Below are 110,536 nucleotides of genomic sequence, written 5' to 3' on the forward strand. Positions count from 1 at the left end.
GCGGCAAACTGGGAGCCGAACCGGTTCACCCAATCTCGGATCGTCTCGTACGAAACTGTTACACCGCGTTCGGCCAATAGATCCTCGACGTCACGCAGGCTCAGGGCGAAACGATGGTAGGCCCATAAGGTGTAGCCAATGATGCTCCGCGGAAACCGGAAGCCTTTGATCCGGGACAAATCTTCAATATTCAGCATGGCCGGAGAGTACCCGGGCGTAAAAGCTTCAACAACCTGACAATGCCCCGCAAGACCCTCGGCTGGCGAACACTACCAATCCATAATAGTAAATGTGTCAAGAGTTGTTATGTTCAAGGCGAGTGAGCGGGCGATTTTCCTCCGTAAGGTGCGAAAATCAATAAGCATATATTACAGATTTGTTCGATGACGCTCAGCCGTCTGCAAGGGTCTTTCGCTCTTCTTCATGACTCTCATCCGTCACAGGGTTCAGATTTGCGGCAAGCCTGGAACGCGTGTGGGCGCTTCCGTATCTACAGCTGATTTTTCGACGTTTTGGCAGAGCTTCAAGTCGTGGGTCAGCCCTCACGATGTGGCTAGTCTGACGCCACGGGCCGGTATGCTGTCCGGAAGACTGCGCCGATATTGGCTGCGGGGTATGTTTCGGGTCAAAGGCGACTGGCTTGATTGAAACAATGAACCAGAACCCCTCGATTCTTAAAAACCTTGGATTTTTCCACGGAGGCTGACACCAACCAGGCTGATCGGCGGGTTGGGTTAAAGGTCTGCCACGATACGCCGATCTTCGACCATGGATTTTTCCGATTGCGTCTCTCTGACATGCCATCTAGGCTACTAGTAGTCCAAATCCGCATGAGGGGGGTAAGTTGGTGGAACGCAAATTGAAAGTGCTTGTGGCCGGGACCGGTTTTGCCGGAGAGGGTCATGCCAAGGCCTTTCGGTGGGCCGGCGCCGAGATTGTCGGCATCGTGGGTCGAACACCGGGTGTGGTCAGCGAATTGGCCGAGAAGTTGCAAATCCCCTGTGCGAAAACCGACTGGAAATCAGCCCTCGAAGAATGCCAGCCGGACATTGTATCGATCGCGACGCCGGGCGGCGCCCATTATGAACCGATCAGGCAGGCGATCGAGTCCGGCTGTCATGTCTTTTGTGAAAAACCCATGACCGATCGTGCTGAAACCGCAACCGAGCTTTACAATCTCGCGCGCACGAAGGGCGTCAAGACGGCCTATGCTGCTAGCTTCCGCTATGCCCCGGGCGTCCTGCACGCCAAACAGTTGGTGGCCGAAGGCGCGATTGGCGAGCCTGTCGAAGTCGAGTGCATGTCCCACTTCAATCTCGAGCGTAACATCCCGTTTGGATGGTCGCACAGGAAAGAACAGGGCGGCGGCCGTCTGAACAACAACTTCACCCATACCCTTTCAATCGTGACTTCTGTCCTGGGCGACAGGATCATGTCGATCATCGGCGAGGTCCGCGACGATCTGGGCCGCGCGCCCATTGTCGAGGGCGTGCACAACTTCGCAACGCGCCGGGACTTCATCCCGAAAGACCTCGACGACCCATCGCTCAATTGGGGCGAAAGCAATGTCGAATGGTCCTATACCGTTCTCGCCCGGCTGGAGAGTGCGTTTGCCGAAAAGCCCGTCTCGGTTCTGTTCAAGCATGGCGGTCTGGTGCCCCGGTTCCACGAGGATCACATTGTGTTTTATGGCACCAAGGGCGCGATCTATCTGAAAGGGCACTATGGCAGCGGGCCAGTGTATCTTTGGGGGGCGGACCGAACTTGGCAGGAGTTGTCTCTGCCCAGCGATATTGCTGACACGCTTCCGGATGTGGAGGGTGAGACCGAGCAGTGCTGGCACTATCTGGCACGGGAATTCGTCAGGGATATTCTGGGCGAAGCGGTCCCGGCCTACCCGACATTCAAGGAAGGCAGCCAGTATCAGCAGATCATCGAATTGATCCGCAAGAACGACAATTGGACCGATGTATCCCACCTCGCATGAGGCACCGCCCATGCCCAGCCCAAGGAGACCTGAACAATGAAAATCACCGGCGCCACGGTCTTTGTCGGCGGACCCGCCAAGAACTATGTCACGCTGAAGATCATGACAGATCAGGGGGTGTACGGTCTGGGCGATGCAACGCTGAACAATCGCGAAACCCTGCCTGCTGCCTATCTCAGGGACTACCTGATTCCCAACCTGATCGGCATGGACCCCCGCAACAGCGAGGATATCTGGCAGCTTTTCTATCGCGGGGCGTACTTCCGACGCGGGCCTATCGCAATGGCGGCTTTTGGCGCCATCGACATGGCGCTTTGGGACATCAAGGGCAAACTGGCCAACATGCCCCTCTATCAGCTTTTCGGTGGCAAAAGCCGGGAGGGAGCGCTGGTCTATGCCCATGCCACCGGGGCTGACCTCGAGGACCTGATAGACTCGATCAGCCATTATGTTGAGCAGGGCTACAAGGCGGTTCGCGTGCAATGCGGCATTCCGGGGATGCCTACAGCAAGCTATGCGGTGCCGGACAAGAAAGGTGATGTTCGCAATTACATCACTGATTACAGCGGCATCAAACCCAAGGTCGAGATCTGGGACACCGACCGCTACATGCGCTACATGCCCGGTGCGCTGGCGGAAATCCGTGGGCGGTTCGGTGCGGACCTCAAGATCCTGCACGATGTGCATCACCGACTGCTGCCGCGCGAGGGAGCCGAATTTGCCAAGGCGGTTGAACCGGTGGGGCTTTTCTGGCTGGAGGACCCGACACCGGCCGAAGATCAGGACGCGCTGAAGCTGGTCCGTCAGCATTCGACGACACCGATTGCCATCGGAGAAGTGTTCAACTCGGTCTGGGACTGCAACAAGTTGATCGAGAACGAATTGATCGACTACATCCGGCTTGCCGCGACCTATGCGGGCGGCATCACACCGCTGAAACGCATTGTCGATCTTGCAGGCCTGCATCATGTACGCACCGGCTTTCACGGCGCCCCCAGCCATTCGCCAATCAGCATGGCGGCGCAGTACCATCTGAATGCATGGGCCCCCAATTTCGGCATCCAGGAATATCTGGTGCTGGGCACCCCAGAATGCGACGCGCTGTTCCCGTCCGGGCACAGGATGGAAAATGGCATGGTCTTTGTCAGTGATGCGCCGGGGCTGGGTGTCGACTTCGACGAGCAAGAGGCGGCGCGCTATAGCTATTCGCCTGGCAGCCACCCGGTTGTTCGCCTGCTGGATGGCACGATGTGGAACTATTGACCGGCGCCATCAATTTAAGGAATCGTCCACCGTACGGGTCAGGACCGGGCAAACCAGATCGCCCTCGCTTCAGGTCTCTGGGATTCTTCCTTGGCTGGCCCGACATACCGGACGTGCATCAACGGGCAGACCTTCTGGCCAAGCGCAGTGTGATTATCGATGGTTTGCCTCCTGAGTTTGGAAATTCGGGCCCGAAATCGCAGACAGGACTGAGAGACGTCGTCGTTGGATCAGTCTCGACTGGCACGTGGACAAAAAAATTCCTGCGCCGGTGAAAATGTTGATTGTTCCGACATAGGTTCCGTCCAGCCCACAGCACTCAAACAGGGTTCAACATGGCTGGTCTTTTCTCACTGTCCGGGCGCAAGGCGCTCGTGACGGTGCCGACACTGGCATAGGCCAGGCCATTGCCGCGGCTCTGGCGGGGCAGGGCGCCCATGTGATCTGCGCCGGGCGCTGAATGCCGGGCTCAGTCCACGATGGGCCGCCGTTTCCAGTCGCCCTTGAGCATGCGCAGGTGGAAGGGCGGGAATTTGACCAGCTCTTCGGCAAGCAGAAGCGAAAAGATCCATAGGACCGGCATCTGGAACCAAAGCACCATGAGTGCCGTGGCGGGCACGCGGAACAACCATTGCGACCAGACAAAGATATGCATGACGTACACCGTTTCCCCGCCCGCGCGCAGGCTGTTGCCGCAGATCGCGTTTGATCCTTTCGGAAAGGGAAGCAGTAGCAGAATCGGCAGGAAACTCAGGAGGGTGGCCTGCGTTTCCCGATTCAGATCGGCATATATCCACGGCGATCCGAGACATATGCCCGCGAAGACCACAGCGACGAGCGCGGCAAGAAACAGTGCGACCTTCCATGCGTCGGCAAGGAAGGAGTCGAGGTCCTGTTCGGGGATACGCCGCCCCAGCAGCTGCGCCACAAGGATGCCCGTGGCCTGGGCCCAACTCATGCCGGCTGTGCCAGCCACGTTGATCCATGGCATGATGAGGGTCATCGCGGCGAACTGGTTGATCGGGAGTTTGGCATAGATCATGCCGCAGACACTCATGGCGATGGTGGCGCTGGAGAAAGTGGCGGCGATCGGCAAGGCAAAGACCAGATGCCTGCGCAGAGTGGCCGCAAAAGTGCCGTTCCGCCAGCCTGGCACCCGCAATAGCGCGGCGCGCCGGGACAGCAGGACTGCGGTCAGAAAACCGACTTGCAGGAACGAAGCCAGCGCGCTGCCCAGTGCCGCCCCGACAACACCCAGTTCGGGCGCGCCGAACAGCCCGTGGATCAGGATGATACTGGACACGATGTTGATCGGGACCGCGACCACATAACTGAGTGCGGGCAGGCGGGTTTCGCCGCAGCCATTGAAAAAACCTGTCAGACACTGGCCGATGGATTCGGCCAGAATAACCACGGCGAAAACCGCCAGGTAACTCCGCGCCTGCGTCGCGATCCAGGCATCATGGGCCAGCACGTCGATGATTGCCCCGGCGGTGAGACCGAGAACCAGTAGGCCGATAAGAACCGCGGCGACATTGATGGTCAGGCCGGCGATCAGGGCCGATTTCATGAACACATCGTCGTCAGAGCCAAAGGCCTGGGCAATGCGGATCTGGGTTGCGTTGGAAAACGCCACGATCAGCCCAAACAGCAGCCCGGCGATGGAGGCCGAGATACCTAGTACCGCGACCGCTTCCTCGCCGAGAGACGAGACAAGGTAGGCATCGATCACCACGATTCCGTGCAGCAAGACGGCCTTCAAGGCCATTGGCCAAGCCAGATGAAACACTGCACGGTTTGAGGGAATGTTGTGAGTAAGGGGTTTGTTGCTCATGTCACATGGTCCAGCAGCCCGCCAGAGCGGGCGCAGATGGCATCACGTCGTCCGCCCGGGATATTCGGGACGGCACGTGGTTTTCAAAGGATCGTCGTCCGCCTGGGAACGAAGGGGCTTCAGCCGTCCTGCGGCTCGAAGTAGTTGGCATTGGTGACCTCGATGGCCTCAATGGTGGCATTCAGCCTGGACAGGTGCAGCATACCAATCTCTACGGCGCGAGCCTCGTCTCCATCTACAATCGCGGCAGCAATCGCTTTGTGGTCGTTCAGAAGTTGCGGCATCCGGTCTTCCTTGGAGAGCCCCAGCATGCACAGCCGGTCGACCTTGGCCTTTTCCTGCGCGATGACATCGAACGCAAAATCTACGCCGGCGATGTCGCACAAGGTTTGGTGGAATTCATAGTCGAGCGCGCCGAACTCCCGGTGGTCGCCCTTGGCGATGGCCGCCTTCTGACGGTCCAGACAGTCATCCAACCGGACCTTGCCAAGCCTGTCGCAATGGCGGGCAGCGCGGCGCAGAACCTCGGATTCGATCGAGGCACGCACAAAGCGCGACTTTTCGATTTCACGCGATGAAAAGCGTTTGACCTCGGTCGCGCGTTGCGGACGGATCACCAGCAGATCCAGATTGGCAAGACGGGTAAAGGCGTCACGCACAGGTTGGCGCGAAACCCCAAACTGCGCGGCGATATCGGCCTCGGAAATCCTGTCGCCGGGCCGCAGGCGCAACGAAGAAATTTCGTCATAGAGACTGTCGAAAATTTCGTCGACCGTGGTTCGTCGGTCATTGGTGAGGGTCTGTTGCATCTGTCAATTTTCCTTGTGCATCGTGGGCTTATAGTCGCGTCGCTGTGAAACACCAGTTCCCGGCCTTTGCGTTATTATGAAGGCCTGTCTGATCCGCCATGGGTTTCGAAAAGTCCGGGCGTCAGTTGGTGGTCAGCATGTTTTTCTCGTCTTCGTTAGGGGCAGATTTGCGGCTTGAAGCCTCATAGAATCATTTCGAGACTAGTATTCCAGTTTTAAGACTAGTATACCAGTTGGAAGTTTTTAGCGAATCGGATGTTCATCAATCTGTCGTTTGCGGGAACAAAACAAGGGACCTGGCGGGTTCAAGTCAACATGGGGGGGGACATGTCTGGAGTTCGTTTACAGGGCATCACCAAGGCGTACGGTGCGGTGCAGGTGGTTCATGGCATCGATCTTGAGGTGCAGGAAAAGGAATTCGTCGTTCTCGTCGGTCCATCCGGCTGCGGCAAGTCCACCACGCTGCGGATGATCGCCGGGTTGGAAGAGATCTCGGACGGCGATCTGACGATCTACGGCCGGCATGTGAACCGGGTCGCTCCCAAGGATAGGGACGTGGCGATGGTCTTCCAGAACTACGCGCTTTACCCGCATTTGAACGTCGCCGAGAATATCGCCTTTGGTCTGCGTATCCGCAAGGAAAGCAAGGAGCATATCGCCGCGTCGGTAGCCGAGGTTGGCGGCATTCTGGGTCTGACGCCCTATCTCGATCGCCGCCCTGCCGACCTGTCGGGCGGTCAGCGCCAGCGGGTTGCGATGGGCCGCGCGATTGTGCGTCGTCCCAAGGTGTTTCTGTTTGACGAACCTCTGTCGAATCTCGATGCCAAGCTGCGCACGCAAATGCGGGCAGAGATCAAGCGGCTGCACAAGCGGCTTGGCGTGACCTCGATCTATGTGACCCACGATCAGGTCGAGGCGATGACACTGGCGGACCGGATCGTCGTCATGCACGACGGGCGGATCGAACAGATCGGCGCGCCGATGGATCTGTTCCTCAATCCGGCCAATACCTTTGTGGCCGGATTCCTCGGTTCGCCACCGATGAACATGGTCAAGGCCAGAATCGTGGCGGGCGAGCAGGGTCCTGTGGCGGAATTTGACGGCCAAAGGATACTATTGCAGCAGATTGCGTCGTTGCAGAATGCGGTGGGCCAAGAGGTGATCCTTGGCATCCGTCCGGAGTTTGTAGTTGTGGCGGCCGAGGATGCGCCAGGGCGTGTCAGCATTGATGTCGACCTGGTGGAAACCCTTGGCTCCGAGGCGCTGGTTCACGCAAGCCTGATGGGCGAGCCCTTTGTGATCCGCACCGAAACGGTCGGCCAGATGGATGTGCTGAACTGTGTGTCCGGCTTTACCATCCCGCCGCATCTGGTTCGCGTTTTCGACGCCGCATCGGGGATCGCGCTCCCGGGTCAGGTGCATGAACAATGACAAACGAATTGGACCCCTCCGTCGGGCAGACGGAAGAACTTGTAGTAGAGGCGCGCGAATCCCAACGCGTCCGCAAGCCGGGCCGCGTCGTGCGGGTGGGCGACCATTTCAAGCGGGAATGGCAGCTATATGCGATGCTGATCCCGACGATCATCTGGCTTTTGGTATTTCTCTACAAGCCGATGTACGGGCTGCAGATCGCGTTCAAGGATTACTCGATCTTTCGCGGTGTGGCGAACAGCCCCTGGATCGGGCTGGAGCATTTTCAGACATTGTTTGGCAATGACCAATTCCTGAGGGCGCTGAAGAACACGATCATCATCTCGTTTTACGGGCTGATCTTTGGCTTTCCGATGCCGATCGTGATCGCGCTGATGTTCAACTAGATCCTCAAGGACTGGTTCAAGAAGACGGCGCAGACCATCGTCTATCTGCCGCATTTCGTGTCTTCGGTGATCATCGCGGGCATCGTCATCACCGCATTCAGCCCCTCAGCGGGCATTGTGAACACGATCCTGGGCTGGTTCGGGATCGACGCGATCTATTTCCTGACCAAACCAGAATGGTTCCGGCCGATCTTTGTCGGTACCGGCATCTGGCAGGAGGCCGGGTTCCAGTCGATCGTCTATCTCGCGGCAATCGCGGGCGTCTCTCCTACACTGTATGAATCGGCGGTGGTGGATGGCGCGAGCCGCTGGCAGATGATGTGGAAGATCACCATTCCCTCGATCATGCCGACGATCATCATCATGCTGATCATCCGTATCGGGAACATGCTCGAAGTGAGTTTCGAGATGATTATTCTGCTCTATCAGCCGGCAACATTCGAGACGGCCGACGTCGTCAATACCTTCATCTACCGCCAGGGCATCCAGGGCGGCCAATACGACCTTGCCGCAGCCGCGGGCCTGTTCAACGCGGTGGTGGCCTTCGTGCTGGTGATGACGGCGAACACGATCTCGAAGCGCTATTCGCGCACGTCGCTTTGGTAAGGGGGGAAGACCATGACCAACATGAATCTCTATTCTCGCGGCGACAAGCTTTTCGTGGTCGTCAACATGGTGCTGATCGCGCTGTTCACGCTCTCGACGCTCTATCCGTTCATCTATATCGCCTCGCTGTCCATGAGTACGGGTTACGAGGCGCGGGCCGGCAATGTGATCCTGACCCCGGTCGGGTTCACGCTGGAAGCCTATAAGCAGGTGCTAAGCGAGCCGCTGTTTTGGTCGTCCTACGGCAACACCTTCATTTACACCATCGGCGGCACGTTGATGAGCCTGGCGTTCATCATCCCCGGCGCCTACGCCTTGTCCAAGCCGCAGCTTTACGGACGACGGTTTTGGAACCTGGTGGTGGCCTTTACCATGTGGTTCAACGCCGGTCTCATCCCGTTCTTTTTGAACATGCGCGACCTTGGACTGCTGGACAGCTATTTCGGCATCATCATCGGTTTCGCGGTGAACGGCTTCAACATCATCCTGCTGCGCAACTTCTTCGAAGGTATTCCGCAGTCCTTCGAGGAAGCCGCCCGGATGGACGGCGCCAACGAATTCCAGGTTTTGTGGAAGGTCTACATGCCGCTGTCGAAGCCGGCGATTGCCACGGTGGCGCTGTTTTGCATCGTGTCGCGCTGGAACGGCTTCTTCTGGGCAATGGTCCTGCTTCAGGACGAGGACAAGATCCCGCTTCAGGTCTATCTGCGGAAGGTCATTGCCGAGCTTTCCGATGACGAGGAATTCGCCACATCACTGCTGTCCGCCGCCTATTCGTTCGAAACGGTGAGCGCCGCGATCATCGTCTGCTCGATCATCCCGATCCTGCTGATCTACCCGTTCCTTCAGAAATACTTCTCGAAGGGCATCCTGCTGGGCGGGGTCAAGGAATGAACCGAGTAATTTGCAACAGGGAGGACAACATGCGAACCTTTAAACTGTCACTTGCCATGCTGGCGACTACCGCGATGACGGCCCCGGCCTTTGCCGAAAGTCACCTGCCGATCGTGGACGAGCCGCTGGAACTGACGATCCACATGCACTGGGACAGGGCGCAAGGTTACGATGAAAACTATGCCGTCGAACAAAAGGCTCGCGAACTCACCAACGTCCATCTGATCGACGCCACCGCTGGCCGGAACAGCACGGACCCTCGCGAAGCGATCAACCTTCTGCTGGCGCAGGGCGATCTGCCCGACATCGTCGGCAGCCAGCTGCTGTTGCAGCCGGTCAACCAGTATGGCCCGGAAGGCGCCTTTGTTCCGCTGAACGATCTGGTCGAAGAACATGCGCCCAACATCAAGAAGTTCTGGGAGGAACATCCTGGTCTGGTCGAGGCGATTTCGGCGCATGACGGCAATTACTACTACATTCCGTACCTTCCCGACGGTAAATATGGCCGGGCGTGGTACGTGCGGCAGGACTGGCTCGACAAGCTGGGGCTGGAACAGCCCGATACCGTCGATGCGCTTTACGATGTGCTGGTGGCGTTCCGGGATCAGGACCCCAACGGCAACAGCCGAAAGGACGAAGTGCCCTTCTTTGTCCGCGACTGGGAAGAGGCGATCCGGCTTGTCACACTTTGGGACGGGCGCTCTTCGGGATCGGACACGCCGCATGATTTCATGATCAGCGAAGCAGGCAAGGTGGTGCATCCCTATGCGCAGACCACTTATCGCGACGGGCTGGCCAATATCGCCAAATGGTATCAAGAAGGGCTGATCGACGCGGAAATCTTCACCCGCGGAACCAGCGCGCGCGATTTTCTGCTGGGTGAGAACCTGGGCGGCATGACGCACGACTGGTTCGCCTCCACCTCTGGCTATAACGCCGCGCTTGGGGACCGGATCGAGGGCTTCAATTTCATCCCCTTCCTGCCGCCAAAATCGGTGTCGGGTGTGCGGATGGAGGAACACCGCCGGATCCCGATCAAACCCGACGGATGGGCGATCAGCTTTAGCAACGAGCACCCGGTCGAGACCATCAAATATTTCGATTTCTGGTTTTCGGAACAGGGCAGCCTGCTGTCGAACTTCGGCGTCGAAGGCGAAACTTGGGACATGATCGACGGCGAGCCGGTGTTCAAGGACGAGGTTCTCAACAGCGATCAGGCCGTGAATGCCCAGCTCTGGGCCGTGGGCGCGCAGATCAAGAAGGGCTATCCGCAGGATTACCGCTATGAATGGCAATGGACTGCGGATGCTGCCCGCGAGGGGATCGAGCTTTACGACAGCGAAGATCTGCTGGTCGATCAGTTCCTCGGTGTCGCATTCAGCCAGGAAGAACAGGCGGTCTATGACAAGTACTGGCCGTCCATCAAGACCTACATGCTCGAGCGTCAGCAAGCCTGGGTTCTGGGCACCGGCGATGTCAACGCGGACTGGGACGGCTATGTCGCGACGCTCGATAAGATGGGTCTCGAAAAGGTTCTGGACGTCATGAACACAGCCTACGCGCGTCAATACGACGGCTGATCTATCCGCGCTCGGGCGGCGTGCCTCTGACGGGCCCGACCCCGGGCAGGGCGACGACTTTGTAGCATATTTTTGCATTCAGGGAGGACATCATGCGAACTTTTAAACTGTCAATTGCTATGCTTGCGACGACGGCCATGACGGCCCCGGCATTTGCCGAAAGCCATCTGCCGATCGTTGATGAGCCGCTGGAACTGACAATCCACATGCACTGGCCCCGCGCCCAGGGTTATGGTGTCGGCGGCGACACGGGCGTGATCTATCCGGTTGAGGAGGTCGCTCGTGAAAAAACCAACATTCATCTGATCGACAAGACCTCGGGCCGCAACACCACGGACAACAACGAGGCGATGAACCTGCTGATCGCCACCGGCGACCTTCCCGACATCGTCGGCGGCAACCTCATCCAGCAGCCGGTCAACCAATATGGCCCCGAAGGTGCGTTCGTGCCGCTGAACGAGCTGGTGGAGGAGCACGCGCCCAACATCAAGAAGTTCTGGGAGGAACACCCAGGCCTGAAGGAAGCCATCTCGGCCTATGATGGCAATTACTACTACATCCCCTATCTGCCCGATGGAAAATACGGGCGGGCCTGGTACATCCGTCAGGACTGGCTTGACAAGCTGGGCCTCGAACAGCCCGACAACGTGGACGAACTGCATGACGTGTTGGTGGCGTTCCGTGACCAGGACCCGAATGGCAACGGCAGGAAGGACGAAGTGCCCTATTTCGCCCGGCAATGGGAGGAAGTGAATCGCCTGCTGACGCTGTGGGATGCGCGGTCGTCGGGTTCGGACACCTATCACGACTTCTATATCAATGATGAAGGCACGGTGGTGCACCCCTACGCGCAGCCAGCCTATCGCGACGCGCTGGCCAATGTGGCGAAGTGGTACGAGGAAGGCCTGATCGACGCCGAGATTTTCACCCGCGGCGCGTCCTCACGCGACTTCCTGCTGGGCGAGAACCTGGGCGGCATGACCCACGACTGGTTCGCCTCCACCTCGGGCTATAACGCGGCGCTGGCCGAAAAGGTGCCGGGCTTCAACTTCATCCCGTTCCTGCCACCGAAATCGGCCGGTGGCGTACGGATGGAAGAGCACCGCCGCATCCCGATCAAGCCGGATGGCTGGGCGATCACCTATAAAAACGAACACCCAGTCGAGACGATCGAGTACTTCGACTTCTTCTTTTCCGAAGAGGGGGCGCTGCTGGCCAACTTCGGTGTCGAGGGCAAGACCTGGGACATGGTCGACGGCGAGCCGGTCTACAAGCCGGAAGTGCTGGAATCGGGCACCCCGGTGAACAGCCAGATGTACTTGGAAGGCGCGCAGATCTATCGCGGCTATCCGCAGGACTACCGCTATGAATGGCAGTGGACCGATCCTGCGGCGCGTGAGGGGATCGAGCTCTATGACTCGGAAGACCTGCTGGTCGACCAGTTTCTGGGCGTGGCCTTCAACAAGGATGAGCAGGCGGTCTATGACAAGTACTGGCCGTCCCTCAAGACCTACATGCTGGAGCGTCAGCAGGCCTGGATTCTTGGTTCGGGCGATATCAAGGCGGACTGGGATGCCTACGTCGCAACGCTTGAAAAGATGGGCTACTCAAAGATCATCGAAGTCATGAATACGGCTTACGTGCGCCAGTACAGCTGATCCTTCCTTGAAACACCCTGAAACCGAATGCGGCCGACACCGGCCGCGTTCCCCCTATTTCGCAAGCAACAGGAAAGCAGAAAGATGCCCGGCACAGCCGCTCCCACGCTCGACGAACCCAAAGCCGGACGCCTGACGATCCAGTACGCGCCGGACGCGACAACCGACATCGTCGAGAACCCGCCGCGATTCACCTGGCTGCCGGTGATCGAGGACGAGGCGCAGTATGTGCTGCGCATCTCGACCGACCCGAACTTCCCGGCCAAGGGCACACAGGTGTTTGCCAATATCCCGCTGAATTTCTTTACGCCCGACGTGGCGCTGACTCCGGGGCAGCACCACTGGTCCTATGCGGTCTGTGACGCGGGTGGAAAGCCCGCGTCGGGCTGGAGCCAGACCCGCAGCTTTAGCGTTGCCGATGGACTGCCAGAGACACCTCTGGCCTCGCGCAAGACGCGCTTTGACAATGCGACCGGCGCGCATCCGCGATTGTGGCTGACGCCCGACCGGTTGGCCGACTTCCGCGAGGCGCTCAAGGCCGACCCCGATCATTGCACATGGGCCACCTTCTACGAACAGTCCGTCCTGCCCTGGATGGACCGCGACGTCATGAAAGAGCCCGCAGGCTATCCGGACCACAAGCGCACGGCGCCGGTCTGGCGCCAGACCTATATCGATCTTCAGGAGCTGATGTACGCGATCCGTCACCTCGCCATCGGCGGGATGGTGACCGGCGATCAGGCTATGATGGACCGCGCCAAGGAATGGCTGTTGGAAGCGGCGTCCTGGGATCCGATGGGTGTCACATCGCGCGCCTATACCGACGAATGGGCCTATCGCGTCACCAACGCGCTCACCTGGGGGTACGATTGGCTTTACGACCAGTTGACAGAGGATGAGCGGCAACAGGTCCGCACTTGCCTCCTTGCGCGCACCCGCGACATCGCCGAACACGCGATCGTCAATGCCAAGATCCACCTGTTTCCCTACGACAGCCATGCGGTGCGCTCGGTCTCGCTGACCCTGATCCCGGCCTGCATCGCGCTGATGGGCGAGGCCAAGGATGACGAGGCCCGCGAATGGCTGGATTATTGCATCGAATTCCTATTCACCGTTTATTCGCCGTGGGGCGACAGTGACGGGGGCTGGGCCGAGGGCACGAATTACTGGATGATGGGCATGGCCTATCTGATCGACGCGGCCAACCGTTTGAAGTCCTACAGCGGGATCGACCTGTACAAGCGGCCCTTCTTTCAGAACACCGGGGATTTCCCCCTGTTCTGCAAGGCGCCCAACACCCGCCGCGCCACCTTTGGCGACGACAGCACGCAAGGCGATCTGCCGGGCATCAAGACCGGCCTGAATATGCGCCAGTTCGCGGGGGTCACCGGCAATGGTGCCTATCAGTGGTATTGCGACCAGAACCTGGCGATCAACCCCGGCACCGAAATGGCGTTCTACAACTGGGGCTGGTGGGACACCCGCTTTGACGAGCTGACCTTCCGCACCGATTTCCCCTTTGTCGAGGCCACACCGCCGCAAGGCGGGATGCGCCATTTCAAGGGCATCGGCTGGGTCGGTATCCAGCACGCGATGGACGATCCCGATCAGCACATCCAGTTCGTGTTCAAATCCAGCAAGTTCGGGTCGATCAGTCACAGCCACGGCGATCAGAACGCCTTCTGCATGGCGGCCTATGGCGAAGATCTGGCAATCCAGTCTGGCTATTATGTGGCTTTCGGATCGACCATGCACCGCGAGTGGCGGCGCCAAACGCGCTCCAAGAATGCCATACTGATCGATGGCAAGGGCCAGTATGCGGACAAGAACAAGGCCAAGGCTATGACCGCCACCGGGCGGATAATCACCGCCGAGGTGCACGATGATCATTACTATATCAAAGGCGACGCGACCGAAGCCTATCGGAGCCTGTCGCCCGAGGTGACGCTGGCAGAACGCGAAGTCTATTTCGTGCAAAACAGCTATTTCGTGATCGTTGACAGCGTCGATGCACAAACGCCGGTCTCGGTGGATTGGCTGCTGCACGCCAATGCGCCCTATGATCTGGGCAAGTCCTCGTTTCGCTATACCGGGCAGCGGGCCGGGTTTTATGGCCAGGTGATCTGGTCCGAGGCAGGCAAGCCCGAATTGACGCAGGTAACCGGCTTTCCGGGCGTCGATCCTTCGGAATACGAAGGGCTGCCGGTCAGCACCTGCCTGCATGCGCGCTATCCAAAGGCCACGCGCCACCGCATCGCAACCCTGCTGGTGCCCTACAAACTAAGCGAGCCAAAGAGGATTTTCCATTTCCTCGATGACCAGGGGTATGACGCCGATCTGTATTTCACCGACTCCGAAGAAAACGCGTTTCGGGTGGTGATGAAAAAGTTGGCCAAGACCTGAGCCGACGCAGGACGCCTGGCAGGCCGACTGACCCGCCGGTGACCGCACGCAATATATGACGACAGGGAGACGCAAAATGTCAGTTAAGAACTACTTCCCCGCCAGCGAGAACCAGTTTTTCGACGTCGGCGGCGGGCTGACCCGGAAGGTTGCGGCCTACAACGACAACGTGATGTGCGTCGAAGTGCATTTCGAGACGGGCACGGTGGCCGCACGTCACCACCACCCGCACGAACAAGTCACTTATGTCATCTCGGGCAAGTTCGAGTTCACCGTGGGCGACGACACTTACATCGTGACCGCGGGGGACTCGCTCTACAAACAGCCAAATATCGAACACGGGGCGACCTGCATCGAGGCAGGCACTCTGTTGGATATCTTCACGCCGCACCGTGAAGATTTTCTTTAATTCACAGCACATCAAGAACGACTAAAAGGAGTATACGGCATGTCCAAACCTGTCATCGGCTTCATCGGCCTCGGCCTCATGGGCGGAAATATGGTTGAGAACCTTCAGAAGAAGGGTTTCGAACTGGTCGTGATGGATCTGAACAAGGATGCGGTGGCGAAAGTCATCGACCGCGGCAATGCCCGCGAGGCCGCATCGCCTCGCGAACTGGCCGAAGCATCCGATATCGTCATGCTCTGCCTCACCACATCCGAAGTTGTCGAAAAGGTTGTGTATGGCGACAATGGCATTCTGGCCGGTATCGGAAAAGGTGCCGTGCTGATCGATTTCGGCACCTCGATCCCGGCCTCGACCCGCCAGATCGGTGCCGATCTGGCGGCGAAGGGCGCGGGGATGATCGATGCACCGCTCGGCCGTACCCCGGCGCACGCCAAGGACGGCTTGCTCAACATCATGGTCGGAGGCGACAAAGAGACGTTCGACAAGGTCAAACCGGTGCTGGAAGAGCAGGGCGAGAACGTCTTCTACCTTGGTGCGCTTGGCGCCGGTCATGTGACCAAGCTGATAAACAATTTCATGGGCATGACCACCGTCTGCACGATGAGCCAGGCCTTCGCCGTGGCCGAACGCGCGGGTGTCGACCGCCAGCAACTTTACGAGATCATGTCGACCGGTCCGTCGAATTCGCCCTTCATGGGCTTCTGCAAGAACTATGCGGTCGATGGCGTGAGCGATCTGGGCTTCTCGATCAGCAATGCCAACAAGGATCTCGGATATTTCCTCAAGATGGCCGAGGATTTGGGAACGCGGGCCGAAATCGCCGAGGGCACCTCACACAACCTGCAGGCTGCCGTGAACGCGGGCATGGGCGACGGCAACGTTCCGGAAATCTTCGACTATTTCCGGAAGCTTGAAGCCTAGACCGACGGAGCGCGCCCCAGGTCGATGCGATACGCCCACAAGAACAAGATCGAAAGACTATGAAGGTCCTGGGGGAAACCGCAATCGTCACCGGTGGGGCGCGACATCGGACGCGCCTGCGCCGTCAAGGTGGCCTCTGAAGGTGCGAATGTGGCGATCAACTATTTCACCAGTGGCAAAATGGCCAAGGAGACCGTGGCGCAGATCAAGGCGCTTGGCGGCAAAGCCCGCGGACGTCGAGGCGCTGGTGGAGAAGACTGTGGAGGCTTTTGGCGGCGTCGACATTCTGTTTGAACAATGCGGGCGGGCCGATCGCGCGCAAAACCATCGCCGAAATGCCGCTGGAACACTGGCAGACGGTAAGGGACCTTAACCTGAAAAGCACCTTCCTGATGACCAAAGCCTGCCTTGCTCACATGAAGTCGGGCGCGATCGTTCGGACATCCGCGTCAACGCCCTGTGCCCCGGGATGATCGAGACGGATTTCCACAACATCCACACCGCCGACGCGGCCCGCCGCGGATACGAGGCGGCGGCCCCGGTCAAACGGCAAGGCACGTCCGAGGATACGGCGAACCTTGTGCTGTTGCTTGCCTGCGACGACTCGGCGTTCATCACCGGGGCCAATATCCAAATCAATGGCGGTGTGCTGTGCAGTTGACAGAAACCGGCGAGGGTCGAGTGTAAGATATCAAGGAAATATCACCTCGTCCAAATCATGCGAATATCGGGACATTTCTCCTCGTTGTTGGCTCCCTCAGTCCGTTCGGAAACCTCAAAGCCGTGGTGACGATAGAAATCTTGCGCGTCGGTATTCTGCTCGAACACCCAAAGCTGAACAAAGTTCACTCTGCACAGAACCCTTTGCAGGAGGAAGGAACCAAGCCGTTGCCGCCACGCGTCAGGTGCAATGTAGAGATGGTTTATCCAGTCACCGTGGAGCGACGCGAACCCTTTCAGCACCCGGTCCCGCTCGATAACTTCGATGGTTTCGACACCCAGAACGCGGTTTTCGAAAAATCGCTGATCGGCCTCCGGACTGTGCAAGACAGGCAACCAAGGCATACGAGCAGCCCGTGCTGTACGGAATATCCTTACCAAGCCGGGAATATCCGAAGTCTGTGCAGGACGGACATGCACGGCTGCACGTTCTTCAGTCAAGAGATGTCCTCCTAGTTGGAGCAAGTGCTGTCGATCCCACGCAGTTTTCTCGATCTGAGTGAAGGCGTCAACTTTATGGACCATGACAGATACCATGCAATGCGCGCACTGGCCGTTGGTGAATGCATGGCTGAACTTGCTGCGGGGACCGCGCCCGGCGTCATTGCGCCTCGGCTTTGCAGGGGACAGATTCCGAATGGCCATCCCGAAATCAACACCCCCTTAACGGACGCTATTCAGCGGCCTCACGCCATACAAATACATCTGGAGAATCTGGACTTCAGAGCGGGATCGATTCACTCTTGATCCGATCCACCAGATGACGGGACTGAACAGCTGAGTAGACGACTCTTGCTACACAACGGGGGTGAGGACGCTTTCAACAGCCTTCGAAATGCCCAGCATTTCGCTGTCTTTGCCGTGGACGCAGGCGATCTGCAAACCGACTGGCAACGGACAAGAATTCTGGATTGGAAAGCTGGCGGCGCAAAGATCATAGACGTTTGCCGGCCTTGCATTTCGCAGCGCGGCTGAAATGAACGCCAGGGCCGGTTCAAGAGCGCCTAAATCCTTCAGTACTGGTGCCGTGATCGGAGTTGTCAGGCTGACAACGGCATCCAGACCGGCCATGCGCGACACGGATTCTGCCGCCAGCTCGGTCTTGCGGCGGGACAATCGGACATATTCGGCCGACGTTCTTTCGATCGCACCCCGCAGGCGGTTCAGGACAATCGGATCGATACGATCGGCGTTGGCGTCCACGCGTGCGCGACCCAGGGCTTCCATCAGGTCGCTTGGAACCAGGGTCGCAAAAATATCGATGACTTCCTTTTGCTCGTCACGATCCGGCCAATTGATATATTCGATGACGGCTCCGGCCTCGGAAAGCTTGGAAATGGCATTGCCGAAGTCGGTCGCGACCCGATTGTCCGTGATACCGTCGCGCCAATCGCGCGGAACGCCAAAGCGCAGCCCATGGATTTCTTTCTGGTCGACGGTCTGGGCGCGCGGGGACATCGCATTGTTGATGACAATCGCGTCGGAAATACCGGATGTGAGAAATCCCAGCGAATCCAGCGCCGTCGACAATGGAAAAATGCCATCCAGCGACCAAGTTCCGGCCGATGCCTTGAAACCGGTAATCCCGCACAGGGCGGCCGGAACGCGCACCGATCCGCCAGTATCCGATCCTATGGCGAATGCACAAAGACCGGCCGCAACCGCCACTGCCGATCCCGAACTGGACCCGCCCGGGGTTCGGCGTGTTTGTTCGTCACAGGGATTCCACGGGGTGATATGGCTGATGTTCTGCGCGCCGGCGGCAAATTCGGTGGTCCGTGTCTTGCCCAATATGACACAGCCGGATTGGCGCAGGGCCCTTACGAATGGACCCTCTGCCCCGATGATATCTGCGACATCCGCCTGCGAACCTGCTTTGACGGGCATCCCCGAGACTGCCAGCAAATCCTTGACGGCAACTGGAACACCGGCCAGGGGCCCCGGATCGATACCCTGTGCGAATTTCCGATCCACTTCGGCTGCCATTGCCATGGCGGCATCCTGATCGACATGAACGTAGGATTGATATTTGTCGTCGACAGATTCAATCCTGTCCAAATAGCGCCGACAGACGGCTTCGGCGGTTTCCACGCCTGTCTTTATGCGATCAACAAGGTCTTGCAGGCCGCCGGACGGGGTGAATGCCTTTTGCATGGAAACGCTCCTTAGATCAGGGCCAGGCTTATGAACGGAATATACATGATCATCAGCAGCGCGATCAGCATGGCCGCGAGGAAGGGAATGACCGCATAGCTCAGCTTTTGGATGCTTATACCGCTGATCCCGCAACCGACGAACAGGTTCACCCCAACAGGTGGTGTGAGAAAGCCGATAGCGACGCTTACGATCATCACAATACCGAAATGTATCGGATCGACCCCAACCTGTTTGATGATCGGAAGGAACAGTGGCGTGAAGATCAGGATATTGGCCAGTGCATCCATGAATGTGCCAAAGACCAGAAGGATCAGGACGATCACCAGCAATACCAGAAACTTGCTGTCCGAGATATTTGCAAACAGCCCCATGACGGTATTCGGAACGTTGTTATAAAGAAGCACTTGGCCAAAGGCGGTGGCGGTCGCGACAAGGAAAAGGATCGTTCCCGTCGTCATCGAGGCGCTGCGAAGCGCATCCCAGAGTTTTGCCAGACTCATGCTTTTAAGAAAGAATGTCTCTGCCAGCAGGGCATAGGCAACGGCGCTGGCACCGGCCTCGGTGGGGGTCATGATACCGCCATAGATACCGCCAAGCACGATAACCGGAACCATCAATGCATGACCGGCGCGCCGCAGCGCCACAAGTGTTGCATTTACCGACGCACGCTCGGCTGCGGCTTCGTATTTTCGCCGCCGGGCAATGATATATGCAGTGACCATCAGCGCGATTCCGACGATCAAGCCGGGAATGATGCCGGCGATAAACAGGTCGCCGACAGAAACGCCGGCGGTCGTTCCGTAAATGATCAACGGGATGCTCGGCGGGATCATCACGCCCAGACAACCCGCCGATGTGTTTACCGCGGTGGAAAAGGCGTTGTCATATCCGCCTTTCCGCATGGTCGGGATCATTATGCCGCCGACTGCTGCGACTGTCGCAGGCGCAGAGCCGCTGAGCGCCCCGAAAAACAGGCTGGTCAGGATCGACACCTGCGCAAGCCCGCCCCTGATATGACCGACGAGACAGCGTGAGAAATCGAGCAGCCGCTCAGCCATGCTGCCTTTCTGCATGATCTCGCCGGCAATGATAAAGAAGGGCACGGCCAGAAGGGGAAAGGAATCGAGCGACGTGATCAACTTTTGGACCAGAAACGTCGACGGAATTCCTTCCGCAAACATGCTGATGATCACGCTCAGGCCGATGGACACGCCGATCGGGATGCCAAGAACCAGAAGAATGATAAGTGAAATGAATATGAGCATCGGGTCGTCTCCTGCCTTGTGCGGCTATAAATCCATGGACGTAGACGACTGGTATCCTGCGATCAGGATCCAGAGTGCTGCGAAACACCGGATCAGCATCAACCCCATGCATACGGGAAGGGCGAGATAGACCCAGATGATGCTGACCTCCAAAGCCGGCGCTTGTTGACCGGTCTTCTTGAGGAAAAACAGCATTTCCACGCCCCAGACGATACAAAATCCCGCAAAGATTGCAGTTGCGATCAGTGATACGGCCTGAAGTTTAAATCTGGCCCTGGCCGATCTGCTGTATTCCAGCAGAAAGGATATCGCCAGATGCTTGTTGTCGCGAACGGCATAGCTGGTGCTGAGATAAACCAGCCAGATAAAGAGAAAACGCGCCAGTTCTTCCGACCAGACAAGGCTACTTTGCAGCACATATCTGTTAAAGACCTGGAGAAGGATCAGGACGACAATCGCGACAAGAAACAATACCGCGACTATTTCCTCGAACCGCATAAGTCCGCGTTGCAATTTCAAAAGCATCGTCGGTTTGCCCCTTTCCCAATTGTTTCCCCCCCGGTCGATCAACGCCCGGTACCACTGTCGCATCATTCGCGACATGTTTCATGCCGCGAATGATTTTTCGGTTCGGTTGCAGGAATGCAGTTTACTTTGCAGTATGATCGGCGATGGTCTGGCGGACCTGTTCGATCAGATCTTTGCCCACGGCTTCTTCGAATTCGTCATAGATCGGTGCGGTGACAGCTTTCCATTCTTCCAGCTGCTCGGGGGTCAATTCAACCACATTGACACCGGCGTCGCGCATTTTCTCGATGATTTCCTTCTCGTTGCTGCGAATCAGATCGCGCTCGAAGATCTTCATCTTTTCCACGCCTTCGCGGATCAGAGCCTGATGTTCCGGGCTTTGCGACTCCATGAACATCTGGCTGACCATCACAAGATGCGGGCTATAGGTGCTGCCGGTCAGAGTCAGGTTCTTGTTCACTTCGTGGAAATTGTTGAACCAGGCCAGATTGAGGTCGATGTCGATCCCGTCGACAGTTTTTTGTTGCAGGGCGGTATAGACCTCGCTCCAGCCGATGGGCGTGGGGTTGGCTCCGAAGGAATTGAGCGTGGCGATATGCACCTTGCTCGGGGTCGAGCGGATCTTCAGCCCGGCCGCGTCCGAGACGTTTTCGACGACCCGCTGGTTGTTGAAGATGTGGCGGAAACCGATGTCGATATAACCAAGGCCGATGATGCCGGTCGCTGCCAGTGCCTGCGCCGCCTTTTGCCCCACCGGGCCGTCGGTGATTAGATCGGCCGCCTCATAGCTGGGAAACAGGTAGGGCATGTCGAAGATCAGGAAATCTTTTGAGAACGGCGACAGGTTGGGTGTCGAGGATGAGCCCATCTGCAAGAGACCGGACTGAAGGCCCTGAACCACGCTGTCGAAGTTGCCGAATTTACTGCTGTCAAAAATATCGACGCGGAATTCCCCGCCGCTTTGCTCTTCGATATATTCCTTGAAGAAGGTAAAGCCCTTGCCCATGGGGTGGTCTGGTACGTTGTCATGGGCAAGTTTTATAACGGTTTCAGCAAATGCGCCATGGGCGGCCATTGCCAATCCCGCGCCCAAGATCATTGCACGTCCAAGCGGATACCATTTAGTCATTTTCTTCTCCCGAGATTAAGTTTCTTTATTGCGATACGGATTCTGGTCGTCGATGCGGCTTCAGTACCGCTTTTGGTTATTTGGTTGCATGATCGGCGTTGTGTGGATGAGCCGACTGCCCGCTATCCTGTATCCATTGCGGCCGGACTATCCGGTCAGGAAAATTGCTCCAGCCATTTCAATCCGATCAGAATGAATGCTGCCAGAAATACCGTTTCGGCGACGATAAGGACGATAGCCTGTCCGCCCACATCAAGAACCGTTCGAAGCGCTGTTTTCATTCCCACCGCTGCAATTGCAACCAGCAATAGATTGCGGGACAGGTCGGCCAGTATATCGGCAATGACGATGGGTATGGCGCCAAAGGAATTGACCGTTGCCAGCGCCAGGAACGCCAGGACGAAACCCGGAATCAAGGGCGGGCGACTGGTGTCGTTCCCGTCGGCCTCGCCCCGGGCGCGCATGACCAGGGATATGCACAAAACCACCGGGGCAAGCATCGTCACCCGGATCAGTTTGACGAGGGTGGCGGTTTCCCCGGTCACTTCGGACACCGAAAACCCCGCACCCACCACCTGCGCCACATCGTGGATCGTGCTGCCCAGGAAGATTCCGGTTGCCAACTCGTCAAGCCCTGCGGTGGCCGCCAGCAGGGGATAGACCACCATGGCGACGGTGGACAGCACGGTGACCCCCAACACGGTGAACAACAGGTTGCTTTCCGAGTGCTTGTTGCGGGGCAGTACGGCGGCGATGGCCATGGCCGCCGAGGCGCCACAGATGGCCACCGATCCGCCGGTCAACAGGGCGAACCGCCAGCCCCGCCCCAGAAGCCGTGCGCCCAAAAGACCAAACAGGATCGTGACGATGACCGCGCCGATGGTCAGCAGGATGACCGGCCCCCCGAGCCCGATCAGCAAATCGACGCTGATACGCGCCCCCAGCAGCGCCACTCCGAACCGCAGGACCGTGCGGGCGGTGAAGTCGATGCCCGCGACACAGCGTCCGTCTTCGGCCAGAAAATGAAACGCAATACCCAGGATCAGCGCCATCAGCATCGCCGGAACGCCGTAATGATCCGACAGGAACCTTGCGGCGATTGCGATCACAACCGCCACCGAAAGCCCCGGCATCAGCGTGCCGGGGCTGGCCGGCAAGCCAAGCCGTGCGGTGAAAAAGGCGGGTAGGAATGCCATGATCGTCCTGGTTGGTTAAATCGGTCGCGGGGTATCGGCGCAGATTGCCTAGGCCGGTGCGGTCCAGCGATCGGCAAAGTTGAACGCGGCATCGTAACCAAACAGCGCCGCGGACCCGCCGGTGTGAAGGAACACGACACGTTCGCCCTTCTTGAAGTGGCCCTTGCGAATCAGATCGATGAGCCCCGCCGCGCCCTTGGCGGAGTATACCGGGTCAAGCAGGATGCTTTCCAGTTCGGCGAACATGCGGATCGCCTCAAGCCCGCTTTCGGTCGGAATGCCATAGCCCTTGCCGACATAATCGGTGTTGGCGACCACATCCTCGCGCTGCACGACGCCGCTGCATCCCAGCTTGTCGGCAGTCGCGCAGGCCAGCTTGAACACGTTGGCCTCTTGCGTCTCTTTCGGGGCGCGCACACCAATGCCCAGAAGCGGGATCTGCGCGTTCATCGCCTTGAGCCCGACGATCAGACCGGCCTGGGTGCCAGCGCTGCCTGTGGCATGGACGATATGGTCGATGGCAGTGCCCGAATTGTTGACCTGCGCCAGCATCTCGAACGCGCAGTTCACATAGCCAAGCGCGCCGGTTGGGTTCGATCCGCCCCCGGGAATGACATAGACGTTGCGACCATCGGCGCGCAGGCGGTCGGCCACCTTGTCCATTTCGGCGTGCATGTCGACGCCGCCCGGGCGCTTTTCGGTCGTCGCGCCGTGTAGATGGTCAAGCAATACGTTTCCGTTGTTGTTGTAGTTCGCATCGTTCGAGCCGGTGCGGTCTTCCAGCAGGATGTGACAATCAATCCCCATCTTGGCGGCAAAGGCGGCGGTCTGGCGGGCGTGGTTCGACTGGATCGCCCCTTGGGTCATTACCATGTCGGCGCCCTGCAACTCGGCCTCGGCCATCAGGAACTCAAGCTTGCGGGTCTTGTTGCCGCCAGTGCTGAGACCGGTGCAATCGTCGCGCTTGATCCAGATTTCGGGTCCGCCCAGTTCTTTGGTCAGGCGGTCCATACGCTCTAGCGGCGTGGGAAGGTGGGCGATGAAACGGCGGGGGAAACGCGCAAGATGCATAGTATGGTCCTCAATTTATTTCAAACAACTGTTATACTGGATTTCCCGATATCCATAGTGCTTAATAAGGCGCGTATGATGCAGAACTTGCATGTTAGGGGTGAGAGTGCGACTGGAATGGATCGAAGACATACTGGCCGTCATGGAGACAGGCTCATTGGCGCGAGCGGCGGACCGGCGGCTGTTGACGCAGTCAGCCTTTACCCGACGAATACGGATGATCGAAGATAGCATCGGCGCCGAGCTTTTCGACCGCAGCCACAAGCCGATCAAGGTCTTGCCGGCTGTCCGGGCGCTGGAGCCCGATCTGCGCGAGGCTGCCGCGCGGCTGGTCAAGCTGCGCTCGGGGCTGCGCGATGCATCAAACACCACGGGCAGCACCACGGTGTTCGCATGCCAGCACGCCATCACCGCCACGGTGTCGCCCCGCATCGTTGCGGCGCTGACCGAAACACCCGGCGCCTCGGTGCGGGTCCGCTCGGGCAACCATGACGAATGCCTGCTGATGATTCTGTCGGGCGAGGTCGATTTTGCGCTTATGTACGAATCGCATACATTTCCGACGGAAATTCCCCATGCCTTTGAAAGGGTCACGCTGGACCAAGAGTGGCTGATCCCGGTCTGCACACCCGGCCTGCGCGAAACCGCCGAAGGTCCGGTGATCCCGATAATCAGCTATCCCGCAGAGGTGTTTTTGGGCCAGTTTTTTGCGCTGAATGTTGCACCGCGCATGCCCGCCGGTGTTTCTGTAATATCCAAGGCGGAAACGGCATTAACTCTGGCGGTGTACCGCTATGCGCTGAACGGCACTGGCATTGCCTGGCTGCCGCAATCGCTGGTTCAGGCGGCGATCCGACGGGGCGATCTGTGTCGACTTGACGACGTGTTGCCCTCGGGCGAGATGAATCTACTGATGCTCTGGCTGTCCGAACCGCGCCGCCCGCACAAGGAAAAGATCCGTCAGTATTTGCTGACCCTGCTGTATCCCCGTGCCCAAACAGGGCACATGTTGCCCCTCGCGCCCCCCGAAGAAGCCTGAGACGGCCCGGGCACGCTGATGTGGATTTCACAAATACCGGACAGCGTTTCTGAACGCTCTTTGGCGGACCGCCGCGCTCGGCGGCCATGCCGAAGCCTGCGAGCTATAACTCCTGCCGCAATTGGCATTGCCTTCGCAACCGCCGCCGCGACTCTCAAGACGATTGCCGCCGATCCCAAGTGTCTCGGCGGCAAGATCGGGTTTCTGGCGCTTCCATGACGAACCTGTCCCACGTTGATTCCTTCCATTCCTGAGAAAGGATCGCGCCATCTAACCATGGGATCGAACCTAGAAAGGCGACTTGGCGTCGGGATTCCGGGGATAGATTGTGGCGAGCTGGTGCAGATGAACCCGCATTTCCTGAGCGGCAAGATCCGGCGAGCCGGCCTTGATCGCTTCGAAGATTCTGGCATGGGCGGCATAGGCGATGTCCATCTGCCCCTCGTTGCGCAGGCTGATGTCGCGCACCTCCTGCAACCATTGCTCCACGGCGCGGAAGAAGGATGAGATGATCGGATTGTCGACGATCTGCGCGACCGCGAGGTGAAATTCGATGTCAGTTTGTCCGAATATTTTTGTATCGCCGATGGCATCGCGGTTTGCCTGCAGCCGAGCTGCCAATTCCTCGATCTGCGTAGCGGTTGCACGTTCGGCCGCGAGCCGGACTACGCCGGTTTCCACGAGTTCGCGAACCTCGCCGAAGGTGTGCAGGCCACCGGGTTGTTGCAGGTAGAACACGGCAGCCTGGGACAGCATGCTCAGTAGAAAATCGGCGCGTGGACCGCAGACACGCGCCCGGGTTCCGGGCCGGGTTTCGATCAGGCCGTGACTTTCCAGCGCCGCCATCGCCTCGCGTACCGTCAGGCGAGATACCCCGAACTCATCCATAAGGCATCGCTCCGAGGGTAGCGGATCTCCGACTGGATAGATGCCTTGCCGAATGTCCTCGGCAAGGACATCCACAAGGTCCTCGTGCATCCGCCGGCGACGGACGGTCCGCCGTTCACGGGGGGCGGGGGCCTGCGCCCGGTCTTGCCCTTGCGAGGTCATGTTTGTGTCCCTTCGTTCGATTCCGGCCGATCCCGCAATTCGCTCTTGACAAGAGAGACACTCGACGCACAGAAATGCAACACTGTTCTGATGGTCAGATGGTCAGACCAGTTACAGAAAGTTTCGTGCGATAGTCCTAAAAGTGGATTGTGCGCGATAAAATTGGGAGGTTGCCTTGAAGAATGTTGTTCTCGCTGCCCTGTTGGGAAGCGTTTCACTTGCCGTTCCGGCATTTGCCGAAGATATCAGCATCGCGCTCCACGTTGATCCAAGCCATGAGATGTTTCAGGTGGGCAAGCGTCTGAAGGACGCAATTGAAACGAGCACCGACGGTCGTTTCACCGTAACGCTCCTTGGCACCGAAGTCGGTGGTGAGCGCGATCACCTCGAAGGTGCGAGCATCGGTGAATACCAGATCGCCCTTGGCGGTTCGATGCCAATGTCGCTGTATGCGCCGCGCTATGCCGCGTCGGATCTGCCGTTTGTCTTTAATGATTCAGCCTCGGCTCGACGCATTTACGAAGGCGAAATCGGCGAAGCCGTGCAGGCCGAGATGGTCGCCAATGCGAACCTGCGGTTGGTCGGGCTTTCGGTACGCAATCCGCGCAACCTGACTTCAAAAAAGCCTGTCATGCAGCCGGCAGATGTGGCTGGAGCGCGGTTGCGCATTCCTGAAATCACCCCTTGGGTGACGATCTGGCAAGAAGTCGGCGCGCTGCCCAGCCCCATCGCATGGCCCGAAGTGTATACGTCGCTCCAGACTGGTGTGATCGAAATGCAGGAAAACCCGGTCGATTTGATCTATGCCGGTCGGCTCTACGAAGTGCAGGATTACGTCAACAAGACAGAGCACGTTTATTCGTTCTTCCATTGGTTGATGAATGAAGACTTCTATCAGGGGATGTCGGAAGAGGATCGCGCGCTGGTCCAGGCCGCAATCGACGAGTCGATCGTCTGGGGCGACGACCTGGCCAAGAGCGGCGAGTCGCTGGCCTATGACAAGCTTGTCGCCGAGGGCATGGAAGTGGTCGAACCCGATGTCGCCGCTTTCCGCGAGAAGGCCAAGCCGGCCATCCGTAAGGTCGCTGAAGGCTTTGCGCCGGAAGTCCGCGATTACGTGTTGTCGCAGATCGATTGATCGTAACCCGCCCCGGCCTGCGCGCAGCGTCGGCCGGGGCAATTCAATTACAGAATGAAACGGCGGTGATGCCCGTGGAACAGAGTATGCCCAAGCTTTCGCCAAACACATTCTGGCGCGTGGTCGAGACGGCGATGATCCTCGCTTTCATCAGCATGCTGGTGGTGATGTTCATCCAGATTGCCGCGCGTTACGCGCTCTCCGTCGCGGTGCCATGGACGGACGAGTCGTCGCGGTTCTTGTACATCGCGCAGATATTTCTCGGGCTGAGTATCGCGCAGCGGTACGGCCAGCACATCCGGGTCACTGTCGCGCTGGATCTGATGCCCCTGCGTATGCGGCGCATAACCGAGGCGTTGGCCGATCTTCTGACGGCGCTCATCGGCATCGCGTTGATCGTCGGCGCGGCAAAAATGATGGTCAAAAGCGGAAGCGCAATGGCCAGTACGCTGCCGCTGCGTATGTCGGTGATCTATGGTGTCCAAGGCGTCGGACTTTTTCTTTATACGGTGCTCGTGTTGAAAGACGTCCGGGACCAGCTTTTTGCACCCGCAGTCAGGGAGACACGCGATTGACCATCCTCATCGCCCTTTTCGGAACGCTCCTGCTGCTGATGGCGATCGGCGTTCCGGTCGCTTTCGCCATGATCGGCTCGTCCATCGCGGTGCTTGCAGCGAACCGTGGACTCGATAGCATCCCATACGAGATGTTGGCGCAGCGCACCTTGTACGGCGTCAACAGCTTTACCCTGCTGGCCATTCCCGCCTTTCTGTTGATCGGCAGGTTGATGAATGCCTCGGGCATTTCGGACCGGGTCTTCAATGTCGCGCGGGTTATGGTGGGCCACCTTCGGGGCGGGCTTGGCCATGTGAACGTCCTGTCCTCGATGATTTTCGCCGGCATGTCCGGGTCTGCCGTGGCGGATGCCGGCGGACTTGGCCCGGTGATGATCAAGGCGATGGACCGCGATGGATATGGCCGCGGCTTCAGCGCGGCGGTAACTGCCTCGTCGGCCACGATCGGGCCAATTATTCCGCCAAGCATCCCCGCAGTGATCTATGGTGCGCTTGCCAATGTGTCGATTGCGGCGGTCTTCCTCGGCTCTATCATCCCGGGCGTTCTCATGGGGCTGAGCCTGATGGCTCTTGTCGCGATCATCTCGCACAGGCGCGGCTATCCGGTAGCCTTGCGGGCGAGCATTGCGCAGGTTTTGACGGCGGTCATGCAGGGGTTTCTTCCGATGCTGACGCCGGTCATCATCGTGGCCGGCATCCTTTCCGGTTTGTTCACCCCGACCGAGGCTTCGGTGATCGCGGTGGCCTATTGTCTGGTGATTGCCTTCCTTGTCTATCGAACCATTACTCTTTCCGAACTCTGGGCGATCTGCCGCGACACGGCTGTCGATACGGCTGCGCTTTTGGCGATCATCGCTGGATCGGCGCTCTATGCCTGGGTGCTGGCACGGTATCAGGTGACCACGCAGATCGTAGAGGCGCTGACCGCTACGGTCGAAAGCAAATATCTGCTGTTGATTTTGCTGACGCTGTTCATCCTTGTCGTCGGCATGTTCATCGACTCGGTCCCGGCGTTGTTCCTGCTCACTCCGATCCTCGTGCCGTTGGTGACAAGCTATGGGATTGATCCGGTGCATTTCGGCGTGGCGATGATTTTCAACTTGATGATCGGCCTTGTCACACCGCCTGTCGGAACGGTTCTTTTCACGGTGCAGAAGGTGGCGGACATACCCTTCTCGGAACTCGTCCGTGAAATCATGCCGTTCTACATTCCGCTGCTGGGGATGCTTCTGGCGATCACCTTTATCCCAGGTCTTGTCCTGTTTTTGCCCGAACTTCTATTGCGCTGACGCGTCGGGCGCATCTTTTGGAGAAATCGAATGGCTGTTCTTGTTTTTGGCGGTATGGGGCATGTTGGCTCCTGGATTGCACACGACCTTGCCGCCGAGGCGGAAGAAGTCGTTATTTTTGATCTCGGCGCGCGCGGACTTGCGGGCAGGGGGCTGGATTACCTCGAACCGCATCAGGATCGGCTGACCTTCGAGGATGTCGATGTTCTGGACACACACACGCTGTTCGAACGGATGCGCGCCTATGAGGGACGCATCGATGCGGTGGTCTTCGGGGTCGCGGTGATCGCCGGACCGACATTCCGTTTGCGCCCGTTCCGCAACGTGCAGGTCAATACGATCGGCATGCTCAACGTGCTTGAGGTCTGCCGCATCCTTGGCGTGCCGAAGTTCGTCAATCTGAGTTCCGGCGCGATCTATGGCACTGCGCCCGGCGGGCAAACCGAAGAAACGCCCGCCATCGCGTCGGACCTGTACGGCGCAACGAAAGTGGCGAACGAGACACTGGCCGCGCAATACGGCGCGACCTATGACATCGATGTGCGGCAGGCGCGCCTCTATTTCGTCTATGGGCCGGGCAAGTTGCCATCGACAATGCACGTATTGTACCAGGCAATGTTCGGCCCGTTGCAGGGGATGCGCAACGTCGCCGCTCCGGCGGGAGGCGATCAGGCGCTGGACTGGACCCATGTTCGCGATACCGCGCAGGGCGTGATGCGGCTGTTGCGCGCGCCTGCCGAGGTGGCCCGCGGACAGGCGTTTAACATTTCATCCGGTGTGTTGGTGCCGCACCGCGAGATCGTGGCCGCTGTCACGGACATCGTCGGCAGCGACAGTGGCATGACGCTCGGTGACGGCAACTTCTTTGAACGGGGTGCGCCGCTGGATGTCACCAAGGCACGGACCTCGCTGGGTTTCAGCCCGCGCTTCAGTGATATCCGCGACGGTCTGAACGACTATCATGGCTGGCTGAAATCTGTGGCAAAGGCTGGATAATGCCTGCGTCGCGCATCCGTGCAGAATATATCCTGCGCACTGCCGGCGATCCGCAGACGGTAGCAGCAGTGATTGCGGGTGAGCAATCATCGGGTACATTCATCCGGCTTGCAGGTGAAAGCGATGCCCTGCGCGACCGTTCTGCCGCGCGGGTCGAGTCGCTTGAGGAAGTTTCGGATTCGGGCCTTCCTGCTTTACCGGGGGCAAAGCCGGGGCGCTTGCGCAGTTTTCGCATGATCCTGTCGTGGCCCATGGCAATCGTCGGGCCATCGCTTCCCAACCTCGTCGCCACGGTGGCAGGCAACCTGTTCGAGTTGGCCGATGTCGCCGGGCTGAAGTTGCTGGACCTGCACCTGCCAGCCGAATTTTCTGACCCTCAACCGGGCCCCGCATTCGCCGTTGAGGGCACCCGGAGGCTTTCTGGAGTGTCCGAAGGCCCGCTTATCGGCACGATCATCAAGCCGTCAGTCGGTCTTTCCCCCGAGGAAACCGCCGCACTTGTCGAACAGCTGGTCCTTGGTGGGATTGATTTCATCAAGGATGACGAACTACAGGCCGACGGGTCGGTTTGTCCATTCGACGCCCGTGCCCGCGCCGTGATGGCGGTGATCAAGCGTCATGCAGATCGCACCGGACGGCGGGTCATGTATGCGGCAAATCTGACGGGCGATCTGGACGAGATGCGTCGCCGGCATGACCTGTTGTGCGAACTTGGCGGTACCTGCGCGATGCTCAGCCTGAATTCGGTGGGGCTGGCGGGTGCGCTGGCGTTTCGCCGCCACTCCGAGCTTCCGATCCATGCCCATCGCAACGGCTGGGGCTATCTGGGCCGCAGTCCCGACAACGGCTGGTCGTTTTCGGCATGGTCGAAACTGTGGCGGTTGGCCGGGGTCGACCACATGCATGTCAACGGTATCGCCAACAAATTCTGGGAGCCGGACGACAGCGTAATTGCCTCTGCCCGGTCGTTGCTGACCCCGCTGCATCCCGACAGGCCTATGACGGTGATGCCGGTGTTTTCCTCTGGCCAGACCGTCTGGCAGGCGCATGCCACGTGGGACAGACTGGGATCTGCCGACCTTATCCATTGTGCGGGCGGCGGAATCATCGGGCATCCGGCTGGAACGGCAGGAGGCGTGCGGGCGCTGCGCGAAGCATGGGACGCGGCCCGGTCCGGCGTGTCGCTGGAACGTGCTGCGGCGGGGTCGACATTGCTGGCGCAAGCCATGGAAACCTTCCGATGACCGATAGACAGATGACTGACAAACCGATGACCGACAAACTTCCTTCCGGCGTGTTGCTGGCGTTTTATGGTGATGATTTCACCGGGTCGACGGATGCAATGGAGGTGACCGCTCTGGCAGGGCTGAGAACGGTTCTGTTCACCCGCAACCCCGACGCCGCAGAGTTGGCAGCCTTCGCGGATTATCAGGTCATCGGCATCGCAGGCACCGCGCGGTCGCGGGGGCCGGAATGGATGGAAACGCACCTGCCCGATATCTTTGAAGCGCTGGCCTCTCTGAATCCTCGGGTCCTGCAGTACAAGGTGTGTTCTACGTTCGATTCTGCCCCGGATGTTGGCTCTGTCGGGAAGGCCACGGAACTGGGCGCACGCACGGTACCGCCGGGATGGATTCCTGCAGTTGTCGGCGCACCGCAACTTGGGCGTTGGCAGGCCTTTGGCAATCTCTTCGCCACGGCTGCGGGGGTGAACCACAGAATTGACCGCCACCCCACCATGTCACGCCACCCTGTGACGCCGATGCACGAAGCCGATCTTCGGCTGCATATGGCGCAACAGACAGACATGGAGATTGCCGGCATCGATCTGGGCGATATGGCTCGTGGGCTGACGACCGCCAAGATTGCTCAGGCGCAGGCCAGCCACGCAATCACTTTCATCGATGTCGTTGATCCGGTCAGTCAGGCCGCGGCCGGTCGGATGATCTGGGAAAACAGTGAGAATACGGTGTTTTCGCCGGGCTCTTCCGGGCTGCAATATGCGCTGGTTGCACATTGGCGTTCGCAGGGCGCTGTCGAGGCAACGCCTCCGGCCTTTCCAATCCATGCCCGAGCGGATCGACTTCTGGTGCTTTCCGGCAGTTGCTCGCCGGTCACCGCCGATCAGATTGCCCATGCCGAAGCGGCTGGATTTGCATTGATCCGTCTGGATGTGTGCAAAGCCGCAAGCCCCGAAGAAGCACAGGCCGAGGTCGCGCTTGTCCTGACGAAAATTGCTGCGGCTTTCGATCGGTATCAGGCGGTTCTTGTATTCGCAGCCAGAACGGTGGACGACCCGGCATATGCGGCTTTGACCGACTTTGCGGCACGCCGCGCGATGCCAATGCACCAGGCACAGTCCGCCATCGGTGATGCGCTGGGAGCTATTGCGCTGGCGGCAGTGCCGCGCTTTGACCTCAAACGCCTGGTCGTGGCCGGTGGCGATACGTCGGGCCGGGTGCTGGAGGCGTTGCCGGTCACCGCTCTGGAGTTGAAACACCCGCTTGCCCCCGGAGCGCCGATTTGTCACTGCCATGTCAGCGACCCTATCTTCGAAGGTCTGGAGGTTGTGCTCAAGGGCGGCCAACTGGGCGCGCCCGATGTGTTCGTGCGCGCGCTGGATCCGGGTAAGGAAATCTGAAGCGTCGTTGACCGGGCTTCCGCCTCAAGCCAGTCAGCCAATGAAAGTGGAATCAAAATTCCGCGCGTATCGCGCCAGACTGTGCTGCAGACTGCAATCTCATCATTTTGTACGCGAATAGGGCATCACCGGCGGCTCTGGAGCGGCAGAGACTTGTAAATCACGCCAATTTCCTGCGGGAGAACGAGTGATGTAGTGATTGGACTGGGGTCGATACGGGATGGTGATGTCACTGCTGCGTGCGGGACATGCCGTCGGCGGGTGAACCCGGCTGCCCGCCCGGTATCTTGACTGTACGTGATCGCTTGCCGGGAGGAATCCGCAAGAAACCGCGGATCGCGCTGCCCGGCGCTGGCACGGCCACCAACAAAATGGCTGATCGTGCCAGTCTTGAATCCTGTTAAAAAGTCAGGTGCCTTACGCGTCAGTTCAGCTTTCCGGCAATGTCAACGAGGCGGCGTGCTTGGTGACTGATCGCTGTTTTCACCTCTTCGGTGAACTCATCACCCTGAGTGTGGCTGTAGCCATAGGGGTTGCCGCCGGTCTTGAAGATGACCTCATCAGTGTACCCCGGCGCGACAACGATCCCACCCCAATGCATGACGGTGGTGTAAAAGGAAACAAGGGTCGTCTCCTGTCCGCCGTGCGTGTTCTGGGCCGATGTCATGGCCGAAACCGGCTTGTTCGCCAGCCCACCCTTGCCCCAGACACCGCCGAGCGTATCGATGAAGGCGCGCATCTGGCTGGCCATGACGCCGAAACGGGTCCCTGCCGAAATGAGATAGGCATTCGCCCACTCCATATCTTCGGCCGTCGCGTTGGGGATATCTGCGGTCTTTTCCGCATGTGCCTTCCAGGCATCGACTCCGGCGACGACCTTCTCCGGGGCAGTTTCCGGGGCTTTCAGCAGCCGCACCTCGGCACCGGCGGCCTTTGCCGCCTCGGCCGCGATCAAGGCCATCTGGTGGTTGGTGCCGTAGCTGGAATAATAAACGATGGCGAGTTTGACGGTCATGGATGTTCTCCTGTCAGTGGGGTGATTGCGCAAGCGCTGCGGGGCCAGTGACTGTGCCCCAACGGGCTGCTTGTTGCTGCCGGTGCCACGGCGGCAGCCTTCGAATAACGTGTCAGATGGTTGTGCTGGCTGTGCCGGATCGTTGGTTGCGCCGAGCGTCGACACTCCACGGTCCGGGGCCCGCGAACACCAGATAAAGGAACACGAAGCTGAACAGAATCGCGGCATCGCCGCCGTTCAGGGCGGGGTAAAAGCTCTGCGGCGCATGGGCGATGAAATAGGCCGCCGCCATCAGGCCCGAGAGAACAAAGGCGACCGGGCGGGTGAACAAGCCGATCACCAGCAACGCGCCACCGAACAGCTCCAGCACACCGGCAATCCACGGCATCGTGAATGCAGCAGGCGCGAAGTCAGACGCCGGAAACCCGAGAAGTTTTTGCGATCCATGCGCGAGGAAGATCAAAGCGGTCACGATCCGCAGGACGCTGAGCATGCGCGGGGCCCATACGGTTTCGAGCTGGCTGGGGGTCATATTGGTTTCCATTTCTTTATCAGTATATGGGACAACGGCGCCTGAGGACGGAAGGTCCACGGACGGTGTCAGGTTTTCAGCTTAATTGCTTATGGCGGGCAGGGATTGTTCCGGACGTGCGCGCAGATGGGCGAGGTGATCGGGCAGTTTCAACGCCTCACCCAGATGCGCCAGGTCCTTATCCTTAGTTAAGCCGGGCTCGTGCGTTGCGATCTCGAACAGCACTCCATCAGCAGTGCGGCACTATATCGCCCAGAAACAGTCGTCGGCACCTGCGCGTCCGACGCCATCGAGGTGACGTGGTGCAGGCCTTTGAGCTGCGTGAGCATCGCGTTTCTCCCGGATGGTATATTCGCTTGAACCCGATATTAGCCGAACCAGCCATTGCCGTGAATGGCTATAATGTTGCATTCACTATTGCGATTAATGCAATGATGGCTCGCGGAGGCGAACTTTATTCCGTGCGCGCGTTCTGGCCGTGGCCAATCAGCAGAGCTTTGCTGCTCCCGCGCGCCACCACGTCCAAAAGCCGTTCATGGTTATCAGTCGATGAAGGCAGGCATGAACCAGCGGGGCAGGGCGAGGATCAGGTCGGGGACCAGAATGATGATCAGCAACACGCCGAGCATCGGCAGCAAGATCACCGCGACATCCCGCAGCGCGTCGATCATCCGGATCTTCCCGATCGAGGCGGCGATCAGCAGGCACAGCCCATAGGGTGGCGTGACCAACCCAAAGGCCAGACTCATCACGCCGATGATCGCGAAATGGATCGGATGCATGCCGACATGTTCTGTCACCGGATAAAGCACCGTTCCAAGGATGATGATGGCCGGGATTGCGTCGATGAACATGCCGATCAGCAGGAAGGCCAGCGCCGTCATGATGCCGATGCCGATAACGCCCAAACCCATCTGGTCAATCTGCTCCACCAAGGCGGCCGGAATCTTGAAATAGGCCAGACACCATCCGAACGCCGACGCGGTGCCGATACAGAACAGCGTGATCGCAGCAAAGCGGGCGCTGTCATAGAGCACGGCAGGAAGCTGGCTGGGCGCGATTGACCGGTAAACGAACACCCCCAGGATTAGCGAATAGATCACAGCAACGACAGACGCTTCGGTCGGAGTGAAGAAGCCGCCGACGATGCCGCCAACGATGATAATGGGCGTCAGCAGCGCCAAGGTAGCCGAGGCGATCGCGCGCAACAGTTCGAAAAAGGTAGAGCGCGCATGGACCGGATAGCCGCGCCGTTTGGCATAGAAATAGATGGTGATCATCTGCGATCCGGCGATCAGGATGCCCGGCACCACACCTGCCAGAAACAGGCCGCCGATCGACACGGACATCAGCCCGCCCCAGACGATCATCAGGATCGAGGGCGGGATGATCACGCCCATTACCGACGAACAGGCGGTGATCGCGACCGAGAACGATGCGTCATAACCTTCCTTGCGCATTTGTGGAATCAGCAGCGATCCGATCCCGGCGGCATCCGCGGTTGACGAGCCCGAGATGCCGGCAAACAGCATCGAGACCACAACGTTGACGTGCCCCAGACCGCCGGGCAGATGCCCGACCATCGCGCGCGCCAGTCGGATCAACCGGTCGGTGATACCCGAGGAGTTCATCAGATTCGCCGCCAGCAGGAAAAACGGCACCGCCAACAGCACAAACGAGTTATAGCTCTTGAACATCTCGCGCATCAGCAAGATCGGGGTCAGCCGTTCCTCGATGAAGAACACCGGAACAACCGCAAGACCCAGCGCAAAGGCCACGGGAACCCGCAGGATGATCAGTATTCCGAATGTCCCAAACAGGATGGCCGCGACTTCAGCTGGTCCCATTGGGCTCTCCTGCGCGATAGTCGGCGAAATCGTCGAAGATCCGCTCAAGGATGAACAGCGTCCAGGTAAATCCGGCCAGCGGCCAGGCAATATAAATCGCCAGCATCGGCAGACCCGAAATTTCCGATTGTTGGCGCGCGCCTAGTTTGCCGAAGTCCCACCCCCACCACAGGAAGGAGACTGCCATGGCCAGAATCGCGATGTTGACGATCTGGCTCATCGCGAATTCGATCATCCTGTTAGAGCTGTGAGGCAATACATCAACGTCGAAATGCGATCCATCGCGCACCGCAATCATGGATCCGACCATGATCACCCAGACAAAGCAAAAGCGAGCGATCTCTTCGGTCCAGATATATCGGGGAATTAGACCGGTATAGCGGCTGAGGATCTGCATCGCTACGGGGACAATCAGCACCGTTATCAGCAACGTCAGCATCAGTTTCAGAAAGCGGTAATAGCCGTTCAGAAGCACGCGCATTGCCATTCACATTTCCGGATAGGGAAAACAGGCGGGTGCGCAGATCAAGCCGCGCACCCGTCAGCGATCATTTGACGGCGTTGATGGAATCAAGAACGTCGGTCGCGCCCAGTTCTTCGGCATAGGCGCGCTTTACCGGTTCGGCCAGTTCCAGCAGTTTATCACGCTCGGTGAACTCATGGGTCTTCAGCAATCCGGCCTGTTCCATCGCGTCGAGCTTTTTGCTGTCCTCGCCGCTTTCCACGTCACGGCCCAGCTTGCCGCCCGCTTTGCCACCTTGCAGCACGCAATCCTGCTCTTCGGGCGTCAGCCGCTCGAAGGTGGCATTGGCAAAGGCAATAGGACGCACTGTGATCGCGTGTTTCGTCAACGCGATATCCGGGCCGACCTCGTAGAATTTCATCTGCTCGATGCCCGCCGCTTCGTTTTCGGCGGCGTCGATAACGCCGGTCTGGATGGCGTTGTACACCTCATCATAGGCAATCACCGAGGGCGCAGCCTGAATCGCCTCGAAGATCCGCGTCTGGATCGGTGCGCCCATCACGCGCATCGGCAGGTCCTTGAGTTCTGCCATGTTGGTGACTGGTTTGTTTACAATCAGATTCCGGGTTCCGCCGCCCGCATAGCCGATCAGCCGCACATTAGCCTGCTCCAGTACATCCTGAGCCAGCGGTGCAAGCGCGTCCTGTTCCATCACGGCGTTCCAGTGGTCCAGGTCGCGAAACAGGAAGGGCATGTCCATCAACGGCGCCTTCTGCGAGAAGGTGGACATGTGCGACGGGCTGACGATACCATAATCGATCGCGATCCCTTGGCTCATGTTCTCGAAATAGTCCTTCTCAAGTCCCAGTTCCGAATTGAGATGCAGATCGAAAGTCAGTGAACCGCCGGAACACTCGCCAGCAACACGTTCGAACTCGCGCAGAGCCTTGGTGAAGGCGTGGTCCTCGTTGAACTGTACGGCTCCTACCAATTCGGTCGCATATGATGGTCCGGTGAGCAGCGCTGCAAGACCCGCACCAATTGCAATTCTGGCTGAACGTTTCATATTGTCTCCCCATGAACGACCGCGATTGCCGCGCCCGAAGTGTTGAACTGACTCGACAAGTATTGCGCGACCTTCCAATCTCACGCAAGAACTCTGTGATCGACATTGTAACGCCACTGATTTCGCAGGGTTTTCGAACCAAATTTCGCTGATAGTCGCCCAGAACAGGACTGAAAAATGTTGAACCCCTCGTACACATTGTCAGAATTTGCCGGAAAATCCGTCCTCATCACGGGGGCATCGACAGGGATAGGTGCGGCGCTCGCCCGGGCTTTTGCCGCACAGGGCGCGAAGGTCGGCCTTCACTACAATTCCAGCCGCGATGCCGCCGAGACCCTTGCCGCTGAAATCCGCGAAAACGGCGGCACGGTCGCCCTGGTGCAGGCTGATGCCTGCGACCCGGTTGCTCTTGCCCGGGCCGTTGAGGAAGCGGCAGAGGCGCTTGGTGGGTTGCAGGGCCTCATCAACAACGCGGGCGGGATGGTCAAACGCGTTCCCTACGCCGAAGCCAGTGAGAAAGATTACGAAGCGATCATGGATCTCAACGCGCGTTCGATCATCACGGCCTCGCGCGTGGCGTTGCCACACCTGAAGAAGGCGGGCGGATTCGTCATCAACACGACATCAGTCGCCGCACGCAATGGGGCAAGCGGCGGGGCAGGGCTCTATGGCTCGTCCAAGGCGTTCGTGTCGAACGTGACGCGGGGTATGGCGAAGGAATGGATCGAGTTTGGTATCCGCGTCAACGCCGTCGCCCCGGGTGTCATCACCACGCCGTTCCACGAGCGGTATTCGACGAAAGAGCAACTCGAAGGTATGCTGGCGACAGTTCCGCAAAAGCGGCTCGGGGTCGCCGAGGATTGCGTCGGCGCCTATCTGTTCCTCGCTTCAGATGTGCTGGCCGGATATATCATTGGCCAGACCATTGAAGTAAATGGCGGGCAGTTGATGCCGTAGGCGAAGCCGTCGGTTGCTTGCCCTGTCCCGTTTTTGGGCCGCCCTTAAGAGCGGCGGCTCATGCATCTGACATCGACCGCGCGCTGTTCGACGCCGGACGTGTTCAATCTGCGGCTGAACTCTCATTCCCGATTGAAGGCCCTAATTCAGGCGATCAAAATGGGTGCGGATGAAGCACTGATGCTGGACGACCGCGGCTTTGCTTGTCTCGCCTCGGCTCGGAGCATATGCGCCGGCGCGTTGGGCCCGCCACGGGAAAAGCCGGGCGATCTTACACGGAATCTGGTGCGATCACCCCGGCATAGAGGCGGTGGCGTGTAGCCCCTCGCCCTGCAAAACATTTCTCAAGAATCTGTGACATGTTACGTTGACTGTCAGCGTAACTTATCGCTAGGCTGTGATCAGCAACCTGAATGGAGGCCACATGGCCGGAATCGGAATATCCGTGGCGCTTCTGACGCCTTTCACCACCGACGGTGAGATCGACACAACCCTGCTGTTCGCCCACGCCCGCGACGTGATGGACAAGGGCGCCCATGGCGTCACCCTGTTCGGCACCACCGGTGAAGGCGCGTCCATCGCTATTGCCGAACGCGCACCGGTCTTTGCCGCTTTCCGCGAGGCCGGGATTGCACCGGAAAAGGTTTTTGTCGGCCTTTGCGCCACCTCGATCGGCGATACGGTCGTGCAGATCGATCAGGCTCTGGAATACGGCATCGATACCTTCCTGCTGCTGCCGCCCTACTATTTCCCCGCCCCCGATGATGCGGGCCTGCGCGCTTGGCACGAACAGCTGTTCAAGATCGCAAACCCGCGAGCGAAATTCATTCTCTATCACATTCCGCAGATCACTGGCGTTCCGCTGTCGTTCGAACTGGTCACCGGGCTGCGCGCCGATTACCCCGACCGGGTCATCGCGCTGAAGGACAGTTCGGGCAGTTGGGAAAACACCGAACGCCTGCTGAAAGATGGCAGTCTGCCGGTTCTTGTCGGCGACGAACGCCTGTTGCACCGGGCCGTGGCCATGGGCGCGGCAGGGTCGATCTGTGGCATGGCCAACCTGCATCCGGCCCGTTTGCGCGCCCTTTACGACACAGCGAAAGAGGATATCGCTTTGTCGCGGCAGGTCGATGCCGTGGTGTCGGGGCCGGTGGTGCCCGGGGTCAGGGCGCTGCTGGCACAGGCCACGGGCAATCCGGCATGGGAGAACCTGCGCGCGCCCTTGTCGCCGCTTTCGGCCTCGGCGCGGGCGGCCCTTCTGGCGCAGGGGGCGGACGAACCCGCCCGTGTCTAACGCTGCCGAATCTCGTCTGCGTGATCACGCCTATTCCAGCTTTACTGCACGGTTGCTGGCCAAGGATATCACGCCCGGCCAGATCATATCACAACGCGAACTGGTCGAAATGACCGGGATGCCTTTGGGCGCAATCCGCGAGATGATCCCCCGGCTTGAGGCCGACGGGCTGATTCAGACGGTGCCCAAACGCGGCCTTCAGGTGCTGAACGTCGACCTGAACCTCGTGCGCAATGCGTTTCAGCTGCGTCACATGATCGAGGGCGAGGCGATCGCCGCCTTCTGCGCCAACGCGCCCGAGGAAGACATCGCCAGAATTGCCGCCGATCACCGCAGCATGCAGGAAAGGGCCCGCATCGGCCTGACGTCGGAAGAATTGGGCCGGGCGCAGATGATGGACTGGGCCTTTCACGACCATGTGGTCGATGCCATGGGCAACCGGATCGTGTCTGACATACACCGGGTGAACGCGATCAAGATCCGTCTGATCTGCAATTCCGACACTCGGATGTTGCCCGATCTGGCGGATTCGGTACTTGATGAACATCTGGCCATCATCGACGCGCTGTTGGCGCGCGATACACCGCGCGCTGTGGCTGCGATGCATGCCCATGTGGACAGCGCCCGGCGACGTGCGCTTGGTATGTAAGAAATTTCACAGGACAGACCTGTGGGAAAAGCGGCAGATAAGCCGCACCAAAGAGGAGGAGATACAATGAGAACCACATTCACCCGCCGTGCCCTGATGGCGTTGACTGTCGCCGCACTGGCCACACCCGTGTTTGCCCAGGACAAGACCACCGTGCGCCTGTCGATTCCTGCGTCGGAAACCGACCAGCGCTCGATCGCTTTGGCCGAGGTGTTCGCCCCCGCCGTCGCCGATTTCATCACCTACCAGCCACATTACAACGGATCGCTGATCGCGCAGGGGTCCGAATTGGAATCCATCGCATCCGGCGATCTGGAAATGTCGGTCACCTCTGCGCAGGAACTGGCGCAGTTCTTCCCCGAATTCTCGATCTTCGCCACTGGATATGTCCATCAGGACGCCGCGCATCAGGTTGCCGTTTTCAATGATCCGCTGATGGATTCGTTCAAGCAGACCGCCGAAGATGAGCTGGGCGTAAAGCTTTTGTCAGTGGTGTATCTGGGCAAACGTCACGTGAACCTGCGCCAGACCAAGGAAGAGCTGACAGTGACGACTCCTGCCGATCTGGCCGGTGTCAACCTGCGGATGCCCGGCACCGACGCCTGGCAGTTCCTTGGCAAGGCTCTGGGCGCCAACCCTACGCCGATGGCCTTTACCGAGATCTATACCGCGCTGCAAACCGGCTCGGTCGACGGTCAGGACAATCCCTTGCCCACCGTGGTCGATGCGAAGTTCTATGAGGTGACAAATCAGGTCGCGCTGACAGCGCATCTTGTCGACCTGAACTATATCGCCTTTTCCAAAGCGGTGTGGGACAAGTTGACCCCCGAGCAGCAGGAAACCGTGCAAAAAGCTGCCGATGATGCCGCCGAAAGCGGCCGCCAAAAACAGCTCGCCAAGGAAGAAGAACTGGTTGCCTTCCTCGAGGGCGAAGGCATGGAGATCTACGAACCCGATCTCAAGGCATTCCGCGAGCATGTCCAGCAGCAGTATGTAGGCTCGGAATTCGCCGCATCCTGGCCCGAAGGCCTGCTGGAACAGATCAACGCGCTCGGCAACTGATCCATCCCCATCTGAAGTCGCGGGTAAAGGCGGTTTGGCCGCCTTTACCCCGTCCTGCCCGGAGCGGAGCCCATGAAAATCCTGCACCTCCTGCGCACCCTGACCGAAGCGGTCGCGGCCGCCCTGATGGCGTTGATGTTCCTCACCTTCGTCGTTCAGATCGTCGTGCGGTATACGGCGCGGATCGGCGGCGTGGCTGACCGGTTCTGGTTGTTTGATCCGTCGCTTTATGGCTGGACACTGGAATTTTGCCTGCTGCTGTGGGTCTGGCTGGTGTTCTGGGGCAATGCCTTTGTCGTGCGCACCCATGACCACGTGACGTTCGACATGCTTTATCTTGCGGTTAATCCGGGCCTGCGCCGCTGGTTCGCGATCATCGCCGGGGTGGCGATCTGTGTCGGGCTGCTTGCCTCGCTGGGGCCGACCTGGGACAAATTCCACATCCTGCGCCTGAAGAAGACCGCGACGCTGTCGAGTCTCTTCGGCGACTGGATCAGAATGCGCGACATCTATTCTGTCTATGCCCTGTTCCTTGTCGCCGTCGGTGCCCGCTATGCCTACAGCGTCTATCACGCCTTCCGCTATGGCGTAGCCGACCCGGAGCTTGACGCATGAGTCCTGAATTTCTGTTGTGCCTCGGGGTGTTGTTCATACTCGCCGCCATCGGCGCGCCTATCGCCTATGCCATCCTGATCGGCTCTTTCGTCTATCTCGCCACCGCCGGGCAAAGCATTGGTATGGCGGGAAAGATCCTGATGGACGGGCTGTATGGCAGCTTTATCCTGCTGGCGGTGCCGCTGTTCATCGTGGCCGCCAACGTGATGAACGCGGGCACCATTTCCGACCGGCTGCTGAGTTTTTGCGTCGCGCTGGTGGGGCGGTTTCGTGGCGGTCTTGGCCATGTGAATGTTGTCGCGTCGTTAATCTTTTCCGGCATGTCCGGCTCTGCCGTCGCTGACGCGGCGGGCATCGGCAAGATCATCATCCAGATGATGACAAAGTCGGGTCAGTACCCGCGCGGATACGCTGCCGCGATCACCGCCGCATCCGCGACAATCGGGCCGATCATACCGCCGTCGATCCCGATGGTTCTCTATGCCCTCGTTTCCAACACCTCGATCGGATACCTGTTTCTCGGTGGCATCCTGCCCGGTCTGCTGATGGGTGCCGTTCTGATGGGAATGAACACCTGGCTGGCGCATCGGCGGGATTTCGCACTGGAAACTCCGGTGCCGTTTTCCGAATTACCCCGGCGCACGATGAATGCCTTTCCGGCGCTTTTGATGCCTGCGATCCTGCTTTATGGCATCTATGGCGGCGTCACCACGCCGACCGAAGCGGCCGCGGTCGCGGCTTTCTATGCCCTGCTGCTGTCGGCGCTGTTCTATCGCGCGCTCAGCTGGCGCGCCCTCTACGGCATTCTGGTGGAAAGCGCGCGATCCTCGGCTGCCGTAGGTATCGTGATCGGCGGCGCACTGATCCTGAACTACATTGTCGCGTCAGAAAACATCCCGGCGGTTCTGGCCAAACACCTTGTCGGGCTGGATGTGTCGCCGACCGCGTTCATGCTGGGAGTGATGGTTCTGCTGCTGCTTCTGGGCTGTGTTCTGGATGCGACAACGATCATCCTCGTGATCATCCCGCTGTTCCTGCCCGCCTGCCGCGAACTTGGCATCGATCTTGTGCATTTCGGCGTGGTCGCGATCGTCAACTGCATGATCGGCCTGATCACGCCGCCATATGGCGTGCTGCTGTTCGTCATCAACGCGGTAACGCGGATTCCGCTGTCCGAGATCATCCGCGAGATCTGGCCGTTTCTCGGCGTGCTTCTGGTGGCGCTGATGTTTCTCGCCTTGATGCCCGATCTCGTCCTGTGGCTGCCGCGCATCTTTGGCTATGCCGGTTAGCAATCCTGTCTCTGCACCGCCCAATGTGAGCTAATCCATCGCAATCGCCGGGTTCATCCGAAAGTCCCGCGCTCCAGATCAGCGCGCAGAAGGGCTTCGTCCAAAGGTGCCCCTGCGAACAGATGCCAGGCATCCACCCCCTGCCCAATGAAAAGCTCATAGCCCGAAATGGTGGTCAGCCCGGCGCTGGTGGCGGCGCGCAGAAACCGGGTGTCAACGGGCGTACAGACCGCATCAAAAGCCCAATCCGCGCCCTGCATCGCCGTTTCGGACAGGGGAATGCCGTCATGGCCGACCATGCCGACCGGCGTTGCATTCACAAGACCGGCTGCGCCTTGTGCCAGCACTTCAGGGTTCTCACCCACGGTAACGATCAGTGCGGGAAAGCTCTCTCTCAGGGCTGTGGCAAGCCCCTCGGCGCGGGGCCTGTCCAGATCGGCGATCCGCAATTCAGCCGCGCCAAGTCCGGCCAAGGCAAACGCCAGCGACCGCCCTACGCCACCTGCGCCAATCAACAGCACCACGCCCGGTCGCCTTGTTCCGAGCGCCGCGCGGTAAGCCGCCAGAAACCCTGAGTAATCCGTGTTGAATCCCAAGGCCTGTCCGGGGCTGAACAGAACCGTATTCACTGCACCCATTGCGCGCACCAGCGGGTCATCGATCTTCACCCGCTTGGCTGCCATTTCCTTGTAAGGATAGGTAACATTAACTCCGCGATAGCCGGACTGCGCGACATGATCGAACACCGCGTCAAAGCCCATGCCCATCTCGCGCGGGACCAGCCGGTCATAGGTGACATCCAGCCCATTCTGCGCGCCGGCCAACCGATGCAGCACGGGTGCGCGCGATGCCTCGATGTTGTCGCCGATCAGGCCAAGACGGATTGTGTCTGACATGCAAGTTACTCCTCGGACATCCCCGCAGATTGGTATCCCGATTTTCCCGGACGTGGAACTGTTCAGTGCGAAACATATCCGTTCGTTTGGCCGTATGGGTGGGGGTTCTTGGTACGCCTTGGGGGTTTCCCGATCCAAGTGGGAACACTTGTCATTCAGTAACTATTACGCCATATAGTGTCATAACAACTGACAGGAGCCTCATTATGCAGATCACCCGATTTGCCGACGGTGCGCAGTTCGAGCCTCAAAAGATCGCCGCCGTCCTGCGTACATCTGCCGAAGAAATCGCCATGACGGTTGGTTTGAGCAAGGATGCGCTCCAGCGCCGCACGCGCATTCATTCCGACAAGACACAGCGCCGCTTGCGCGAACTGGTCGAGGTTCTCAACAAGGTCAAATGGCGGTTTGGAAGCGAACTTATGGCCTATGCTTGGTATCGGTCCGAACCTCTGGCTGGATTTGACGGACGAACCGCCATGCAGCTGGTGCAGGAAGGTAAGGCGCAGCAGGTGTTGGAGTATATTGACGCAGTTGATGCCGGTGTCCACGCCTGATGCCACTTGATGCTGGCCGGTTCCGGGGATCGCTTTTTCGTGCGCTGAACCCGGTTTATGCCCGGGAACCGCTGTCAGGTCGCGGTGCCGAAATCTATGGAGGGCGGTTCAACCCCAAGGGCACTCCGGCGCTTTACTGCTCCCTTGATCCGGCCACGGCTTTGCGCGAAGCAAATCAGGCAGGCAGCCTGCAACCAACGGTTCTGGTATCCTACCGCGCGGATCTCGGACCGATATTCGATACGCGGGACCAGAGCGAGATGAGCCGTTACCCCATGTCCGGCGAGGCACTCTCCGATCCCGGCTGGCGATCTGCCATGCTGGATGGCCGGCCAGTGCCGACGCAGGATTTTGCCAAGGCGCTCGTCTTGGAGGGGTATGGGGGATTGCTTGTCCGGAGCTTTGCCACTGGCACGACATCAGCCAATCTGAATTTGGTATTGTGGACCTGGCAAGGCGATGGATTTTCCCTGAAAGTGGTGGACGATGAGGACAGATTGGGGCGGATGTAGTCACGCTCGGTCAAACTCGAAACTGAAATCGATTTGACGCCGGTTCGGCAACAGATTCTGTTCGGTCAAGTGGGTCATGACCTGCTCCACTTGCGCGAGTTTGATGCGGTGGGTTACATCCCATCAAAATGTTCACGATCGGTCGCCTTTAAATATCAGCCTGAATCAAGATTGCCGTCGCAGTTCGGCAAATTGTAACCATGCAGCGCCGGGGCCCCAGCCTTTGCGATTTTTACCAAGAAAGTCACAGTGATGGATCCTTCGGAGACAGATGATACCATGTCTCCGTCGCCGAAAGACGATCCGACGAAGGATCCGGTTCGGTGGCGTATTCTCTTCGTGCTGCTTGTCACGATCTTCATGACGCTGATCGGCGTAAGCATCGTGAATGTGGCCATACCTTCGATCCGGGTCGGCCTCGGCGCGTCGCAATCCGATCTGCAATGGGTCCTTTCGGGCTATGCCCTGACCTTTGGCGTGGTTCTGGTGGCAGCCGGGCGGGCTGGCGACATTATGGGGCGTGGCGGTCTGTTCCTGATCGGCGTGGCCATATTTACGGCCGCCTCGGTCGCGGCGGGGCTGGCGCCCAACGCTGAATGGCTCAACACCGCGCGTTTCGTTCAGGGGATCGGCTCAGGGTTGCTAAACCCGCAGGGGCTCGGGATGATCCAACACTATTTTCGAGGCGACGCCCGTGGCCGCGCCTTTGGGTATTTCGGTACGGCCGTCGGATTCTCGGTCGCCATCGGCCCGGTCCTCGGCGGCCTGCTGATCGAACTTGGCGGGCCGGAACTGGGCTGGCGGCTGACGTTTCTCGTGAACGTTCCGATTGGTGTCACTGCCATCGTCTTGGGACTGCTGTGGTTCCCGCGTCCGCTGATCGTTCGCCTTCCTCGCAAGGGAAGTGGCCTGCGTTCGCTCGACCCGGTGGGCGCGCTTCTCTTGGGGTTGGCCGTGCTCGCCATCCTGTTCCCCTTTGTCGAGAAGGGCGGCGGCGCGGTTATCTGGCTGTTGTTGCCGTTCGGAGTCCTGCTGGTCTGGCTCTGGGTTAGATGGGAGCGGCGCTATGTCCGTCTGGGTCTGAGCCCGATGGTTGATCTCAAGATATTCTCGTTGGGCAGTTACACCAACGGCATCACGATCATGGCTCTCTACTTTATGGGGACAACCAGCGTTTGGGTGTTGGTCGCGCTCTATGTACAGGAAGGAGATGGAAAAACGGCGCTGCAGTCAGGTGTCTTCGGAGTTCCGGCCGCTCTGTTGTCGGCCTATGCTGCCTATTGGGCGGGAAGCCGGGTCGCGCGGTATGGTCGCAAAGTGGTCATCGGCGGCCTGCTGTTGGCCCTGTTCGGCCTCGCGATGAGCATTGTCGTGGTCATCCTGCACGGCATGGGCCACCTGAGTATCTGGTGGCTTATGGTTTCGCTGTCCTTCATCGGATTGGCGCAGGGGGCCGTCATCAGCCCGAACCAGACGCTGACACTGGCAGATGTCCCACTCGAATATGCGGGTAGTTCGGGAGCCATCATGCAGACCGGTCAGCGGATCGGCACGGCTGTCGGAATAGCGGTGATCACGGCGGCGGCGTTTTCCACACTTGCGATCACCTCCTGGTCGACGGCGCTGGTCGTCGGGTTCAGCCTGATCTCAGTGGTGGTTTTTCTGGCACTTCTGGTGGCCATCAAAGATCTGAGAGACCGCCGGTAAGACTGGGCGGATCTCTCTTGGTGCCCCTTGATATTATGAATTTTGCGAATGGGCTCAGAGGCGACTTGCGGCGGACAGCGCGCAATTGGTTGACCTAGGCGCCACCACGGGTCGCATGAACTTCACATATTGGCCGGGCACTGCCATGCACCGGATGAGAGCCATTCCTTGTCCCTGAAGAACCGTTCGCCATCCGGTCATTTGAAGGGTGGTGTTTCAGCGCGGACGCGTCGGGCACCAGATTGAGGCCCGGCGTAAGAGCCTGCAACGCCTTTTGATTGGGCGATGCAGACCGATTCAATCGCTTGCCTTTAGACAGTCTCACATTGCTTCAAGCACCATGTTCAATGGCGTCGTCGCAACACGTCTGACCCGATCGAAGTCACCGGACCTGATCACCTCGGCAACCCGCTTCTCGCCGGCCTGGGCGCCGAGCGCGAGGCAGGTCTCCTGTGCCAGAGACGTTGGCAGGCAGATCATCGTCGAGGCCGAATAGTAGATGCGCCCGATCGGATTAAGGGTATCCTCCAGCGCGTCCCAGCTGCGGGCTCAACGACCATCCATGAGCCGCCCGGCTTCAACGCCTTGCGGATATGCGCGGCAGCCGCAGCAGGGTCGCCCATGTCGCGCAGACAATCGAAGTATGTTACGAGGTCATACTCCTCGCCGGTCAAGTCCTGCACCCGGCCCAATTCGAACCGCACGTTTTTCACGCCATGTGCCTTCGCGTGCGCGGTCGCCGCAGCGATGGAACCGGGGTGGAAGTCGCAACCGTCGAAATCGGACGCCGGAAAGGCCTGCGCCATGACGATCGTTGACAGGCCATGGCCACACCCCACATCCGCGACCTTTGCACCAGCCTTGAGTTTGTTCACTGCGCCATCCAGCTCCGGCAGCCATTCCTGCACCAGTGCGTTGATATAACCGGGCCGGAACAACCGAGCGACGGCACAGAACAGGCAACCGGCCTGATCGCCCCACGCGACGCCTTTCCCGGTCTTGAAGGCAGTCTGGACCTTGTTGCGGTTTTCGACCATCGCCCCGGCGGTAACGAAAGCGCCGATCAGGTTCACCGGGCTGTCGGGTGCGGCGAACACCATCGCCTGTTCCGGGTTCAGCGAGGACCGCCCGTCCTCGACGGTGACATGTCCCGACGCCGCATGCGCCGAGAGCCACTCGCGCACGTATCGCGCCGCATTGCCTGTTGCTGCAGCCAAATCCTCGGCCGACATCGCCCGCTGTCGCGAAGTGCCCGATACAGTCCGAGCGCGTCACCTATCAATACCAGCGGGATGCTGACGGCGCCGCCGATGTCCCACAGCACGCGGACGACAAATTCGTTGAGTTTCGCGTCGTTAAACTTGGTCGTCATTTTGCTCCCATCCCGGGGTGGCACCTCGCCGCCGTGGCCTATGGGCCGGTTACACCGCCGAAATGGCAGCATAATCCAACCTTTGCCAACCCTTCACAGTCTGGGGCAATCAACTTGGCAATACCCTGTCATGTTATCAAAGCCGTGGCCACATTACCCTCGATCCACAAAGGCCATGTCTGGCCGCTGATCGGTCAAAGTTTCGACCTGCTCCAGCGTCTCGGCCAGCGTGTGGGCGTCGTAGGGATGGCCTGTCAGCGCCCCCATCCCGACCACGAAGCCGCCCCGGTCGGTCGTGGCCACGCTGACCTTGGTGACAAACTCGTAGCGTTTGTGCGTCTTGCCTTTGGAGATGCGATCCACCGCCGGTTCATGCAGGCTGTAGAGCTTTTTCTTGTCCTTCGGTTTCTGCGCCAGCAGGCTGGTTCACCAGCGCGACAATTTCCACAATGCGTGCCTCAGCGCCCCTTCCGGGATCTGATCCAGTTGCCGCTCGACGTCGCGCAGCACCCGTCCGGCGTCGCCTTGAGACGGCGCAATGCCTTGCGCATCCGCTTGAACTGGCGAGCGTGAGCATAGCGGCCGACCTGACCGACCAGTCGGAGTGCGAGGCGGTTGCAGTTCTGGCGCAGGCCGATCCCGGCCTCGCGGGCCAGCCCGACCAGCTTGCGCCGTGCCGTCTCACACAGCCGGGCATCCGTCGGGTGGGCGACGTTCCTCTCCATCACCGCTCGCCGGGGAAACGGCGCCCCACGTCGTTTCCGGATCCGTCTCACTATCGACGGGGACCCGTTTGAGGTCGTTGCTCTTCACTGTCCCGGCGCGTTTGCCGGCCTGGATCGTCTGGGTCAGCAGCCACTCGACCCCTTCCTCGCCGATACGGTTGCGCCATCCCTTGCCCGGCAGCCGAATGTTTACATTCGCTGAGAGGGGGTCAGAGATGAAGGATCAATAGGCAGACGGTGCCGAAAGAACGTCTCGTCGCAGAAGTGCTGCCAATACGGGTTTTCAGCCCATGGGCCACCATCGCCTCGTCCGAGACGCGCATAGGCATGCTGGAGGTAGCACAACCCCGCAACCACGCGGCGAAGTGGCGGGGCGGCCGGTGTGGGAGGGGAAGAACCCCGCCCATTCCCGGTCGAAGATGTCCCAGTCGATCAGGGCAGCGAGCTTCACCGGCTCAGGGCGTATGTCGATCATTTCGACCAATCGGGCGCAGCAGATCCTCCTCGTCCGCAGGGGGCTTTCTCGGCTTCATATCATGGCTCGAAATTGCAAGGTTCCTACCGCTACACTACGCAAAAAATCGCCGTTTTCTCAAGGAAAACCAAATGTGTAAGAGTTGTTCAGGACGATCTGAAGAGCGATTGATCTATTTCTTGTATCGCAGCAATCTAACTTTGGAATTTACAAGCTGTCATTTTTTTCCAATCTTGTGTGTGGGAAGTCGCCATTCATCAACACAATTTGCATGGCGTAGACTGCCACACGATCAAATAGGGAGGATCAAATGTTTCGTAAAAGCCGCCTTTTCATGGCCACGGCAATTGCGTCGACGGTCGCTTTTTCAGCACATGCGCAAGACAATTCCGTCACGATTGTTCTGTCGGAAGAACTTGAGTTCGTGGAACCATGCATGGCTACCAAGTCTAACGTTGGCCGGGTTCTATTTCAGAATATCTCTGAAACCGTGACTGAAATGGACCCAGAGACCGGTCTGCAGCCGCGACTGGCTCAAAGCTGGGAAGACATGGGTGATGGCACATGGCGATTCCATTTGCGTGAAGGCGTTAATTTCAGCGACGGAACCGCGATGGACGCCGATGATATCGCGCATTCACTCGTGCGGGTGAAATCTCCGGACATCGCATGTGAAATCGGCGCCAAGGTCTTTGGAGGCATTGAAATCACGTCAAACATCATCGATGCACACACAATTGATATAACCGCCGATCCGGCCCAGCCGATTCTGCCATTGCTGATGTCTCTCGTGACGGTGACTCCGCAGGATGCACCACTCGACAGCTTTGTCGACCATCCGATCGGAACCGGACCTTACACATTTGATGAATACGAACGTGGTCAGTTCATCACCCTGTCAGCCAATCCGAACTATTGGGGTGACCAGCCGACAGTCCAGTCTGCGACCTACGTTTTCCGTGCTGATAGTGCGGTTCGCGCTGCAATGGTCGCAGCGGGTGAAGCAGACATTGCACCAAGTATCGCCCTTCAGGATGCGACTGATCCGGCAATGGATTTTTCCTACCCAAATTCGGAAACAATGTTCCTGAGCATCGGCCACGCGCAGGCCCCGCTAAATGATCGACGGGTCCGTGAGGCCTTGAATCTGGCAATTGATCGTGAAGCATTCATCGGCACAGTGCTTGCAAACGGCACGTTGCTGGCGACTGCCATAACGCCACCCTCGACTGTTGGCTACAACGCAAATCTGAAACCATATGCCTTTGATCCGGATCGTGCGCGTGAATTGTTAGAAGAGGCGCGGGCGGATGGTGTGCCGGTTGATGCTGAAATCACCCTGCTCGGTCGGTCCAACAACTTTGGCAACGTGCTGGAAACCATGGAAGCAATGCTTGCCATGTATCAGGACGTTGGTTTCAACATGAAACTTGAAATGGTTGAGGTCGCTGAATGGCTGGAACGTTATGCCAAGCCGCTCCCCGAAGATCGCGGTCCTACACTTATTCAGGCGCTGCACGACAATGCCAACGGCGATCCTGTCTTCTCGATGTACTTCAAATATCACTCCAATGGGCAGACTTCGGGTCTGGCTTATCCCGAGGTTGACGCCATGATTGAAGAGGCAACGATCACGACGGGTGATGAGCGTACAGCGAAATGGAGCGAGTTGTTTGCATTCCTTCATGATGAGATCATCGCTGACGTCATGTTGTTTCATATGGTCGGGTTCAGCCGCGTTAACGAACGTCTGGACTTCATACCGACAATCCGAACCAACAGCGAACTGCAACTTTCGCAGATTCAGTTCAAGTAAATTGAACGCGGCTACGGGCAGCGCTGGATGCCTGTAGCCCCATTCTTGAAGGTCTGTCATTATGCTGAATTTCCTGGGAAAACGCGCGGTTGCAAGTGGTATTTCTTTTGTCGGGCTGGTCTTGTTGGTTTTCTTTCTTAGCCGACTGACAGGTGACCCGACGAGCTTGTACTTGCCGCTGGACGCGTCGGATGAAATCAAGAACCAGTTCAGGGAAATTCACGGTCTTAATGACCCCTTGGTTGTGCAGTTCTTCAACTATATGGGAGATTTGATTCGTTTCGACTTCGGTGACTCAATCCGGCGTTCGGAACCGGCGATTGACATTGTATTGCGGGGCTTTGGTTGGACCCTGCAACTCGCAGCAATCACGCTGTCATTGGTAATTTTCTTTTCCATTGTACTCGGGTCACTGGCGGCATTTCATGTCGGAGGCGCCTTTGACCGCATCGCAACATTCTTTTCCCTCGTCGGAGCAAGCGCACCGGATTTCTGGGTCGCCATTGTTGCCATTGTCGTTTTTTCCGTGACGCTGGGTTGGGTGCCAACTTCAGGTACCGGTAGCTTTGCCCACTGGATCCTACCCGTCGCTGTACTTTTCATCAGGCCTTTTGGACTTATCGTACAGATTGTCCGTGGTTCGATGATCACGGCGTTGAGTTCAGCCTATGTAAAAACGGCGCGGGCCAAAGGTATCAAGAACCGATCCATCATCTTTGTCCATGCGCTTCGAAATGCTCTGTTGCCGGTCATTACTGTCATCGGAGATCAGGCCGCGGCGTTGCTTAACGGGGCAGTTGTGATCGAGACCATTTTTGGGTTTCCCGGTGTGGGAAAACTCATGATCGACTCGATCCTGCAACGCGATTTCGCGGTTGTGATGGCCGCTATTGTCGTAACAGCGCTGGCAATTTTCCTCATGAACCTCGTGATCGACATCCTCTATTCGATCCTCGATCCCCGCATAAGGTATTGACCCATGGAAAACACACAAAATGGCCAACCCAGTGTTCATGACGGACCTGAAACACATAATCCATACATGCAAACCTTGCGGATGCTTTGGAACGACAAATGGGCATTTATTTCAGTTACGTTCCTATTGATCGTACTGGCCTGCGCCGTGATCGGCCCGTTTTTTCTGGATGATCTTGCGACTAAACAGAACCTGCGTGGTCGCAATGCGCCGCCGTTTGATTTCTCGACGAGCTGGTCGTTCTGGCTTGGCGGGGACGCGCTTGGCCGTCCTTTACTGGCGCGAATTATCGTCGCTGCCCAGAATACGATTTTTGTGGCAGCAGGTGCGGTTTTCTTTTCAATGATCATTGGAACCAGTTTGGGTTTGATTGCTGGTTATACCTCTAAGACATTAAGCCAGGTTATCATGCGCCTTGCCGACGTGATTATGGCATTTCCGTCGCTCTTGCTGGCTGTGATCGTTCTGTTCATGTTGGATAGTTCGGTGTTCAATCTCGTGATCGTTTTGGCGATCACGCGGATTCCTGTCTACTTGCGTACTGCCCGTGCTGAGACCCTCGAAGTTCGCGAACGGATGTTTGTGCAGGCCGCAAAGGTCATGGGCGCGTCAACTCCGAGGATTATTTTTCGCCATATTCTGCCCGTGGTTTTCCCGACCTTGATTACCATCGCGACGCTTGATTTTGCATTCGTAATGCTTGCTGAATCGGCGCTATCGTTTCTAGGTATTGGCATCCAACCGCCCGAAATCACATGGGGCCTGATGGTTGCACAGGGGCGGCCTTATCTGACCACGGCTTGGTGGCTGTCGTTCTGGCCTGGACTGGCCATCATATTGACCACTATGTCGCTCAATCTGGTGTCGAACTGGATGCGGTCCGCCCTTGATCCCGCGCAGCGTTGGCGTCTCGAAAATGTGGGGAAGAAAAGTGGATAACCGTCTTCTTGAAGTCAAAAACCTCTCTGTCGATTTCCATACATCCTACGGGACGGTGCATGCGGTCCGCGATGTCAGTTGGCATCTGGACCGTGGTGAAACACTCGCCATTCTGGGCGAGTCCGGTTCGGGAAAATCAGTGTCTGCTTCGGCAATATTAAACCTGATCGACATGCCTCCGGGCGAGATTACGTCGGGCGAAATTCTTTTCGAGGGTAGGGACGTGCTCAAGATGTTCCCCGAGGAAAGAAGGCAGCTGAATGGTTGCCGTATCGCGATGATTTTTCAGGATCCGTTGAGCCACCTGAACCCCGTCTATTCCATCGGCTTTCAGATCGCCGAGACGATGACAGCGCACGGTCGCAACAAGGGCGAAACGCGGGCGAAAACCATCGAGCTACTTAAGCGCGTGGGCCTCCCTGACGCTGAAACGAAGATAGATGCGTATCCGCACCAGTTTTCTGGCGGCCAACGTCAACGCATTATGATCGCGATGGCCTTGGCGTTAAAGCCCGACATTTTGATTGCCGATGAACCGACAACTGCGCTGGACGTAACTGTACAAGCTCAGATCCTCGCCTTGCTAGAGGAATTGCAGCAAGAAACCGGCATGGGCCTATTACTGATCACCCATGATCTTGGAGTCGTTGCAGAAGTTGCGGATCGTGTCGTCGTAATGAAGTCCGGCGAGATCGTGGAAACCGGAACGGCAAGCGAAGTCTATCACAATCCGCATCATCCCTATACGAAAAAGCTGATCGCCGCGATTCCGGGTGAGGGCGAAATGGCAGAACCACTGAACATCGAAACCAAGCCGGTCCTTGAAATTTCGAAGCTGACCAAACACTACGGTGCGCTGGTCGCGCTGGACAACGTCAGCCTGAAGGTTCTGCCTGGGGAATCCGTCGCAATTGTGGGTGAATCCGGTTCGGGAAAATCCACCTTGGCCAAAACCATTCTGCGCCTCGAAGAGGCCACCAGCGGCACAGCGTTGTTTAATGGACAAGACCTTATCAGCATGGACGCGAAAGATCTTTTCAAAGTGCGTCGTGACATTCAGATGGTGTTTCAGGACCCGACGCAGTCGCTCAACCCACGCATGTCGATATACGATGTCATCTCGGAGGCCTTTGTTATTCATCCGGATATTCTGGACCGACAGCATTGGAAGGCACGGGTTTGTGAACTGTTGGAACAGGTGGGTTTGAAATCAGAGCACATGAACCGCCATCCGCACCAGTTCTCGGGTGGCCAACGGCAGCGCATCGCGATTGCCCGTGCTTTGGCGTTGGAACCCAAACTGATCGTTTGTGACGAAGCGGTTTCCGCGTTGGATGTCTCGATTCAAGCGCAAGTGTTGGCGCTGCTCACCAAATTGCAGTCTGATTTAGGACTGAGCTATCTTTTCATCGCCCATGACCTGCCGCTGGTCCGCGATTTTGCCCATCGCGTGATCGTCATGCAAGGCGGAAAAATCGTCGAACAGGGACCGGTCGGACAAATCTTTGACGCGCCGCGCGAAGACTATACGCGCAACCTGATTGCAGCCAGTTTGAGCCCAGACCCGGTGATACAAGCACAGCGCCGCGCGACGCGCAAAGAGTTGCAAGGTGCCACATCATGAGCAAACCACAGGTCATGGTTATGTCCACCGTTTATCCATCCGCGCTCGCCAATCTTGAGGCGCAGTTCGACCTTTTGCGGTGGGACCAGGCCGAAGATCGCGACGCATTCTTGCGTTCGAACGGCAAGAACTGTCGCGTTGTCATTCTCAACGGGCATGTTCCCCTTGGGGAAAACGAACTGAAACACTTGCCAAGCCTTGAACTGGTCGCCTGCACCTCTGCCGGTTTTGAGGCAATTGACCTAGAACAGCTAAGCCGTGCTGGAATTGCTCTCACGAACGCGTCGCAAGCCCTCAGGGATGACGTGGCTGACGCAGTCTTGATGCTGTTACTCGCGACGTACCGGAATTTGGTGCAATGCGACGCCTATGTCCGCACCGGACAATGGGGGCAAGAGGGGCCATATCCGCTGTTGTCCACCCTCAAAGGAAAGCGCGCCGGAATACTGGGGTTCGGGACAATCGGCCAGGAAATCGCGGCGCGGTTGACGCCGATGAAACTCGAAATCGGGTACTGTGCGCGGAGTCAAAAGGACGTCGGGTTCTCCTATTTCCCAGACGCTAAATCGCTCGCCAAGTGGTGTGACATCCTTATCGTGGTGGTTCCGGGCGGTGAAGACACCCGTCATTTGGTTGGGCGGGACGTTCTGACAGAGTTGGGACCCGAAGGTACGCTGATCAATATCGCCCGTGGAAGCGTCGTGGATGAAGCGGTTCTTATCGAATACCTTAGCACCGGAAAATTGCGCTCCGCTGGATTGGACGTCTTTCAAAATGAGCCACGTCCGAATCCTGCGCTCACAACGTTATCGAACGTGGTTTTGTACCCGCACCATGCCAGCGGCACCGAAGAAACACGTCAGGCAATGGCGCAGCTGGCGGTTGACAACATAGCCGCACATTTTCTGAACGAGCCGCTTCTTACACCGGTCTTAAACTCCAATTTGACGCTCAGGACGCCGAAATGACCCAGACCTTCACATACTTGAGATGGCCATTTCTATTGACCGTCATCGGCTTGGCCTCGTCCTATTGGCTTGGCTACCAGACGACTGGAACGGTGGCCGGCGCAGTGTCGTTTCTGTTGATCGGCGGCATCTTGGCAGTGCTTGAGATTTCGTTGAGTTTCGACAATGCGATTGTGAACGCCAATATTCTCAAAGACATGGATCCCAAGTGGCAGCAAAGATTCCTGACTTGGGGAATTCTGATTGCAGTGTTCGGGATGCGGATTGTCTTCCCGCTCGCCGTGGTGGTCATCGCAGCCAAAATCGGGCCAATCTCCGCGGTTGTCCTGGCTGCGACTGATCCTCAGGAATACGCTCGTATTATGGATGACGCGCATGTCGGCATTTCTGCGTTTGGCGGTACGTTCCTCATGATGGTGGCGCTCTCGTACTTTATGGATCAATCCAAAGAAGTGGACTGGATAGGGTCCATTGAGCGCCGCTTGCGAAGCCTTGCGTCCATCCGCGGGCTTGAGATCGCCGTTGTCTTGTTTGCGGCGTTGATCTTGTCCACCGTCCTTCCCAACGAAGAAAGCGCGACTTTCCTGTTCGCCGCTGTTTGTGGCCTTGTCACGTTTCTAGCTGTTGAATTGGTGGCGCATTTTCTCGACGCGCAAAAGGAGGCGCAGACAATGGCTGCAAAGGGCGGTCTCGGCGCATTTTTGTATCTTGAAGTTCTGGACGCCAGCTTCTCTTTTGATGGAGTCATCGGCGCGTTCGCATTGACGCAGAATCTTTTCCTGATCGCGATTGGTCTCGGGATTGGCGCATTTTATGTCCGGTCTATGACGATCATGTTGGTCGAACAGAAGACGCTTTCAGAGTTCCGCTACCTTGAACATGGCGCATTCTATTCGGTCTTGGCGCTGGCAATGATTATGTATGCGCAATCGCTAGTTCATATCCCGGAAGTCATCACTGGCCTGATCGGTGCGGGTTTGATCAGCTTATCTTTGTTTTCGTCTATTCGGCACAACAAAGCAGAAAAAAAAGCGTGACTGACCCAGCCCGCTAATGGAATTCACATGTCAAAACGAAGGAAGACCGATGTCCAACCTCTCACTTTCAACAGACACTAAAGAACTATTGGAAACCGTTTCGGTGGCAACGATCGCCACAGCACTTTATAAGCGAGGTCTGCGCAATCAGGTCATTCAAGACGTCCATCCTGTTCAGCGAAAGGGTCGCAACATGGTCGGTCCGGCGTTCACGCTTCGCTATATGCCCGCCCGAGAAGACCGCAATCAGTTGGTTGAGTTCAGAAACCCGAAGCACCCCCAGCGCCATGCTGTTGAAATCTGCCCTCCGGGTCATGTGATGGTGATGGATAGTCGTAAATGTGCCCACGCTGCTTCGGCCGGGGATATCTTGATCACACGCTTGATGGTGCGCGGCGCCGCGGGCGTAGTAACCGACGGTGGGTTTCGTGATGCGATGAATATCGGTGAGTTGGAAATGCCCGCTTACCACAATCGCCCGGCCAGCCTAACCAACTTGACCACAAACGAAGCCATCGACATTAACGTGCCAATCGGCTGCGGAGGTGCGCCAGTCTTCCCAGGCGATATCCTGGTGGGTGATGACGACAGCGTCATCGTTATCCCCGCGCATCTGGCAGATGAAATCGCGAAAGAGGCCGTTGAAATGACTGCATTCGAAGACTTTGCTCTGAGTAAAGTGCAGGCGGGCGCGTCGATCATCGGTCTTTATCCGGCGACCAAAGACGAAAGTCTGAAAGAATTCAGTGAGTGGCGTACAAAGAATGGCCGTTAATGGCTAAGCGACGTCAAAGCGCCTGTATAAAAAGCCCAATTTTCGAAAAGTGAGTGCCTAAATGAAATTCGAACCCCACGGAAAACACCTGATTGCCGGTGAATGGAAAGCTGGAAATACGACGTTCACTTCCGAGCCAGCCCATGGTCCAAACTATGATTTTCCGGTCGGAACGCCAGAACTGGTCGATAGCGCGTGCCAAGCGGCTGAAGAAGCTTTTTGGTCCTACGGGTATTCAACCCGCAAGGAACGGGCGGTGTTTTTAAATACGATCGCAGACGAGATTGAGGCACGTGCCGAGGCGATCACCGAGATCGGAAGTCAAGAGACCGGATTGCCAGAAGCCCGCCTTGAGGGCGAGCGAGGGCGCACCACTGGCCAGTTACGCTTGTTTGCAAGCCACATTCTTGCGGGCGACTACCTGGATATTCGCCATGACAAGGAACTGCCGGACCGCGCGCCGATCCCGCGTCCTGACCTTAAGATGATTCAACGCCCGATTGGGCCGGTTGCAGTCTTTGGTGCATCTAATTTTCCGCTCGCATTTTCGACGGCTGGCGGTGACACCGCGTCTGCGTTGGCGGCGGGATGTCCTGTTGTCGTGAAAGGCCACAGCGCCCACCCTGGGACAGGTGAAATTATTGCCGAAGCGATCAAGGCCGCTATCGAAAAATGTGGCGTCCACCCGGGTGTTTTTTCCTTGATACAGGGTGGCAAGCGCGACGTGGGGACAGCGCTCGTGCAGCATCCGCTGATAAACGCAGTGGGCTTCACCGGATCACTAGCTGGCGGTCGGGCATTGTTTGACCTATGTGCCCAACGCCCCGAACCTATTCCGTTCTTCGGCGAACTTGGGTCTGTTAATCCGATGTTCCTTCTGCCTGCTGCAGTTGCGAGCCGCGGCCGCGACTTAGCCGCAGGCTGGGCGGGCTCATTGACGATGGGCGCCGGACAATTCTGCACGAATCCCGGCATCGCCATCCTGATTGACGGCCCGGATGCGGATGCTTTTTCAGAAGCTGTGACGAAGGCGCTGGAAGGGACAGGCCCGCAAACCATGCTGACTGACGGAATTGCGAAGGCTTACCGTGACGGTCGGGACCGCATTTCTGGAGCAAGAGGTGTCAAAGAGTTGCTGACAACGACCTGCAACATGCGCAAGGCAACGCCTTATCTTTACGAAACGACAGGGCAGGGATGGCTTGAAAACGAAGAGCTTGGAGAAGAAGTTTTCGGACCGCTCGGCCTTATCGTTCGCGTTAAAGACCAAGCTGAAATGGTAGAAGTTGCAAAAAACCTGCAAGGGCAACTGACCTGTACGTTGCATATGGATGACGCGGATACCAGCATTGCGAAGAAGTTGATGCCGGTGTTGGAACGAAAGGCGGGTCGCGTTCTTGCCAATGGTTTTCCAACTGGTGTCGAAGTTTGCGATGCAATGGTCCATGGTGGCCCATATCCCGCGTCGACCAATTTTGGTGCGACGTCTGTTGGGACGCTCGCTATCCGTCGATTTTTAAGGCCGGTTTGTTATCAGAACGTTCCCACCTCGTTATTGCCGGAAAATATCGAATGAGCGCGTGAGGCGGTCGCTCAACTCAACGGTCTTATAAGTACGGACTTCCTTCTGCAGATGAACGTGAACACGTAACTCTGCAGAAGGTCTAACCGTCATACAACCGAATCCACGGAACTCTCGAATGATTGATCTCTACACTTGGCCCACGCCGAATTGCCGCAAGGTTTAGATCGGTTTTGCCAATTTGATTGCCCCAGACTGTGAAGGGTTGGCAGAGGCTGGATTATGCGGCCATTTCGGCGGTGTAGCCAACCCAGAGGCTGAAAACATCGGAGCGGGCGTGGCGGTATGAGGCTGCTGAAAGTTAGTAGTGCGGACAGAAACCTCTGAGCCTGCCGGTGGGATTTGAACTTGCCGAAGATATTCTCTCGCTTTCGGGACGACCGGTGCGAAACCTCGATTGCGTTGATCAGACCCTTGTGGGCCCGGTGATCCGCACATGGGGCTAACGTCTTGATTGGCTTGACGTAGCTGCGCAAATTGTCTGTGATTACAACGCGCGGCTCGCCGAACCTTGCGACCAATCTTTTGAAGAACCGTTTTGCTGCTTTTGCATTCCGGCGCGTTTGCACGAGGATATCAAGCACATCTCCGTCAGCACCGATTGCGCGCCACAGCCAATGTTTCTGGCCACGGATCGTGAGTACTACCTCGTTAAGGCACGCGATCTCGGTGAGTGGGTCAAAGATCGATCCAAGCTGGTGAAGCGTGGTGATCGTGGTAGTGTCTTCCATAGGCGTATCGCTCCTTTCGGAGGTCTGGCAGGCTTCAGCACCCGCCACGATACGCCGCCTTCTCAGGCCGCATCACCCATAGCTCTAAGATAGGACAACCATGGCGCAAGGACAGTTCGAATTCTTCCAGATGAGGTGCTTCGTGGCGGTCGCAGAAGCGTTAAGCTTTCGACGAGCCGCCGAGCAATTGAATATGACACAACCGCCTTTATCACGGCAGATAAAAATCCTGGAAGAACGTGTAAACCTGAAGCTGCTTGAGCGTAGCACCAGACACGTTCGTCTAACGCCTGCCGGTGAAAATTTTTATCGAAGTGCTGTCGATATTATTCAGCGATCTGAACATGCTGTATTGAATGCGCGTCAAGCTGAACGCGGTGAAACTGGCAGCATTGCCTTTGGCTTCGTGCCCTCTGCAGCATTTAAGTTCATGCCTCTTATTGTGCTACGGATGGCTGCAGAAATGCCTCAAGTCGCGCTCAGTCCGATCGAAATGATGGGGTATGAAGTAATCGAAGCACAACGATCCGGTCGAATTGATCTAGGGTTAACCAGAATGGAGAAGCCAAGAGATGAAATTGAGTGGACAAAAGCCGTTAGCGAGCCATTCGTTTTGGCCATACCAAAGCAGCATGCACTGGCAAGAAAGCCAGATTTATCAATTTCGGATTTTGACGGCGAACCATACATCTCGTTTGCAAAAGACCGAGGCGGATATCTGAAGGAAACCGTTAACGCGATGTTTAAAGCCTGCAATTTCGTGCCTGAGACGCGACTAGGGGCCAGTCAAACTCATGCGGTGATAAGCCTTGTGAATCACGGTCTGGGGTTTGCGATTGTGCCGCGTTCTGCGCAGGTCATTCAAATGGAAAACACGCAATATCGCGATATTGACCTGCCAACGCAGTTTCGCTCGGACATGTTTCTTGTCTCACGATCCGGGCAAAATTCAGTTGTGATTGCCCGAGTCAAACATCTTATTCTCGATGTCCTCAGCCAATTCAGGCTGCCTGATAAAACGCTGTGAAATCTCTTCCATGATCCGATGGTGACCGGCACGACCGACATATCCAAGACCCACCAGATTTCCTCACGCTCGAAGACCGAGTTGTAGCACCGCATCCTGACGCACGACCTTCTGGTATATTCCCCGAGGCGGAGAGATTCCATCGCAACTCCCGCCCCGACTGGTTTTTGCCATTCCTGGAAAAGTACCCGACACCGCACATGATCTCGGCTATGAGCCGGGATGGATCAGCACGGTCGCGCCCCGTCCCAAATTTCCCTCAGAACCGATCTGGCCATGAAAAAACGCAGATCCCCGAGGGTATATGTGATCATCCGGGACGGAACATCTAACCACGTCCGGCAAAAGGCATCTTTGTCGCCATCACAGTAACGAACAGCGCGTTCGCCGATGGTGGCATAGCGGCCATAAAGGACAAAGTGCGTGCCACATCCTGAACATCCATTCGCGGCTCCGGCATAAGTGTTCCATCCGGTTGAAGAACCCCGTTCTTCATACGTTCCGTCATTTCACTTGCTGCATTGCCGATGTTAATCTGCCCGCAGGCGATGTCATGCTTGCGTCCGTCCAACGCCAACGATTTCGTCAGCCCAGTGATTGCGTGTTTGGTCGCCGTATACGGCGCTGACAGAGGCCGCGGAACATGGGCGGAAATGGAACCATTGTTTACGATTCGCCCGCCACGAGGGTCTTGCCGTTTCATCAGCGCAAAGGCTGCGCGAGCGCAAAGAAAAGACCCTGTCAAATTAGTTCCAATGATGTCGTTCCATGTTTCGACCGGCAGGTCGTCGATGTCCACGGCTGGGCCATTGCGACCCGCATTGTTAAACAGAAAATCCAGGCGTCCATACCTATCGTCAATCTGGGCGAACAGGTTCTTCACATCCTCCTCGCGTCCGACATCGGCAGCGAACGCCAAGTGTCCTTGCCCGTCCAAAGTGTCCAGCGTCTGATCGAGTGCGGCTTGACGTCTGCCGCTAAGCACCACCTTAAATCCATCGGTCGCCAAGGCCTGTGCACAGGCCCGTCCAATCCCGCTGCCGCCTCCGGTGATAAGTGCAATTCTTTCTTTCATTTCAATCTCCGCTCATTCCTGTTTGGCCGAAGCACATTAGATTCGCATGGTCGCGCCAAATTACCGCTTGCTCATTCGCTTCGGCAAATGAGAAATTTAACCCACGTATCCTGGACTGGTCATCTGTTGTAAGACTTCATTGTTCCGCACCGAAGGCGCCGCAGATCATTTCAAAAACCTGTCGCACTGCCGGATCATCCTTCCGATCTTCGCTCATTACTATGTGATAATCCGCCGTCGCCTCCGGTGGCAGCTCAATAGAGCGGATCACCACGTTCTCAAGCCTGAGTTGGCGCAGCCCGTCCGGCACCAGCGCCATGCCATACCCCGCATTGACAAGGGCAAGCATTGAGATCCCTTGCCCTAAATGCTGGATGACATTGGGGCGCACGCCTTTTGCTGCGAACATCGGATTCAAAAGTTCATATCCATACCGGCCGTGGCCCGGTGAATACATCAGTAAATTCTGATCATCCAAGTCCTGGATCGTTATATCTTCGCGGGTCGCAAAGGGATGGTCGCAATGGACTGCCAGTCGGTAGGGTTCCCGCAACAGAAGCTTCTGCTCGCCTGGCAACTTGTTGTCAGGTCGGCGCAGAATTCCGATGTCCATCCGGCCGGTCCGAAGCCGTTCGATCTGTTCACCCGTCATCATTTCGTTCAGCACGATCCGGATATTTGGCAATTCCTTGGCCAGCTTTGTCGCGATGATGGGCACGATGGGCACGGCAGCGATCGGGATGAAGGCAATACTGACATTGCCCAGATGACCACTTGCAACGGAACGGGCGATCACTTTAGCATCCTCGGCACGGCGCAATAGGTCACGTGCTTCGAAGTAGAATCTCTCACCGGCAGCGGTCAAACGGATCGAACGTCGTGTTCGATCAAACAGCTGGACACCAAGCTGACGTTCCAACACTTGCACCTGCCGACTGACGGGCGGCTGCGTCATGTTCAATCGCTCGGCCGCCCTGTGAAAGTTCATTTCTGAAGCAACCGCGACGAAACATCGAAGCTGGTGTAGTTCAAACATTGCCAGAAATCCTTGCCTCCGGTTGTCTAAAGATTGTGGCGCATTCTGACCCGCGTATAGCTCTCAAATGTCACATAGTCGTTGAACCACAGGGTCGGGTAGTTTGACGCCCGTCTGTTCCGCCGCGGCCGCAAGCCCCTGCATTATTTGACCGGACAAATCGACGCCGTTTTTCAGCGCCGCCCGCCGTCGGGCCAGTGCGTTTTCACCGGGCACGCGAACCTTATCCACCCCCGCACGGGGATGGTTGTTTTGGCACAGTTTCACCAGATGGTCGGTTGTGCGCGTGAACGCGTCTTTGCCGGCAAAGGCGCGTGGGTCGAAAACCTGAAGAAAGCCCGTAGTGTAGGTGCCTGTCTGTTCGTCATTGCGCCCTATGCCGGAGAACCCCTGAGTCAGCGCCTCGACCATCAACCCAAGCGCATATCCCTTGTGCCCGTGATCCAGCCCACCAATCGGCAGCAGAGTGCCGCCGTCCAACAGCGCATTAGGGTCGTCGCTGGGGTTTCCATCAACATCCAACGCCCACTGCCCCGGAAATCGTTGTCCTGCGGCGGCGTATTGCAGCGACTTGTTACGCGTCGTGATCGAGGCTGAAATGTCCAAAAGGATCGGATCGCCGGATGTGGGAATGCCGGCGGCGATGGGGTTCGGTGTCATGACTCCCACCGTGCCGCCAAAGGGGGCAACCCCGTTGGACGATAGCGTCGAAGAAGAAAGAACCGCCATCATTCCTTGTTGCGTTGCCTGTACCAGATACACGGCCAGCGCACCCATGTGGTAGCTGTCAGTGATTGAAACGGTGCTGCACCCGAACGTCTTAGCCCGTTCAATGGCAAGATCCATGGCCCGCTTTAACACCGTTGCGCCGGGCAACCTGTGGCAAGTCCACGTGGCGCAGGCCCCCATATCCGCCAGCACTTCAATCTCCCCGTCCTTGGCCATCCCTCCAGACTCAAGCGATTTCAAATACATCGGGACAAGGGCGACGCCATGTGTTGCATGACCCATCATATCGGCCTCAATTAAGACCTCAGCGACATCAGCCGCTAAATCGTCGCGCAATCCGGCAGCAACAAACACACTGCGAATGAAGTGTTCTAGCTTCGGTTGGGCGATGCGGGTTGGCGGGACTCCGGTCATGCAATTCCTCCTTGGTTGGGCCAAGTATCAAGGGTTGTCTCTCAATGGTCGAGCGACAATCGGTATCAGCACCACCCCAAACGATACTACTTGGGTATCAAATGGTTGAAACCTAGCATTGGACACTGGTGCCTGCGGATAGGAGTTTGCAAGGAGAGCCGCCTGCTAAGAAATCCAGGGCGGAACCGCCAACTGCCCAAGCCCGCTTGGTCAATGACCGTTGAGGAACCACACATGCAAAATGACGCCCCCACCATTCAGCAAGGCACATCTCCACTCATTCGCCTTCATCCCAACGACAGTGTGGCGATTGCGCGGGTATCAATTTCTGCTCAAACCGACCTCGGGCAAGGGCTAATCGCACAGGACCGGATCCCCGCAGGCCACAAGATCGCATTGGAAGCCATGCCCAAGGGGGGCCATGTCCTGCGCTACGGCGAAGTCATCGGGAGCACAACGCAAGACATTCTTCGGGGCGGACATGTCCACAGCCATAACTTGGCGATTGGTTCACTAGAACGCGAATATGCCTACGCAACCTCGCAGACCCCCCTGACAAAGCCGCAATGCGACCGTGAATTCATGGGTTATGTACGCCCGAACGGTGACGTCGGGACCAGAAACTACATCGGTATCCTGACCACGGTGAACTGCTCGGCTCGCGTGGCCCGTGCGATTGCCCGCCAATTTGAAAAAGACCCTTTTTCGGAACATGACCCGTTGGCGGAGTACCCGAACGTGGATGGTGTCGTTGCATTGACCCACAAAACCGGCTGCGGCATGTCTGCCGAAGGACCATTGCGGATCCTGCGGCGTGTGATCGAGGGGTATGCGACCCATCCTAACATCAGCCATGTGATCGTGATCGGACTCGGCTGCGAAGTGAACCAGATCAGTGGCATCCTGAAAGGCAATGAGGCCGTCCGCCGGATGACGATCCAGAATAATGGCGGGACCCGAAAGACTGTTGAAAGTGGGATCGATTTTGTCAAAAGCGTGCTGGACGAAGCGAATGCAATCCAGCGGACCCCGGTTCCGGCCTCAGCCTTGAAACTGGCATTGATTTGCGGTGGCTCCGACGGGTATTCAGGAATCTCGGCGAACCCCGCCCTCGGCAAAGCGAGCGATCTGATCGTGCAGCAGGGCGGCACAGTGATCTTATCGGAAACTCCCGAGACCTGGGGCGCTGAACATCTCTTGACCCGCCGCGCCACGACCCGGGACGTCGGCGAAAAATTGGTGGAACGGATTCAATGGTGGCGCGACTATGCTGATCTGCACGGCGTTTCGTTGGACGCCAACCCATCACCCGGCAACAAAGCGGGGGGGCTGACCACCATCCTTGAAAAATCGCTGGGGGCGTTGGCTAAGGGCGGCGGGACGCGCCTTGCCGAAGTGATTGAATATGCCGAGAAGCCGTCGAGGGCGGGTCTGATCTTCATGGATGCGCCGGGCTACGATCCGGTCCAAGTGACTGGCCAGATCGCAGGCGGGGCCAACCTTGTGGCCTTTACAACCGGACGGGGAAGCGTCTTTGGCTCCAAACCTGCGCCGACGGTCAAGCTGGCCACGAATACACTTATGTACCAGCACATGTTGGAAGACATGGATATCAACTGCGGCACGATCCTTGATGGAATCGAGACCATAGAACAATGTGGCGCCCGAATCTTTGAGACGCTGCTGGCCGTGGCGGGCGGCGAGCGGTCGAAGAGTGAAGCGTTGGATTTTGGTGATGACGAATTCGCGCCTTGGACGATAGGCCCCGTTATATGAGAGAAATAGGCGCGGTCCACGACAATGCCGTCTGGCTGCAACACACATTCGGCAACCTTCCCCCGGCACCAAAAAGCACTATTCCATCGAACCATAGGTTAGCCTCGCAATAACCTTTCGACGAAAAAAGCCGATTGGGATCAATCGGAACAGATGCTTCTGGGGGCAAGGTGAATCCGGTTTCCACAACCAACAGGTCAGCCTTCACCGGCGTCGCACTTATGGTGATCGTTGCCGCGACGTCGGCGATCGACGCTGTGATCGTGCGCGCAGTGTCGCCAGACGTTCATCCATTCGTCATTGGCTTCACCCGATCGCTTTTCGGCCTCCTGATCGTACTGCCCTTGATCTGGATTCGCCCCAGCGTCCTTCGATCCAATTACAGCATCCGTCATGTTGTGCGTGCAACGTTGAAGCTGGCCTCTCTCGTTGCATTTTTCGCGGCCTTCGCCCGCGCTCCCTTGGCCGACGTGACCGCCATTGCCTTCACGGCTCCGATCTTTGTCACCATCGGCGCATGGGTGTTTCTTTCCGAACAGCCTCGCAAAATCCGGATCATTGCGGCTATCATCGGCTTTTTCGGTGTACTTCTGGTCCTGAAACCCGGCCAAAACTCGACTTTGCCGGTTGGGTTGCTGTTCGCGCTCCTCGGCTCGTTTCTTGCGGCGGTTATACAGTTGCTTCTGAAACCGATGGTGGGCCGCGACTCTGCTCAGACGCTGGTTGTCTGGAACCTTGCAGTAACGGCGCCAATCGCCGCCATCCCCGCTTTCTTCTTTTGGTCGATGCCGACCGCTGAGCAATGGTTTCTGCTGACCGTGCAGGGTGTGTTGGGGGCGATCAGCATGGCGCTCGTCACTTACGCCTTTTCGCTTGCGGAGGCTTCGCTCCTGGCCCCGATAGAATTTTTGCGCCTGCCGCTTGTCGCCGTCCTAGCTTATCTGATATTTGGCCAAACCGTCGACTGGAATTCGTGGGCAGGCGCCGCCGTCATCTTTTCCGCAACGCTAATAATGGCGTCGAGTGCGCGCTATCCGCGGACTTAAGTTCTTATTGAAAGATGCTGCGCAACATTCGAATATGCTATCGCTTCGCCCAAAGCGCTTTGCATTTGATCTGAATCGAAGCATCAGCGCGGTGCAGATGGCCTCTGCATCGTTCTGCTGCGTCACACCCGCAGCGTTACCGAAGGCGGGATAGACATACATCCCATTAAATGGCGGGCGAAGTATGGCGGGATGGATGCGTCGCTGATCTCGCGGATGAAAGCGCTGGATGAAGAGAACAAGCGTCTAAAGAAAATTTACGGCGAGAAGAGCATGCAAAACGATCTGCTGAAGGAGCCCCTGGAAAAAAGTGGTAAGGCCGTCTCGGCGCAAAGAGATCGCCCAATGGGCCGTGCAATACAAATCCGCCAGTATCCGGTTTGCGTGCCGGACGTTCAACATCAGCGGGACCTGCTATCGGTTTCAGCCGAGGTATTGCTTGTCCGTTCGCCCCAATCTCGGCGCAAAGTTGTAGGTCCGCCCTTGCGCGCGTGGCGTCGAAGGTTTCAATGGTGTCACCCAGGATCAACGGCAGCGACCCGGCATCGCGGACGACGCTGCGCTATTCCACGAGGCGCGGCGAAAAGGCTATCTGACCGATCCTCACGGTAGTCGTCTGTTCAAATGGCACAGTGCTGCCGTCGTGTGGGGCACTGACAAGCTTTTCGCAGTTGGCTTGGAACCAGGCGTCAACACCTATCCAAGCGCGGTCGATGCTTCGCAACATGCAACTGGGCCGCTCAGCCGCCAGACAACGCAGGCCCCTATAATAAAGCAAAGGCCAAGCATCATGTGACTTGCTGCGGCTTAGACCATTGCTACAATCCACCATGGATTCGAAAGCGAAAAATGTTGGGTCTCAGACACGTCCATCGGCGAGCAAGCGAGCCATACCAGAGAAATATTTCTCAAACACGATCGCGGTTTCGAGTAGATTGCGGCCAAACGGAATGAAAGCATCGGAAGATTTTTTGCAACAAGAACGGGACCTAAAGGCATGGCTCTGGGCCACCCCGAATTCAAACCGCATCTCAATTTTATTTGAGGAGCTTGGTTTAGATTACGCGGTGGTGCCAATAAATATCCGACGCGGAGAGCAACATGCCCCCGACGTTGTAGCCCGCAATCCCTATGGCAAAGTTCCGATTGTGTCTTGGAATGATGCTTCAGGTGAACGCGTGTTGTTCGAATCCGGTGCAATTCTTCTGGATTTTGCGCAACGGCACGGGCGTTTTTTGCCTGAAACCGGACAGGCACTCAGCGAAACGCTAGCATGGCTGATGGTGGCGCTGACTGGGCTTGGCCCCGCGATGGGACAGGCGCATCACTGGACGGACCTCGCGCCGTCCAAGCCCGAAGAAGCGCGCGCGCATAGTGTTGGATTGGTGCGGCGAGCCTATATCGTCTTGGAAAAACGCCTATCCGAGGTGCAATATTTGGGCGGCGCGTATTCCATCGCGGACATTGCCGCTTTTCCGTGGATTTCCCGTTCGAATTGGGCGACGCTCAAGCTACAAGATTTTCCACATCTGGCTCGCTGGCACGACCGTGTCGCAAGCCGTCCCGCCGTGGTTATCGGCATGTCAAAACCTGAGGGTGCGGTTTTACAAGACTGATCCGTGCCCTCAAAAAACTGCAACAATAAGGATGATGAGATGACCCCATTGAGAACGCTGAAATGTGGGTTTGCTGGCGCGGTACTTGCCTGTTTGATGCTGTCGGCGCCCGCCTCGGCGCAGACGGCTGTGCCGGAGAACCGCGTGCTGCGGGTTGTACCTTATGCCGATTTGCAATCGCTGGACCCTATTGTGACCACCGTGGGCATCGTGCAACGCCATGCGACAATGGTCTACGATGTGCTGTTCGCGCGCGATGAGGATCAAGACCCGAAGCCGCAAATGGTCGATACCTGGACCGAATCTGAAGACGGGCTGACTTGGACATTCGTTCTGCGCGATGGATTGGCCTTCCATGACGGCGCGCCGGTCACGGCGGAGGATGTGGTTGCCTCGATGACCCGCTGGGCGGCAAAAGATAGCTTCGGCCGCCAAATCTGGAGCCGGACTGCCACGTTGGCGGCCAGCGACGACAAGACAATCGTCTGGACCCTGACCAAACCTTACGGCCTGATGCTGTATGCCTTGTCCAAACCCAGCGGCAGCTTGGCGGTTATCATGCCCAAGCGTCTGGCCGAGACACCGGTGGATGTCGCGGTGACGGAAGTGATCGGGTCCGGCCCGTTTGAATTTGTAGCCGATGAATGGGTGCCTGGCTCGAAGGTCGTTTACAAGCGCAATGAGAATTATGTCCCGCGCGATGAGCCCGCAAACGGCGCCAGCGGCGGCAAGGTGGTCAATGTTGACCGCGTCGAATGGTTGAACATCCGCGATCAGCAATCGGCGATCCTCGCACTCCAAAATGGAGAGGTCGATTATCTTGAATCTCCCGGCACCGACTTCTTGCCGATTTTGCGCGCCGCAGGGATGGAAATCCGCCGCACCGATAAACTCGGCTCGCAGGGGATGGTCCGGATGAACCACATTCATCCGCCATTCGATGATATTCGTGCGCGGCGCGCGTTGCTTTATCTCGTAGATCAGAACGAATTTTTGACGACGATGTTCAGCGATCCAGAGCTTTACGAAACCTGTAGCGCGTTCTTTGTGTGCGGCGCGCCACTGGGCAGCGATGCAGGCGTTGAAGCCGATTTTGGCAAGGACAAAGAAAAGGCCAAGGCGCTCTTTGCCGAGGCTGGTTACAACGGCGAGACGATCGTCATCTTGCATCCGACCGATGTGCAAACGATGAACTCCTCAACGCTGGTTCTCGCGGAAGAACTGCGGTCGATTGGCGTCAATGTTGAATTGCAGACACTCGATTATGCAGCGATGTCGGCTCGCCGTGCAAGCCGCGCTGTCCCTTCCGAGGGTGGCTGGCATATCGGCCTAACCTATTGGCCGGGACTGTTGATTTCTGATCCCGTCGGCAACACGCCGCTGCAGGCGAGCTGTGACGATGCTTGGCCGGGTTGGCCCTGCAATGACGAGATGCAGGCCCTGATCAATAAGTTCCCCGATGCCGCGACGCCCGAGGCGCGCCAGACGCTTGCTGACGAAATTCAGGTCATGGCGTACAACGATGTGGTGCCCTACGTCCCGTTCGGTCAGTGGTTCGTGCCTGTCGCACATTCGCCAAAGCTCAGCGGCGTTCTGGGAATGCCCGGCACGATGATCCTCTGGAACATCGCTAAATCGGAATAATCTTTTGGGCCGGCCTCCTATCGAGGGCGGCCCAATTCGTTACGCGCTTACTCTGCGAAGTGGCAGGCAGTGCTATGCGTGCCGACAGCCGCAGATACAGGCCGCAATGGCGGTTCTTCCTTGGCGCAAATCGACTGGACGATGGGGCATCGCGTGCGGAACCGACAGCCCGAAGGCGGATTGATCGGGCTGGGCAAATCGCCCTTCAGGATAATTTTATCGCGGCGCACGTCCGTATCTGCGACTGGCACAGCTGACAGCAACGCTTGCGTATAGGGATGGCGAGGCCGCGCGAACAGGCTACGCTTTTCCGCGATTTCGACGATCTTTCCCAAATACATCACGGCGACGCGATCGCTGATATGTTCAACCACCGCCAAATCATGCGCGATAAACAGATAGGCGATGCCAAATTCCTGCTGCAACCGGATCAAAAGGTTGATCACCTGAGCCTGCACCGAAACGTCAAGCGCCGATACCGGCTCGTCCAAAACGATCAGTTTCGGGTTCAGACCAAGCGCGCGCGCAATGCCGATGCGCTGGCGCTGACCACCGGAAAACTCATGCGGGAAACGGTCAATTTGATCGGGGCGCAGACCAACGCGTTCAATCAACTCGGCGACCCGCGCGCGCCGCTCCACCGGATCCGTCATGCCGAAATTCAGTAACGGCTCGCCCACGGCTTGCGCGACCGTCATCCGTGGATTCAGCGAGGCAAACGGGTCTTGGAAGACAAACTGCACATCTTTGCGAAGGCTGCGAAACGCGCCGCGGCTCAGGGTGGTGATGGGCGCGCCGTTCAAATTAATGGTGCCCGCCGTGGCATCCTCAAGCCGCACAATACTGCGCCCGACGGTGGATTTCCCGCAACCGGATTCGCCGACAAGGCCCAGTGTCTCACCCGCCGCGATATCTAAACTGATCCCGTCCACCGCATGCACGGATTGTGCGGGGGCGCGCTTCAGCCATTCCATGGCGCTACGCCGAACCGGAAAATGCTTTTTCAGATCTTGGATTTGCAGCAATGTCATAGCGCACCTTCCCGCAGCTTTGCAGCCATCGCGGGCACGTCTTTGGTCCGCCAGCACGCGCTGACATGGCTAGGGCCAACCTCAACCGCTGGAGGCAATTCGCGCCGGCATTGGTCCACGGCCAACGGGCAGCGGGGCGCGAAAGCGCAGGAGGTTTGCGCCGAACGAACCAGCGGCACAGTTCCTGGAATTTCCGCAAGCGATTGGCGCGGCCCTTCATTCAGGCTTGATCCAAGCTTCGGCACGGCCGCCAACAAGCCAACCGTGTAGGGATGTCGAGGATGGCGAAGCACGTCGGCCACCGCACCTTGCTCGACCATCCGGCCCGCATACATCACCACCACGCGCGCCGCCATCTCTGCCACAACGCCCAGGTCATGCGTGATCAGCAGCGTCGCCATTCCAAGACGCGCCGATAGATCCCGCAAAATCTCCAAAATTTGTGCTTGGATTGTGACGTCTAGTGCCGTTGTCGGCTCATCCGCGATCAACAGTTTCGGATCGCATGCCAGCGCGATTGCGATCATCACCCGTTGCCGCATACCGCCCGACAGCTCATGCGGATATTGCGTCAACCGCCGCTCTGCCTCGGGGAATTGCACAAGCTCCAGCATTTCCAACGACCGGGCGCGAACATCGGATTTGTTCAGCTTCATATGTAGGCGCACCGTCTCACCGATCTGGCGCTGAATGGTGAGCGCGGGATTCAGGCTGGTCATCGGCTCTTGGAAAATCATCGCGATGTCACGGCCGCGCACTTTGCGCATATCCGCTTCGCTGAGGCCCGCCAAATCACGCCCTTCAAAGCGGATATGCCCTCCCGTTATCCGTCCGTGGGGTTCGGGCAAGAGACGCATCGTTGACAGCGCCGTTACGCTTTTGCCGCACCCGGATTCGCCGACAATGGCGAGTGTTTCGCCACGCTCGACCTGTAACGAGAGCCGGTCAACGGCCAAAACCTCGCCTTGGCGGCTGGTGAACGCGGTGGAGAGGGTTTCGATTTCTAACAATGCCATATCAGCGCGCCCGGAAATTTGGATCAAGGACATCGCGCAGCCCGTCACCGATCATGTTAACGGCAAGCACGGTCAGCGCCAGTGCCACACCGGGGAAGATCACCAGATGCGGGGCGATCTGGAACACCAGCCGCCCATCCGAGATCATATTGCCCCAGCTTGGCACCTCTGGCGGCGTGCCGGCCCCGATGAAGCTCAGCGCAGCCTCGGTCAGCACCGCCGCTGCGAAAATATAGCTGCCCTGCACCAAAAGCGGCGCGAGAGTGTTGGGCAAAATATGGCGCCAAAGAAGGGCGGGAAACGGCGTGCCAACCACAATCGCCGCCTCGACGAAGGGGCGCTCTTTCAATGACAGCACCGTGCTGCGCACCAAGCGTGAGACGCGCGGCACTTCAGACAGGGTGATCGCCAAAATCACATTTGCCACGCTTGCGCCGGTGAGTGCGATCAGCGCCACTGCCAAAAGAATAGACGGTATCGCCATCAACCCATCCATCACACGCATCACGATGGCATCAACCCAGCGCACGAAACCTGCCAGCAGGCCGATGGTCAGACCGATCGTGATCGAAATAGCGGCAACCGACAAGCCGACCATCAGCGAAATCCGGGCGCCATAAATCGTGCGGCTGTAGACATCCCGTCCGACCATATCGCCGCCGAACCATATATCCGTGCTAGGTGGTTTAAGCCGTCGCGCGCCCGAAAGCGATTGCGGATCAACTGTACCGAGCCAAGGCGCAAGTAGAGCCGCCGCGATCATAATCAGCATGATACTGCCCCCGATCATAATCGTCGGGTGGCGCAAGACGTCGCGCAGGCTCAGGCCGTCGGGGGCCGATCCCGTGGTAGAGGCAACAGTGGTCGAGGCAACAGTGGCGTTCAATATTTTACCCTCGGATCAAAAAGCCCATAACTCAGATCAACCAACAGGTTTATGAGCACATAGACGCCCGACAGAACCAGTACTACGCCCTGAATAACAGGATAATCGCGCCGCAAGATTGCATCAACGGTCAGCCGCCCAATACCAGGAATGTTGAACACGGTTTCGGTGACAACTACGCCGCTAATAACCGAACCAAAGCCGATCCCGACGATCGTCATGATCGGTATCGCGGCATTTTTCAAGGCGTGCCCCAGCAGCATCGACCACAGGCCCAGCCCCTTGGCGCGCGCGGTGCGCATGTAATCCTGCTGCAAAACCTCGAGCATGGCCGAGCGGGTAATGCGCGCGATAAGCGCCGCGTAAACCACACCTAGCGTTAAGGCGGGGAGGATAAGATGGCTCAAAAACGGCCAGAGCCCATCTGATGGTGGTTTGTATCCCTGCACAGGGAGCCAGCCGAGCCAGACCGAGAAACAGAAGATCAGCAAATATCCCAACACAAAAACCGGCATTGAATAACCCAAAACGGCAAAGCCCATCGCCACCCTGTCGGGGGCGCGTCCGGCCTGCCATGCCGCAATGATCCCGAGCGGCAATGCGAGGGCGAGCGCAAAGACCATCGCTAAAAGCGAAAGCCAAAGAGTCGGCATAGCGCGCTGCAGCATCAGCTCTGCGACAGATCGGCCGAAGAACATGGATTGACCAAAATCGCCTTTAAGAACGCCAAATGACCATTCGGTCAGCCGCACCAAATACGGCCGATCCAGACCAAGCGCCCCACGGATACGTTCGATTTCCGCAGGCGTTGCAGACTCGCCTGCTAGAACAAGTGCGGGATCTCCCGGACTAAAATAGAGCAAGGAGAAGACAACCAGTGCCACGACGACTATCACTGGAATAATAGCTAACACTCGGCGCAAGGCATACATTAACATCCCTCAATTGATCCTTATATCGGGTCTGGCCAAGTTGATTGCTCCAGACTGTGAAGGGTTGGCAAAGGCTGGATTATGCCGCCATTTCGGCGGTGTAGTTGGCCCAGAGGCTGAAAGCATCGGAGCGGGCGTGGCGGTATGAGGCTGCTGAAAGTTGGTAGCGGTGCGGGCGGAAGATCTGGTTGATCTGGTCATGTGCAGACAGAAACCTTTGAGCCTGCCGGTGGGATTTGAATCGGCCAAATATCGTCTCTCGTTTTCGGGTCGGCCGGTGCGATACTTCGATTGCGTTGTTTAGACCCTTGTGGACACGGTGGTCAGCGTCCGGGGCTACTGTTTTAATCGGGTTGAGGTAGCTGCGCAATTTGTCGGTGATGACGACCCTCGGTTCGCCCAACTTGGCAACCAGTCTTCTGAAAAACCGCTTTGCTGCCTTGGCGTTTCGGCGAGTTTGGACGATGAGAACGAGGGCGTCTCCATTTGCGTCGATTGCGCGCCAGAGCCAGTGCTGCTTGCTGCGGATCGTAATCACGACTTCGTCCAGGTGCCACTTGTCGTTCGGCCGTGGTCGGTCACGCCGGATGCAATCAGCGAAATACCGACCAAAGCGATTGGCCCAAAGACGAGTGGCTTCCCGGCTGACTATCACGCCCCGCGCAGCCAACAGGTCTTCAACATCAGCCGTACTCAGAGCTAAACGATGGTAGGCCCAGACAGCGTACCCAATGATCTCACAAGGATAACGGAAGCCCTTCAGACGCGGCATGTGAGTTGGAATGTTCATCAGCTCTCCATACCCAGATCAGAGGCGTCCAACAACTTGGCAATACCCTCGGTGACAATTCTGGCCGCTACCGGGTCAGTTTTGAGTGACCTTCAACAATCCAAGCCATAGGGGTCTACGTTCAGCTTCGCATCCGAACCAAATCACAACTTATCGAAATTACTCAATTTTTTCAAATCAGGCTCTGATCTGTACATGGCGGGGGCGAACTCATGCCATGCCATTACCATCAGTTCGCTGCCTTGATCAGCTCAAACTTCTGTATGCGCTGTCCGGTATTGACTTCCGTGGTGTAGACGTTGCCGTTGGAGTCAATCGCGATGTCATGTACGACGTGAAACTGGCCAGCCTGACGTCCTGGACGTCCCACGCGAGCAAGCGTCTTTGACTCAGCGCGGTCGGCAATCCGCATTTCGTTGTTCGAACCATCAACCATGATAACAAAATGCTGGTCCGGGTCCTGAGACAGGACAAGATCTGAGACTGATCCGCTGAGTAAGGTGTCGCGTTCGCAATACGCTTCCTCGACGAACGTGCCGTCCTTCTCGAACACCTGATAACGGTTGTTCACGCGGTCGCATACGAGGATTTGCCCGTCGTCGGCGATACGCACGCAGTGGACGGGGCTGCCGAACTGCCTGGCCTCGCCCTGACGCGGATCCTCCAGCGGCGCGGCATCGTCGTCGGGAGTCTCGCCGTAGGCGCCCCAGTGCCGCTTGTATTCGCCAGTCTCCGTGTCGAAGACGATCACTCGGCGGTTGCCGTAACCATCCGCGACGTAGATCTCGTTCGCCTTATCGTCCACGTCGAAATCGGCGGGACGGTTGAGATTATCGGTATCATTCGAACCCTGGCTTGCTCCGGGTTCGCCGATCTGCATGACGAATTCGCCATCTCGGGTGAACTTGAGCAGATGGTGGTCGCTTTCCCCGTTGCCGCCGATCCAGACGAAGCCCTCGTCATCGACGTGAATGCCGTGCTCGTTCTCGAACCAGTCGTACCCTTCGCCGGGGCCGCCCCACGCGTTGACTAAGCTGCCATTCTGATCGTACTCGATGACCGGCGGAGCCGGATAGCAGCACTTGTTGATGGGTGGATCCTGTGTAACGCCAACCTCACGGTCACTCAGCGAGTTCGGGCGGTGGAGGAACCATACGTGGTCGTCGTCGCTGACATCGGCGCCGGAGACCTGTCCGAGGATCCAGTTGTTTGGCAGCGGCTTCGGCCAGAACGGGTCGACCCGGTAGTTCGGCACCCCCGCAGCATCGGCGCCTTCGAGAATCTCGGTCTCCTGCGACATGACCACCCGCTTGTCTGGGGGGATGTCGTGGGAGGAGAAAACGGGCGTCGTCTGCTCCGGCGGAGGCACTTCCTCCTGCGGCAAGGCGGCATGACTCAGTAGTGCGGCACAGGCGATGACGGACGCGAAAAGGGATATGGTATATCTGGTAAAGCGCACGTAATATTCCTCCCAAGTCTCGTACATGGATGCGAAATTATCGCTCATATGTAGCACAATCCGTAGAGCGGCAAAACCTTTTGTGGTTCCAAGGGTGCCCTTGATACTGAGCTACTCCCTTAATTGTTGGAAAGTATGTGGCTAAAATTGGGTCTGGCCTTCGGCAAAGGGGACGTCTCAGTCAAGCGCTTTTTGACATGCGTATCCGGCCGCCTGTTTGCGGATTGGATGAGGGTTCTGTTTGGGCCATCCTGCTATCACTGCCGCCTTCGTCTGAGATCATTCGGGTGCATGCTTCGATCCGTGGTCAGCGCGATTGGCCGCCAACATGATGCTGGTTCAATGCAATTGCGATGTGCTCATCTCATAGGTGTGCTCGATGTGGGTCGGCAACAGTCCGGAGCACGGCATCATCGGAACCACGTCCCTGGGGGACCTCGAAGGCCGGAGGTTAGGCAGCTAACGGCTGGGAACGCAATTTTTCAGGCCGCATGGGGTACGGTAAGGTCTAACCGAAAGTCGACATCATCAACCCACGTCCGGTGCAGGATGACGCTGATACGCCTTGCCAGTGCAACCATGGCGCGTTTACCACCACGGCGGCGGGCGACCTGCGCTGCCCAGGTTCTCAGCCACGTCGAACGCACGCGATGCATCATGACAGTCGCGGCATGACAGAGCGCGCGGCGCAGGTTGATATCGCCCGCCTTCGTGATGCCGCCCGATACGTCGCGTTCGCCGGACGGTTTGCATGATGGCGTCATGCAAACCCAAGGTGCAACCTTCTTGGAAGATGTGAACCGGGAGGGATCATCGACGGCTAATCGGTGGGTTAGGTGAACTCTCTATTTAATGATTTAGACCACAGTTTCTGGGCTCGCACTGCGGACTTTACGGTGCGTTCGAACGTCAGCGAGACAGACAAGGAAGTATGTATCACGGCAGAACTTCCCGGACTGACCAAGGAGGATGTCGATGTGTCGGTGGTTGGCAACCGGATCACTGTAAAGGGCGAAAAGAAGTCCGAATCTAAGGAGAAAAATGAGGATGAAGGCCGCCAGTTGGCAGCTGGGCAGATACATGGGCAAGTTGCGCTTTTGCCTGTGCGACATCCAGCTCTGCGACTGTGCCGATGCTGCGCTCGCGTTCTACGATCTCCAAGATCCGACGGTTGTCCGTAACGGACTGCCGAGTAAGTTCCCGTCTGTCCTGATAGTATCGGGCATCGATATACGCCCCGACCAAGCTTGACAGATAGGCGAGGCGAGCGGTCCCTGCGTGCAGACCGGCCGCGTCGAGTGACGCCAGCGCCAACTCTTGGCGACGGTCGACACCTGCCAGGGCCGTACCAACACCGCTACAGGCCGCGAGGACCGTCAACGATAGGGCAAACCAATTCGCCGGACCTGTGCCCAAATCTTCCGGCACCTTGTTCGGCAAGTATTGTCGCGCTTGTTCTGCGTTCAAACATTTGATCTCATATTTATTCTGGCTCGGTCACTTGCCGTTCCGGGACGCGGGCATCGGTGACGGCAGCTGCCGCAAAATTGATTTTGTTCCCGCCATTTCCATGCGTTCATCTACAATTCAGGCGACCAATTTCCGACATGCGGAGGCAACGACGACTTCTTCGTTTGTCGGCAGGACCAAGACCTCTACGGCGGACCCGGCAGCACTGATTTTCACTGCATTCATGTCATTGGAAACGGGATCGATAGCTATCCCAAGCCATTCGAGTTGTGCGCAGATCGCGGCTCGTACAACTGTCGAATTCTCACCGATCCCCGCAGTGAACACCAAGGCATCAAGGCCCCCGATGGCAGGAATGAGCCCCGCCAGAACGCTTGCAGCGCGATAGCAGTACAATTGCACGGCCTCCCGCGCGTGCGGGTCGTCGCTCTGTTGCAGGACATGCATGTTGTTGCTGATTCCGGAGACACCCAGCAATCCAGATTGGCGATAAAGAAGGTCCGTGACGGCGTCGGCAGTCATGCCTTTAACCTGCATGAGATAGAGCACAACTCCGGGATCCAAATTACCGCAGCGACGGCCCATCATCAGCCCGTCGAGCGCCGTAAACCCCGTGCTTGTCGCAACGCTCTGCTGGTTCTTTATCGCACACATGCTGGAACCGTTGCCAAGATGGGCGACAATCACGCGTCCTGTGGCAAGCTCACCGAGATGATCGGGTAAAATGTTCGCGATGTATTCGTAAGACAGACCATGAAACCCATAGCGGATGATCCCCTCATTGCTGAGAGCCCGGGGGAGCGCGAACAGTTTCGCAAGCTGACGCTGGCCGGCGTGAAAGCTGGTGTCGAAACAGGCAATTTGGGGCAGATCGGGCTGCCATGTTGAAACGGCCCGGATCGCCGCAAGATTGTGCGGCTGATGCAGCGGCGCAAGTGGGACAAATGCCTCCAATGCAGCCAGTACCTCGTCGGATATCCGGGTCGGTTCGTTAAACCGTTGCCCACCATGCACAACGCGGTGCCCGACGGCCAAGAGCGGTCGATCCCCGTGATGCTCTTCGAGCCACGGAAACAAAAGCGCGATGAGTTGCTCATGATCCAGCGACGGATCGAGCGTTTCGAGCAGGCCCTTGTCGAGCGCACGACCATTGGCATCGCGTGCCGCAAAAAACGGTTCTCCGCCAATGCCAGTGATCTTGCCACTGATCCTGGCGGTCATTGACGCCGTCTCGCTGTCAAAGACCGCGAACTTCAAGCTGGACGATCCCGCGTTGAGCGTGAGAACAACTCCGTTCATGCTTCAGTGCCGATCGCATGATGATGGACATACAGTTGCGCCATCGCGGCTGAGGCCAGACGCGACATAAGGCCATCGGCCCGGCTTGTCAGCACGATTGGGATGCGCGCGCCCAATACGATGCCGGCAGCATCTGCGCCGGCGAGATACATCAGCTGCTTGGCAATCATGTTTCCAGCTTCCAGATCAGGCGCAATAAGGATGTCTGCATCGCCCGCGACATCTGACTGAATGCCCTTGGTCTCCGCGGCAGATTTTGACACGGCATTATCAAAAGCAAGCGGACCGTCCAGCACGCCGCCGGTGATTTGCCCGCGACCGGCCATCTTGCACAGGGCGGCTGCATCGACCGTGGACGGGATTTTCGAGGTCACGGTTTCGACCGCCGAGAGCAGGGCCACCTTGGGCAGATCAATGCCAAGAGCGTGGGCGAGGTCGATCGCGTTCTGGACGATATCGCGTTTCGTCGCCAGATCCGGAAAGATGTTGATCGCGGCATCGCTGATCAGCAAAGGTTTAAGATAGTTCGGGACGTCCAGCGCAAAGACATGGCTCATGCGACGTTCAGTCCGTAGGCCGGTTTCCTTATTCACGATGGGCCTCAACAATTCGTCCGTGTGCAGTTTACCTTTCATCAGCATGTGAACCTTGCCAGCACGTGCCAGTGCGACGGCCTGTTCGGCGGCGGCATGACTATGAGGCACATCGACAATTTCAATGCCGGACAGATCGCGTTTCATCTCCGCGGCCGTTGCTTCGATCTTGGCCCTCGGACCGACAAGGATCGGGACAATCATTCCCTTGAGACCAGCCTCAAGCGCACCCTCTAGCGACAGGGCGTCGCAAGGATGCACGACGGCTGTGACCACGGGGGCAAGCGACGCGGTTGCCTTGATCAACTCATCGAACCGCGCGCCGCGCTTGTGCAGATGCACCTCGGGCAGGGCCGTGCGGGGGCGGCGCACCTTTTCGGTGGGGGCCACGACCAGGGCCTGACCCTTAATGACCGTTTCGCCGCGCTGGTTGATGCACAGACAATCAAGCGTCACGTGGTTATGCTCGGGCTTCATCTCGGCGACAGTCACGCGCACGGTGACCGTATCACCCAGTCCGACGGCATGGCGAAAGCTGAGGCTCTGGTCCAGATAGATCGTGCCCGGCCCAGGCAATTCGGTGCCCAGAACCGCCGAGATAAGGGCACCGCCCCACATCCCATGGGCGATGATTTTATGGAACATGTCGGACTTGGCATAGTCCGCGTCCACATGGGCCGGATTCACATCCCCCGACATGGCCGCGAACAACTCAATGTCTTCGGGTTTGAGCGTGCGGCTCAATTCGGCGCTGTCACCGACTTTGAATTCCGTGAAGGTTTTGTTTTCAATGTATTGCATGGATCGGTCTCGCTTGAGTGATCGGAATTGGGCTGGCCTAGGCCAACACGTGATATCCGCCGTCTACGAACGCAGTATTGCCTGTCACCTTGGCGGACAGATCACTGACCAGACCAACGGCTATTTGCCCTACGTCGTCGATGCTCACGAGGCTTTGTTCGGGTGCGCGTTGCCGCGCCGCATCGAGCAACTCGTCAAAGTGCTCAATTCCAGAGCCTGCACGCGTCTGAAGTGGCCCGGGTGATATCACGTTGACGCGGATCTGCTTCGGCCCCAACTCGGCTGCCAGATAGCGCATGGTGCCTTCCAGCGCGGATTTGACCGGCCCCATGATGTTGTAGTGATCAACCACCTTTTCCGCGCCATAATAGCTCATCGTCAGGATGCTGCCGCCGTCAGGCATCAATGGCACCGCAAGGCGTGTCATCCGGATCAAAGAATGTACGGAGATGTCCATCGCCTGTGCGAACCCGGCCTTAGAGCATTGTGAAACCGGGCCGTGCAGGTCGTCTTTGGGGCAATAGGCGATGGAGTGCAGTATGAAATCGAGTGTACCCCATTCAAGCTCGATCGCCTTGAAAACCGCCTCCATCTGGCCGTCTATCTCGACGTCCAGCGGCAGGAACAGCGGCGCGTCCAGTTTGGCCACCACCGGCGCGATGAATGGCTTTGATCTTTCGTTGGCATAGGTCACTGCCAACTCTGCGCCTGCGGCGCGAAACGCCATGGCGCATCCGGCGGCAATCGAATGCTCGTTGGCGATCCCGACAACAAGCCCTCGTTTGCCTTTCAAAAGATTTTCCAGCATCGCCCTTTACTCCTGAAAGACATAAGTGCCGGGCGCGTCGCAAACAGGTGCGAAGCCCTTGGTTTTGTCACCCATCGAGGGTGGTGAAACCGGTTTGCCGGACTTTTCGTTCAACCATTCGGCAAGGGTTGGCCACCAGGATCCATCGACGGGGTCCGTCTCGGCAAACCAGCGATCGGGGTCGATATATGTGTCGTCCTTGGTCTTGGTGCTGACGCGGTAGTGGCGTCTGGGGTGGCCGGGCTCCGATATGATCCCGGCATTGTGCCCGCCACTGGTCAAAAGGAAAGTCACGTCGGTATCCGACAGCAGTTTGAATTTGTAGACCGAATGCCACGGGGCCACATGATCGCGCTCGGTGCCCACCAAAAAGACCGGTACACGGATATCAGAGATCGCGATGGGGCCATCTTCGACCCGGTAACGCCCTTCGGCCAGATCGTTCTTCAGAAACAGGCGACGCAGATATTCCGAATGCATGCGGTAGGGCATCCGCGTGCCATCCGCATTCCATGCCATCAAGTCATTCATCTCAGAGCGTTCACCCATCAGATAGTCGTGGATGACCCGAGACCAGATCAGATCGTTTGATCGTAGAAGTTGAAAGGCGCCCGACATCTGTTTGGTATCCAGATACCCCTTGTCCCACATCATATCTTCCAGATATGTGATCTGGCTGTCATTGATAAACAGCATCAATTCGCCGGCTTCGGTGAAATCGGTTTGGGTCGCCAGAAATGCCAGGCTTTTTAGGCGGTCGTCATCGTCACGCGCCATGGCCGCCGCGGCAATCGACAGAAGCGTGCCCCCCAGACAGTAGCCCACGGCGTGAATTTTCTGCCCCTCGGTGATGGCATCCACGGCCTCAATCGCGTCCATGACGCCCAGAGAAAGATAGTCGTCCATGCCCAGATCACGGTCGTCGGCATCGGGATTCTTCCAAGAAATCATGAATACCGTGAAACCTTGGCCTGTCAGGTACCGCACCAGCGAGTTTTTTTCGCTCAGATCAAGGATGTAATACTTCATGATCCATGCCGGAACGATCAGAATGGGTTCCGGGTGGACCTTATCTGTTGTCGGCGCGTATTGGATCAATTCGATAAGGTGGTTGCGATAGACCACCTTGCCGGGCGACGTCGCCATGTTCTTGCCCAGCTCAAACGCGTCCAAACCCGCAGGTCGCTTGCCGGCATTGACGCGGTACACGTCCTCCATGAAGTTCTGCCATCCACGGACAAAATTCATACCCCCCTGGCTGAGGGTTTTGGCGAGCACCTCGGGATTGGTCGGCGCAAAGTTGGACGGTGAGAAGACATCGAGCACCTGACGCGCTGCGAACGTCACTTCGTCCTCATGTTGGCTCGTGACGCCTTCAACGCCGGTCGTCGCGTTGTGCCACCATTGTTGGTTCAAAAGGAAAGCTTGGGACATCGCGTTGAAGGGCCATTTTTGCCATGCTTCACCCTTGAACCGTCGATCCTGTGGTAACGGCGTAATGCAGGTTTCTGACGTCTCAGGGCTCTTTGAGCAAACAGTTGCATAATTGGCAAAACTCCAAGCCTTCTTGGCCGCCTTTTCCGCCAATTCCATCTGTTTCCCGGGTGCTGCAGACAGGTGAAGCGCCCAATCCGCATAGGCTGCGGCCAGAGCAATCGGCGACAGTCCCCCGGTAAATTTCGACTGGGCCGCCTTCAGGCCCTTGTCCAGCGCTTGCTCCATCGAGGTATGAGTCTGAGGAAGGTGGTCTGTTTGCGTAACGCGAACAGGCGGTACCGCGCTGCTGTGCGAGGACAGGTTTCTGCCCTTCTCCTTCGACGCCTGCTCGTCGCGAAGCGTAGTGATCTTGGCCATCGTTTGCATCCTACCAAATCATTGAAGACTTGGCTCAGATATAAACCGGGAGGCCGGTCACTGATTGATGTACGTCAATCGTCGCGCCAATCGCTTTGGTAAAGCTCTCACATCACAGAATGAAAGCGTGATCCTGCTTAACGTGCAGTCACGGCAGCTCCATGGATGGGACAGTTGACATGAAGAAACGCTTGATTGCTGCGGTGATCGTGTTGGGCGTGGCCGTCGCCGCCGCGTTTGTATGGTGGCAGGCATCAAAGAGTTCGGGCCTGCCGGACGGCATCGCCATGTCCAACGGCCGCCTTGAAGCCGAACGGATCGAGATTGCGACCAAGCTGCCAGGACGTGTCGCCGAGGTTCTGGTTGCCGAGGGGGATTGGGTGGAGCCCGGTCAATTGGTCGCGCGGCTCGACACCGATGAGCTGGAAGCCAAATTGCACCAGGCACAGGCCAGTGTTCTTCAGGCAAAACAGCAAAAACTGCAAGCCGAGGCCTTGCTGCGTCAGAGGCGATCTGAGTTGGAGACCGCCGAGGCGAATTTCGCGCGGGTCAATCAACTGGCCGATGATGGGTTCAACAGTCAGGCGCAGTTGGACGCGCAACGGACCGTTCTTGAAACAGCGCAGGCGGCTTTTGCCGCTGCCGAAGCTGGAATACCTTTAGCAGACGCGACGATTGCGGCTGCGACGGCAGCTGTTGAAGGTGTAGAAAGCCTGATCGACGACGCCAGTCTCACAGCTTCTCGGGCCGGCCGTGTGCAGTATGTACTGACCCATCCGGGCGAGGTGCTGGCGGCTGGCAGCAGCGCGGTCACGCTCACGGATCTGTCCGATATGTACATGACAATTTTTCTGCCGACACGCGACGCGGGTCGGTTGGCGACAGGGGCGGAGGCCCGGATTATCCTGGATCCCATCCCGGACTATATCATCCCCGCAACTGTCACCTTCGTCGCAAGCACAGCACAGTTCACACCTAAATCAGTCGAGACCGAAGCAGAGCGAGACCAGCTGATGTTCCGGGTCAGGCTCACGATCGCACCTGAGCTGCTGGCAGACTATCAGGACCGCGCACGCGGCGGGGTACCGGGTGTGGGATATGTTCTGGTCGATGAAGGTGCTGCATGGCCCGCCGACCTTGCAATACATCTCCCCCAATGATCGCATCATCGGTGGTTCGGCTCTCCGGAGTGACGCAGCGCTATCCAGCGACGGTCGCTTTGGATGATGTCAGTCTGGACGTTCCTGCGGGGTGCATGGCGGGGTTGATCGGCCCTGATGGCGTTGGCAAATCGACGCTGCTTGCCCTGGTTTCTGGAGTTCGGAAAGTCCAAACGGGTGACCTGCAGGTCCTGGGTGGAGACATCCGCACTCGCGCCCATCTGAAAGAGTGCAATTACCGCATCGCCTATATGCCGCAAGGTCTGGGCAGGAACCTCTATCCCACTTTGACGGTCACCGAGAACCTCGATTTCTTCGGCAGACTCTTTGCACAATCCGAGGGGGAACGGCGTGCGCGTATCGCCGACCTGTTGCAGGCGACGGGCCTTGATCCTTTTACGGATCGTCCTGCGGGCAAGCTGTCAGGGGGTATGAAACAAAAGCTGTCGCTTTGCTCCGCCCTGATTCATGATCCTGATCTCTTGATCCTGGATGAGCCGACAACGGGTGTCGATCCGCTGTCGCGGCAGCAGTTTTGGGATCTGATCGACCGGATCCGGGCACAGCGTCCGAAGATGAGCGTGATCACGGCCACGGCCTACATGGAAGAAGCCGAGCGTTTTGACTGGCTGGCGGCCATGTCCGACGGCAAGGTCATCGCAACGGGAAGCCCTGCCGAGATCCGGGAGGCCGCGGGCCAGCCGACACTGGAAAAAGCGTTCATCGCCATGTTGCCCGAGGATGCGCGCCGCGGACACCATGATGTTGTCGTGCCGCCCCGGCAGTCCTCGGAAGGACCGCCCGCAATCGAGGCGAAGTCCCTGACGCGAAAGTTCGGCGATTTCGTTGCTGTGGACTCGGTGAATTTCGAAATTGAGCGGGGCGAGATATTCGGATTTCTCGGCTCGAACGGCTGTGGCAAGACCACGACCATGAAAATGCTGACTGGTCTGCTGCCCGTGAGCGCCGGACAGGCACTGTTGTTTGGCGAGACGTTGGATGTGGGCGACATGCAGACGCGCCAGCGGGTGGGCTATATGTCCCAGTCCTTTTCTCTCTATAGCGAATTAACCGTGCGCCAGAACCTCCAGCTGCACGCCGAACTCTATCAGCTTCCAGTGGAAAGCCGAGTAGGGCGGGTCGCCGAAATGATGGCGACATTCGAGTTGGAGGACGTCGCGGATGAGCGGCCCGATGCCCTTCCATTGGGTATTCGCCAGCGCCTGCAACTTGCCGTTGCGGTCATCCATTCGCCCGAAATTCTGATCCTTGACGAACCCACATCGGGCGTCGACCCTATCGCGCGCGATGTATTCTGGCAGCATCTGATCGGGCTGTCGCGCAACGATGGTGTGACGATCTTCATTTCAACTCACTTCATGAACGAAGCCCTGAGATGCGACCGCATTTCCCTGATGCATGCCGGGCGCGTGCTTGCCGTTGGAACGCCCGCCGAGATCGCGAAGTCCAAGAACACCGAAGACTTGAACGATGCTTTCATACAATACCTGCGCGACGCGACAGAGGCAGGTGACAAGAGCACACCCACGGAAACTCCTCAAATTACCGTAAAACCGGGCAATCAGGGGCCCGACAGACGTGGTGGCATCAATTTCGCCCGTATGTGGGCGTTCGCACGGCGTGAAGCGATGGAAATCTTACGCGATCCGTTGCGTTTGACATTTGCGTTTCTTGGGCCTGTCATTTTGATGCTGACCTTTGGCTATGGCATTTCGTTTGATGTCACCGATCTGCGATACGCAGTTTTCGATCAAGATCAGTCGGTTGAAAGCCGAACACTTCTCGAAGCGTTTTCCGGCTCTCGCTATTTCGCCGCACAAGCACCGGCCCAAAGCACGGCCGAGCTGGCAGCACGGCTTCAAAGTGCGGACATCGCAATCGCAATCGAGATCCCGCCGGATTTTGGACGGGATTTATTGCGATCCAGACAGCCGGAAGTAAGTGTCGCCATCGATGCAGCCATGCCGTTTCGGGCAGAGACGGCGCGCGGTTATCTGCAAGGTTTGGCCGTCTCTTACATGGAGAACCAGATTGAGCAGACGTATGGCGAACCGATTGATACGAGCGCTGCGGGGATCGAGACGCGATTTCGGTATAATCAGGGCTTCATCAGCGTCGTTGCCATGGTGCCGTCGGTTATCATGCTCATGCTTGTTCTGATCCCTTCGATGATGGCCGCAATGGGCGTTGTGCGCGAAAAGGAAACCGGCTCCATTGCCAATTTTCGCTCAACTCCCGTGACGCGGACCGAATTCCTGTTGGGCAAGCAGCTGCCCTATGTTGTCATTGCCATGCTCAGTTTCGTAACCCTGTTACTGGTGGCCTATGTTGTTTTCGATGTTCCGATCAAAGGGTCCGGTATGGCCCTTTTGGTGGGAACTTTCCTCTATGTTCTGGCAACCACCGGGTTCGGCGTATTGGTCTCGGCCTTTACCAAGACGCAAGTGGCAGCTACCTTTGCCACTGCCATCATCGCGATCATTCCGGCGGTGAATTTCTCGGGTCTTCTGGTCCCGGTATCGTCCCTTTCCGGCAGCGGGCGGTTGATCGGCTTAGGCTTTCCGTCGGGTTGGTATCAGCAGATCAGCGTCGGCACGTTCACCAAGGATTTGGGCTTTGCCGAGCTTTGGCAGAACCACGTTGCATTGCTTGGTTTTTCGCTCTTCTTCGTTGCGGTGTCCATCCTGGCACTGCGCAAACAGGAGACATAAGATGATGCAATGGCTATCAAATGTGTATCGCCTTGGCCTGAAAGAGCTGCGCAGTCTGCGCGCCGATCCGGTGCTGATCTTTCTGATCATCTATGTGTTCAGTTTCGCAGTCTACGCTGTCGCTACGGGAGCGAAACTGGAGGTTATCAATGCCTCGGTCGCCTATGTCGATCAGGACCGTTCCGACCTGACAGGCCGGATTGTCGGCGCGATCCTTCCGCCCGAATTCGACACGCCGGTGGAGATATCGACGTCCGAGGTCGACAAGGTCATGAACAATGGCGACTACGTTTTTGTGCTCTCGTTTCCACCCCGTTTCGAGGCCGATGTCCTGGCCGGGCGGCAACCGTCCGTCCAACTTAATGTGGACGCAACGGCCATGGTCCAGGCAGGTAACGGGTCGGTCTTTCTTCAGGAAATTTTTACCACCGAGGTCGCGAAATTCGTCTCCGGCGACGATACTGCGAGCAGGCTACCCATCGATCTGATCGTGACGACCCAGTTCAACCCAAACCTGCAATCGACATGGTTTTCTTCGGTCATGCAGGTGATCAACAACATCACCATCCTTTCCGTGTTGCTTACTGGTGCCGCCCTGATCCGGGAGCGCGAACACGGAACGATCGAGCATCTTCTGGTCATGCCCGTCTCTCCATCTGAAATCATGATGGCCAAGATCTGGGCCAATGGTCTGGCGATTGTCATCGGGGCCGTATTGTCGCTGTGGATCGTGATCCAGGGCGTGCTGGCCGTGCCCATTGCCGGATCGATCCCACTGTTTGTGGCGGGCACTGTGGTGTATCTGGTTTCTGTAACAGGACTGGGTATTCTGCTGGCCACCTTCACGACGTCCATGCCTCAGTTCGGCCTATTGGCCTTGCCGGTGCTGGTGGTCATGAACCTGTTATCCGGCAGCACGACGCCGATGGAGAGTATTCCGAACTGGCTGCAGACCGTAATGCAGATCGCGCCGTCCACCCATTTTGTCGCTTTTTCGCAGGCGATACTTTATCGCGGAGCCGGGCTGGAGACCGTCTGGACGAACCTGGTCATAATGGCGGCGCTGAGTATCGTCTTTTTCGTGATAGCCCTTACCCGGTTTCGCCAATCGATGGCCACCAGCACTTAAGGCGGGGTGCTCTCTGACCGCCAAATGACCTTCGTCAATCTTGCAGGCTCACCTCTTGCTAGTTTCGGCAAGTGAATCATTCATTTCGACAGGAGCAGAAGTATGCCCATTCACCCCGTGAAACATCACGATCATTCGGTCATCGAAGATGTATATTCGACGGCTTCGTCCGAACGCAGCTTGCCGAAATATCGGATGCCAGACGGTCGTACCGAACCGCACGCAGCCTACGCGCTCGTCCATGATGAACTCCTGTTGGACGGCAACGCGCGCCAGAACCTCGCTACGTTCTGCACGACTTGGGTCGACGACGAGGTCAAGCAGTTGATGACCGAATCCGTCGACAAGAACATGATCGACAAGGACGAATACCCGCAGACCGCCGAGATCGAGAACCGCTGTGTGCACATCATCGCGGACCTTTGGCATGCGCAAAAATCGTGGGAGACGATCGGCTGCTCGACCACCGGATCGAGCGAAGCGGCGATGCTTGGCGGGCTTGCCCTTAAATGGAAGTGGCGTGCGCGGCGCGAGGCCGAAGGCAAGGATGCCAGCAAACCCAACATCGTGACCGGACCGGTACAGATTTGTTGGAAGAAGTTCGCCCGCTATTTCGACGTTGAAATCCGTGAAGTGCCACTTAAAGGCGACGCCCTTGGCCTCCAGCCTCAGGATTTGCGTGAACACTGTGACGAAAACACGATCGGTGTCGTCGCGACACTGGGGGTGACGTTCACCGGAATATACGAACCGGTAGAGGCGCTGGCGCACGAACTGGACGCCATGGAGCGTGATCTTGGACTGGATATCCCAATCCATGTGGATGCTGCCTCTGGCGGGTTCATCGCACCGTTCATCCAGCGCGATCTGGTTTGGGATTTTCAGATCGAACGGGTGCGGTCCATCAATGCCTCCGGCCACAAGTACGGGCTTGCCCCGCTGGGTGTCGGCTGGGTGATTTGGGCCTCAAGGCAGGATTTGCCGGAGGAACTGATCTTCTACGTCGATTATCTGGGTGGTAATATGCCGACCTTTGCATTGAACTTTTCCCGCCCCGGCGGCGAAATCATCGCGCAATATTACAATTTTCTACGGCTGGGCCGCGAAGGCTATACTGCAATCCAACAGGCGTGTTCCGACACCGCGCAATGGTTGGGCGCTGAACTGGCCAAGATCGGACCTTTCGAGATGGTCTATGACGGCCATGGCGGGCTTCCGGCCGTCGCATATAAACTGACGGAAGAGGACCATGGCTACACGCTTTACGATCTGTCCGAACGCGTACGAATGCGCGGCTGGCAGATCGCGTCCTACCCGCTGCCGAACGATCGCGAGGATACGGTCGTACAACGCATTTTGATCCGGCATGGCGTCAGCCGTGATCTGGTTTCGTTGCTTGTCGAGGATATGAAGCGCGGCATTGAGCATTTGTCGAAAAACCCGGTTCCGAACTCGACTGCGAAACCCGGATTTCACCATGGCTGAGGCAAACGCGACGTCAGTCGCGAGGGTTTTTCGGATCGGGCTGCTTGCCTGGATGGGCTCGGTTGCGATGGCAGGAACAGCCGCAGCGCAAGACGGCGCTAACGCGTCAGAAGGAGGGGTGATCGGGCAGGTTTTCGGCAGGATCGAACCGGTCACCGAGGCGGGCCTTCATGGGTTTTTCCAGCTCCTGGGGAACCAACCGATCGCGTTCGTCCTGCTCGCACTTGCCTTGGGCACCATGATCGGACGGTTGAGCCTAAAGGGCATATCACTCGGCTCCACTGCAGGGACGTTGCTTGTGGGGATTGCGATTTCGATGAGCGCAGAGGCCGCCTATGACATCACTTATGCGATCCCCGGAATCCTGTCGTCATTCATGCTGCTCTTGTTCATGTATGCGCTTGGACTGAAGGTCGGTCCGCAGTTCTTTTCGGGTTTGCGTAAGGGTGGGTTGGCCTTTGTCGGGATCGGGCTGATCGTTTGGGCTCTGAACTGGGTCATCTGCTACTACGGCGCAAAGCTTGTCGGGCTTGCACCGGGTTATGCAACCGGATTGATTTCGGGAAGCTATACGATCACGGGAATTTTGGGCGTGGGGCAGGGCGCTTTGACCAGTGGTGCCTATGTCCCACCAGCTGGCATGACCATCGAAGAGGTGGGCGCGAACATGGCTGCCGCCTATGCAATCAGCTACGTTTTGTCGAGTCTGGGCATCATTCTGCTGATCCGCTATCTGCCGCGGATTTTCGGCCACGACGCCGCAGCCGATGCGAAACTGGCAGAGGCCGCCTATAGCGGAGGGGCCACACATCCTGTGCCCGGTGCACCAGGGGCATTGGAGATGGGTTTTTCCCCATACGATCTGCGCGCCTTTGCCGTGACGCACGACAGTTTCAAGGGCCGCACTGTTTCGCAATTGGCCAGTGATTTCCCCGAAGCTCCTATCCTGCGCATCGTGCGCGATGGGGAAATACTGGACCTGAGCAGAGATCCCACCGTCGTTGAGGCCGATATCGTCACGGTGCGTGCCGATGTGCACGATCTGATCCTGAAAGAAGGCGAATTGATCGGCCCTGAATCCGACGAGCCGCTCGCACGCAATGTGCCGATGGAGGTTGCCGATGTGCACGTCGGATCGCACGCAACATCGGGAAAGACCTTGTCGGAACTTTCGAAGGATGGCACCGGCGGCGTGGCTGTACAGGCGTTGTTTCGTGGGGGCTATGAGATTCCAGTCGGGCCAGAAACCGAGGTGCGGTTCAGCGATGTTCTGCGCCTGACAGGACCGGACGCGGCACTGCAGAAAGCTGCGAAACGGCTCGGCGGGCATACCATTCTGCCCACGTTCAAATCCGAAGTTCTCTATCTCGCCCTTGCCATGTTGATTGGCTACCTCGTCGGGATCGCCACCATCACCGTTTCGGGCATCCCTTTTGCGCTTGGCACGTCGGCCGGATGTATCCTTGCCGGTGTGGCCGTCAGTTATTTCCGCAGCCGAAACCCTGAATTCGGCGGTCCGGTGCACGAAGGTGCCCGCAGCTTTCTGCAGGATTTCGGGTTGAACGCTTTCGTCGCGGTCCTGTCGGCCAACGTGGGGCCAAAGGTCATTTCCGCGCTCGGCGGCGATACTATCCTTTGGTTGGCACTGATCGGGGTGGCGGGCGCATTGATACCGCCTTTCATCGCGTTTTGGGTCGGGATCAAGCTTTTCAAGCTCAATTCGATCATCGCGGACGGTGCCACGACCGGCGCTCGCAACAGCACACCGGGCCTGAACGCGATCATAGAGGAATCAAAGAGCTCGGTCGCCGCTGTGCCTTATCCGGTGAGTTACGCGCTGACGACGGTTCTGGCGCTGATCGGTGGATATTTCTCCATGATCTTTTCCTGACCCCAGGGCCGCGTCCGCATTCACCCGTGGTCTCTGGGGTCCTCGGTTCCCGAGGAAAAAAAGGTACTGCGGCGCACTCGATGATTGACGCAGGTCAATCCTGAATACCGAATTCCTGTCAGACGTGGATAATCGACCGGTCCTCCAATGCTCCTCGAAGGCAAGGCCCCGGAAGAAAGCAGGGGATCTTTGTGGGATCTCCCGCACATGGCGCTTCACCTGGACATTCCGGGTTCCAGCGAATGCCCGTTATTGAAAGGTAGAAATCAGATGCCGAGCGATATTGTTGCGACGCAAGAAAATACGGATACCGAAGCTTCGGGCAAACTGGGTCTTTTACCCCTCACAGCGCTTGTGGTCGGCTCCATGATCGGCGGCGGCGTTTTCAGTCTTCCCCAAAACATGGCCCGCGGAGCGTCGGCCGGTGCCGTCACAATCGGCTGGCTCATTACCGGGATCGGGATGCTGGCCTTGGCCTTTGTCTATCGCAACCTTTCGACCCGCAAACCTGCACTGGACGCTGGACCGTATTCCTATGCGCGCGCCGGGTTCGGGGACTATGTCGGCTTTAACAGCGCGTGGGGTTATTGGCTTAGCGCGTGGATCGGGAACGTGTCTTATGTGGTTCTGATCTTCGGTGCGCTCAGCTATTTCTACGCACCGTTCGGTGTCGAGGGGAACACGTGGCAATCCATCGTGGGTGCCTCGATCGCGCTTTGGTTGGTTCACGCCCTGGTCTTGATGGGCGTGCGCCAGGCGGCCATTGTCAACACCATCACCACTATCGCCAAACTTGCGCCGATCTTCCTTTTCATCGTTCTGGCATTGGTGGCCTTCAATCTGCCGACCTTCCAGCTTGATTTCTGGGGCACTGAGGATTTGTCGCTGGGCAGCATCACGACCCAGGTGCAAAGCACCATGCTGGTGACGCTATGGGTCTTCATCGGGATCGAGGGGGCAAGCGTCGGGTCCGGACGGGCAAAAAAACGCAGTGACATAGGCAAGGCGACAATCCTTGGGTTCGTCACTGTGCTTCTTCTTTATCTTCTGGTGTCGCTTCTGTCTCTGGGTGTCATGACTCAGCCTGAACTTGCGGGCCTTCCGGCCGCCGCCTCCATGGCTAATGTGCTTGAGTCGATTGTCGGGCCATGGGGGTCTGTGGTCGTGCGTATCGGTCTTGTCATCTCGGTTGCGGGGGCATTCCTGAGCTGGACTCTCCTGGCCGCCGAGATCCCGTATCGCGCCGCCAAAGAGGGAATGCTGCCCGAGGTGTTCGCCACGGAAAATGACAACAACTCTCCGTCCGGTGCGCTCTGGATCACGAATATCTGCGTCCAGATCGTCCTGATCGTGACCCTCTATGCCAACTCCACCTATCTGGCGCTGTTCTACATCGCCTCCACCGCCATCCTCGTCCCATACGTTTTTTCAGGGGCCTACGCGCTGAAACTCGCGCTGAGCGGCGAAAGCTATGCAGACCATGAGGGGCGGGTGTTGGACATGGCCATTGGCGGGTTGGCTACCGTCTACGGCGCATGGCTCGTCTACGCGGCTGGTCCCACATATCTGCTGATGTGCGCGATCCTCTATGCAGTGGGCATCCCGATCTACATCTGGGCACGCTGGTCGCATAAAGCGCGCGCCTTCAAACCCATCGAAATCCTGATCGCCACAGGGCTGGTCGCCGCCGCATTGGTGGCTGGCTACCTGATGTGGACCGGCGCGATCAGCGCTTTGTAAAGTATAAATATCTAAGGATTAAGTGTCATGACCAATGTTGAAACTCTGGGCGTCCATTCCGAAACGGGCAAGCTTCGGCAGGTGATCGTTTGCCGCCCCGGTCTGGCCCACCGACGGCTGACGCCAGAAAACTGCCAGGCGTTGCTCTTTGACGATGTGTTCTGGGTCAAGCAGGCGCAGAAAGATCATGATGTGTTTTCCGGCATCATGCGCGACGAAGGGGTCGAGGTGCTGGACGTCAACGACCTGCTCGCGGAAACGTTGGAAAGCGAAAAAGGCCGCGCCTGGATACTGGATCACCGGATCGTGCCGGACCAGATCGGTGTCGGCATGATGTCGGAGCTGCGTGCGTGGATGGATGAATTGCCCGGCGCGCAACTGGCCGAGTTCCTGTTGGGCGGTTTGGCCGGTGACGATCTGCCGTTCAAGCCGACGGGTCTCTTTGGCAGCTATCTTGGTGATCACGGCTTCATCCTTCCACCGCTGCCCAATGCGTTGTTCACTCGGGACAACTCGGCCTGGATCTACGACGGGGTGTCGGTCAATCCGATGCATTGGGCGGCGCGGCGGCCCGAAACTCTGTTGAACACGGCGATCTACAAATTCCACCCGAAATTTGCCGGAAAGACGACGGTGCATTTTGGCGACCCGACCGTCGAGCACGGGCTGGCGACCTTGGAAGGTGGAGACATCATGCCCGTTGGCGATGGCACAGTGCTGGTCGGCATGGGCGAGCGATCATCTCCGCAAGGGGTGGGACAACTGGCCGAGGCGCTGTTCGACACGGGGGCAGCGCAGCGTGTCCTGGCGTTCGCGATCCCGAAATCACGCGCCGCCATGCACCTCGATACCGTGTTCACGCTCTGTGGCGGCGATGTGGTGACGACATTCAAGGAGGTCGCTGACGAACTGGTTTGCTATGACATCCGGCCCGGCGAGGGATCTGCTCCCCTGCAATTCCGCCATGATCCACGTCCGATTTTCGACATCGTCGCCGAAGTGCTCGGTTACAAGAGCCTGACCATCGTACCCACTGGCGGAACCACCGAGGAAGAGCGCGCGCGTGAGCAGTGGAACGACGGCAACAACGTGCTGGCCCTGCGGCCCGGTGTGGTCATCGGCTATGACCGCAACGACGACACCAACGCGGCGTTGAAAGCCGCCGGGATCGAGGTGCTGGCCATCCCCGGGGCCGAGCTTGGCCGCGGTCGTGGTGGCGGCCATTGCATGAGTTGCCCTACCGCCCGTGACCCCATTTAATCCGAAAGGTTGCCACAATGGCTTTCAATCTGAAAAACCGTCATTTCCTGACCCTGCGCGATTTCACCCCGCGCGAGATTGCGTTCCTGCTGAAACTCGCCGCAGACCTCAAGGTCGCAAAATACACCGGGACCGAGGTGCCGACACTGCAGGGCAAGGACATCGCGCTGATCTTTGAAAAAGATTCGACCCGCACCCGCGTAGGGTTCGAGGTGGCGGCCTACGATCAGGGCGCCCGTGTCACCTATCTGGGGCCAACAGGGTCGCATATCGGGCACAAGGAATCCGTCAAGGATACCGCCCGCGTCTTGGGTCGGATTTATGACGCTATCGAGTATCGCGGGTTCGGGCAGAATGTCGTGGAACAACTCGCACAGTATTCCGGCGTGCCGGTCTATAACGGGCTGACGAATGAGTTTCATCCCACGCAAATCCTGGCCGACTTCCTGACGATGCAGGAACACGTCGAGAAGCCGCTGCACGAAGTGGCCTATGCGTTTCTTGGTGATGCCGGCAACAACATGGGCGACAGCCTGCTGATCGGCGGAGCCAAGATGGGCATGGACGTGCGTCTGTGTGCGCCACAGGCCTGCTGGCCGTCCCAAGCCATTCAGGATGAGGCGCAAGCGATTGCCGCCAAAACCGGTGCGCGCATCTCGATCACCGAAGATGTCGATGCGGCCGTCAAAGGTGTCGATTTCGTCTATACCGACGTCTGGGTGTCGATGGGCGAGGCCAAGGAGAAATGGGCCGAACGGATCAAGCTGCTCATGCCCTATCAGGTCAACGCCGCCGTGATGCAGAAAACCGGCAATCCGCGCGCGTGTTTCATGCATTGCCTGCCCGCCTTCCACAACACGGACACCACCGTGGGGGCAGAGATTGAGGCCGAATTCGGCCTCGACGCCATGGAAGTCACCGAAGAGGTATTCGAAAGCGAGGCCTCGATCGTCTTCGATCAGGCCGAAAATCGGATGCACACGATCAAGGCGGTTCTTGTCGCCACATTGGGGGCCTGAGGGGCTGGTCGTCTCAGCCATCGGCGGCAACGCGATCCCCGCCATAGAGCAGCTCACTGTTCTGGTGGCGGCGATGGAGGGATAGTTCGACGGGCTTAGTGAGGCCGACGGCCCAAGTCATGGTCGGCCTCCGGACAACTGCCGCCCGAGAGCTTGGGAATATCGCCGCGCCCATTGGCGAAAACGCTTCGCTCACCGACGATGACCGCGCCAGAATGGTGGCTGTGGGTCAAAAGGCGCGCGCAACCTTGGGAGGGAAAGATGGTGCAGACTCTTGAAGCCCTTGGGCGTCGAACGGCCAGTATGCGGGGGATCCGCAGCGTCGTTCATACGATGAAAACCCTGTCTGCGATCAATTCGGCCCCTTATGAGCAGGCGGCGAAAGCAATCGAGGCGTATCACAAAACCGTCTTGGATGGGTTGCATGGGTTTCTGACGACGTTTCAAACATCACAAAGGATAAAACCATGACCAAACTAGCGATGATCGTCATTCTTGGAGTGTTTTCTGCCCTTGCAGGATGCACCGACCCCGATCACTATCCGATCAGCGGACAGGAATGTGGCCCCAATGATCCAGTACTTGATATGGACGCGAGCGATTGTGTTCTGCCAGTCTAGTGTCGCAACGTGACATGCGGGATTGCGTTCCTTCGACAAGAGGGCAATCCCCCCTGTGCAGCCTGAAGACTCGCAAAGGTCCTTGGATTGGTATCACACCGTGTGCGGGTCGGCTGGTTTCAATGTAGCATGATCGATGCCTTGAACGATCCGATACTTCTCGGATGACACGAGCTCGATCCGCCCTTTGAGCTTGAGATCGGTAAAGGCACGACTGACAGTTTCCACTGATAGCCCAAGATGGTCGGCAATGTCCCGGCGACACATGGGAAGCGAAACAGCGCCGGTTCCAGCCGCCGGCCTGGATGAGGCAAAGTCACACAGGAAATGCAACAGGCGCTCGGGCGCCTTCTTGCTGATGAGGGAAAGAAGCTGTTGTTCACGACATTCAAGCAAGTGGCGGGTTTGCTCTCTGAATTCTTCTCGTAACGCCAAATTCATTTTCAAATTGCGTTCGACTATTTCCCGTTGAATTTCCCTCAATATCACGTGGTCGACAGCTTCAGCTGTAAAGTGCCACACATTGGTATCGGAAATGCCGATGAATTCACCCTTGGTCGCAAAACGGAAGATTTGCCGACTTCCTTCTGAATCAATCGTGCAACAACGAACCGTTCCCGATACAACAAGATACATTGCATCTGCCGGTTCATCATGAAGCAACACCGTGCTGCTGGGCTGAAAATGCTGTTCAAAAGAGTTGTCGCGGAATAAGGAATGCAACTCTGTAGTGCAAAGATTGTTCGTCTTATTCTGTACGAAGGGTGCGTTTTGGCGTCTGCTTCGCGGACGGGCGTCTGTCGCCGAAATTGCCGGAAGTCCACGACGAGACGTCACGACCTTTGATCGCCGTGCAATCCAATCCTGAGGGGGCAGTTGCGGGCCGCTTGAGGTCATTTCACCACTCCTGGTGTAAGATTTCCGTTCATCCTGTTCGGGCCGTGTTCACTGTGGCAGGGTGCCGCTTTGACTGCTTTTCCTTACCGGTGCCACGGTTATGTTTTGTGGTTACTACCATTTAGGACCAAGCGATATGTCTGGGTTGCCGCCTTGAGCGCGAGCCAGTGACGGTCATGTTCGGTCCTAGAAACTGAGTGGCGGTGTGGTTGAAGCGCCCGAATGTCGTCGAGTGCTGAAACCGTCTGAGCCCTCAACTCAGCAACCTGCTCTACGAACCAATCTGACGAGGATGGCAGGTCAGCCTTGATCCGGTCTTCGAGAACACCGAGCTGGGCACTTAGCCTTTCCAGGCGGTCCGCCGCTGATAGCGATTTGTCGTCACGCGGTTCCATTCTGGTTCCATTTGCGCAAAACTGCTAAGAAAATATGAGGGCTTGATGCCCCGCACACATAGTTAAAGTCTTTCTGGGTCGGCGTTGAGTGACTCACAGTGAGTCCAGAGGTGTGGGAGGCCAGATGACAGTAGGTGGACCATGGCCATGCGACTTGTTACATCGCTGCCAGACGAGGTGGTGCAGACACAGCTGGCGCGCGTTATTGCTAGCCGGCAGTTCTGTAATGCGCCACGTTTATCGCGTTTTCTCACCTATGTGGTTGAGCAATGTCTTGCCGGTCGATCAGATCGCCTCAAGGGCTACACGATCGGGTTAGAGGTCTTTGACAAGGACGCGGATTTTGATCCGCAGACCGACACAATCGTGCGCGTTCAGGCGCGCGCCCTCCGCCAGAAGCTGGACCAGTACTATGCCCGGGATGGCGTTGACGACCCTGTGTATATCAGCATTGCCAAAGGCGGGTATGAACCCACTTTCTTTGTATCTTGGGAGGGTGAGAAACCGACGGATTCAGTTGTTGCCGCAAATTCCCGTCGGACAAACAAGCCGTCCATCGCGGTTCTGCCCTTCGAGGACTTTAGTCAAGAGACACACCACGGATTTCTGTCGAACGGTTTGACAGAGGGAACCATTTCAAATTTAGCGCGGTTCAAAGACCTTTCTGTGCTTTCGCGGTCGACCACGCAGAAAGCCAAATCGGATCGGATGGGCGTTGAAGAGATCCATAATCGTTTTGATGTTGATTTTGTGCTCGAAAGTAGTTTCAGAGTTCAGGAAAATCGGGTCGAAACAAATATAAAATTGATAGATGCGGCACATGATGAAATTATTCTGACCGATTCAATCAACGGGCAGTTGGACCCGAGCGACATCTACAAGATGCAAGATGAAATGTCCTTGCAAATCGCGGCGCGGATTGCACTGGAATATGGACCAATTGGGCGCTACGCCAGACAGGATGAGAATACCGAGTCGGCGGCTAAGTGGGAAGCTTATGGCTGGATATCCCGGTATTATGAGCTCGGAATCGCGCTGGATGAGACGGCCCGGGCTGAGATCAAGGCGGGACTTAAGAAGGTTATTGAAAACGACCTCACGTCATCTGATGCCCAAGCGGCCGTTGCATTGATCAAGATCGAAGAATACCGGGCCATGACGGAGCATGTTGCGGATAGTGCGGTCCTTGATCGTGCATTAGATCATGCGTTGCTTGCCGTTAAATACGATTCCCAAAGCGCAATGGCGCAACAATCGCTGGCAATCGCCTACTTCCATCGGCGTCAATTTGTGGACTTTCGCGCATCCGTAGAACGGGCGCTAATACTCAATCCCGGTCATTCCGACATGTTGGCCATGTTCGGGATCTGCTACGTGGCACTTGCAGAATGGGACAAGGCAATCCCTATGCTGGATCGCGCCGCCGCCTTAAACCCCTTGCAGCCCGGATGGTATCGCATCCCAAAGGCGATATTCCTGGCGATGACGAAAGATGCCAAGGCCGCGATCGCAGAAATGGAGAAGAGCCCAATGCCGAGGTTCTACGCTTTCCATTTCATGCTCCTTTGGTTTCACGTCGAAGCCGGGGACATGCCGTCTGCGTTGCTGGAAAAAGAGCGGCTTCTGGCCGTCGCGCCGAATGCCGAGAAGCTCATCAGACGGCATTTCGATACGTGGTGTCTTAACGATGAAATCGCTGAACGTATAATCTGTGCTTTTCGAAAGGTCGGTTTGAACGTAGTGGACTGAGACAGGCCTTCTTTCGCCGAAGAAATAATTGACGCGGGCGATGCCTGAGGCATTCGAGCTTTTTGAGTTTTCTTGTCAAAGCTTATCGCCATCCTGAGAAGTCGCCCAAAGCACAAAAACACCAAGGGATGCCGCAATAAGCGAGGCAATTAATACGCCAATCTTGACGGCCGCTAAATCCGATTGGGATGTGAAAACCGGACGCTTATTCTTGGCGTCAGCTGATCGAAGCCGCCGCCTTGCGGCCAAGGTCTTCGATTTCGGCTGCGATGGTGCTCATCTTGTCGGTGTTCAGATCGACCAATGCGATGTCGGCACCATCCTTGGCAAGGCGCAATGCAATGCCACGCCCAATGCCCTGACCGGCTCCGGCCTCGTAAACGCATAAACCGTCTGATGCTGATGGCGCGCAATCTGGATTGCGATATGCGCAGCGGCCCCAAAGCCATAGAAGCCGATCCGCTCGGCACTGCCCGCCATGCGCAGGGGCCGGTATCCGATCAGACCGGCATAAGGCAACGGTGCGGCTTCAACGTCGGTGAATGCTGCGGGAATGGGGAAGCAATATCGCTCGTCGGCGACGGTATATTCCGCATTGCCTCCGTTGATCTGATACCCGGTAAAACGGGCCCGTTCGCACAGGTTTTCCCGCCCGCTTTTGCAATAGGCACATGTCTCACAGGTCCAGTCGAGCCACGGAACGCCGACGCGGTCGCCCACTTTGAGGTTCGTGAAGTTCGACCTTATTTGGCGCACGGTTCCAACGATCTCATGCCCTGGCACGAGCGGAAGCACAGGATGTTCAAGTTCGCCGCACAGGCATGTCTATCTCAAGCCAGAGCGGCTCATGCGCATGCTCAAATATCATCGCGGGCCTCGAATTTAGTCTCCTCAATGGATCCGCTCCAGACCGGCGGTCTCTAAACACCGGCCAACGTGGGGTTGGGCACCTGAGTTCAAACGGAGTGGTGACGGCAATCCAGCGTCACCAGCCAGCCCCCCGCACGACTACATGCGAATTACGATCCTGCCGTCCACCTTGCCGGCCTCAAGGTTTGCGAACACCTCGTTGATGTCCTCGAGTTTGGCAGTGCTGATATGCGCTTTGACCTTGCCTTCGCTCGCGAACTGCACCGCTTCGGCCAGATCTTTGCGATTGCCCACGATCGACCCGCGCATCGTGATCCGCTTGAGTACAAAGTCAAAGATAGGCGTCGGAAACTCTCCGGGCGGCAGGCCGTTCAAGGCGATCGTTCCCTTGCGCCGCACCATGTGTAACGCCTGACCGAATGCGGGCACGGAAACAGCCGTCACCAGAACGCCATGTGCGCCGCCGCCCGTGGCCTTGACCACCTGTTCCGCCGCATCGTCATCAAGCGCGTTGACCGCGACATCGGCTCCGAGTTTTCGCGCGAGATCCAGCTTTTCGTCCGTCACATCGAGGGCAACGATCTTGAGGCCCATCGCCTTGGCATATTGAACAGCGACGTGGCCCAACCCACCAATGCCTGAAATTGCCAACCATTCGCCGGGTTTGGCTTCGGTTTCCTTGATCCCCTTATAGGTGGTGATGCCGGCACACAGGATCGGGGCCATCTCCGCGAAATCGACGTCCTCGGGAAGGCGAGCAACAAATGGGGCAGCGCCAATGGCATATTCTGCGAAGGTGCCGTTTACGGTGTAGCCGCTCATATGCTGGGATTCGCACAGGGTTTCCCAACCGGTCTCGCAATACTCGCAATTGCGGCACGCATCGTGCAGCCAGGCAATCCCGACATTGTCCCCGATCTTGAGATTAGTCACACCTTCGCCAAGTTCCGTGACAACACCCGTGCCTTCATGGCCGGGGATGAAGGGGACTGTCGGCTTTACGGGCCAATCGCCACGCGCCGCATGAAGATCGGTATGACAAACACCTGTCGCGACAATCTTGACCAGCACTTCGCCGGGGCCCGGAGTGGGGATTGGAACTTGTTCAATAACGAGTGGCTTGCCGAATTCGTGGACCACCGCCGCCTTCATTGTCTTGGTCATCGTCGTGTCTCCTCGTTCAACGCCAATCATTCCCAAGACTAATGCCGCATTGGCGGGTTCGCTGATTGACGAAGGTCAATTCTGAAAAGGGCAGCCTCCGTATTTCTTATGTATCGAGTGTCGCTCACGTCATCCGAGCCGGGTCAGACCGGGCGCGGGAGTGGCGGTTCGCAGCCAATATATCCCAGCGCCAAGGAGACGGCTATGTCCTACGAAACCACTAACCCATATACAGGCGAAGTCCTGAAGACCTTCCCGACCGCGACTGATGCTGAGATCACGCGTGCGATAGAAGATGCCGACAAGGCATTTCAGTCGTGGAAAGAGACCTCCTTTGAAAAGCGTGCAACGGTCATGCGCAAGGCGGCCGAATTGCTGCGTAAGGACGTCGATGCTTTCGCCAAGCTTTTGACGCTCGAAATGGGCAAAGTGACTGCAGAGGCAAAAGCAGAGGTCGAGCTATCAGCAGCGATCTTCGAATATTATGCCGATCATGCCGAAGAACAGCTCAAGCCCGAGAAACTGCCCGTCGCCGACCTCGCCGAAGGCGACGCGGTGCTGGTTCACGAACCCCTGGGCGTGTTGCTCGCGGTCGAACCGTGGAACTTTCCGTATTATCAGGTAGCTCGGATCATTGCCCCGCAACTCTCGGCGGGCAATACCATCCTTCTCAAACATGCTGGTATCGTGCCACAAAGTGCGCAGGCCTGTGAAAAGCTGATGCTGGATGCGGGTCTGCCGAAAGGCGCATTCACCAACCTTTTTCCGACGCATGAACAGGTCGAGGCGATCATTGCGCATCCGCTTGTCAGAGGTGTCGCACTGACCGGTTCCGAAGGGGCGGGTGCAGTCGTTGCTGCCGCGGCCGGCAAGGCGCTCAAGAAATCGACACTGGAGCTGGGTGGCGCGGATGCCTTCGTGGTTCTGGCGGATGCTGACCTGGACAAGACCGTGGAATGGGCCGTCTTTGGCCGTCACTGGAACGGCGGGCAGGTCTGCGTGTCGTCCAAGCGGATGATCATCGCAGACGAGATTTATGATGAATTCCTCGAACGCTATACGAAAGGGGTGGCGGCGCTCAAGGCAGGCGATCCGTTTGATCCAAATACGACACTGGCCCCCCTGTCGTCGCAAAGCGCGGCTGAGGATGTTAAAAAACGGATCCGAGACGCTGTCGAACTGGGTGCTAAGGCGACCGAGGTTGGCCCGAAGGTTCCCGATCAGGGGAACTTCGTGCAGCCAACGATCCTGACGGAAATGAGTAAGGACAATCCGGCGCGCAAATGGGAGTTCTTCGGGCCTGTGTCCATGCTCTTCCGGGCCAAGGACGAAGAGGACGCGGTGCGGATCGCTAACGATTCACCCTTCGGACTCGGGGGGTCCGTCTTTACTTCCAATCCCCAACATGGGGCGGAGGTAGCCAAAAAAATCTCCACCGGCATGGTGTTTGTCAACCACCCGACGATGGTCAAAGCGGATTTGCCGTTCGGTGGCATCCGCAATTCTGGCTATGGTCGTGAGCTGCTCGGCTTGGGCATCAAGGAATTCGTCAATCACAAACTGATCGATGTTGTCGATATCGACGCCGAATTTTGACGACCGATGACGGCGGTTTGCCCCCCCCCCCGCCGTCAGCATCGTTTCCAAACCCAACCCACCGTTGCAAAGCCCCAAGGAGCGCAAGATGTCTATCAAAATCGCGGTTCTCAAGGAAACCGACCCCGGCAAGCGGCGTGTCGCCATGGTTCCGGGTGTTGTTGACCAGCTGACGCATTTGGGGGCTGAGGTTGCAATTCAGTCGGGGGCGGGTGACGCGGTAACTACCTGGTAGAGTGTTCAAAAATACAAGTTTTGTGGCGAAAATGACTGATCTAGTCAAGGACGCGGATTTGGTGTTGTCCATCCAGCCCCCGCCACTCGATATGGTGCGGGCCATGAAGCCATCCGCCATCCTGATTTCGTTCATAAACAGAACAAGAATCCTGCACTGGTCAAAGCGCTGCGGGAGAGGGGCATAACCTGCTTTGCAAAGGAGCGGATTCCCCGCATCAGCCGGGCACAGGCGTTGGATGCTTTAACGAGTCAGGCGACCCTTGCGGGCTATTACGCAGCACTGCTAGGTGCGACGCATCTGGCCCACATCTTTCCGCGTATGACGACGGCGGTCGGATCACTGAAACCGGTCAGGGTGCTGGTGATGGGGCGTGGCCGGGCTTCAGGCGATTGCGACCGCTCACTGGCTCGGAGCGGTTGTCGAAGGTACTGACGTGCGGCCCGAGACCAAGGGCGAGGCGGCATCGTTGGGTGCGAAATTTGTGGGCACTGGCGTCAACCCGGCGGGCGAAGGCGGCTACGGGCGCGCAAGAGGGCCCGAGGATCGCGCACGCCGATGCCAGCAGCAGGGCAGATCAATGCACGCTGGTCGTTGGATTTCTTGGCCGACACTTTCGGGGCCTCTCGGAAGTTCCGCATTCTGTCCGTAATCGACGATTGCAGCCGAGAGAACCTGTGTCTCGGACACCAGCCTCTCGGGTGCCAAGGTGGCGCGCGAGCTGGACGCGCTGGTCCGGATCTACGGAAAGCCGAGCTGTATTGTCAGTGATAATGAAACAGAGTTCACCAGTTGCGCCATCCTGAACCGAAGGTCCGCGAAGCGAAATGGGCCGACAGGCACGACGTTCCTTGGCACTACATTGATCCAGGAAAGCCGCAACAGAACGCTTTCATCGAGGCGTTCAACGGGAGCCTGCGCGACGAACTGCTGAACGAGGCAATCTTTGACACCCTGGATGATGCTCGCCGGAAACTTGCCCTTTGGCGCTACGAATATAACGCCGTCAGGCCGCACTCATCGCTCGGAAACCAAACGCCGCTCGAAGCACGCCGAGCGCTTGAGCAATTTGACGGCTCCGCGCCCAGCGTGCTTGCCCAAACCGACCAACTAAACTACCAATCAGAAACCCGCAGACTCTCGTTATTAACGAGGGACCAGCGGGGGGGCAGGTCACCTTGTGCTAACACGCCGAAACGTTAAGGCAGCAAAGCGGTTTTTCAAAAGGCTGGTTGCTAAGTTTGGCCAACCGAGGGTCGTCATCACCGACAAACTACGCAGCTACATCAACCCGATTATGACAGTAGCCCCGGACGCTGACCACCGTGCCCACAAGGGTATAGACACCGCGATCGAAGTATCGCACCGGCCGACCCGAATAAGAGAGGATATTTGACCGATTCAAATCCCACCGGCAGGCTCAGAGGTTTCTGTCTGCACATGACCGGGTCAAACTGATCTTCCGCCCCCGCCGCTATCAACTCGCAGCAGCCTCAAACCGCCAAGCCCGCTCCGATGCCTTCAGCCTCTGGGCCGACTACACCGCCGAAATGGCCGCATAATCCAGCCTTTGCCAACCCTTCACAGTCTGGGGCAATCAACTTGGCAATACCGATCAAACACCTAGGCCGATCCGCGGCGCATCAGCTCAAACCCAACGAGACGGATCGACGGGGCGGAAGTGTCGCCTGCAAATCGCGACAGAAGTGCTTCAGCGGCAGCACGGCCAAGCTGGTCCCGGTCAATCCTTATCGTGGTCAGCGACGGGTCAGTATGGGCTGCGAAATCCTGATCGCCAAAGCCGATGATGGCCAGATCCTCAGGTACGCGCAAGCCACGGGTCCGCGCCTCGATCAGCGCACCATGCGCGATCACATCAGAGCTGCAATGAATCACGGTGCTTTCCAATCGGTTCTGCAAGAGGCCTTCGTCCACCAACCGGGCGACGCCTTGCCGCCCCATTTCAAGGGTTGCGGTCCTGATCGGCAGGCCGATGGCTGTAACCGTATTGCCAGTAGCCGTCGCGAAACGGTCCGCAAAAGCGAAGCGCCGCCGCTCGGCCCGTTCGTCCCCGGCCGAAAGTGTCGCAGCATGGCGATACCCAGCACTGATTGCAAAATCAGCCGCCAGTCGTCCGGTATCCGCATGCGAGAAACCGACGCAGCAGTCGATCGGTGTTTCGGTCATGTCCCAGATTTCAACCACCGGGATTGCGGCGGCCATCAGCATCCGCCGCGCCGTGACCGAATGATGAATGCCGGTCAGCAACAATCCGTCAGGGCGTCGCGACAGGTGTGCTGCGATGGCCGCCTCTTCGTCCCCGGCGTTGAAGCCAGTTTCCGACAACATGATCTGATAGCCTTCGCCGCGCATGATGTCAGAGAAGCCATGCAGGAGGCTGGAATAAACGATATTGGTGATGGATGGAACCAGTGCAGTGATCAGCCGCGTCCGCCGCGAGGCCAGCGCCCCGGCAATCGCATTGGGCACGTATCCGGTAATCTCGATCGCTTCGCGGATCTTGACCATCGCTTCCGGTGAGACCTTGGCCGGATCGCTCAGTGCGCGGCTGACCGTCACCTGACTGACCCCGGCCAGCCGGCCCACGGTTGCCATTGTCACCGCGCCGGTGCGGGAAGGGCGGTCTTTACGATCGGGGTTCTGCATGTCAGGGCGATCCTATACCGGCAATCCCGCGCCTTGTCCCGTTTCATTTCCCACCCGGATCAGGATGGCGTGTCGTTCAAGTGGCGGGCACGGCGGGCGATCATTAGGGATGCGGCCAGCGACCCCGCAATTAGCACCCACAGGATCACTGCGATCCAGCGTTGGTAAAGAAGATGGTCAGATCACCGAAGCTTTCCAGACTTTTGACGAAATAGATCTCGGCCGATGGCCCGAGGATGAAGGGCGCGACTTCCAGTCCAAACTTGCCGGCACAGAGGTTGCGGGCCTGGCATAGGCCAGCATCGCATCGCGGTTGGTCGCACCCATGCCCTCTTCCGGGCCCTGCGCCAGCGTTTCCGGCGTGGCGGCGATCCAGACAAAGTGCATCGCGGTCGGATCGTCGGCGGGCAGTTGGGCGAACTGTTCGTTCGCTTGGATGGACCCGTTAATCACGTCGGCCAGCTCGTCCCACATCGCCTGATACTTGTCAGACTGCGCCCCGGCGTTGACCGGCACGATGTTCGCCTCGGACCCCGGCGCGCGCAGGCGGGCGGCGTTCAGCATCGCGGTAAAGCCGATCTCCGACACGCCGCCGGGCTGGATCGCCACACGCACAGGGGTGCCGGTCTCTGCTGCGCCAAAGATGTCGTCCATCGTCTTGTAGGGGCTGTCGGCGGGCACAAAGTAGGCATTGCCGGGGTTGACCGCGATCGTCGGGCCGACGTTGTAATCGGCGAAAACGTCCGGAGATCCTTCGACGCCATAAAGCTGTTGCAGGTAAGATTGACTGTGAAACACCATGATCGTGGTGCCGCGGCTGTCGCGGGCCAAGGCCTTAAAGCCTTCTGCCGCGCCGACCGGATCGACCCGGATATTGTCATCCAACTTGTCCGACAGGGCTTTTGGGCAGAGTGGCGGCGTTCTGATAGGTGTCGCCCGGTCGAGGTCGAGCCGATCACCATGCGGATGTTGCGGGGCAGGTCTTGCGCCTGCGCCATGAAGGGCAGCGCGGTCATAATGGCGGCAGTGCCAGCCGTCAGAATACGGCGTGTCAGATTCATGTAGTCCGCCCTTGAACCGTTGCCGGTCCAGTCGCTGATTGACGTCCGGAGTCGCTCCTCGCCCCACGAGGCGTTTATGTATGCGCATACACGAACATCAACAGCATCCGATAAATCCAGCCATTAGGTTTGCTGTTTACAAAATATACTGAATTTACAATTGCAAATGTCGCAACACTGAAAATTGTCGTGCTTGACCTTTTTAAATGCAAGCGCATACATGTTTAACAACACCAACGGAGGTTCTCATGCCAAAAGATGGCCGCATCACACCTGATCAGTTGCGCAGTGCGCGGTGGTTTGCCCCCGATGATCTGCGCAGTTTCGGGCATCGCAGCCGGATGATGCAACTGGGTTGGTCCGAGGACGAATTTCGCGGCAAGCCGCTGATCGGCATCCTGAATACCTGGTCGGACATGAACTCCTGTCACGGCCACTTTCGCGAGCGGGCTCAGGATGTGAAGCGTGGCGTCTTCATGGCGGGCGGCTTCGGGCTGGAGATGCCGTCGCTGTCAGTGGATGAGAGCTTCACAAAGCCGACCTCGATGCTGTATCGCAACATGCTGGCGATGGAGACCGAGGAAATGATCCGATCGCACCCGTTCGACGGGGTGGTTCTGATGGGGGGGTGCGACAAGACCACGCCGGGGCTGATCATGGGCGCGATCACCGCCGGGGTGCCGCTGATCTATCTGCCCGCCGGACCGATGCTGCGCGGTCATTATGCCGGGCGTATCCTTGGGTCCGGGTCCGATGCGTGGAAATACTGGGATGAACGCCGCGCTGGTAACATCAGCGACGAGGAATGGCTGGGCGTGCAGGGCGGTATCGCCCGGTCCGTCGGCACCTGCATGACGATGGGCACTGCGTCCACCATGACAGCGATCACCGATGCAATGGGACTGACGCTGCCTGGCGCGTCCTCGATCCCCGCGCCGGATGCCGGGCATCAGCGGATGTCGGCGGCCTGCGGGCGGCGCATCGTGGACATGGTCTGGGAAGGGCTGACACCGGACAAGATCGTGACCGACGCCGCCGTGCGCAATGCCGCGATCGTGGCGATGGCCACGGGCTGTTCGACCAACGCCGTGGTGCACCTGATCGCCATGGCCCGCCGCGCCGGTGTCGACCTGACGTTGGACGATCTGGATGCGCTGGGTCGCACCACACCACTGATCGCCAACGTCCGCCCGTCCGGCAAAGACTACCTGATGGAAGACTTCTACTATGCCGGTGGTCTGCGTGCGTTGATGAAGCAGATGGAGGAACGGCTGGACACAACTGCACTGACCGTCACCGGGAAATCACTGGGCGAAAACCTTGAGGGCGCGCAGGTCTTCAACGACGACGTGATCCGCCCGCTGTCGAACCCGGTTTATCACGAAGGCTCTCTGGCCGTGTTGCGCGGCAACCTGTGCCCGGACGGCGCGGTGATCAAACCCGCCGCCTGCGATCCGAAATACTGGGTCCACGAAGGCCCGGCGTTGGTCTTTGACAGCTATGCTGAGATGAAGGCGGCAATCGACAACGAGGATCTGGAGGTCACGCCGGATCACGTGCTGGTGCTGCGCAATGCGGGGCCGCAGGGCGGGCCGGGGATGCCGGAATGGGGCATGCTGCCGATCCCCAAAGCGCTGATCAAGCAGGGCCACCGCGACATGCTGCGGATTTCGGACGCGCGGATGTCCGGTACCTCCTACGGCGCCTGCGTGCTGCACGTCGCCCCCGAAAGCTTTGTCGGCGGGCCGTTGGCCTTGCTGAAGACCGGCGATATCGTGCGGCTGGACCTACCGAACCGGACCCTCGACATGGTGGTGGATGACGCAGAGCTCGCCGCCCGTCGCGCCGCATGGATCCCACCGGAGCCCCGGTTCCAGCGCGGCTGGGGCTACATGTTCTCAAAGCACGTGGGGCAGGCCGATACTGGCTGCGACTTCGACTTCCTGGAACGCGGCTTTGGTGCCGCCGCAGGCGAACCCGACATTTTCTGAAAGGCCCTTCCATGCTTGATCTAGACACCGCCCTCACGGGCATCTCTGGCATCCTCGTCACGCCCTATGATGCTGCCGGAGAGGTCGCCCCCGACCGCCTCGCACCGATCATTGACACCGCCCTTGCCGCAGGGCTGCACATGCCCGTCGTCAACGGCAATACCGGCGAGTTCTATGCCCTGACCACCGACGAGGCCTGCACCATGGCCCGCGAGGTCGTGGCCCTTGTCGACGGTCGCGCCCCGGTGCTGGCCGGGGTCGGGCGCGGGATCCGCGACGCCTGCATGCTGGCGAAAATGTCGGCTGCGGCCGGGGCGACGGCACTGATGGTGCATCAGCCGCCCGACCCCTTCGTGTCGCCGCGCGGCACGGTGGATTATCTGAAGGCGGTGGCGGATGCATCCGGCGGCCTGCCGATGATGCTGTATCTGCGCAACGACGGCATGGGCACCAAGGCCATTGCCGACCTGTGTGCGGTGCCCGGCGTGAAGGGCGTGAAGTGGGCGACCCCGAACCCGATGAAACTGGCCGAGGCGAAGGCCGCCTGCGATCCCGCCATCGTCTGGGTCGGTGGTCTGGCAGAGGTCTGGGCGCCGAGCTTCTATGCCGTCGGTGCGCGCGGTTTTACCAGCGGGCTGATCAACGTCTGGCCCGAGCGGTCGGTCGCGATCCATGCTGCACTTGAGGCGGGCGATTACGCCGAGGCCAACCGGCTGATTGCCGGGATGCGCGCCTTCGAAGATATCCGCGCCGAGGAGATGAACGGTACCAATGTAACCGGCGTGAAGGCGGCGTTGCAGGCGCTGGGGCGCGATTGCGGGCCGACCCGTCCGCCTTCCGCCTGGCCGCTGACCGTGCCGCAACTTGCAAAAATGACTGCCTTTCTGGGCGAGAACGGTTTGACTTAAGTCTCCGGCTGACCCGACATCTTTACAAAGGACTTCTCTATGCCCGACATGCCCGACGACAACTTCACCCCGCACGGGACTCTGTTGATGGCGTGGATGCCCCTCCCGACGGCATCGCAATGTGCCATTGTGGTGAGTGTTAAAGCCATCACAAAAGGAAGGAGCATCCATGTCCGAAGTTACTATTATCGGTGTCGACTTGGCAA

Annotated in this window: 91 protein-coding genes and 14 pseudogenes; 64 read left to right on the forward strand and 41 right to left on the reverse strand. The window is 58.0% G+C overall.

The window, feature by feature from the left end; translation table 11 throughout:
* Nucleotides 1-197: pseudogene (locus FQ320_RS19110) on the reverse strand (IS6 family transposase); the annotation flags it as partial.
* Between the two features lie 650 nt (nucleotides 198-847).
* Here FQ320_RS19110 and FQ320_RS19115 point away from each other — a divergent pair.
* The 3 genes and pseudogenes from FQ320_RS19115 to FQ320_RS26900 form a co-directional block, all read left to right on the forward strand.
* Nucleotides 848-1,987, forward strand: a complete 1,140-nt coding sequence (locus FQ320_RS19115) for a Gfo/Idh/MocA family protein (RefSeq protein WP_148474943.1) — start codon at nucleotides 848-850, stop codon at nucleotides 1,985-1,987.
* A 36-nt stretch (nucleotides 1,988-2,023) separates the two neighbouring features.
* Nucleotides 2,024-3,250 (forward strand): D-mannonate dehydratase ManD, encoded by a 1,227-nt coding sequence (gene manD, locus FQ320_RS19120; RefSeq protein ID WP_148474944.1) that lies wholly within the window; start codon nucleotides 2,024-2,026, stop codon nucleotides 3,248-3,250.
* Nucleotides 3,251-3,585: 335 nt separating this feature from the next.
* Nucleotides 3,586-3,707, forward strand: a pseudogene (locus FQ320_RS26900) (2-deoxy-D-gluconate 3-dehydrogenase); the annotation flags it as partial.
* A gap of 12 nt (nucleotides 3,708-3,719) precedes the next feature.
* Here FQ320_RS26900 and FQ320_RS19125 read toward each other — a convergent pair.
* Nucleotides 3,720-5,084, reverse strand: coding sequence for an MATE family efflux transporter (locus FQ320_RS19125; RefSeq protein WP_148474945.1), 1,365 nt, complete (start codon nucleotides 5,082-5,084; stop codon nucleotides 3,720-3,722).
* Between the two features lie 119 nt (nucleotides 5,085-5,203).
* Complete coding sequence (locus FQ320_RS19130) at nucleotides 5,204-5,893, reverse strand: GntR family transcriptional regulator (protein WP_148474946.1); 690 nt, start codon at nucleotides 5,891-5,893, stop codon at nucleotides 5,204-5,206.
* Between the two features lie 327 nt (nucleotides 5,894-6,220).
* On the opposite strand from FQ320_RS19130, the gene FQ320_RS19135 reads away from it, so the two are divergent.
* From FQ320_RS19135 to FQ320_RS26535, 10 genes and pseudogenes are all read left to right on the forward strand, one after another.
* Nucleotides 6,221-7,324 (forward strand): ABC transporter ATP-binding protein, encoded by a 1,104-nt coding sequence (locus tag FQ320_RS19135; RefSeq protein ID WP_148474947.1) that lies wholly within the window; start codon nucleotides 6,221-6,223, stop codon nucleotides 7,322-7,324.
* Entirely contained in the window at nucleotides 7,321-7,710 is a 390-nt protein-coding gene (locus FQ320_RS26080; protein WP_222861649.1) for a hypothetical protein, read from the forward strand. The genes FQ320_RS19135 and FQ320_RS26080 overlap by 4 nt, the downstream gene beginning before the upstream one ends.
* Nucleotides 7,711-8,316, forward strand: a complete 606-nt coding sequence (locus FQ320_RS26085) for an ABC transporter permease subunit (protein ID WP_222861659.1) — start codon at nucleotides 7,711-7,713, stop codon at nucleotides 8,314-8,316. It begins immediately after the preceding gene.
* Nucleotides 8,317-8,382: 66 nt separating this feature from the next.
* A complete protein-coding gene (locus FQ320_RS19145) occupies nucleotides 8,383-9,210 on the forward strand; it encodes a carbohydrate ABC transporter permease (RefSeq protein WP_370513085.1) in 828 nt (275 codons plus the stop codon).
* A 29-nt stretch (nucleotides 9,211-9,239) separates the two neighbouring features.
* Nucleotides 9,240-10,790, forward strand: coding sequence for an extracellular solute-binding protein (locus FQ320_RS19150; RefSeq protein WP_255509612.1), 1,551 nt, complete (start codon nucleotides 9,240-9,242; stop codon nucleotides 10,788-10,790).
* Nucleotides 10,791-10,882: 92 nt separating this feature from the next.
* Nucleotides 10,883-12,448: an extracellular solute-binding protein gene (locus FQ320_RS19155; RefSeq protein WP_255509613.1), complete on the forward strand. Its 1,566-nt coding sequence runs from the start codon at nucleotides 10,883-10,885 to the stop codon at nucleotides 12,446-12,448.
* A gap of 84 nt (nucleotides 12,449-12,532) precedes the next feature.
* Nucleotides 12,533-14,851, forward strand: coding sequence for a DUF4962 domain-containing protein (locus FQ320_RS19160; RefSeq protein ID WP_148474949.1), 2,319 nt, complete (start codon nucleotides 12,533-12,535; stop codon nucleotides 14,849-14,851).
* 76 nt (nucleotides 14,852-14,927) lie between these two features.
* On the forward strand, nucleotides 14,928-15,260 hold the full coding sequence (locus FQ320_RS19165; RefSeq protein ID WP_148474950.1) for a cupin domain-containing protein: 333 nt from the start codon (nucleotides 14,928-14,930) through the stop codon (nucleotides 15,258-15,260).
* 39 nt (nucleotides 15,261-15,299) lie between these two features.
* Nucleotides 15,300-16,181 carry an NAD(P)-dependent oxidoreductase gene (locus FQ320_RS19170; RefSeq protein WP_148474951.1) on the forward strand — a complete coding sequence of 294 codons (882 nt, stop codon included), beginning with the start codon at nucleotides 15,300-15,302 and terminating at the stop codon, nucleotides 16,179-16,181.
* Between the two features lie 335 nt (nucleotides 16,182-16,516).
* Nucleotides 16,517-16,842, forward strand: a pseudogene (locus FQ320_RS26535) (SDR family NAD(P)-dependent oxidoreductase).
* A 41-nt stretch (nucleotides 16,843-16,883) separates the two neighbouring features.
* On the opposite strand, the gene FQ320_RS19180 reads toward FQ320_RS26535, so the two are convergent.
* Entirely contained in the window at nucleotides 16,884-17,342 is a 459-nt protein-coding gene (locus tag FQ320_RS19180) for a GNAT family N-acetyltransferase (protein ID WP_187393978.1), read from the reverse strand.
* A gap of 241 nt (nucleotides 17,343-17,583) precedes the next feature.
* On the opposite strand from FQ320_RS19180, the pseudogene FQ320_RS26540 reads away from it, so the two are divergent.
* Nucleotides 17,584-17,682, forward strand: a pseudogene (locus FQ320_RS26540) (IS481 family transposase); the annotation flags it as partial.
* Nucleotides 17,683-17,696: 14 nt separating this feature from the next.
* Here FQ320_RS26540 and FQ320_RS19185 read toward each other — a convergent pair.
* The 6 genes from FQ320_RS19185 to FQ320_RS19210 form a co-directional block, all read right to left on the reverse strand.
* Nucleotides 17,697-19,055, reverse strand: coding sequence for an amidase (locus FQ320_RS19185; RefSeq protein ID WP_148474953.1), 1,359 nt, complete (start codon nucleotides 19,053-19,055; stop codon nucleotides 17,697-17,699).
* 11 nt (nucleotides 19,056-19,066) lie between these two features.
* Nucleotides 19,067-20,323 carry a TRAP transporter large permease gene (locus FQ320_RS19190; RefSeq protein ID WP_148474954.1) on the reverse strand — a complete coding sequence of 419 codons (1,257 nt, stop codon included), beginning with the start codon at nucleotides 20,321-20,323 and terminating at the stop codon, nucleotides 19,067-19,069.
* A gap of 24 nt (nucleotides 20,324-20,347) precedes the next feature.
* On the reverse strand, nucleotides 20,348-20,848 hold the full coding sequence (locus FQ320_RS19195) for a TRAP transporter small permease (protein ID WP_187393979.1): 501 nt from the start codon (nucleotides 20,846-20,848) through the stop codon (nucleotides 20,348-20,350).
* Between the two features lie 124 nt (nucleotides 20,849-20,972).
* Complete coding sequence (locus FQ320_RS19200; protein WP_222861650.1) at nucleotides 20,973-21,980, reverse strand: TRAP transporter substrate-binding protein; 1,008 nt, start codon at nucleotides 21,978-21,980, stop codon at nucleotides 20,973-20,975.
* A gap of 155 nt (nucleotides 21,981-22,135) precedes the next feature.
* Entirely contained in the window at nucleotides 22,136-23,113 is a 978-nt protein-coding gene (locus tag FQ320_RS19205; protein WP_255509627.1) for a YeiH family protein, read from the reverse strand.
* A 111-nt stretch (nucleotides 23,114-23,224) separates the two neighbouring features.
* On the reverse strand, nucleotides 23,225-24,247 hold the full coding sequence (locus FQ320_RS19210; protein ID WP_148474957.1) for a D-cysteine desulfhydrase: 1,023 nt from the start codon (nucleotides 24,245-24,247) through the stop codon (nucleotides 23,225-23,227).
* Nucleotides 24,248-24,338: 91 nt separating this feature from the next.
* Here FQ320_RS19210 and FQ320_RS19215 point away from each other — a divergent pair, with 91 nt between their 5' ends.
* A complete protein-coding gene (locus tag FQ320_RS19215; protein ID WP_255509614.1) occupies nucleotides 24,339-25,286 on the forward strand; it encodes a LysR family transcriptional regulator in 948 nt (315 codons plus the stop codon).
* A gap of 288 nt (nucleotides 25,287-25,574) precedes the next feature.
* Here the strand turns inward: FQ320_RS19215 and FQ320_RS19220 are convergent, their stop codons facing one another.
* Nucleotides 25,575-26,336: an FCD domain-containing protein gene (locus FQ320_RS19220; protein ID WP_148474958.1), complete on the reverse strand. Its 762-nt coding sequence runs from the start codon at nucleotides 26,334-26,336 to the stop codon at nucleotides 25,575-25,577.
* 202 nt (nucleotides 26,337-26,538) lie between these two features.
* Between FQ320_RS19220 and FQ320_RS19225 the strand changes: the two genes are divergently transcribed.
* The 6 genes from FQ320_RS19225 to FQ320_RS19250 all read left to right on the forward strand — a co-directional run bounded on the left by FQ320_RS19225 (nucleotide 26,539) and on the right by FQ320_RS19250 (nucleotide 32,975).
* Nucleotides 26,539-27,474: a TRAP transporter substrate-binding protein gene (locus FQ320_RS19225; RefSeq protein ID WP_370513086.1), complete on the forward strand. Its 936-nt coding sequence runs from the start codon at nucleotides 26,539-26,541 to the stop codon at nucleotides 27,472-27,474.
* A gap of 86 nt (nucleotides 27,475-27,560) precedes the next feature.
* Nucleotides 27,561-28,049: a TRAP transporter small permease gene (locus FQ320_RS19230; protein ID WP_187393980.1), complete on the forward strand. Its 489-nt coding sequence runs from the start codon at nucleotides 27,561-27,563 to the stop codon at nucleotides 28,047-28,049.
* The gene (locus FQ320_RS19235) at nucleotides 28,046-29,338 is read left to right on the forward strand and encodes a TRAP transporter large permease (protein WP_148474961.1); all 1,293 of its coding nucleotides are present in this window, start codon (nucleotides 28,046-28,048) and stop codon (nucleotides 29,336-29,338) included. The genes FQ320_RS19230 and FQ320_RS19235 overlap by 4 nt, the downstream gene beginning before the upstream one ends.
* 30 nt (nucleotides 29,339-29,368) lie before the next feature.
* On the forward strand, nucleotides 29,369-30,334 hold the full coding sequence (locus FQ320_RS19240) for an NAD(P)-dependent oxidoreductase (protein ID WP_148474962.1): 966 nt from the start codon (nucleotides 29,369-29,371) through the stop codon (nucleotides 30,332-30,334).
* A complete protein-coding gene (locus FQ320_RS19245; protein ID WP_148474963.1) occupies nucleotides 30,334-31,578 on the forward strand; it encodes a ribulose-bisphosphate carboxylase large subunit family protein in 1,245 nt (414 codons plus the stop codon). Before FQ320_RS19240 ends, FQ320_RS19245 begins: the two co-directional genes overlap by 1 nt.
* Complete coding sequence (locus FQ320_RS19250) at nucleotides 31,575-32,975, forward strand: four-carbon acid sugar kinase family protein (protein ID WP_255509617.1); 1,401 nt, start codon at nucleotides 31,575-31,577, stop codon at nucleotides 32,973-32,975. The genes FQ320_RS19245 and FQ320_RS19250 overlap by 4 nt, the downstream gene beginning before the upstream one ends.
* A gap of 424 nt (nucleotides 32,976-33,399) precedes the next feature.
* Here FQ320_RS19250 and wrbA read toward each other — a convergent pair whose 3' ends face one another.
* The 5 genes from wrbA to FQ320_RS19280 all read right to left on the reverse strand — a co-directional run bounded on the left by wrbA (nucleotide 33,400) and on the right by FQ320_RS19280 (nucleotide 37,898).
* Entirely contained in the window at nucleotides 33,400-33,990 is a 591-nt protein-coding gene (gene wrbA, locus FQ320_RS19255; protein ID WP_148474964.1) for an NAD(P)H:quinone oxidoreductase type IV, read from the reverse strand.
* Between the two features lie 112 nt (nucleotides 33,991-34,102).
* Nucleotides 34,103-34,522, reverse strand: a complete 420-nt coding sequence (locus tag FQ320_RS19260; protein ID WP_148474965.1) for a DoxX family protein — start codon at nucleotides 34,520-34,522, stop codon at nucleotides 34,103-34,105.
* Between the two features lie 542 nt (nucleotides 34,523-35,064).
* Nucleotides 35,065-36,369, reverse strand: a complete 1,305-nt coding sequence (locus FQ320_RS19270; protein WP_148474966.1) for a TRAP transporter large permease — start codon at nucleotides 36,367-36,369, stop codon at nucleotides 35,065-35,067.
* A complete protein-coding gene (locus tag FQ320_RS19275) occupies nucleotides 36,356-36,856 on the reverse strand; it encodes a TRAP transporter small permease (RefSeq protein ID WP_255509619.1) in 501 nt (166 codons plus the stop codon). Before FQ320_RS19275 ends, FQ320_RS19270 begins: the two co-directional genes overlap by 14 nt.
* A 61-nt stretch (nucleotides 36,857-36,917) precedes the next feature.
* A complete protein-coding gene (locus FQ320_RS19280) occupies nucleotides 36,918-37,898 on the reverse strand; it encodes a TRAP transporter substrate-binding protein (RefSeq protein WP_148474967.1) in 981 nt (326 codons plus the stop codon).
* A 177-nt stretch (nucleotides 37,899-38,075) separates the two neighbouring features.
* Here FQ320_RS19280 and FQ320_RS19285 point away from each other — a divergent pair, with 177 nt between their 5' ends.
* From FQ320_RS19285 to FQ320_RS19315, 6 genes are all read left to right on the forward strand, one after another.
* A complete protein-coding gene (locus tag FQ320_RS19285; RefSeq protein WP_148474968.1) occupies nucleotides 38,076-38,855 on the forward strand; it encodes an SDR family NAD(P)-dependent oxidoreductase in 780 nt (259 codons plus the stop codon).
* Nucleotides 38,856-39,279: 424 nt separating this feature from the next.
* Entirely contained in the window at nucleotides 39,280-40,149 is an 870-nt protein-coding gene (locus FQ320_RS19295; RefSeq protein WP_148474969.1) for a dihydrodipicolinate synthase family protein, read from the forward strand.
* Nucleotides 40,142-40,798: a GntR family transcriptional regulator gene (locus FQ320_RS19300; RefSeq protein WP_148474970.1), complete on the forward strand. Its 657-nt coding sequence runs from the start codon at nucleotides 40,142-40,144 to the stop codon at nucleotides 40,796-40,798. The genes FQ320_RS19295 and FQ320_RS19300 overlap by 8 nt, the downstream gene beginning before the upstream one ends.
* 66 nt (nucleotides 40,799-40,864) lie before the next feature.
* On the forward strand, nucleotides 40,865-41,860 hold the full coding sequence (gene dctP, locus FQ320_RS19305; protein WP_148474971.1) for a TRAP transporter substrate-binding protein DctP: 996 nt from the start codon (nucleotides 40,865-40,867) through the stop codon (nucleotides 41,858-41,860).
* Between the two features lie 72 nt (nucleotides 41,861-41,932).
* Nucleotides 41,933-42,475 (forward strand): TRAP transporter small permease, encoded by a 543-nt coding sequence (locus tag FQ320_RS19310; protein ID WP_148474972.1) that lies wholly within the window; start codon nucleotides 41,933-41,935, stop codon nucleotides 42,473-42,475.
* Nucleotides 42,472-43,767, forward strand: coding sequence for a TRAP transporter large permease (locus tag FQ320_RS19315; protein ID WP_148474973.1), 1,296 nt, complete (start codon nucleotides 42,472-42,474; stop codon nucleotides 43,765-43,767). The genes FQ320_RS19310 and FQ320_RS19315 overlap by 4 nt, the downstream gene beginning before the upstream one ends.
* Before the next feature lie 53 nt (nucleotides 43,768-43,820).
* Here FQ320_RS19315 and FQ320_RS19320 read toward each other — a convergent pair whose 3' ends face one another.
* Nucleotides 43,821-44,663, reverse strand: coding sequence for a shikimate dehydrogenase (locus tag FQ320_RS19320; RefSeq protein ID WP_148474974.1), 843 nt, complete (start codon nucleotides 44,661-44,663; stop codon nucleotides 43,821-43,823).
* 206 nt (nucleotides 44,664-44,869) lie between these two features.
* On the opposite strand from FQ320_RS19320, the gene FQ320_RS19325 reads away from it, so the two are divergent.
* The 3 genes from FQ320_RS19325 to FQ320_RS19335 all read left to right on the forward strand — a co-directional run bounded on the left by FQ320_RS19325 (nucleotide 44,870) and on the right by FQ320_RS19335 (nucleotide 47,439).
* The gene (locus tag FQ320_RS19325) at nucleotides 44,870-45,220 is read left to right on the forward strand and encodes an MbcA/ParS/Xre antitoxin family protein (RefSeq protein WP_148474975.1); all 351 of its coding nucleotides are present in this window, start codon (nucleotides 44,870-44,872) and stop codon (nucleotides 45,218-45,220) included.
* The gene (locus tag FQ320_RS19330) at nucleotides 45,220-45,732 is read left to right on the forward strand and encodes an RES family NAD+ phosphorylase (protein WP_148474976.1); all 513 of its coding nucleotides are present in this window, start codon (nucleotides 45,220-45,222) and stop codon (nucleotides 45,730-45,732) included. Before FQ320_RS19325 ends, FQ320_RS19330 begins: the two co-directional genes overlap by 1 nt.
* 279 nt (nucleotides 45,733-46,011) lie before the next feature.
* A complete protein-coding gene (locus tag FQ320_RS19335; protein WP_148474977.1) occupies nucleotides 46,012-47,439 on the forward strand; it encodes an MFS transporter in 1,428 nt (475 codons plus the stop codon).
* A gap of 476 nt (nucleotides 47,440-47,915) precedes the next feature.
* Here FQ320_RS19335 and FQ320_RS19340 read toward each other — a convergent pair whose 3' ends face one another.
* Both FQ320_RS19340 and FQ320_RS26545 read right to left on the reverse strand, forming a co-directional pair.
* Complete coding sequence (locus tag FQ320_RS19340) at nucleotides 47,916-48,656, reverse strand: class I SAM-dependent methyltransferase (protein WP_222861653.1); 741 nt, start codon at nucleotides 48,654-48,656, stop codon at nucleotides 47,916-47,918.
* Between the two features lie 311 nt (nucleotides 48,657-48,967).
* A pseudogene (locus FQ320_RS26545) lies at nucleotides 48,968-50,069 on the reverse strand (IS5 family transposase); the annotation flags it as partial.
* A 252-nt stretch (nucleotides 50,070-50,321) separates the two neighbouring features.
* On the opposite strand from FQ320_RS26545, the gene FQ320_RS19355 reads away from it, so the two are divergent.
* The 8 genes from FQ320_RS19355 to FQ320_RS19390 all read left to right on the forward strand — a co-directional run bounded on the left by FQ320_RS19355 (nucleotide 50,322) and on the right by FQ320_RS19390 (nucleotide 59,722).
* Complete coding sequence (locus tag FQ320_RS19355) at nucleotides 50,322-51,827, forward strand: ABC transporter substrate-binding protein (RefSeq protein WP_148474980.1); 1,506 nt, start codon at nucleotides 50,322-50,324, stop codon at nucleotides 51,825-51,827.
* 61 nt (nucleotides 51,828-51,888) lie between these two features.
* Complete coding sequence (locus tag FQ320_RS19360; RefSeq protein WP_148474981.1) at nucleotides 51,889-52,803, forward strand: ABC transporter permease; 915 nt, start codon at nucleotides 51,889-51,891, stop codon at nucleotides 52,801-52,803.
* Nucleotides 52,804-52,806: 3 nt separating this feature from the next.
* The gene (locus FQ320_RS19365; RefSeq protein WP_148474982.1) at nucleotides 52,807-53,742 is read left to right on the forward strand and encodes an ABC transporter permease; all 936 of its coding nucleotides are present in this window, start codon (nucleotides 52,807-52,809) and stop codon (nucleotides 53,740-53,742) included.
* Complete coding sequence (locus FQ320_RS19370; RefSeq protein ID WP_148474983.1) at nucleotides 53,735-55,366, forward strand: ABC transporter ATP-binding protein; 1,632 nt, start codon at nucleotides 53,735-53,737, stop codon at nucleotides 55,364-55,366. The genes FQ320_RS19365 and FQ320_RS19370 overlap by 8 nt, the downstream gene beginning before the upstream one ends.
* A complete protein-coding gene (locus FQ320_RS19375) occupies nucleotides 55,363-56,334 on the forward strand; it encodes a 2-hydroxyacid dehydrogenase (protein ID WP_148474984.1) in 972 nt (323 codons plus the stop codon). The genes FQ320_RS19370 and FQ320_RS19375 overlap by 4 nt, the downstream gene beginning before the upstream one ends.
* Nucleotides 56,331-57,371 (forward strand): DUF475 domain-containing protein, encoded by a 1,041-nt coding sequence (locus tag FQ320_RS19380; protein WP_148474985.1) that lies wholly within the window; start codon nucleotides 56,331-56,333, stop codon nucleotides 57,369-57,371. The genes FQ320_RS19375 and FQ320_RS19380 overlap by 4 nt, the downstream gene beginning before the upstream one ends.
* Nucleotides 57,372-57,420: 49 nt before the next feature.
* Complete coding sequence (locus tag FQ320_RS19385) at nucleotides 57,421-58,146, forward strand: ribonuclease activity regulator RraA (RefSeq protein WP_148474986.1); 726 nt, start codon at nucleotides 57,421-57,423, stop codon at nucleotides 58,144-58,146.
* A gap of 61 nt (nucleotides 58,147-58,207) precedes the next feature.
* Nucleotides 58,208-59,722, forward strand: coding sequence for an aldehyde dehydrogenase (NADP(+)) (locus FQ320_RS19390; protein WP_148474987.1), 1,515 nt, complete (start codon nucleotides 58,208-58,210; stop codon nucleotides 59,720-59,722).
* A gap of 226 nt (nucleotides 59,723-59,948) precedes the next feature.
* Here the strand turns inward: FQ320_RS19390 and FQ320_RS19395 are convergent.
* Nucleotides 59,949-60,384, reverse strand: a pseudogene (locus FQ320_RS19395) (DDE-type integrase/transposase/recombinase); the annotation flags it as partial.
* Between the two features lie 175 nt (nucleotides 60,385-60,559).
* On the opposite strand from FQ320_RS19395, the gene FQ320_RS19400 reads away from it, so the two are divergent.
* The gene (locus FQ320_RS19400; RefSeq protein ID WP_148474988.1) at nucleotides 60,560-61,486 is read left to right on the forward strand and encodes a LysR family transcriptional regulator; all 927 of its coding nucleotides are present in this window, start codon (nucleotides 60,560-60,562) and stop codon (nucleotides 61,484-61,486) included.
* Between the two features lie 6 nt (nucleotides 61,487-61,492).
* Nucleotides 61,493-61,710 (forward strand): annotated as a pseudogene (locus FQ320_RS26550) (IS110 family transposase); the annotation flags it as partial.
* A 104-nt stretch (nucleotides 61,711-61,814) separates the two neighbouring features.
* On the opposite strand, the gene FQ320_RS19410 reads toward FQ320_RS26550, so the two are convergent.
* The 3 genes from FQ320_RS19410 to FQ320_RS19420 form a co-directional block, all read right to left on the reverse strand.
* A complete protein-coding gene (locus FQ320_RS19410; RefSeq protein ID WP_148474989.1) occupies nucleotides 61,815-62,561 on the reverse strand; it encodes an SDR family oxidoreductase in 747 nt (248 codons plus the stop codon).
* 136 nt (nucleotides 62,562-62,697) lie between these two features.
* Complete coding sequence (locus FQ320_RS19415; RefSeq protein WP_148474990.1) at nucleotides 62,698-63,597, reverse strand: LysR family transcriptional regulator; 900 nt, start codon at nucleotides 63,595-63,597, stop codon at nucleotides 62,698-62,700.
* Between the two features lie 63 nt (nucleotides 63,598-63,660).
* A complete protein-coding gene (locus tag FQ320_RS19420; protein ID WP_148474991.1) occupies nucleotides 63,661-64,740 on the reverse strand; it encodes an Ldh family oxidoreductase in 1,080 nt (359 codons plus the stop codon).
* Nucleotides 64,741-64,953: 213 nt separating this feature from the next.
* On the opposite strand from FQ320_RS19420, the gene FQ320_RS19425 reads away from it, so the two are divergent.
* From FQ320_RS19425 to FQ320_RS19440, 5 genes and pseudogenes are all read left to right on the forward strand, one after another.
* Nucleotides 64,954-66,516, forward strand: coding sequence for a UxaA family hydrolase (locus FQ320_RS19425; protein WP_255509621.1), 1,563 nt, complete (start codon nucleotides 64,954-64,956; stop codon nucleotides 66,514-66,516).
* Nucleotides 66,517-66,686: 170 nt separating this feature from the next.
* On the forward strand, nucleotides 66,687-67,562 hold the full coding sequence (locus tag FQ320_RS19430; protein ID WP_255509622.1) for a DMT family transporter: 876 nt from the start codon (nucleotides 66,687-66,689) through the stop codon (nucleotides 67,560-67,562).
* 168 nt (nucleotides 67,563-67,730) lie between these two features.
* Nucleotides 67,731-67,992, forward strand: a pseudogene (locus FQ320_RS26555) (IS3 family transposase); the annotation flags it as partial.
* Between the two features lie 520 nt (nucleotides 67,993-68,512).
* Complete coding sequence (locus FQ320_RS19435) at nucleotides 68,513-69,178, forward strand: glutathione S-transferase family protein (RefSeq protein WP_187393981.1); 666 nt, start codon at nucleotides 68,513-68,515, stop codon at nucleotides 69,176-69,178.
* Between the two features lie 282 nt (nucleotides 69,179-69,460).
* Nucleotides 69,461-70,822 carry an ABC transporter substrate-binding protein gene (locus FQ320_RS19440; RefSeq protein WP_255509629.1) on the forward strand — a complete coding sequence of 454 codons (1,362 nt, stop codon included), beginning with the start codon at nucleotides 69,461-69,463 and terminating at the stop codon, nucleotides 70,820-70,822.
* A gap of 47 nt (nucleotides 70,823-70,869) precedes the next feature.
* On the opposite strand, the gene FQ320_RS19445 is transcribed toward FQ320_RS19440, so the two are convergent.
* The 7 genes and pseudogenes from FQ320_RS19445 to FQ320_RS19475 all read right to left on the reverse strand — a co-directional run.
* Complete coding sequence (locus FQ320_RS19445) at nucleotides 70,870-71,853, reverse strand: ABC transporter ATP-binding protein (RefSeq protein WP_148474995.1); 984 nt, start codon at nucleotides 71,851-71,853, stop codon at nucleotides 70,870-70,872.
* A complete protein-coding gene (locus FQ320_RS19450; protein ID WP_148474996.1) occupies nucleotides 71,850-72,869 on the reverse strand; it encodes an ABC transporter ATP-binding protein in 1,020 nt (339 codons plus the stop codon). Before FQ320_RS19450 ends, FQ320_RS19445 begins: the two co-directional genes overlap by 4 nt.
* 1 nt (nucleotide 72,870) lies before the next feature.
* On the reverse strand, nucleotides 72,871-73,755 hold the full coding sequence (locus FQ320_RS19455) for an ABC transporter permease (protein ID WP_255509623.1): 885 nt from the start codon (nucleotides 73,753-73,755) through the stop codon (nucleotides 72,871-72,873).
* Nucleotides 73,752-74,693 (reverse strand): ABC transporter permease, encoded by a 942-nt coding sequence (locus FQ320_RS19460; RefSeq protein WP_148474997.1) that lies wholly within the window; start codon nucleotides 74,691-74,693, stop codon nucleotides 73,752-73,754. Before FQ320_RS19460 ends, FQ320_RS19455 begins: the two co-directional genes overlap by 4 nt.
* A gap of 73 nt (nucleotides 74,694-74,766) precedes the next feature.
* Nucleotides 74,767-75,477 carry an IS6 family transposase gene (locus FQ320_RS19465; protein ID WP_148474998.1) on the reverse strand — a complete coding sequence of 237 codons (711 nt, stop codon included), beginning with the start codon at nucleotides 75,475-75,477 and terminating at the stop codon, nucleotides 74,767-74,769.
* Between the two features lie 229 nt (nucleotides 75,478-75,706).
* Nucleotides 75,707-76,984: a hypothetical protein gene (locus tag FQ320_RS19470; RefSeq protein WP_222861656.1), complete on the reverse strand. Its 1,278-nt coding sequence runs from the start codon at nucleotides 76,982-76,984 to the stop codon at nucleotides 75,707-75,709.
* A gap of 434 nt (nucleotides 76,985-77,418) precedes the next feature.
* Nucleotides 77,419-77,745: pseudogene (locus FQ320_RS19475) on the reverse strand (transposase); the annotation flags it as partial.
* 87 nt (nucleotides 77,746-77,832) lie between these two features.
* On the opposite strand from FQ320_RS19475, the gene FQ320_RS19480 reads away from it, so the two are divergent.
* A complete protein-coding gene (locus tag FQ320_RS19480; RefSeq protein ID WP_255509630.1) occupies nucleotides 77,833-78,117 on the forward strand; it encodes an Hsp20/alpha crystallin family protein in 285 nt (94 codons plus the stop codon).
* Here the strand turns inward: FQ320_RS19480 and FQ320_RS26905 are convergent.
* The 5 genes and pseudogenes from FQ320_RS26905 to FQ320_RS19505 all read right to left on the reverse strand — a co-directional run.
* Nucleotides 78,020-78,364: pseudogene (locus FQ320_RS26905) on the reverse strand (hypothetical protein); the annotation flags it as partial. The gene FQ320_RS19480 and the pseudogene FQ320_RS26905 sit on opposite strands and share 98 nt — an antisense overlap.
* A 159-nt stretch (nucleotides 78,365-78,523) precedes the next feature.
* Nucleotides 78,524-79,705 (reverse strand): acetate/propionate family kinase, encoded by a 1,182-nt coding sequence (locus FQ320_RS19490; protein ID WP_148475000.1) that lies wholly within the window; start codon nucleotides 79,703-79,705, stop codon nucleotides 78,524-78,526.
* Entirely contained in the window at nucleotides 79,702-81,099 is a 1,398-nt protein-coding gene (locus FQ320_RS19495; RefSeq protein ID WP_148475001.1) for a bifunctional enoyl-CoA hydratase/phosphate acetyltransferase, read from the reverse strand. Before FQ320_RS19495 ends, FQ320_RS19490 begins: the two co-directional genes overlap by 4 nt.
* Before the next feature lie 37 nt (nucleotides 81,100-81,136).
* Nucleotides 81,137-81,907 (reverse strand): enoyl-ACP reductase FabI, encoded by a 771-nt coding sequence (gene fabI, locus FQ320_RS19500; RefSeq protein ID WP_148475002.1) that lies wholly within the window; start codon nucleotides 81,905-81,907, stop codon nucleotides 81,137-81,139.
* A 6-nt stretch (nucleotides 81,908-81,913) separates the two neighbouring features.
* Nucleotides 81,914-83,629, reverse strand: a complete 1,716-nt coding sequence (locus FQ320_RS19505; protein WP_222861660.1) for an alpha/beta hydrolase — start codon at nucleotides 83,627-83,629, stop codon at nucleotides 81,914-81,916.
* Nucleotides 83,630-83,940: 311 nt separating this feature from the next.
* On the opposite strand from FQ320_RS19505, the gene FQ320_RS19510 reads away from it, so the two are divergent.
* From FQ320_RS19510 to FQ320_RS25805, 10 genes are all read left to right on the forward strand, one after another.
* The gene (locus tag FQ320_RS19510; RefSeq protein ID WP_148475004.1) at nucleotides 83,941-84,921 is read left to right on the forward strand and encodes an HlyD family secretion protein; all 981 of its coding nucleotides are present in this window, start codon (nucleotides 83,941-83,943) and stop codon (nucleotides 84,919-84,921) included.
* Entirely contained in the window at nucleotides 84,918-87,653 is a 2,736-nt protein-coding gene (rbbA, locus tag FQ320_RS19515) for a ribosome-associated ATPase/putative transporter RbbA (protein ID WP_187393982.1), read from the forward strand. Before FQ320_RS19510 ends, rbbA begins: the two co-directional genes overlap by 4 nt.
* Nucleotides 87,559-88,782 carry an ABC transporter permease gene (locus tag FQ320_RS19520; RefSeq protein ID WP_255509624.1) on the forward strand — a complete coding sequence of 408 codons (1,224 nt, stop codon included), beginning with the start codon at nucleotides 87,559-87,561 and terminating at the stop codon, nucleotides 88,780-88,782. The genes rbbA and FQ320_RS19520 overlap by 95 nt, the downstream gene beginning before the upstream one ends.
* A 102-nt stretch (nucleotides 88,783-88,884) precedes the next feature.
* The gene (locus tag FQ320_RS19525) at nucleotides 88,885-90,267 is read left to right on the forward strand and encodes a glutamate decarboxylase (protein WP_148475007.1); all 1,383 of its coding nucleotides are present in this window, start codon (nucleotides 88,885-88,887) and stop codon (nucleotides 90,265-90,267) included.
* Nucleotides 90,260-92,158: an aspartate:alanine exchanger family transporter gene (locus FQ320_RS19530; protein ID WP_148475008.1), complete on the forward strand. Its 1,899-nt coding sequence runs from the start codon at nucleotides 90,260-90,262 to the stop codon at nucleotides 92,156-92,158. Before FQ320_RS19525 ends, FQ320_RS19530 begins: the two co-directional genes overlap by 8 nt.
* 270 nt (nucleotides 92,159-92,428) lie before the next feature.
* Entirely contained in the window at nucleotides 92,429-93,898 is a 1,470-nt protein-coding gene (gene arcD, locus FQ320_RS19535) for an arginine-ornithine antiporter (RefSeq protein ID WP_148475009.1), read from the forward strand.
* Between the two features lie 27 nt (nucleotides 93,899-93,925).
* Entirely contained in the window at nucleotides 93,926-95,158 is a 1,233-nt protein-coding gene (locus FQ320_RS19540) for an arginine deiminase (RefSeq protein ID WP_148475010.1), read from the forward strand.
* Between the two features lie 17 nt (nucleotides 95,159-95,175).
* Nucleotides 95,176-96,177, forward strand: a complete 1,002-nt coding sequence (gene argF / locus FQ320_RS19545) for an ornithine carbamoyltransferase (protein ID WP_148475011.1) — start codon at nucleotides 95,176-95,178, stop codon at nucleotides 96,175-96,177.
* Nucleotides 96,178-96,438: 261 nt separating this feature from the next.
* On the forward strand, nucleotides 96,439-96,648 hold the full coding sequence (locus FQ320_RS19550) for a F0F1 ATP synthase subunit gamma (protein WP_148475012.1): 210 nt from the start codon (nucleotides 96,439-96,441) through the stop codon (nucleotides 96,646-96,648).
* The gene (locus tag FQ320_RS25805; RefSeq protein WP_187393983.1) at nucleotides 96,645-96,797 is read left to right on the forward strand and encodes a hypothetical protein; all 153 of its coding nucleotides are present in this window, start codon (nucleotides 96,645-96,647) and stop codon (nucleotides 96,795-96,797) included. Before FQ320_RS19550 ends, FQ320_RS25805 begins: the two co-directional genes overlap by 4 nt.
* A 93-nt stretch (nucleotides 96,798-96,890) precedes the next feature.
* On the opposite strand, the gene FQ320_RS19555 is transcribed toward FQ320_RS25805, so the two are convergent.
* Entirely contained in the window at nucleotides 96,891-97,694 is an 804-nt protein-coding gene (locus tag FQ320_RS19555; protein WP_148475013.1) for a Crp/Fnr family transcriptional regulator, read from the reverse strand.
* A 536-nt stretch (nucleotides 97,695-98,230) separates the two neighbouring features.
* Between FQ320_RS19555 and FQ320_RS19560 the strand changes: the two genes are divergently transcribed.
* Nucleotides 98,231-99,838, forward strand: a complete 1,608-nt coding sequence (locus FQ320_RS19560; RefSeq protein WP_148475014.1) for a hypothetical protein — start codon at nucleotides 98,231-98,233, stop codon at nucleotides 99,836-99,838.
* A 217-nt stretch (nucleotides 99,839-100,055) separates the two neighbouring features.
* On the opposite strand, the gene FQ320_RS26910 is transcribed toward FQ320_RS19560, so the two are convergent.
* The 3 genes from FQ320_RS26910 to adhP form a co-directional block, all read right to left on the reverse strand.
* Entirely contained in the window at nucleotides 100,056-100,175 is a 120-nt protein-coding gene (locus FQ320_RS26910; RefSeq protein ID WP_148475015.1) for a hypothetical protein, read from the reverse strand.
* Nucleotides 100,130-100,633 (reverse strand): alcohol dehydrogenase catalytic domain-containing protein, encoded by a 504-nt coding sequence (locus FQ320_RS26095; protein WP_222861657.1) that lies wholly within the window; start codon nucleotides 100,631-100,633, stop codon nucleotides 100,130-100,132. The genes FQ320_RS26910 and FQ320_RS26095 overlap by 46 nt, the downstream gene beginning before the upstream one ends.
* A gap of 213 nt (nucleotides 100,634-100,846) precedes the next feature.
* A complete protein-coding gene (gene adhP, locus FQ320_RS19575) occupies nucleotides 100,847-101,872 on the reverse strand; it encodes an alcohol dehydrogenase AdhP (RefSeq protein ID WP_148475017.1) in 1,026 nt (341 codons plus the stop codon).
* Between the two features lie 204 nt (nucleotides 101,873-102,076).
* Between adhP and FQ320_RS19580 the strand changes: the two genes are divergently transcribed.
* The 5 genes and pseudogenes from FQ320_RS19580 to FQ320_RS19595 form a co-directional block, all read left to right on the forward strand.
* A complete protein-coding gene (locus tag FQ320_RS19580; RefSeq protein WP_148475018.1) occupies nucleotides 102,077-103,468 on the forward strand; it encodes an NAD-dependent succinate-semialdehyde dehydrogenase in 1,392 nt (463 codons plus the stop codon).
* Between the two features lie 88 nt (nucleotides 103,469-103,556).
* Nucleotides 103,557-103,958: pseudogene (locus tag FQ320_RS26560) on the forward strand (hypothetical protein); the annotation flags it as partial.
* A 118-nt stretch (nucleotides 103,959-104,076) separates the two neighbouring features.
* Nucleotides 104,077-104,184, forward strand: a pseudogene (locus FQ320_RS26915) (hypothetical protein); the annotation flags it as partial.
* A 32-nt stretch (nucleotides 104,185-104,216) separates the two neighbouring features.
* Nucleotides 104,217-104,906 (forward strand): annotated as a pseudogene (locus FQ320_RS19590) (integrase core domain-containing protein); the annotation flags it as partial.
* A pseudogene (locus tag FQ320_RS19595) lies at nucleotides 104,881-105,265 on the forward strand (DDE-type integrase/transposase/recombinase); the annotation flags it as partial. The pseudogenes FQ320_RS19590 and FQ320_RS19595, both read left to right, overlap by 26 nt.
* A gap of 61 nt (nucleotides 105,266-105,326) precedes the next feature.
* Here the strand turns inward: FQ320_RS19595 and FQ320_RS19600 are convergent.
* On the reverse strand, nucleotides 105,327-106,370 hold the full coding sequence (locus FQ320_RS19600; protein WP_255509625.1) for a LacI family DNA-binding transcriptional regulator: 1,044 nt from the start codon (nucleotides 106,368-106,370) through the stop codon (nucleotides 105,327-105,329).
* Between the two features lie 177 nt (nucleotides 106,371-106,547).
* Nucleotides 106,548-107,519 carry a hypothetical protein gene (locus FQ320_RS19610; RefSeq protein WP_148475019.1) on the reverse strand — a complete coding sequence of 324 codons (972 nt, stop codon included), beginning with the start codon at nucleotides 107,517-107,519 and terminating at the stop codon, nucleotides 106,548-106,550.
* 160 nt (nucleotides 107,520-107,679) lie between these two features.
* Here FQ320_RS19610 and araD point away from each other — a divergent pair, with 160 nt between their 5' ends.
* Together araD and FQ320_RS19620 are read left to right on the forward strand one after the other, a co-directional pair.
* The gene (araD, locus tag FQ320_RS19615) at nucleotides 107,680-109,422 is read left to right on the forward strand and encodes an L-arabinonate dehydratase (protein ID WP_148475020.1); all 1,743 of its coding nucleotides are present in this window, start codon (nucleotides 107,680-107,682) and stop codon (nucleotides 109,420-109,422) included.
* Nucleotides 109,423-109,433: 11 nt separating this feature from the next.
* Nucleotides 109,434-110,330, forward strand: a complete 897-nt coding sequence (locus tag FQ320_RS19620; RefSeq protein ID WP_148475021.1) for a dihydrodipicolinate synthase family protein — start codon at nucleotides 109,434-109,436, stop codon at nucleotides 110,328-110,330.
* Nucleotides 110,331-110,536: the final 206 nt, after the last annotated feature.

The organism is Oceaniovalibus sp. ACAM 378 (assembly GCF_008085915.1).
Lineage (GTDB): Bacteria > Pseudomonadota > Alphaproteobacteria > Rhodobacterales > Rhodobacteraceae > Oceaniglobus.

Coding starts and splice junctions, on each gene's coding strand:
- FQ320_RS19380 (WP_148474985.1), top strand. CDS start 56,331: ATGACCCAGACCTTCACATACTTGAGATGGCCATTTCTATTGACCGTC.
- FQ320_RS19205 (WP_255509627.1), bottom strand. CDS start 23,113: ATGCCGGGGCTTTCGGTGGCGGTTGTGATCGCAATCGCCGCAAGGTTC.
- FQ320_RS19165 (WP_148474950.1), top strand. CDS start 14,928: ATGTCAGTTAAGAACTACTTCCCCGCCAGCGAGAACCAGTTTTTCGAC.
- FQ320_RS19450 (WP_148474996.1), bottom strand. CDS start 72,869: ATGGCATTGTTAGAAATCGAAACCCTCTCCACCGCGTTCACCAGCCGC.
- FQ320_RS26080 (WP_222861649.1), top strand. CDS start 7,321: ATGACAAACGAATTGGACCCCTCCGTCGGGCAGACGGAAGAACTTGTA.
- FQ320_RS19335 (WP_148474977.1), top strand. CDS start 46,012: ATGTCTCCGTCGCCGAAAGACGATCCGACGAAGGATCCGGTTCGGTGG.
- araD (WP_148475020.1), top strand. CDS start 107,680: ATGCCAAAAGATGGCCGCATCACACCTGATCAGTTGCGCAGTGCGCGG.
- FQ320_RS19490 (WP_148475000.1), bottom strand. CDS start 79,705: ATGAACGGAGTTGTTCTCACGCTCAACGCGGGATCGTCCAGCTTGAAG.
- FQ320_RS19220 (WP_148474958.1), bottom strand. CDS start 26,336: ATGACCTCGCAAGGGCAAGACCGGGCGCAGGCCCCCGCCCCCCGTGAA.
- FQ320_RS19280 (WP_148474967.1), bottom strand. CDS start 37,898: ATGAAACGTTCAGCCAGAATTGCAATTGGTGCGGGTCTTGCAGCGCTG.
- FQ320_RS19530 (WP_148475008.1), top strand. CDS start 90,260: ATGGCTGAGGCAAACGCGACGTCAGTCGCGAGGGTTTTTCGGATCGGG.
- FQ320_RS19230 (WP_187393980.1), top strand. CDS start 27,561: ATGCCCAAGCTTTCGCCAAACACATTCTGGCGCGTGGTCGAGACGGCG.
- FQ320_RS19125 (WP_148474945.1), bottom strand. CDS start 5,084: ATGAGCAACAAACCCCTTACTCACAACATTCCCTCAAACCGTGCAGTG.
- FQ320_RS19400 (WP_148474988.1), top strand. CDS start 60,560: ATGGCGCAAGGACAGTTCGAATTCTTCCAGATGAGGTGCTTCGTGGCG.
- FQ320_RS19190 (WP_148474954.1), bottom strand. CDS start 20,323: ATGCTCATATTCATTTCACTTATCATTCTTCTGGTTCTTGGCATCCCG.
- FQ320_RS19245 (WP_148474963.1), top strand. CDS start 30,334: ATGCCTGCGTCGCGCATCCGTGCAGAATATATCCTGCGCACTGCCGGC.
- dctP (WP_148474971.1), top strand. CDS start 40,865: ATGAGAACCACATTCACCCGCCGTGCCCTGATGGCGTTGACTGTCGCC.
- FQ320_RS19375 (WP_148474984.1), top strand. CDS start 55,363: ATGAGCAAACCACAGGTCATGGTTATGTCCACCGTTTATCCATCCGCG.
- FQ320_RS19510 (WP_148475004.1), top strand. CDS start 83,941: ATGAAGAAACGCTTGATTGCTGCGGTGATCGTGTTGGGCGTGGCCGTC.
- rbbA (WP_187393982.1), top strand. CDS start 84,918: ATGATCGCATCATCGGTGGTTCGGCTCTCCGGAGTGACGCAGCGCTAT.
- FQ320_RS19315 (WP_148474973.1), top strand. CDS start 42,472: ATGAGTCCTGAATTTCTGTTGTGCCTCGGGGTGTTGTTCATACTCGCC.
- FQ320_RS19155 (WP_255509613.1), top strand. CDS start 10,883: ATGCGAACTTTTAAACTGTCAATTGCTATGCTTGCGACGACGGCCATG.
- FQ320_RS19505 (WP_222861660.1), bottom strand. CDS start 83,629: ATGGAGCAAGCGCTGGACAAGGGCCTGAAGGCGGCCCAGTCGAAATTT.
- FQ320_RS19460 (WP_148474997.1), bottom strand. CDS start 74,693: ATGTTAATGTATGCCTTGCGCCGAGTGTTAGCTATTATTCCAGTGATA.
- FQ320_RS19550 (WP_148475012.1), top strand. CDS start 96,439: ATGGTGCAGACTCTTGAAGCCCTTGGGCGTCGAACGGCCAGTATGCGG.
- FQ320_RS19270 (WP_148474966.1), bottom strand. CDS start 36,369: ATGGGACCAGCTGAAGTCGCGGCCATCCTGTTTGGGACATTCGGAATA.
- FQ320_RS19160 (WP_148474949.1), top strand. CDS start 12,533: ATGCCCGGCACAGCCGCTCCCACGCTCGACGAACCCAAAGCCGGACGC.
- FQ320_RS19275 (WP_255509619.1), bottom strand. CDS start 36,856: ATGGCAATGCGCGTGCTTCTGAACGGCTATTACCGCTTTCTGAAACTG.
- FQ320_RS19130 (WP_148474946.1), bottom strand. CDS start 5,893: ATGCAACAGACCCTCACCAATGACCGACGAACCACGGTCGACGAAATT.
- FQ320_RS19150 (WP_255509612.1), top strand. CDS start 9,240: ATGCGAACCTTTAAACTGTCACTTGCCATGCTGGCGACTACCGCGATG.
- FQ320_RS19250 (WP_255509617.1), top strand. CDS start 31,575: ATGACCGATAGACAGATGACTGACAAACCGATGACCGACAAACTTCCT.
- fabI (WP_148475002.1), bottom strand. CDS start 81,907: ATGCTGGAAAATCTTTTGAAAGGCAAACGAGGGCTTGTTGTCGGGATC.
- FQ320_RS19210 (WP_148474957.1), bottom strand. CDS start 24,247: ATGCATCTTGCGCGTTTCCCCCGCCGTTTCATCGCCCACCTTCCCACG.
- FQ320_RS19195 (WP_187393979.1), bottom strand. CDS start 20,848: ATGCTTTTGAAATTGCAACGCGGACTTATGCGGTTCGAGGAAATAGTC.
- FQ320_RS19185 (WP_148474953.1), bottom strand. CDS start 19,055: ATGCAAAAGGCATTCACCCCGTCCGGCGGCCTGCAAGACCTTGTTGAT.
- FQ320_RS19310 (WP_148474972.1), top strand. CDS start 41,933: ATGAAAATCCTGCACCTCCTGCGCACCCTGACCGAAGCGGTCGCGGCC.
- FQ320_RS19470 (WP_222861656.1), bottom strand. CDS start 76,984: ATGAGCGATAATTTCGCATCCATGTACGAGACTTGGGAGGAATATTAC.
- FQ320_RS19620 (WP_148475021.1), top strand. CDS start 109,434: ATGCTTGATCTAGACACCGCCCTCACGGGCATCTCTGGCATCCTCGTC.
- FQ320_RS19385 (WP_148474986.1), top strand. CDS start 57,421: ATGTCCAACCTCTCACTTTCAACAGACACTAAAGAACTATTGGAAACC.
- FQ320_RS19580 (WP_148475018.1), top strand. CDS start 102,077: ATGTCCTACGAAACCACTAACCCATATACAGGCGAAGTCCTGAAGACC.
- FQ320_RS19390 (WP_148474987.1), top strand. CDS start 58,208: ATGAAATTCGAACCCCACGGAAAACACCTGATTGCCGGTGAATGGAAA.
- FQ320_RS19420 (WP_148474991.1), bottom strand. CDS start 64,740: ATGACCGGAGTCCCGCCAACCCGCATCGCCCAACCGAAGCTAGAACAC.
- FQ320_RS19410 (WP_148474989.1), bottom strand. CDS start 62,561: ATGAAAGAAAGAATTGCACTTATCACCGGAGGCGGCAGCGGGATTGGA.
- FQ320_RS19465 (WP_148474998.1), bottom strand. CDS start 75,477: ATGAACATTCCAACTCACATGCCGCGTCTGAAGGGCTTCCGTTATCCT.
- argF (WP_148475011.1), top strand. CDS start 95,176: ATGGCTTTCAATCTGAAAAACCGTCATTTCCTGACCCTGCGCGATTTC.
- FQ320_RS19540 (WP_148475010.1), top strand. CDS start 93,926: ATGACCAATGTTGAAACTCTGGGCGTCCATTCCGAAACGGGCAAGCTT.
- FQ320_RS19330 (WP_148474976.1), top strand. CDS start 45,220: ATGCCACTTGATGCTGGCCGGTTCCGGGGATCGCTTTTTCGTGCGCTG.
- FQ320_RS19215 (WP_255509614.1), top strand. CDS start 24,339: ATGTTAGGGGTGAGAGTGCGACTGGAATGGATCGAAGACATACTGGCC.
- FQ320_RS19285 (WP_148474968.1), top strand. CDS start 38,076: ATGTTGAACCCCTCGTACACATTGTCAGAATTTGCCGGAAAATCCGTC.
- FQ320_RS19145 (WP_370513085.1), top strand. CDS start 8,383: ATGGTGCTGATCGCGCTGTTCACGCTCTCGACGCTCTATCCGTTCATC.
- FQ320_RS19435 (WP_187393981.1), top strand. CDS start 68,513: ATGAAAGCATCGGAAGATTTTTTGCAACAAGAACGGGACCTAAAGGCA.
- FQ320_RS19135 (WP_148474947.1), top strand. CDS start 6,221: ATGTCTGGAGTTCGTTTACAGGGCATCACCAAGGCGTACGGTGCGGTG.
- FQ320_RS19355 (WP_148474980.1), top strand. CDS start 50,322: ATGTTTCGTAAAAGCCGCCTTTTCATGGCCACGGCAATTGCGTCGACG.
- FQ320_RS19365 (WP_148474982.1), top strand. CDS start 52,807: ATGGAAAACACACAAAATGGCCAACCCAGTGTTCATGACGGACCTGAA.
- FQ320_RS19445 (WP_148474995.1), bottom strand. CDS start 71,853: ATGACATTGCTGCAAATCCAAGATCTGAAAAAGCATTTTCCGGTTCGG.
- FQ320_RS19425 (WP_255509621.1), top strand. CDS start 64,954: ATGACCGTTGAGGAACCACACATGCAAAATGACGCCCCCACCATTCAG.
- wrbA (WP_148474964.1), bottom strand. CDS start 33,990: ATGACCGTCAAACTCGCCATCGTTTATTATTCCAGCTACGGCACCAAC.
- FQ320_RS19320 (WP_148474974.1), bottom strand. CDS start 44,663: ATGTCAGACACAATCCGTCTTGGCCTGATCGGCGACAACATCGAGGCA.
- FQ320_RS19600 (WP_255509625.1), bottom strand. CDS start 106,370: ATGCAGAACCCCGATCGTAAAGACCGCCCTTCCCGCACCGGCGCGGTG.
- FQ320_RS19495 (WP_148475001.1), bottom strand. CDS start 81,099: ATGCAATACATTGAAAACAAAACCTTCACGGAATTCAAAGTCGGTGAC.
- FQ320_RS19200 (WP_222861650.1), bottom strand. CDS start 21,980: ATGACTAAATGGTATCCGCTTGGACGTGCAATGATCTTGGGCGCGGGA.
- FQ320_RS19170 (WP_148474951.1), top strand. CDS start 15,300: ATGTCCAAACCTGTCATCGGCTTCATCGGCCTCGGCCTCATGGGCGGA.
- FQ320_RS19360 (WP_148474981.1), top strand. CDS start 51,889: ATGCTGAATTTCCTGGGAAAACGCGCGGTTGCAAGTGGTATTTCTTTT.
- FQ320_RS19415 (WP_148474990.1), bottom strand. CDS start 63,597: ATGTTTGAACTACACCAGCTTCGATGTTTCGTCGCGGTTGCTTCAGAA.
- FQ320_RS19260 (WP_148474965.1), bottom strand. CDS start 34,522: ATGACCCCCAGCCAGCTCGAAACCGTATGGGCCCCGCGCATGCTCAGC.
- FQ320_RS19325 (WP_148474975.1), top strand. CDS start 44,870: ATGCAGATCACCCGATTTGCCGACGGTGCGCAGTTCGAGCCTCAAAAG.
- FQ320_RS19240 (WP_148474962.1), top strand. CDS start 29,369: ATGGCTGTTCTTGTTTTTGGCGGTATGGGGCATGTTGGCTCCTGGATT.
- FQ320_RS19610 (WP_148475019.1), bottom strand. CDS start 107,519: ATGCGCATACATAAACGCCTCGTGGGGCGAGGAGCGACTCCGGACGTC.
- manD (WP_148474944.1), top strand. CDS start 2,024: ATGAAAATCACCGGCGCCACGGTCTTTGTCGGCGGACCCGCCAAGAAC.
- FQ320_RS25805 (WP_187393983.1), top strand. CDS start 96,645: ATGACCAAACTAGCGATGATCGTCATTCTTGGAGTGTTTTCTGCCCTT.
- adhP (WP_148475017.1), bottom strand. CDS start 101,872: ATGACCAAGACAATGAAGGCGGCGGTGGTCCACGAATTCGGCAAGCCA.
- arcD (WP_148475009.1), top strand. CDS start 92,429: ATGCCGAGCGATATTGTTGCGACGCAAGAAAATACGGATACCGAAGCT.
- FQ320_RS19560 (WP_148475014.1), top strand. CDS start 98,231: ATGGCCATGCGACTTGTTACATCGCTGCCAGACGAGGTGGTGCAGACA.
- FQ320_RS19525 (WP_148475007.1), top strand. CDS start 88,885: ATGCCCATTCACCCCGTGAAACATCACGATCATTCGGTCATCGAAGAT.
- FQ320_RS19440 (WP_255509629.1), top strand. CDS start 69,461: ATGGTCGATACCTGGACCGAATCTGAAGACGGGCTGACTTGGACATTC.
- FQ320_RS19555 (WP_148475013.1), bottom strand. CDS start 97,694: ATGACCTCAAGCGGCCCGCAACTGCCCCCTCAGGATTGGATTGCACGG.
- FQ320_RS19295 (WP_148474969.1), top strand. CDS start 39,280: ATGGCCGGAATCGGAATATCCGTGGCGCTTCTGACGCCTTTCACCACC.